General features: G+C 65.6%; 102 protein-coding genes and 1 pseudogene (2 of these 103 cut by a window edge). 53 read left to right on the top strand and 50 right to left on the bottom strand.

The window, feature by feature from the left end; genetic code table 11:
* Positions 1-207: the 3' portion of a nucleotidyl transferase AbiEii/AbiGii toxin family protein gene (locus GO606_RS15130; RefSeq protein ID WP_169120598.1), read on the top strand. The gene continues 738 nt to the left of window position 1, outside the view; the window shows 207 of its 945 coding nt (coding positions 739-945); its start codon lies off the left edge, out of view; its stop codon occupies positions 205-207.
* Between the two features lie 882 nt (positions 208-1,089).
* On the opposite strand, the gene tnpC is transcribed toward GO606_RS15130, so the two are convergent.
* Genes tnpC through tnpA form a run of 3 tightly spaced genes read right to left on the bottom strand, consistent with a single transcriptional unit; the run spans position 1,090 to position 3,400 of the window.
* Positions 1,090-2,706 carry an IS66 family transposase gene (gene tnpC, locus GO606_RS15125; RefSeq protein WP_246979221.1) on the bottom strand — a complete coding sequence of 539 codons (1,617 nt, stop codon included), beginning with the start codon at positions 2,704-2,706 and terminating at the stop codon, positions 1,090-1,092.
* Between the two features lie 44 nt (positions 2,707-2,750).
* On the bottom strand, positions 2,751-3,095 hold the full coding sequence (tnpB, locus tag GO606_RS15120) for an IS66 family insertion sequence element accessory protein TnpB (protein ID WP_169120859.1): 345 nt from the start codon (positions 3,093-3,095) through the stop codon (positions 2,751-2,753).
* Positions 3,095-3,400 (bottom strand): IS66 family insertion sequence element accessory protein TnpA, encoded by a 306-nt coding sequence (gene tnpA, locus GO606_RS15115; RefSeq protein WP_169120857.1) that lies wholly within the window; start codon positions 3,398-3,400, stop codon positions 3,095-3,097. The genes tnpB and tnpA overlap by 1 nt, the downstream gene beginning before the upstream one ends.
* Positions 3,401-3,592: 192 nt before the next feature.
* Between tnpA and GO606_RS15110 the strand changes: the two genes are divergently transcribed.
* Positions 3,593-3,796, top strand: coding sequence for an Arm DNA-binding domain-containing protein (locus GO606_RS15110; RefSeq protein WP_169118465.1), 204 nt, complete (start codon positions 3,593-3,595; stop codon positions 3,794-3,796).
* 114 nt (positions 3,797-3,910) lie between these two features.
* Here the strand turns inward: GO606_RS15110 and GO606_RS22175 are convergent.
* Positions 3,911-4,219, bottom strand: a pseudogene (locus tag GO606_RS22175) (transposase); the annotation flags it as partial.
* A gap of 128 nt (positions 4,220-4,347) precedes the next feature.
* Here GO606_RS22175 and GO606_RS15100 point away from each other — a divergent pair.
* From GO606_RS15100 to GO606_RS15075, 6 genes are all read left to right on the top strand, one after another.
* Entirely contained in the window at positions 4,348-6,099 is a 1,752-nt protein-coding gene (locus GO606_RS15100; protein ID WP_211166622.1) for an IS1634 family transposase, read from the top strand.
* Positions 6,100-6,118: 19 nt separating this feature from the next.
* On the top strand, positions 6,119-7,408 hold the full coding sequence (locus tag GO606_RS15095) for an AcaB family transcriptional regulator (RefSeq protein ID WP_169118466.1): 1,290 nt from the start codon (positions 6,119-6,121) through the stop codon (positions 7,406-7,408).
* A 532-nt stretch (positions 7,409-7,940) separates the two neighbouring features.
* Positions 7,941-9,524 carry a DUF1302 domain-containing protein gene (locus GO606_RS15090; RefSeq protein ID WP_246979621.1) on the top strand — a complete coding sequence of 528 codons (1,584 nt, stop codon included), beginning with the start codon at positions 7,941-7,943 and terminating at the stop codon, positions 9,522-9,524.
* A 28-nt stretch (positions 9,525-9,552) separates the two neighbouring features.
* A complete protein-coding gene (locus GO606_RS15085) occupies positions 9,553-10,929 on the top strand; it encodes a DUF1329 domain-containing protein (RefSeq protein ID WP_169118468.1) in 1,377 nt (458 codons plus the stop codon).
* Positions 10,930-11,045: 116 nt separating this feature from the next.
* The gene (locus GO606_RS15080) at positions 11,046-12,272 is read left to right on the top strand and encodes an NADH:flavin oxidoreductase (protein WP_169118469.1); all 1,227 of its coding nucleotides are present in this window, start codon (positions 11,046-11,048) and stop codon (positions 12,270-12,272) included.
* Between the two features lie 50 nt (positions 12,273-12,322).
* Positions 12,323-13,792, top strand: coding sequence for an FAD-dependent oxidoreductase (locus GO606_RS15075; RefSeq protein ID WP_169118470.1), 1,470 nt, complete (start codon positions 12,323-12,325; stop codon positions 13,790-13,792).
* Here the strand turns inward: GO606_RS15075 and GO606_RS15070 are convergent.
* The 6 genes from GO606_RS15070 to GO606_RS15045 form a co-directional block, all read right to left on the bottom strand.
* The gene (locus GO606_RS15070) at positions 13,746-15,188 is read right to left on the bottom strand and encodes an MFS transporter (RefSeq protein WP_169118471.1); all 1,443 of its coding nucleotides are present in this window, start codon (positions 15,186-15,188) and stop codon (positions 13,746-13,748) included. The two genes, GO606_RS15075 and GO606_RS15070, sit on opposite strands and share 47 nt — an antisense overlap.
* An 88-nt stretch (positions 15,189-15,276) precedes the next feature.
* Positions 15,277-16,341, bottom strand: coding sequence for an alkene reductase (locus GO606_RS15065; protein WP_169118472.1), 1,065 nt, complete (start codon positions 16,339-16,341; stop codon positions 15,277-15,279).
* Positions 16,342-16,354: 13 nt separating this feature from the next.
* Positions 16,355-17,005, bottom strand: a complete 651-nt coding sequence (locus tag GO606_RS15060) for a nuclear transport factor 2 family protein (RefSeq protein ID WP_169118473.1) — start codon at positions 17,003-17,005, stop codon at positions 16,355-16,357.
* A 10-nt stretch (positions 17,006-17,015) separates the two neighbouring features.
* Positions 17,016-17,786, bottom strand: coding sequence for an SDR family NAD(P)-dependent oxidoreductase (locus GO606_RS15055; protein ID WP_169118474.1), 771 nt, complete (start codon positions 17,784-17,786; stop codon positions 17,016-17,018).
* A 9-nt stretch (positions 17,787-17,795) separates the two neighbouring features.
* Positions 17,796-18,632, bottom strand: a complete 837-nt coding sequence (locus GO606_RS15050) for an SDR family NAD(P)-dependent oxidoreductase (RefSeq protein ID WP_169118475.1) — start codon at positions 18,630-18,632, stop codon at positions 17,796-17,798.
* Positions 18,633-18,710: 78 nt separating this feature from the next.
* On the bottom strand, positions 18,711-19,751 hold the full coding sequence (locus tag GO606_RS15045) for an AraC family transcriptional regulator (RefSeq protein ID WP_169118476.1): 1,041 nt from the start codon (positions 19,749-19,751) through the stop codon (positions 18,711-18,713).
* A gap of 258 nt (positions 19,752-20,009) precedes the next feature.
* Here GO606_RS15045 and GO606_RS15040 point away from each other — a divergent pair, with 258 nt between their 5' ends.
* A complete protein-coding gene (locus GO606_RS15040) occupies positions 20,010-21,203 on the top strand; it encodes an XdhC family protein (RefSeq protein ID WP_169118477.1) in 1,194 nt (397 codons plus the stop codon).
* A gap of 99 nt (positions 21,204-21,302) precedes the next feature.
* Here GO606_RS15040 and GO606_RS15035 read toward each other — a convergent pair whose 3' ends face one another.
* The 6 genes from GO606_RS15035 to npdG are packed head-to-tail and all read right to left on the bottom strand — an operon-like array spanning position 21,303 to position 27,035.
* Complete coding sequence (locus tag GO606_RS15035; protein ID WP_169118478.1) at positions 21,303-21,923, bottom strand: SRPBCC family protein; 621 nt, start codon at positions 21,921-21,923, stop codon at positions 21,303-21,305.
* A gap of 23 nt (positions 21,924-21,946) precedes the next feature.
* Positions 21,947-24,331, bottom strand: coding sequence for a 5-amino-6-(D-ribitylamino)uracil--L-tyrosine 4-hydroxyphenyl transferase CofH (cofH, locus tag GO606_RS15030; RefSeq protein ID WP_169118479.1), 2,385 nt, complete (start codon positions 24,329-24,331; stop codon positions 21,947-21,949).
* Positions 24,283-24,999: a 2-phospho-L-lactate guanylyltransferase gene (cofC, locus tag GO606_RS15025; protein WP_169118480.1), complete on the bottom strand. Its 717-nt coding sequence runs from the start codon at positions 24,997-24,999 to the stop codon at positions 24,283-24,285. Before cofC ends, cofH begins: the two co-directional genes overlap by 49 nt.
* Entirely contained in the window at positions 24,996-25,589 is a 594-nt protein-coding gene (locus GO606_RS15020) for a 2-phospho-L-lactate transferase CofD family protein (RefSeq protein WP_169118481.1), read from the bottom strand. Before GO606_RS15020 ends, cofC begins: the two co-directional genes overlap by 4 nt.
* Positions 25,586-26,353 (bottom strand): coenzyme F420-0:L-glutamate ligase, encoded by a 768-nt coding sequence (gene cofE / locus GO606_RS15015; RefSeq protein WP_169118482.1) that lies wholly within the window; start codon positions 26,351-26,353, stop codon positions 25,586-25,588. The genes GO606_RS15020 and cofE overlap by 4 nt, the downstream gene beginning before the upstream one ends.
* A gap of 4 nt (positions 26,354-26,357) precedes the next feature.
* The gene (gene npdG / locus GO606_RS15010; RefSeq protein WP_169118483.1) at positions 26,358-27,035 is read right to left on the bottom strand and encodes an NADPH-dependent F420 reductase; all 678 of its coding nucleotides are present in this window, start codon (positions 27,033-27,035) and stop codon (positions 26,358-26,360) included.
* Positions 27,036-27,258: 223 nt separating this feature from the next.
* On the opposite strand from npdG, the gene GO606_RS15005 reads away from it, so the two are divergent.
* The 4 genes from GO606_RS15005 (at position 27,259) to GO606_RS14990 (ending at position 31,520) form a co-directional block, all read left to right on the top strand.
* Complete coding sequence (locus tag GO606_RS15005) at positions 27,259-28,377, top strand: acyl-CoA dehydrogenase family protein (protein ID WP_169118484.1); 1,119 nt, start codon at positions 27,259-27,261, stop codon at positions 28,375-28,377.
* Between the two features lie 81 nt (positions 28,378-28,458).
* The gene (locus tag GO606_RS15000) at positions 28,459-29,613 is read left to right on the top strand and encodes an acyl-CoA dehydrogenase family protein (RefSeq protein ID WP_246979620.1); all 1,155 of its coding nucleotides are present in this window, start codon (positions 28,459-28,461) and stop codon (positions 29,611-29,613) included.
* A gap of 23 nt (positions 29,614-29,636) precedes the next feature.
* Positions 29,637-30,506 carry a TIGR03619 family F420-dependent LLM class oxidoreductase gene (locus GO606_RS14995; protein WP_169118485.1) on the top strand — a complete coding sequence of 290 codons (870 nt, stop codon included), beginning with the start codon at positions 29,637-29,639 and terminating at the stop codon, positions 30,504-30,506.
* Positions 30,507-30,509: 3 nt separating this feature from the next.
* Entirely contained in the window at positions 30,510-31,520 is a 1,011-nt protein-coding gene (locus GO606_RS14990) for an enoyl-CoA hydratase/isomerase family protein (RefSeq protein ID WP_169118486.1), read from the top strand.
* Here the strand turns inward: GO606_RS14990 and GO606_RS14985 are convergent.
* Genes GO606_RS14985 through GO606_RS14970 form a run of 4 tightly spaced genes read right to left on the bottom strand, consistent with a single transcriptional unit; the run spans position 31,517 to position 36,409 of the window.
* The gene (locus GO606_RS14985; protein ID WP_169118487.1) at positions 31,517-32,926 is read right to left on the bottom strand and encodes an amidohydrolase family protein; all 1,410 of its coding nucleotides are present in this window, start codon (positions 32,924-32,926) and stop codon (positions 31,517-31,519) included. The two genes, GO606_RS14990 and GO606_RS14985, sit on opposite strands and share 4 nt — an antisense overlap.
* On the bottom strand, positions 32,920-34,347 hold the full coding sequence (locus GO606_RS14980; protein ID WP_169118488.1) for a CoA transferase: 1,428 nt from the start codon (positions 34,345-34,347) through the stop codon (positions 32,920-32,922). The genes GO606_RS14985 and GO606_RS14980 overlap by 7 nt, the downstream gene beginning before the upstream one ends.
* 45 nt (positions 34,348-34,392) lie before the next feature.
* A complete protein-coding gene (locus GO606_RS14975) occupies positions 34,393-35,907 on the bottom strand; it encodes a class I adenylate-forming enzyme family protein (RefSeq protein ID WP_169118489.1) in 1,515 nt (504 codons plus the stop codon).
* A gap of 4 nt (positions 35,908-35,911) precedes the next feature.
* Positions 35,912-36,409, bottom strand: coding sequence for a hypothetical protein (locus GO606_RS14970; protein WP_246979619.1), 498 nt, complete (start codon positions 36,407-36,409; stop codon positions 35,912-35,914).
* 163 nt (positions 36,410-36,572) lie between these two features.
* Here GO606_RS14970 and GO606_RS14965 point away from each other — a divergent pair, with 163 nt between their 5' ends.
* From GO606_RS14965 to GO606_RS14950, 4 genes are all read left to right on the top strand, one after another.
* Entirely contained in the window at positions 36,573-37,805 is a 1,233-nt protein-coding gene (locus GO606_RS14965) for a CaiB/BaiF CoA transferase family protein (RefSeq protein WP_169118490.1), read from the top strand.
* 158 nt (positions 37,806-37,963) lie between these two features.
* Positions 37,964-39,061 (top strand): nitronate monooxygenase, encoded by a 1,098-nt coding sequence (locus GO606_RS14960; RefSeq protein WP_169118491.1) that lies wholly within the window; start codon positions 37,964-37,966, stop codon positions 39,059-39,061.
* On the top strand, positions 39,033-39,347 hold the full coding sequence (locus GO606_RS14955) for a hypothetical protein (protein ID WP_169118492.1): 315 nt from the start codon (positions 39,033-39,035) through the stop codon (positions 39,345-39,347). Before GO606_RS14960 ends, GO606_RS14955 begins: the two co-directional genes overlap by 29 nt.
* A 26-nt stretch (positions 39,348-39,373) precedes the next feature.
* Positions 39,374-40,162, top strand: coding sequence for an electron transfer flavoprotein subunit beta/FixA family protein (locus tag GO606_RS14950; RefSeq protein ID WP_169118493.1), 789 nt, complete (start codon positions 39,374-39,376; stop codon positions 40,160-40,162).
* 107 nt (positions 40,163-40,269) lie between these two features.
* On the opposite strand, the gene GO606_RS14945 is transcribed toward GO606_RS14950, so the two are convergent.
* The 3 genes from GO606_RS14945 to GO606_RS14935 form a co-directional block, all read right to left on the bottom strand.
* Positions 40,270-41,406: a helix-turn-helix transcriptional regulator gene (locus GO606_RS14945; protein ID WP_169118494.1), complete on the bottom strand. Its 1,137-nt coding sequence runs from the start codon at positions 41,404-41,406 to the stop codon at positions 40,270-40,272.
* Between the two features lie 70 nt (positions 41,407-41,476).
* Complete coding sequence (locus GO606_RS14940) at positions 41,477-42,910, bottom strand: coniferyl aldehyde dehydrogenase (protein ID WP_169118495.1); 1,434 nt, start codon at positions 42,908-42,910, stop codon at positions 41,477-41,479.
* Between the two features lie 121 nt (positions 42,911-43,031).
* Positions 43,032-44,684: a methyl-accepting chemotaxis protein gene (locus GO606_RS14935; RefSeq protein ID WP_211166623.1), complete on the bottom strand. Its 1,653-nt coding sequence runs from the start codon at positions 44,682-44,684 to the stop codon at positions 43,032-43,034.
* 219 nt (positions 44,685-44,903) lie between these two features.
* Here GO606_RS14935 and GO606_RS14930 point away from each other — a divergent pair, with 219 nt between their 5' ends.
* The 12 genes from GO606_RS14930 to GO606_RS14875 all read left to right on the top strand — a co-directional run bounded on the left by GO606_RS14930 (position 44,904) and on the right by GO606_RS14875 (position 58,794).
* Positions 44,904-45,881: a flavin reductase family protein gene (locus tag GO606_RS14930; RefSeq protein WP_169118496.1), complete on the top strand. Its 978-nt coding sequence runs from the start codon at positions 44,904-44,906 to the stop codon at positions 45,879-45,881.
* Positions 45,882-45,933: 52 nt separating this feature from the next.
* Positions 45,934-46,707: a glucose 1-dehydrogenase gene (locus GO606_RS14925; RefSeq protein WP_169118497.1), complete on the top strand. Its 774-nt coding sequence runs from the start codon at positions 45,934-45,936 to the stop codon at positions 46,705-46,707.
* A 48-nt stretch (positions 46,708-46,755) separates the two neighbouring features.
* Complete coding sequence (locus GO606_RS14920; protein WP_169118498.1) at positions 46,756-47,544, top strand: fumarylacetoacetate hydrolase family protein; 789 nt, start codon at positions 46,756-46,758, stop codon at positions 47,542-47,544.
* A gap of 103 nt (positions 47,545-47,647) precedes the next feature.
* On the top strand, positions 47,648-48,592 hold the full coding sequence (locus GO606_RS14915; protein WP_169118499.1) for an acetaldehyde dehydrogenase (acetylating): 945 nt from the start codon (positions 47,648-47,650) through the stop codon (positions 48,590-48,592).
* A gap of 10 nt (positions 48,593-48,602) precedes the next feature.
* Positions 48,603-49,631 (top strand): 4-hydroxy-2-oxovalerate aldolase, encoded by a 1,029-nt coding sequence (dmpG, locus tag GO606_RS14910; protein ID WP_169118500.1) that lies wholly within the window; start codon positions 48,603-48,605, stop codon positions 49,629-49,631.
* Between the two features lie 54 nt (positions 49,632-49,685).
* Positions 49,686-51,203: a spinster family MFS transporter gene (locus tag GO606_RS14905; RefSeq protein WP_246979618.1), complete on the top strand. Its 1,518-nt coding sequence runs from the start codon at positions 49,686-49,688 to the stop codon at positions 51,201-51,203.
* A 147-nt stretch (positions 51,204-51,350) separates the two neighbouring features.
* On the top strand, positions 51,351-51,869 hold the full coding sequence (locus tag GO606_RS14900) for a nitroreductase/quinone reductase family protein (RefSeq protein WP_169118501.1): 519 nt from the start codon (positions 51,351-51,353) through the stop codon (positions 51,867-51,869).
* A 126-nt stretch (positions 51,870-51,995) separates the two neighbouring features.
* Positions 51,996-53,993 carry an oxidoreductase gene (locus GO606_RS14895; protein WP_169118502.1) on the top strand — a complete coding sequence of 666 codons (1,998 nt, stop codon included), beginning with the start codon at positions 51,996-51,998 and terminating at the stop codon, positions 53,991-53,993.
* A gap of 236 nt (positions 53,994-54,229) precedes the next feature.
* Positions 54,230-55,411 carry a CaiB/BaiF CoA transferase family protein gene (locus GO606_RS14890; RefSeq protein WP_169118503.1) on the top strand — a complete coding sequence of 394 codons (1,182 nt, stop codon included), beginning with the start codon at positions 54,230-54,232 and terminating at the stop codon, positions 55,409-55,411.
* A 35-nt stretch (positions 55,412-55,446) separates the two neighbouring features.
* Positions 55,447-56,655 carry a CaiB/BaiF CoA transferase family protein gene (locus tag GO606_RS14885; protein ID WP_169118504.1) on the top strand — a complete coding sequence of 403 codons (1,209 nt, stop codon included), beginning with the start codon at positions 55,447-55,449 and terminating at the stop codon, positions 56,653-56,655.
* A gap of 35 nt (positions 56,656-56,690) precedes the next feature.
* Complete coding sequence (locus tag GO606_RS14880) at positions 56,691-57,620, top strand: enoyl-CoA hydratase-related protein (protein WP_169118505.1); 930 nt, start codon at positions 56,691-56,693, stop codon at positions 57,618-57,620.
* Between the two features lie 10 nt (positions 57,621-57,630).
* Positions 57,631-58,794, top strand: a complete 1,164-nt coding sequence (locus GO606_RS14875; RefSeq protein WP_169118506.1) for a thiolase C-terminal domain-containing protein — start codon at positions 57,631-57,633, stop codon at positions 58,792-58,794.
* 3 nt (positions 58,795-58,797) lie between these two features.
* Here GO606_RS14875 and GO606_RS14870 read toward each other — a convergent pair whose 3' ends face one another.
* A complete protein-coding gene (locus tag GO606_RS14870; RefSeq protein WP_246979617.1) occupies positions 58,798-59,865 on the bottom strand; it encodes an IS630 family transposase in 1,068 nt (355 codons plus the stop codon).
* 92 nt (positions 59,866-59,957) lie between these two features.
* Here GO606_RS14870 and GO606_RS14865 point away from each other — a divergent pair, with 92 nt between their 5' ends.
* The 9 genes from GO606_RS14865 (at position 59,958) to GO606_RS14825 (ending at position 69,484) form a co-directional block, all read left to right on the top strand.
* Positions 59,958-60,383: a Zn-ribbon domain-containing OB-fold protein gene (locus GO606_RS14865; RefSeq protein ID WP_169118556.1), complete on the top strand. Its 426-nt coding sequence runs from the start codon at positions 59,958-59,960 to the stop codon at positions 60,381-60,383.
* 71 nt (positions 60,384-60,454) lie between these two features.
* On the top strand, positions 60,455-61,246 hold the full coding sequence (locus GO606_RS14860; protein WP_169118555.1) for an enoyl-CoA hydratase-related protein: 792 nt from the start codon (positions 60,455-60,457) through the stop codon (positions 61,244-61,246).
* A 469-nt stretch (positions 61,247-61,715) separates the two neighbouring features.
* A complete protein-coding gene (locus GO606_RS22170) occupies positions 61,716-62,279 on the top strand; it encodes an amidohydrolase family protein (RefSeq protein WP_425532219.1) in 564 nt (187 codons plus the stop codon).
* An 18-nt stretch (positions 62,280-62,297) separates the two neighbouring features.
* Complete coding sequence (locus GO606_RS14850) at positions 62,298-64,085, top strand: FAD-dependent oxidoreductase (RefSeq protein ID WP_169118553.1); 1,788 nt, start codon at positions 62,298-62,300, stop codon at positions 64,083-64,085.
* On the top strand, positions 64,082-65,929 hold the full coding sequence (locus tag GO606_RS14845) for a 2-oxoacid:acceptor oxidoreductase subunit alpha (protein ID WP_169118552.1): 1,848 nt from the start codon (positions 64,082-64,084) through the stop codon (positions 65,927-65,929). The genes GO606_RS14850 and GO606_RS14845 overlap by 4 nt, the downstream gene beginning before the upstream one ends.
* The gene (locus tag GO606_RS14840; RefSeq protein WP_169118551.1) at positions 65,926-66,981 is read left to right on the top strand and encodes a 2-oxoacid:ferredoxin oxidoreductase subunit beta; all 1,056 of its coding nucleotides are present in this window, start codon (positions 65,926-65,928) and stop codon (positions 66,979-66,981) included. The genes GO606_RS14845 and GO606_RS14840 overlap by 4 nt, the downstream gene beginning before the upstream one ends.
* Positions 66,982-67,145: 164 nt before the next feature.
* Positions 67,146-67,868 carry an EthD domain-containing protein gene (locus tag GO606_RS14835; protein ID WP_169118550.1) on the top strand — a complete coding sequence of 241 codons (723 nt, stop codon included), beginning with the start codon at positions 67,146-67,148 and terminating at the stop codon, positions 67,866-67,868.
* A gap of 40 nt (positions 67,869-67,908) precedes the next feature.
* Positions 67,909-68,289, top strand: coding sequence for a nuclear transport factor 2 family protein (locus GO606_RS14830; RefSeq protein WP_169118549.1), 381 nt, complete (start codon positions 67,909-67,911; stop codon positions 68,287-68,289).
* Positions 68,276-69,484, top strand: coding sequence for an MFS transporter (locus GO606_RS14825; RefSeq protein WP_169118548.1), 1,209 nt, complete (start codon positions 68,276-68,278; stop codon positions 69,482-69,484). The genes GO606_RS14830 and GO606_RS14825 overlap by 14 nt, the downstream gene beginning before the upstream one ends.
* Positions 69,485-69,618: 134 nt before the next feature.
* Here GO606_RS14825 and GO606_RS14820 read toward each other — a convergent pair whose 3' ends face one another.
* The 9 genes from GO606_RS14820 to cysD form a co-directional block, all read right to left on the bottom strand.
* On the bottom strand, positions 69,619-70,407 hold the full coding sequence (locus GO606_RS14820; RefSeq protein WP_169118547.1) for an SDR family oxidoreductase: 789 nt from the start codon (positions 70,405-70,407) through the stop codon (positions 69,619-69,621).
* Between the two features lie 21 nt (positions 70,408-70,428).
* Positions 70,429-70,914, bottom strand: a complete 486-nt coding sequence (locus GO606_RS14815) for an SRPBCC domain-containing protein (RefSeq protein WP_169118546.1) — start codon at positions 70,912-70,914, stop codon at positions 70,429-70,431.
* Between the two features lie 29 nt (positions 70,915-70,943).
* Complete coding sequence (locus tag GO606_RS14810) at positions 70,944-71,399, bottom strand: nuclear transport factor 2 family protein (protein ID WP_169118545.1); 456 nt, start codon at positions 71,397-71,399, stop codon at positions 70,944-70,946.
* Between the two features lie 58 nt (positions 71,400-71,457).
* Complete coding sequence (locus GO606_RS14805) at positions 71,458-72,648, bottom strand: sulfotransferase family protein (RefSeq protein ID WP_211166625.1); 1,191 nt, start codon at positions 72,646-72,648, stop codon at positions 71,458-71,460.
* The gene (locus tag GO606_RS14800) at positions 72,645-73,238 is read right to left on the bottom strand and encodes a nuclear transport factor 2 family protein (RefSeq protein ID WP_169118544.1); all 594 of its coding nucleotides are present in this window, start codon (positions 73,236-73,238) and stop codon (positions 72,645-72,647) included. The genes GO606_RS14805 and GO606_RS14800 overlap by 4 nt, the downstream gene beginning before the upstream one ends.
* Entirely contained in the window at positions 73,235-74,344 is a 1,110-nt protein-coding gene (locus tag GO606_RS14795) for a DUF1214 domain-containing protein (RefSeq protein ID WP_169118543.1), read from the bottom strand. The genes GO606_RS14800 and GO606_RS14795 overlap by 4 nt, the downstream gene beginning before the upstream one ends.
* A gap of 73 nt (positions 74,345-74,417) precedes the next feature.
* On the bottom strand, positions 74,418-75,203 hold the full coding sequence (locus GO606_RS14790; protein WP_169118542.1) for a sulfite exporter TauE/SafE family protein: 786 nt from the start codon (positions 75,201-75,203) through the stop codon (positions 74,418-74,420).
* Between the two features lie 163 nt (positions 75,204-75,366).
* Positions 75,367-77,280: a sulfate adenylyltransferase subunit CysN gene (gene cysN / locus GO606_RS14785; RefSeq protein WP_169118541.1), complete on the bottom strand. Its 1,914-nt coding sequence runs from the start codon at positions 77,278-77,280 to the stop codon at positions 75,367-75,369.
* A complete protein-coding gene (cysD, locus tag GO606_RS22000) occupies positions 77,280-78,248 on the bottom strand; it encodes a sulfate adenylyltransferase subunit CysD (protein WP_169118560.1) in 969 nt (322 codons plus the stop codon). The genes cysN and cysD overlap by 1 nt, the downstream gene beginning before the upstream one ends.
* Positions 78,249-79,316: 1,068 nt before the next feature.
* On the opposite strand from cysD, the gene cysQ reads away from it, so the two are divergent.
* Positions 79,317-80,090, top strand: coding sequence for a 3'(2'),5'-bisphosphate nucleotidase CysQ (cysQ, locus tag GO606_RS14775; RefSeq protein WP_169118540.1), 774 nt, complete (start codon positions 79,317-79,319; stop codon positions 80,088-80,090).
* 181 nt (positions 80,091-80,271) lie between these two features.
* Here the strand turns inward: cysQ and GO606_RS14770 are convergent, their stop codons facing one another.
* From GO606_RS14770 to GO606_RS14700, 15 genes are all read right to left on the bottom strand, one after another.
* Positions 80,272-81,528: a CaiB/BaiF CoA transferase family protein gene (locus GO606_RS14770; RefSeq protein ID WP_169118539.1), complete on the bottom strand. Its 1,257-nt coding sequence runs from the start codon at positions 81,526-81,528 to the stop codon at positions 80,272-80,274.
* A gap of 40 nt (positions 81,529-81,568) precedes the next feature.
* Positions 81,569-83,983: a xanthine dehydrogenase family protein molybdopterin-binding subunit gene (locus GO606_RS14765; RefSeq protein ID WP_169118538.1), complete on the bottom strand. Its 2,415-nt coding sequence runs from the start codon at positions 83,981-83,983 to the stop codon at positions 81,569-81,571.
* A 32-nt stretch (positions 83,984-84,015) separates the two neighbouring features.
* Positions 84,016-84,510: a (2Fe-2S)-binding protein gene (locus GO606_RS14760; RefSeq protein ID WP_211166624.1), complete on the bottom strand. Its 495-nt coding sequence runs from the start codon at positions 84,508-84,510 to the stop codon at positions 84,016-84,018.
* A 34-nt stretch (positions 84,511-84,544) separates the two neighbouring features.
* Positions 84,545-85,420 carry an FAD binding domain-containing protein gene (locus GO606_RS14755; protein WP_169118537.1) on the bottom strand — a complete coding sequence of 292 codons (876 nt, stop codon included), beginning with the start codon at positions 85,418-85,420 and terminating at the stop codon, positions 84,545-84,547.
* A gap of 83 nt (positions 85,421-85,503) precedes the next feature.
* Entirely contained in the window at positions 85,504-86,178 is a 675-nt protein-coding gene (locus GO606_RS14750) for a nuclear transport factor 2 family protein (protein WP_169118536.1), read from the bottom strand.
* A 148-nt stretch (positions 86,179-86,326) separates the two neighbouring features.
* Positions 86,327-87,157: an enoyl-CoA hydratase/isomerase family protein gene (locus tag GO606_RS14745; RefSeq protein ID WP_169118535.1), complete on the bottom strand. Its 831-nt coding sequence runs from the start codon at positions 87,155-87,157 to the stop codon at positions 86,327-86,329.
* A 44-nt stretch (positions 87,158-87,201) separates the two neighbouring features.
* Entirely contained in the window at positions 87,202-88,125 is a 924-nt protein-coding gene (locus GO606_RS14740; RefSeq protein ID WP_169118534.1) for a TIGR03619 family F420-dependent LLM class oxidoreductase, read from the bottom strand.
* 81 nt (positions 88,126-88,206) lie between these two features.
* A complete protein-coding gene (locus tag GO606_RS14735) occupies positions 88,207-89,421 on the bottom strand; it encodes a CaiB/BaiF CoA transferase family protein (protein ID WP_169118533.1) in 1,215 nt (404 codons plus the stop codon).
* A 22-nt stretch (positions 89,422-89,443) separates the two neighbouring features.
* Positions 89,444-90,676 carry a CaiB/BaiF CoA transferase family protein gene (locus GO606_RS14730; protein WP_169118532.1) on the bottom strand — a complete coding sequence of 411 codons (1,233 nt, stop codon included), beginning with the start codon at positions 90,674-90,676 and terminating at the stop codon, positions 89,444-89,446.
* A 17-nt stretch (positions 90,677-90,693) separates the two neighbouring features.
* Positions 90,694-91,485, bottom strand: coding sequence for a DUF2889 domain-containing protein (locus tag GO606_RS14725; protein ID WP_169118531.1), 792 nt, complete (start codon positions 91,483-91,485; stop codon positions 90,694-90,696).
* Between the two features lie 26 nt (positions 91,486-91,511).
* A complete protein-coding gene (locus tag GO606_RS14720; RefSeq protein WP_169118530.1) occupies positions 91,512-92,684 on the bottom strand; it encodes an acyl-CoA dehydrogenase family protein in 1,173 nt (390 codons plus the stop codon).
* 45 nt (positions 92,685-92,729) lie between these two features.
* The gene (locus GO606_RS14715) at positions 92,730-93,218 is read right to left on the bottom strand and encodes a hotdog family protein (RefSeq protein WP_169118529.1); all 489 of its coding nucleotides are present in this window, start codon (positions 93,216-93,218) and stop codon (positions 92,730-92,732) included.
* Positions 93,215-93,736, bottom strand: a complete 522-nt coding sequence (locus GO606_RS14710; protein ID WP_246979615.1) for an FAS1-like dehydratase domain-containing protein — start codon at positions 93,734-93,736, stop codon at positions 93,215-93,217. The genes GO606_RS14715 and GO606_RS14710 overlap by 4 nt, the downstream gene beginning before the upstream one ends.
* 35 nt (positions 93,737-93,771) lie before the next feature.
* Positions 93,772-94,932 carry a CaiB/BaiF CoA transferase family protein gene (locus GO606_RS14705; RefSeq protein ID WP_169118527.1) on the bottom strand — a complete coding sequence of 387 codons (1,161 nt, stop codon included), beginning with the start codon at positions 94,930-94,932 and terminating at the stop codon, positions 93,772-93,774.
* Positions 94,933-94,946: 14 nt separating this feature from the next.
* Positions 94,947-96,128, bottom strand: coding sequence for an acyl-CoA dehydrogenase family protein (locus GO606_RS14700; protein ID WP_169118526.1), 1,182 nt, complete (start codon positions 96,126-96,128; stop codon positions 94,947-94,949).
* A gap of 239 nt (positions 96,129-96,367) precedes the next feature.
* Here GO606_RS14700 and GO606_RS14695 point away from each other — a divergent pair, with 239 nt between their 5' ends.
* The 6 genes from GO606_RS14695 to GO606_RS14670 all read left to right on the top strand — a co-directional run bounded on the left by GO606_RS14695 (position 96,368) and on the right by GO606_RS14670 (position 104,640).
* On the top strand, positions 96,368-97,561 hold the full coding sequence (locus tag GO606_RS14695) for an electron transfer flavoprotein subunit alpha/FixB family protein (RefSeq protein WP_169118525.1): 1,194 nt from the start codon (positions 96,368-96,370) through the stop codon (positions 97,559-97,561).
* 15 nt (positions 97,562-97,576) lie between these two features.
* Positions 97,577-97,990, top strand: coding sequence for a Zn-ribbon domain-containing OB-fold protein (locus tag GO606_RS14690; protein WP_169118524.1), 414 nt, complete (start codon positions 97,577-97,579; stop codon positions 97,988-97,990).
* Between the two features lie 16 nt (positions 97,991-98,006).
* Positions 98,007-99,200 (top strand): thiolase C-terminal domain-containing protein, encoded by a 1,194-nt coding sequence (locus GO606_RS14685; protein WP_169118523.1) that lies wholly within the window; start codon positions 98,007-98,009, stop codon positions 99,198-99,200.
* 27 nt (positions 99,201-99,227) lie between these two features.
* Positions 99,228-101,219, top strand: coding sequence for a (Fe-S)-binding protein (locus tag GO606_RS14680; protein WP_169118522.1), 1,992 nt, complete (start codon positions 99,228-99,230; stop codon positions 101,217-101,219).
* 120 nt (positions 101,220-101,339) lie between these two features.
* Complete coding sequence (locus tag GO606_RS14675) at positions 101,340-103,049, top strand: FAD-binding protein (RefSeq protein WP_169118521.1); 1,710 nt, start codon at positions 101,340-101,342, stop codon at positions 103,047-103,049.
* Positions 103,050-103,059: 10 nt separating this feature from the next.
* A complete protein-coding gene (locus GO606_RS14670; RefSeq protein WP_169118520.1) occupies positions 103,060-104,640 on the top strand; it encodes a FadD3 family acyl-CoA ligase in 1,581 nt (526 codons plus the stop codon).
* 13 nt (positions 104,641-104,653) lie between these two features.
* Here GO606_RS14670 and GO606_RS14665 read toward each other — a convergent pair whose 3' ends face one another.
* Positions 104,654-105,451, bottom strand: coding sequence for an enoyl-CoA hydratase (locus GO606_RS14665; protein WP_169118519.1), 798 nt, complete (start codon positions 105,449-105,451; stop codon positions 104,654-104,656).
* A gap of 147 nt (positions 105,452-105,598) precedes the next feature.
* Here GO606_RS14665 and GO606_RS14660 point away from each other — a divergent pair, with 147 nt between their 5' ends.
* From GO606_RS14660 to GO606_RS14625, 8 genes are read left to right on the top strand one after another with little or no spacing between them, the layout of a single operon-like run.
* Positions 105,599-106,381 (top strand): SDR family oxidoreductase, encoded by a 783-nt coding sequence (locus GO606_RS14660; RefSeq protein ID WP_169118518.1) that lies wholly within the window; start codon positions 105,599-105,601, stop codon positions 106,379-106,381.
* 36 nt (positions 106,382-106,417) lie between these two features.
* On the top strand, positions 106,418-107,392 hold the full coding sequence (locus tag GO606_RS14655; protein WP_246979614.1) for a bifunctional MaoC family dehydratase N-terminal/OB-fold nucleic acid binding domain-containing protein: 975 nt from the start codon (positions 106,418-106,420) through the stop codon (positions 107,390-107,392).
* A 12-nt stretch (positions 107,393-107,404) separates the two neighbouring features.
* Positions 107,405-108,538 (top strand): acyl-CoA dehydrogenase family protein, encoded by a 1,134-nt coding sequence (locus GO606_RS14650; protein WP_169118517.1) that lies wholly within the window; start codon positions 107,405-107,407, stop codon positions 108,536-108,538.
* Complete coding sequence (locus GO606_RS14645) at positions 108,510-108,929, top strand: MaoC family dehydratase (protein WP_169118516.1); 420 nt, start codon at positions 108,510-108,512, stop codon at positions 108,927-108,929. The genes GO606_RS14650 and GO606_RS14645 overlap by 29 nt, the downstream gene beginning before the upstream one ends.
* Before the next feature lie 19 nt (positions 108,930-108,948).
* The gene (locus GO606_RS14640; RefSeq protein ID WP_169118515.1) at positions 108,949-110,127 is read left to right on the top strand and encodes a lipid-transfer protein; all 1,179 of its coding nucleotides are present in this window, start codon (positions 108,949-108,951) and stop codon (positions 110,125-110,127) included.
* Positions 110,128-110,148: 21 nt separating this feature from the next.
* A complete protein-coding gene (locus tag GO606_RS14635; protein ID WP_169118514.1) occupies positions 110,149-111,318 on the top strand; it encodes an acyl-CoA dehydrogenase family protein in 1,170 nt (389 codons plus the stop codon).
* 20 nt (positions 111,319-111,338) lie between these two features.
* The gene (locus GO606_RS14630; protein WP_169118513.1) at positions 111,339-112,544 is read left to right on the top strand and encodes an acyl-CoA dehydrogenase family protein; all 1,206 of its coding nucleotides are present in this window, start codon (positions 111,339-111,341) and stop codon (positions 112,542-112,544) included.
* 13 nt (positions 112,545-112,557) lie between these two features.
* On the top strand, positions 112,558-113,709 hold the full coding sequence (locus GO606_RS14625; RefSeq protein ID WP_169118512.1) for an acyl-CoA dehydrogenase family protein: 1,152 nt from the start codon (positions 112,558-112,560) through the stop codon (positions 113,707-113,709).
* Between the two features lie 92 nt (positions 113,710-113,801).
* On the opposite strand, the gene GO606_RS14620 is transcribed toward GO606_RS14625, so the two are convergent.
* Positions 113,802-114,503: the 3' portion of a TIGR03617 family F420-dependent LLM class oxidoreductase gene (locus GO606_RS14620; RefSeq protein ID WP_246979613.1), read on the bottom strand. It continues 258 nt past the right edge of the window; 702 of the gene's 960 nt are visible here — the last part of the coding sequence; its start codon lies beyond the right edge, outside the window; it ends in the stop codon at positions 113,802-113,804.

Raw genomic sequence — 114,503 nt, 5'->3', positions numbered from 1 at the left:
CCGGCCTATCAGGACCGCAAAGTGCAGCGCTTTCGCAGCGGAGATGAACTGGTGATTGCTAAGAACCCTGCCTTCATCCTCGCCGACCCAGTGGAACGCGAACGCTTCGCGCATGAATACCGCAAGACAGAGGCGTTGTACTACCAGGGGCAGCCGGATTTCGGTGCGTTGATGGCCCGGATTCACCAATACATCGACGCCATGTGAGGGATCGGCATCACACGCCATCCATCGGATCTGAGAAGAGTGCGAGGCGGCCCGGTTGAAGAAATGGAGGACAGCGACTGATAGGCAATGGCCTAGTGAATGGTTCTGCGACGGCAGCTTTGCCCAAGATGTTTGGAATGCGTATTCCGTTTGATTTACCCGCCATATGGGTTTCGGCTGACTAACCAAGCCTTTGTGCTTGTCGACACAGGTCGAGGGCGGAGGTGTCGCCAATGTCGCCAAGTGGATCCGCTCTCCGTTGAACAAGTCATGGATTTGGTAGCTCGCCGAAACGCAATACTGGCGTAAAATTTGACCTTGTCAGGCATGCGTTCCGGTCTATGTCGGGTTGTTCCTATCGACAGCCCTGCAATCCGTCGCAGTGATGGCTTTCCAGGGTGTGTTCCGCGTCATCTCCTAGCGGCTGAGGTAAACGTCGTGACTCTCTGGGGTCAGCGGATCGCCTTGTCGGCACGGCCGAGCACCCCTGTCAGTGGGAGCGCCTGGGACGGAGTGGAGCCTCCTGGGACTTGTCTGTAGGCAGCGCGTTCAAGGCGAGGGAAATCGACGGTATCGGCAACGGTATCAAGCAGATTGGCCCCGCGGAAAGTGGCGTAAACACTAAGGATCGAGGCTGCTATTGACAATCGAGTGGGAGTGATTCTGCATCCTCCACCTGCTATCGAGGACTATCGCAAAAAGCCAAAATCCCATTGATTTAAGAGGGTTTTACCCTTAACTGCTATCGATGGCAATCAGTGACAGCCGACTCAATTTGACGGTATTTTTGACGGTATAGTTGGAAAGGGCCGCGAGCGAGGGCCGCGTTTACCGTCAGCGGTAATCGGCCCTCTGTAACCGGTAACTGCGCAGCGTTCTTGCCTACGGCCGAGGGCTATGCAAGGGCGATCGCAGCGGATTGCCGGCGAAGAGTTGCTTCCACAGTCGCGGCGTGAGTTCGTGGACGCGGCTGGCCGGATGCTGGCTGACGCGCTGCAGCACATCGACCAGATAGTCATAGGGGTCGATGTCGTGGAGTCGGCAGGTGACGATCAGGCTCTGCATGATGCCGACCTGCCGGGCGCCGAGTTCGGTCCAGCAGAACAACCAGTTGCGGCGCCCCATCGGAATGGCCCGCAGCGCACGTTCCAGAGGGTTCGTGTCGATCGGGACGTCCGGGTCGGTGAGGTAGACCTCGAGTCCGAATCGCCGCTCGCGCGCGTAGGCGAGCGCCTTTGTCATGGGATTGCTCGGCAACAGGCCCTGTGCCTCGAATTGCTGGCTCACCCAGGCGAAGAACCGTTCGACGATCGGCTTGGCATGCATCAATCGATAGTCGAGCTTTTTCGCGGCACTGAGCTTCTTTTCGCGGATGTGCGCTTCGACCGCGTAGAGGCCACCGATGAACTCCAGTGCCTGCGCCGCGACTTGCGGCGCGGCGTCCTTCGCCTCGAACAGGTGGCGCCGCGTGTGCGCCCAGCATTGCGCGTGGGTTAGTCCGGTCTTCTTCGTGTAGTGCTCATAGGCGGTGTACCCGTCGCTGAGCAGCACGCCGCGCTCGACCGGCGTCAGGCCGAGCGCCTGCTCGACATGTTCGATCCGGCGACTCTCGAAGAACGGGAAGCAGACTTCGTCCAGCTCGCCATAGACCGGCCAGAAGTAGGCGGCCTTGAGCTTGCCCGGCCCGGCGCGCCCGGCCTTGATCGGCGTCTCGTCCATCGCCTTGACGCGTGAGGCGCGAATCGAGCCGAACTGGGCCTCAAAGATCGGTTCGATCAGGGCAATCGCGTGTTGGCCGAGCTGCGTCAGCCACGGCCGGCTGACGGTGATGCCGGTGTCGCCCAGGCGCTGGTGCTGGCGGTAGAACGGCAGGTGGTAGGCAAACTTGTCGATCAGCATGCCGGCGATGAAGCTCACGTCAGCGCGACTGCCCTCGATGACACCGCGGGGCGCGGCCGGGCAGGAAATGACCTGGGTGTCGCGGCGCTTGATCACCGGGCGCACGTATTTGAGGATCACGTAGCTGCCCGGGCGCTGCGCGAGGCGGAAACTCGTCTTCTCGCCGATCACTTCGTACTGGTCGGCGGTGAGCCCCTCGGCGTCCGGGTTGGGCACCGCAATCGTCTCGACCGGCACCCGCGCCTCGTCGAAGAACGGCGCCGATTCGTCGCCCGCGGCATAATCGGTGGTGCGGGCCCGGCGGGTGTGGGCGGCAATGTCCTGGGCGGGAGGCGGCGGCGGCGAGGAGTCGGGCACCGGCAGCTCGCCCAGGTTCATCTGATGCGGGTGGGCGTCCACGAGGCGCTTCTCGCTCTTCTGGCCGAAGAGCTGCCGCCGGAACCAGTCGAGCTGGTGTTTCATCGCCTCGACTTCGAGCTTCATCGCATCGAACCGGCACCCCAACGCCAGGCGTTCGCGCGCCAGATCGACGACCTGCTCGGCCGTCCAGCGGGCGGCTTCTTCTCGGGTCGGCAGGTGCGTCAGGGGCGTCGCGGGCATGCCGTCATTCTAGCAAGAAAGCCAGTATCCATGCGGGTTTGCGCTCATTTCGCCGGCAGCGCGAAGCGCTTTCTGACGCGCGCCGGCTCGATGCCTTCGAGCAGCAGCTTCAGCCCCGTCCAGTCCATCTCGCGGGTGGCCACCCGCGACCAATCCGACACGAAACGACCCGACTCGAGCCGCTTGGCCCAGATGCAAAAGCCGCTGCGATCCCAGTACAGGACCTTCATCTGCGTCGCCCGCCGGTTGATGAACACGAACAGATGCCCCGACAGCGGATCCTGGCCCACGCCGTGGCGGGCGAGCGCATACAACCCGTCGAAGGACTTGCGCATATCGACCGGGCGACCGTACAGATGCACCCGCACCGCGCCTTCGGGAAAGAACATCAGCCGCGCACCAGGTGCAGCACCACGCCGCCCCCCAGATCGAGTTTGAGCTCGAGGCGCGAGGCGCTGCCCGAACCGAGCACCCCCAGATCGACGAACGCCGCTTGCCGCGCCGGCGTTCGAGCGTCTGCTGCACCGCTCACCGGCGCGACGAGTGCCCGCCAGCGCTGAAAGCTCGAGACGCTGATCGACTCGCGCGCGCAGAATGTCGTGACGCTCAGCCCACTCGAACCGTGCCGGGCGAACACCTCCCGCCACTCCTCTCGGCTGCGCCGGCGCCACTTGCGCTTGATTGCTCCTGCCATGAACACCGCCTCCGTTGTTAAACCTGGAGGCGATTGTCCACGCCGATCATGTGGCCGGGAACAACGCCGGGCAGTTACCGCTTACGGCCCTCTGACGGTAAACTGCGGTTGAATGCCTGTCGTGGAGCTGGTTTACCGTCTATCTTTGGATGGGTGCCCACTTGACGGTAAACCGATCAGAGGTGGCCGGCAATGCTCACAGACGTCAAGCTGAAGAGCCTGAAGCCAGCTGAGAAGGCGTACAAAGTGGCCGACCGCGACGCCATGTACGTCGTGGTAGCGCCGACCGGAGGTATCGCCTTTCGGCTCGACTACCGCATCAACGGTCGCCGCGAGACCTTGACCCTTGGGCGCTATGGGCCTGAAGGAATGTCCCTAGCAGCCTGTCGGACTTGAGTCCCGCTGACGCTGTATCCGCGGGGCTGATTTCACAATACGGGAAACGGTGAGCGTTTCGGGCCGAATTCGGCGCGTTTCTGCCCGAAACCGCAATGCTCCCGTCCTATTTCCTTACTGCGGACGCAGTACGGCCATGCGCTTCAAGTTCCACGCGAGGCACACCAAGGTCCATTCGTTGCGTACATTGTCGAGCCCGCGCAGCAGGAACTGGCGAAATCCCATCACCGATTTGATGATGCCGAACACCGGTTCCACGGTCTGTTTCCTGAGCGCGTAAGCCGCGCGACCCGCCTTGGTCTTGAGGGCGTGGCGCATCTGCTCGACGTGGCTCGCCGGCCCGTCAAGCGGCACGGGTTCTTCGAAGCGGCTGCGCCAATCCGGATGGTGTTCGTCGCGTCCGACTGCGATCAGCGCTTTAATCTGAAGTTCCTTATTCCACTTACATTTTCCCCGCTGCAAGCGCTTGTTTTTTCATAGCGACAGGGCTATTTATTGGCGCTATCGCGCCTCGAAATGTAGTCACTAAAAATTATTGACTTGGTGTGTTCATGGCCTATAAAGAGGACATGAGCACGCGCCAAGGCCCCGTCCATGTAGCCACCACCCGCCGCACCTACCGCGGCAAGACCTACTGCACCCATCTGCTGCGCCGCACCTACCGCGAGGACGGCAAGGTGAAGAACGAGACGGTGGGCAACCTGTCGCACCTGCCCGAGCCGGTGATCGAGCTGATCCGGCGGGCGCTGCGCGGTGAGGCGCTGGTCAATCCGGCCGACGGGTTCGAGATCGTCGCCTCGCGCGCGCATGGCGATGCGGCGGCGGTGCTGGCGGCGATCCGGCGGTTGGGGCTGCGCGAGTTGTTCGGCGCGCGGCGCAGCCGCGAGGCCGACCTGGTGATCGGCATGATCGCCGCGCGGGTGCTCGCGCCGCACACGAAGCTGGCGACGACGCGGTGGTGGCAAACGCGCACGCTGGCCGCGGACCTGGGGGTGGCGGACGCGACCGAGGACGAACTGTACGCGGCGATGGACTGGCTGCTCGCGCGCCAGGGGGCGATCGAGAAGAAGCTCGCCGCCCGTCACCTCGAGCACGGGGCGCTGGCCTTGTACGACCTGTCCTCGAGCTATTTCGAGGGCAGCCACTGTCCGCTGGCCAAGATCGGCTACAGCCGCGACGGCAAGCGCAACAAGCCGCAGGTCAATTACGGGCTGCTCACCGATCGGCGCGGCTGCCCGGTGGCGGTCTCGGTGTATCCGGGCAACGTGGGCGACGCGAAGACGCTCATGCCGCAGGTCATGAAGCTCAGGACGGAGTTTGGCCTCGACGAGGTGGTGCTGGTCGGCGATCGGGGCATGATCGGGCAGGCCCACATCGACACCTTGCGCGAGACGGCGGGCTTGAGCTGGATCACCGCGCTCAAGAGCGGGCAGATCCGCAGCCTGGTGAGCCCTGAGGCGCTGCAACTGGATCTCTTCGACGAGCGCAACCTGTTCGAACTCACTCACCCCGACTACCCGGGCGAACGCCTCATCGCCTGCCGCAATCCGGCGCTGGCCGAACTGCGCGCGCACAAGCGCGCAGCCCTCCTCGCGGCCACCGAAGCCGAGCTGGCCAAGGTGCAGGCGATGGTCGAGCACGGCCGCCTCGCCGGCGCGGCGAAGATCGGCGTGCGCATCGGGCGCGTGCTCAACAAGTACAAGGTGGCCAAGCACTTCGTGCTGGCGATCGAGGACGCGCACTTCACCTGGCAGCGCAACGCGGCCGCGATCGAGGCGGAAGCGGCGCTCGACGGCCTGTACGTGATCCGCACCGCGGTCCCCGCCGAGACGATGGCGGCGCCCCAGGTCGTGCGCCACTACAAGGGGCTGGCCGAAGTCGAACGGGCATTCCGTTCGCTGAAGACGGTGGACCTGAAGATCCGCCCGATCCACCACCGGCTCGAAACCCGGGTGCGCGCCCACATCCTGCTGTGCATGCTCGCCTACTATGTCGAGTGGCACCTGCGCGAGGCCTGGCGCGAACTGCTCTTTGCCGACGAGGATCAGGCCGCCAAACTCGCGCGCGATCCGGTCGCGCCGGCCCGCCGTTCGCCGGCCGCCGAGCACAAGGTGCGTCGCCGCACGCTCGAGGACGGCACACCGGTGCATAGCCTGCGCACGCTCCTCGACGAGCTGGCGACCCAGGTGCGCAACACCTGCCGCACCGTCGGCGCCGCCGAGCGGCCCGCCTTCGAGCTTACTACGCTCGCCTCCCCCACCCAGCGCCGCGCCATGGAGCTTGTCGAAGCGCTCTCGCCGTAGACAGAACCTCAACCCCGCCATGACGCTGAAGCCCGTGTCGTTACAGGGAAAGTGCGGGGTTGCGGGGGAGGAACTTCAGTTTAATCCCGGCCTGATGGCAGCATTCAAGGCGGAGTACCGAGTCACGGCGGGGGCTGACGCCACGGTCGAACCCGCGGTCGCGACCCAGCTGCGCGATCTCGGCTCGCTGGTCGACGACGGCGTCGACACCATGACGCTGCATACCAAAGAGGGCTTTCGGATGTTCATGGGCCGCCGACGCGACCCGGCCGGGCACTACAACGACGCGATTCCCGGCGGCAAGCGGGTGGCCTCGAGCCTGAAAGCGCTGTGGGCGCTCACACGTAACAACAACCCATACGCGGACTGGGCGCTCCTTCGCGCCGATCACCGCATCCCGGAGCTCAGGCGCGCGCTCGACCGCCAGGCACAGCTGTTCAGCGCTGAGCTCAAGAAGCGCGCTGACAAGGGACTCAGTTTCGGCATCCTCAAGTCGCGCGAGCCGAAGGTTCTGGAGCTCGGCTTCCGCAGCCCTTACGGCTATGTCATCGCCGAGCTGATCGTGGAATTCGACTACTACGTCCGGGTAGTCAAGACTCTCGGGCGCAAGGCCTTGCCGGATCTGTTGGCCCTCAGCCGCGCCGACTTCCTGCCCGGCGCGGACGCCAATGCGCAGAAGCGCGCCGCAGCCGTCACCGGTATTTTCGGTGCTGTGCCAGCCGGCATCTACGCAGGCCACCAGATCTCACGCCACTCTCAGCGCCGCATCTCGATTTCGGATACCGAGAAGGCCATGCTCGAGCGCGTAGCCGCAGACATCGCGGCCATTGAGTCGGAGCGTGGTGGTGCCGGCGTCACCCGCTGCCGTGTATCCCTGACGTCCAAGGAGAGCATCATGCCGAATGTATTTCGCGGGAAGGGAAATCTCGCCGATACGCCCATTCTCAAGCACGTCGCAGTCAACGGCGCGGACGAGGTGGTTGCCGAGATGCGCGTGTTTTTCGACGACTACGCCTACGACCAGGCCAATGACGAGTACCAGCAGGTCGGTGGCTTCTGGATGAGCGTGTCGCTCTGGGGTCAGCGCGGCGAGGACGCTGCACGCTTGCTGCGTCGGGGCGCGCGGGTACAGGTCGAAGGTGTCCTCAAGCAGTTCCTGTACTTGCCCGACGGCGCTTCCGACAAGGTGCCTGGCTTCCAGGTCACTGCCGACGACGTCACGCTGTGCCTCGGCCGGGTCGCGGGGGTCGAGTACAAGCCCAAGCGCGAGCTCGCGGAATCACACACTTCAGGACACTACCGTTTTTGACCTTTGGTGTCGTGTCGAACGCGTCTTGACCGCTAACCGCACAATCCACCATAGAGTCCCTTTGCTGCGCTGCAACGGCTCGTCATGTAGTTCATTTTAGTGATGCGACTCAAAAGCGAAAGTGCAAGCATGCACCCACTAGCCTTCTGAGGAGATCGCCAGCCATTGTTCGAACAATGGCAATCACGGCCGGAATCGCGTTCCTTAATCGTCCGCGGATTCCCGGAAAGATTATCAACGATCTAAAAAAACGAATGCCGGAAGTTTCCAGGGAGGGTAGGCGGCGGTATCCCAGGGTTGCGCCATGTGGCCCGGGTTTCTGTATCACCGCCTGACAGCCGGCGCCGACCACACTCGATGCCTTCTGACTGCTTGTCCAAGCGGCCTCGTGCCGGAGCGGAGGGCGGTCCTGTAAGGGTGTTGGCCGATTCAACGTGATGGGGAAAAAATGTCTGGAAAAATGAAGCTTGGAGTTCCCGGGAGTCGAAAGGACCTTCCAGGTGCCCTTGGCCTGTCGCCATTGGTGCTGGCAATGATCGCGGCGTCGGCTGCTGCGGCACCCACGGTCAATCTCGGCCCCGATACGACGCTCGATTATTCGCTGACGCTTTCGTATACCGCATCGTCGCGGACGGAAAAGGCTGCGCGGGAATTCCTGGATGATCTGAACAATGACGACGGCACCAGAAATTTCAAGCGCGGGGCGTTGATTACCAATCGTGCCAATGCATTGGGTGAAGTGCGTTTCAAACATGACAACGTCGGCGCCTTGCTGCGCGCCAGCACTTTTTACGACTGGGCCTACCGGTCGAGCAACGACAACAATTCCCCTGACACGGTGAACAAGATCGGTCGGCACGACGAATTCACCAGCCGGACCCGCAAGCTCAGTGGTAACAACTCGCGCATCCTCGATGCGTTCGCATACGGGAACTGGGCGCTGAGCGACGAAAAATACCTTTCGGTCAAAGCGGGGCGCCATGTGCTGGCTTGGGGTGAGAGCCTGTTCTGGCCGAATATCAGTCAGGGGCAGTCGCCGCTGGATGCGACGAAATTCAACGTTCCGGGCACCGAGGCGAAGGAGGGCTATCTGCCGGTCGGGCAGTTGTCCACGTCGCTGACGCTGAATCCCTGGCTGACGCTGGCCGGCTATTACCAATACAAGTGGGAGAAGACCGAGCTCAACCCGGTCGGCGACTATTTCGGCAGCGACTACTTCGGCCCGGGGGCTCAGTTTTTCAGGCTGGCACCGGGGGTGATCAGTTCGCTGCCCGATCACACGTTCCGCGTCGCCAACTTCGCCGGCGAGATCAAGCCGAAGGATGAGGGGCAATGGGGCTTGGGCGCGCGCTTTCAGCTGAGCGACACGACGGAATTCGGCCTTTACCATTACCGTTATCACGAACGAGTCGGCGCAATCTTTTTCGACTTTACGGGCACGACGCAGTATTCGTCGTTCAGGCGTTTCGGTCGCAAGGCGTCGCCCGGCAGCGCGCCGTATTACAAGCTCGCCTATTTCGACGACGTCGAACTGACCGGACTCACTTTGAGTACGAAGATCGGTGACGCGGTGCAGATCGGTGCCGATCTGAGTTATCGCGACGGCGCACCGGTTTATCTCGATAACGGCGCGCCGACGCGCGGCCAATTGACCCAAGGCAACCTGAATTTCCTGTACATCCTCGGACCGTCGAAGCTCGCGCATCAGACCACGCTGATGGGTGAAGTCGTGCATCAGCGGATCGAAGGTGTCGACAAGCTGACGATAACCGGCGGCCTGCCCGGACAGAACGGCACCTTCGACGACTTCACGTATGACACTCAGACGAAGGGCTCGACGCTGCTCGGTATCGGCGCGCTGTTCGACTATCCGAACGTCTTCGACGGCTGGGATCTGGCAACGAAGGCCATCTGGACCCAGAACGTCGATGGCAGTTCGATGTCGGGCATGGGCAAGGATGACCGGCGCCTTACGCTCGGCGCGGATTTCAAGCGTCTCGGTAATTTCACGGTCGGCCTGACCTACGTCGCTTTCCTGGGCTCGCCGGATATCAAGAACGGCCGGACGCTGACGGATCGGGATTACGTCTCGCTCAACGTCAAGCACACGTTCTGATTCTGTTCCCCCTCAAAGAGGAATTCTCATGAAGATGAAATTTTGCGGGCTGCTGCTCTCCGTGGCGGCCGGAATCCAGATGTTCCCCGTGGTCGCGCATGCCAAGGGCGCCGCCGATGAAGTCGCCCGTTTGGGCAAGGATCTGACCTGTGTCGGCGCCGAGAAGGCCGGTAACAAGGACGGAAGCATTCCCGAATACAGCGGCAAGTGGCTGGGCGCGCCGCCCCACGTGGCGTTCAAAGGGACCGGCAACCATCCGGTCGATGCGTATCCGGACGAGAAGCCGCTGTTCGTGATCACGGCGGCGAACATGGAGCAGTACGCCGCGCGCCTGACCGACGGCCAGAAAGCGCTGTTCAAGAAGTATCCGCAGACCTTCCGCATGCCGGTCTATCCGTCGCACCGCGACTTCCGTTTGCCGGACTCCGTGTGCCAAGCCGCGAAGGAGAACGCCGCGAGCGCCGAGCTCGTCGACAACGGCGAGGGCGTGACGGGCGTCACTGGCGGCCCGTTATTCCCGTTCCCGAAGAACGGGCTCGAGCTGCTGTGGAACGCGATCATGCCGTACCGCGCGTTCACCGAGGAGCTCGTGTCGGACAACGCGTATGTGCTTGCCGACGGCGCGATCAACTGGGGGCGCGTGAGGTCGCGCAACATGTGCGCGGCGTGCGAACCGGGCGTACGGCGCAAGACCGAAGGGCAGTCGACGTATTACCTGAACGAGACGCTGCTGCCCGAGCGTGACAAGGGCGAGATCAACACCGGCTTCGAGTTTTTCAACTACGCGCAGAATCCGCGCCAGAGCTGGCGTTTCGACCCGGGCACGCGGCGCGTACGGCAGTCGCCGGGCTACGGCTACGACATGTCCTTCCCCGGCACCGGCGGCTCGATCACCGTCGACGAGGTGCGCGTGTTTAACGGTTCGCCCGAGCGCTACAACTGGAGCATCGTCGGCAAGCAGGAGGTGTACATCCCGTACAACACCTACCGCGTTCATTCGCCCAATGTTAAGTACGCGGATCTCGTCAAGCCGGGCCACGCGAATCCCGACTTTATGCGCTACGAGCTGCACCGCGTGTGGGTGCTCGAGGGCAAGCTGAAGGAGGGCTTCCGCCACCTGTATGGCAAGCGCGTCTTCTTCATCGACGAGGACTCGCTGTTCGCGATCATGGCGGACAACTATGACGCGCGCGGCGGGCTGTGGCGCACGTCGATGGTGAATCACTTCTACGCGTACGAGATGGAGAGCTTGCAGGCGGGCGCGGGCTTCTACCATGACCTCAATGCCGGCAGCTATCTCGCGTTCAACCTGATCAACGAGCAACCGTCTGCCTACAAGCTCAACGAGGGCAAGGTGACGCCGCAGATGTTCGGGCCGGAAGCCGCGCGGCGTATGGGTCTTTGATGCCGCAAACCCTCCGCGGGCGGCATCGGGAATGAAGCACCCCGGTTCCACCCGCGGGCGGCGCTGCGTTATTTTTGCGGCAGGCTGCCTGCCGCAGCGACGATAAGGATCAGCCCATGATAGTTGCGGCATCTCCATTCGATCCACTGACGCTGGGGCCGCTTCGGCTCCGCAACCGTTTTATCCGTTCCGGTGCCAACGAAGGCATGGTCGTCGATGGGGCGCCGAGCAAGGCGCTCGTGAAACATCACCGCGACATGGCCGCTGGCGGCATCGGTATGACGATCGTGGCCTATGGCGCGGTCAGCGAAGTCGGCCGCACGCTGCCGAACCAGGTCTGGCTGCGGCCGCAGATCCTGCCGGACCTGAAGGCGCTGGCCGACGCCGTCCATGCGGAAGGTGCGGCGGTCTGCTACCAGATCACGCACGGCGGGTCTTTCGTTACTTCGGTCAAGGTCGACGGGCCGACGATGAGCGCTTCCTCCGGCTTCAACAAGGCCGGGATGCTGCGTGGGAATGTGTTCCAGCGCGCGATGACGGCGGCCGACATGGAGCTCGTCACGCAGCAATTCGTCGACGCCGCGCGACTGTGCCGGCAGGCCGGCTTCGATGCGGTCGAGCTCCACATGGGCCACGGCTATCTGCTCAACCAGTTCATTTCACCGCTGTCGAACCGGCGGCGCGACGCGTTCGGCGGCAGCGCCGAGAACCGCGTGCGTTTTCCTGCAGCGCTGCTTGCGCGAGTCAAGGCTGCGGTCGGCAAGGACATGGCAGTGCTTGCGAAGATCAATGTTGCCGATGGCGTCAAGGGCGGCGCGACCGTCGAGGACGCGATCGTCACGGCCCGCGCGCTGCAGGCGGCGGGCGCCGACCTGCTGGTGTTGTCGGGCGGGCGCAACGTCGAGTCCGGGTGGTTCATGTTCGGCAGCAACCACAACCTGGACGAGATGAAGAAGGTGCTCGCCGGGAGCTGGGTCACGAACCTGATGCTGAAGCTGTCGCAGCTCAATGCGCCGAAGGTCACGTTCCGCGAGATGTATTTCCTGGAGTATTCGCGCCGCATCCGCGCGGCGGTGACGGTGCCGCTCGGCTACCTCGGTGGTGCGAAGTCGCTCGCGAACGCCGAGGCGGCGGTGCGCGAAGGCTTCGAGGCGGTCGTCATGGCGCGCGCGCTGATCCACGATCCGGCGCTGGTCAACAAGTTCCGCGACGGCAGCGCGACGCAGTCCGGTTGTACCAGCTGCAACCGCTGCGTGCCCTATATTTATCACCCGGCGGGCACCTGGTGCGTGATGAATCCGCCGAATGACCCACAACCCAACAAAGTCCGGGCGGCCGGCTGAATTCCTGCCGTGCAACACCGGTCCGCAATCACCCCAACAGGAGTTCCACTATGCAGAAACAGTTTTCGCCGTCGCGGCCGTGCCGCGTCGAGGACGTGCCTCACTGGGATAGCGAGACCGATGTCGTGATCGTCGGCTTCGGCGCGGCAGGCAGCTGCGCCGCGATCGAGGCGCGACGGGCGGGCGCGGAGGTGACGATTTTCGAGGTCGCCGCGGCGGCCGGCGGCAGTGCCGCGCTGTCGGGCGGTGAAGTCTACGTGGGCGGCAGCGGCGGTACCTCGGCGCAGCGTGCCGCGGGCTTCGAGGATTCGACCGAGGATCTGTTCAAGTACCTGATGATGGCCGGCGGACCCGGTGCCGACGAGGCGCGGGTGCGCGTCTATGCCGAGAATGCGGAGGCGCATTTCCGCTGGCTGCAGGAGCAGGGGGTGCCGTACAAGGGCAGCTATCTGCCGGGCAAGTGGCTGGAACCGCTGACCGACGACACGCTGGTGTGGTCCGGCTCCGAGCAGGCATGGCCGTTTTCCGCCGCGGCGAAGCCCGCGCCGCGCGGCCACACCGCACAGCACGACGGCTGGAGTGCGGGGAAGGTGCTGATGGAGAAGCTGTGCGGGCGGGCCGAGGCGCTCGGGGCGGCGGTGCATTACAGCAGCCGGGCGCTGACGCTGATCGTCGGCAAGGGCAACGAGGTCGTTGGCCTGGTCGTGCGCATCGACGGCGAGCCACGCTACGTGCGCGCCCGGCGCGGCGTGGTGCTCGCGGCCGGTGGCTTCATCGCCAACCGCGACATGGTCGCGCGCTACGCGCCGGGCGCGCTCACCTGCGACACCCAGGTGTCGGCCGGCAACGACGACGGTTCGGGCATCCGCATGGGCATCAGCGTCGGCGGGGCGGCGATCCACATGGACCAGTTCTTTGCGACCGTGCCGTATTTCCCGCCCGAATCGCTGGTGAAGGGGATTTTCGTCAACCAATCCGGCAGCCGTTTCATCAACGAGGATGCCTACCACGGCCGCATCGCCCATTACGTGCTGCGCCAGCCCGGCGGGCATGCCTGGCTGCTGGTCGACGAGGGCATCTTCGGACGCCCGATGATCCACCGCGACATGACAATCGCAGCCGTCGGCGAGAGCTGGGACGAGGTGGAACAGGAATTGGGGATGCCCGAAGGGGCGCTGGTGCATACGGTCGAGGAGTTCAATCGCCTGGCCCTGGAAGGGCGCGATCCGTATTTCCACAAATCGGCCGACTGGCTGCGCCCGCTAACCAAGCCGCCGTTTGCCGCGTTAAGTTACTGCAAGGGCGATCTGCCGTCGCATGCCTTCACGCTGGGCGGACTCGCGACCCGGACCGAGGGCGAAGTGCTGAATGCCGATGGCGAGGTCATTCCGGGGCTGTATGCGGCGGGCCGTTGCGCCTGCGGCCTGCCGCGCTGGGGTGAGGGTTACAGTTCCGGCATGTCCCTCGGCGACTCTACGTTCTTTGGTCGGATGGCAGGGCGTCGCGCGGCGGGGCGCTGACGGATTCGGCGCTGCTGCGGGCCGGCCCCCTTTCGAGGCGCAGGCTCAGCAGCAGCGCGACGCTGATCAGGCCGCCGAGCAGGTAGCCGACATTCGACAGCGCGGCGGCCAGCGCGTCGGGGTTCCCCTGCCGGGTGTGGATGGCCAGCGAGGTGCTGAACACAGCAAGCGACAGGGATGATCCGGTCGGCGCGCCGAGGTCGCGCAGCATGCTGAACAGTCCGGTGCCGGCACCCATCTTGTCGCACGGCACGGCCCCGATCGCGAGCTTCATCACCGCCGGCGAGTTGCTGCCCATCATCAGTCCGAGCAGGCAGACGGTCGCGACGATGAACCAGAGCGGGGTGTCAACGCGGATGCCGAGCAGCAGCGCGAGCCCGAGCAGGGTGCCGGTGAGCGAGAAAATCGTTACCGTGCGCGGTGCGAGGCGGTCGATCAGGCGGCCGGCGAGCGGGGCGCTGAGCATGCTGCTGCCGTACAGGAACAGCGCGACGAAGCCGAACTGCGAGGCGCTGCCGCCGGGTCGGCCGTTGATGAAGAAGGCCAGCGCATAAACAATGCCGCTGAAGGACACCAGGTGCAGCCAGTAGATTGCACTGGGGAGCGCGAACGCGCGGTGGCGCAGGATGGCGATGTCCACGACCGGCGCGGCGGCACGCTGACCGGTGCGCCACAGCATCGCGAGGCCGAGGATGCCGGTCGCGGCGATGACGGCGGTGTAGGGCGAGCTGGCGCCGAAGTTGCCGACCCAGGTCGGTAGCGACAGCAGCGCGCCGATCGTCGCGAACAGGCACAGCGCGCCTTTCAGGTCGAAGCGGGCCGGGGACTGGGTGCTGCGCAGATCGGGCACCAGCATCATCACCGGCAGGATGCCGACGAAGGCGAGCGCGCCGCTGATCCAGTAGACGCTGGGCCAGCCGAAACGGTCGATCAGCAGACCCCCGAGCAGACCGCCGCTGGCCGCGCCGAGCGTCATCGTCATCGCGAAGATGCCGAGTGCCATGCCGCGCCGCTGTTCGGGAAACAGGTGGCCGATGTAGGCGAACACGCCCGGCAGGATGCAGGCGACGCTGAGCCCCTGCAGGAAACGCGCGGCGAGGAAGATGGGGAAGTTCGCGGCGCTTGCGGCAGCGATTTCCGACAGCGCGAAGCCGAGCAGGCCGACGAGGAGCACGCGCTTGCGCCCGATCTGGTCGCCGAGGCGGCCCATGATTGGCGCGAACACCGTGACCCCGAGCGAATACATCAGCAGGATCAGCGCCGCGAGATTGATCGGGATGCCAAAATGCTTCGTCAGGCTCGGCAACGCCGGGGCCTGGAAGGCTGCGGCTTCGATCGTGACGAAAGTGCCGAACAGCAGGGCGAGATAAATCTTCCACGCCGTACGTGAGTCCATGGAGTCTCCCGGCAATGTATGGAATGCGGAAAAGGGAATGCGGCAGGGAGTGCGGCGCCCCCGAGGGGCGGCCGTATCGGCGCGCCGTTCAGGCGGCGAACGCGGGGTAATCCGTGTAGCCGCGCGGACCGGGTGTGTACAGCGTGTTCTGGTCGAACTCCGCGAGCGGCGCGCCTTCGCGGAAGCGACTGACGAGATCGGGGTTGCCGATAAAGTAGCGTCCGAACGACACGGCGTCACCAAGGCCTTCAGCGACCACGCGTTGCGCGCTGGCGAGCTTGAAGCTGTCGTTGGCGATGATCGGACCGCGGAAATTGCGCTTCGCCAGCGCCAGCGCGTCGAGTTCGCGTAGCGGCGAACGCATCACGTGCAGATAGGCAATTCCCAGGGGGTCGATTGCCTGCAGCAGCCCGGTGTAGGTCGTCACCGGGTCATCGTCCTGGACGTCGTTGAACGGGTTCGCGGGGCAGATGCGCAGGCCAACTCGACCGGCCCCGCCCGCGGCGACCATCGCTTCGAGCGCTTCGACGACGAAGCGCAGCCGCTTTGTCGGGGAGCCGCCGTAGGCATCGTCGCGCCGGTTGGTGTTGGCGGCGAGGAACTGCATCGGCAGGTAGCCGCTGGTGCAGTGCAGTTCGACGCCGTCGAAGCCGGCGGCGAGCGCGTTCTCCGTGGCCCGCCAGTATTCCCTGAGGATGCCGGGAATCTCGTCGGTGCGGAGCGCGCGCGGCACGTCGTGCGGCACCATGCCGGCGGCGTCGGTGAAGATCCTGCCGGCCGCCTGGATCGCCGACGGTGCGACGGTTTCGGTACCGGGGGCCTTGTTGAGTTGGCTCGCGATGCGCCCGACGTGCATGATCTGCAGCGTGATGCAGCCGCCTTCGCGATGCACCGCATCGGTGACCTTGCGCCAGCCGGCGATCTGTTCCGCGCTGTGGATGCCCGGGGTGCGGCAGTAACCCTTGCCATTGGCGCTGGGCTGCGTGCCTTCGGCGACGATCAAGCCGGCGCTGGCGCGCTGGCGGTAGTACTCGACCATCAGCTCGGTCGGCACGTCGCCGTCACCGGCGCGGCTGCGCGTCATCGGTGCCATGACGATACGGTTGGCGAGCTTCAGGTCACCGAGCGTGACCGGGTCAAAAAGGTCTTTCATCGTCGCTCCTCGTTCAGCGGACACGGATCTTCGGCGCGGGAGTGCCGCGCCGCATGGTTTCGAGGAACTTCTCCAGCGGCGCCGGCGGCGCCACTTCGGGCAGCGAGTCCTTGTCGGGACGGTTGGCCCAGAACTCCTTCCACGACGGGAACAGGTCGTGGAAAGTGCCTTCGTAGGGCTGGCGCCCCGGCCAGCGCATCTTCATGTCGCCGATCGGCGGCTTGTTGAGGTCGGTCGCGTACCAGTAGCACGGCAGGCGGCGGCGAAAATGCCAGCGCCCGTCGATGCGCTCGTAGTCGTCCCAGTACAGCATCTGCATGATCACCCACTCGGCGCCGCATTCATGCTCGTTCTTCGAGTAGACAACGCCGGTAGCGTGGTCGCGATCGATGAACTCGATGAGGTGCTGGCCGAGGTGGTGCGAGGTGCCGGTGAACTGGTCGCGCAGCGTGTCGTCCTGCCACGCCTTGAAGTGCGCGCGACCGACGCGCTCGCGACCGACGCGCTCGCGACCGACGCGGATGTCGGGCGCGAACAGGTTGACGTGCGCATCCATGTCGCGCATGTCAAGCGACAGCGAGTATTTCGCCACCAGCTGGCGGATTTCCTCGATCGATTCGAGCCGGTCGAGGCGCTCTTCGAGCGTCGGTGTCGGTATGCTCATCGGGCAGGCCTTATTCAAGCGCGGTGACGAGTACCGCAGAGCGGCCGCCATCGACGGGCAGTGCGACGCCGGTGATGTAGGACGCATCGGGGCCGGCGAGGAACAGGATCGCCGCGGCGAGTTCGTCCGGCTGGCCGACGCGTCCCATCGGGATCAGCTTTTCGGTCGTGCGGCGCGATTTCTCGTCGGCAAGCATGCCGGCGGTTGCAGGGGTTTCGACGACGGCCGGGATCACGACGTTTACGCGGATGCCGTCAGCGGCGCCTTCGGCCGCGGCGGCACGCGAGAAGTTGATGATCGCTGCTTTCGCCGCCGAGTAGCCGGCCATCCACGGCGTGCCGAGCGTGCCGCAGATCGACGACAGATTGACGATCGCACCGCCGCGACCCTTCATCAGCTTCATCGCGGTGCGCGTACCCCAGAACGTGCCATCGACCGAGGTCGTGAAGTTCGCGCGCCAGTCTTCGGTCGAGGTGCCTTCGATCGCGCCCCAGGTGTAGGCCATCGCATTGTTAACGAGGATGTCGAGGCCGCCGTGGCGCTTCGCCGCGTCTTCGAGCGCGGCGATGAACTGCGCCTCGTTGCCGACGTCGACGACCACCGCTTCGGCCTTGCCGTCCTTCGCGACGATCGCGGCGACGACTTCATCGAGCGGTTCGCGGCGGCGCCCGCAGATCACCACCGTCGCGCCTTCCGCAGCGAACCGTTGGGCGGTCGCGGCGCCGATGCCCGAGCCGCCACCGGTGATGAAAGCCACTTTTCCGTGCAGTTTTCCTGACATGTCGCCCCCTTACTTGAAGTACGAGCCGCCGTTGGCGACGACATCCGAACCGGTGACCATTGCCGCGTCGTCCGAAGCGAGGAAGGCGACCACGCCGGCGATGTCGGAAGGCTCCGCCATGCGGCCGAGCGGAATGCCGGCAACCATCGAATTGATCCAGTCCTGCGATACGTTCTGCATGATCGGGGTATTGACCGGCCCGGGCATGACGTTGTTGACGCGGATGCCGCGCGGAGCGATCTCGCGGGCGAGGCTGCGCGTCATGCCGACCAGTGCGGCCTTCGACGCGGCGTAATGCAGCGCACCTTCACCCGAGATTGCGGCAGTGCTGGAAATGTTGATGATCGAGCCCTTGATGCCGTGCTTGATCATCATGCGGACCGCTTCGCGGGTGCAGAAGAAGGTGCCGTCGAGGTTCACCTTCATCACGCCGTGCCAGCCTTCGTCGGCCATGTCGCAAATCAGGTCGGGGAACACGGTCGGCGTCTCGCCGCGGGCCATCTGCGCGCCGCGTTCGCCCATGCGCGCGAGCAGCTTGTCGAAGCCGTCGTTCTTCGCGCTGCCGATGCCGGCGTTATTCACCAGCACGTCGACACGGCGATAGAGCCCGTCGACTTCCTCGAACAGGGCCTTCACCGCGCCGCTGTCGGCGATGTTGCAGGTGCGGGCGATGCCGGCCTTCGTGTCGTCGCTGCGACCTGCGAGTTCGAGCGTCTCGCGTGCAGCGGCTTCGTTAATGTCCGCCGCGACAACCGTGGCGCCTTCCTGCACGAAACGCTGCGCGATCGCGCGCCCCATGCCTTGACCGGCGCCGGTGACGACGACCACTTTTCCCGCAAATCTCATGCTGTCTCTCCTTTGAAGATTTGGTTTCTACCCGTCGAGCGTAGGGGCCCGGCCCGCGCATGCCATCGTCCGATGGGACTACAAGCGTGCGTGCAGCGATGTGGCCGGCGCACCGGGTTCATGCGCGCCCAGGCGGACGTCCGAAAGCGTGTGGTTGGTCCAGCCCTTGAAGGCGCGGCGGAAATTGCTGACGCTGCTGTAACCGAGCAGGTAACCGATTTCCTTCGGGGTCAGGGCGGTGTGTTGCAGGTACTGGATCGCGAGATCCTTGCGCGTGTCGTCGAGGATCTTCTGGTAGCTGAGGTCCTCGCTGACGAGCCGCCGCCGCAGCGTGCGCGAGCCGATGTTCAGATGGCCGGCCATTTCTTCCAGCGTCGGGAATTCGCCGGGGTTATTGACGAGGTAGTTGCGGATCAGGTCGGACAGTTGCGCGTCGCTGTTGCGTTTCGATGCGAGCATTTCGCAGTGGCGCGCGCACAGCTTGAACACTTCCTCGTTCGCGAGGCTGATCGGGTCCTGCAGGCGGTTGATGTCGAACACGACGATGTTGCGCGCCTGGTTGAAGTAGATCGGGCAGTTGAAGCGCCGGATGTAGGGCGACACATCGGGCGGTTGCGGGTAGGTGACGTGCAGTTCGAGGATCGGGAAGGGCTTGTTCGTCATCGTCGCGGCGAGTTCGATGGTCTGGCTGACGAATTCCTCCACTGCGAAGCGCATCACGTCGCCGAGCCGGTAGACGTCCTGGATCTCCGAGAACCAGCGTCCGTGTTTGATGTAATTGGTGGAGGCGAAGATGTGTTCGTTGAGTCCGCGGTAACGGTCGTAGAGTTCGCGGGATTCCTTCAGCGTCGACGCGCTCAGTGCCGCGTAGCCGAGGATGCCGAGATCGCTGATCTTGAATTCTGCGCCCAGCGTGATGCCGAGGAAGGGATCGCGCGTCAGCTCGATCATGTTGAGGATGATCTTGCGGTACTGCAGCGGATGGGGACGCGACTGGCTGTCGTCCAGGCTTTCGGCGCGCAGTCCCGTTCCGGCGAGCACCTGCTCGGCGCCGAAGCCCCGGCTGGCCATGCGGGCAAGATAGAAATTCAGTTTGCCTGTCGGCTTCAGATCTTTCATTGCCGTCCTCGTCCGTAGTCCGTAAGCATCGAACCCCGTGCTACTCGGTGAAAGCGCGCGACCGATCACGATCTGTTGCTACGGTGCAAGGATCGTCGCCGAACGGAGGGACAGGGCGCATCGTCCGATCGAATTAAAACCCGTGCTTCGCCATGGTTGTCGCCCGCCCCGAAACCGTAATTCAAAGGAATGATGCGGGTTTGCGTGTCGGGTGCGAGAGTCGGGCTCGATGATGCGATACACGGACGGAGGTCGGGCATGAATGAACTGCAGCGGATCATTCAGGCGTTCGCGCGGCTTCGCGCACGCGGCGAATCGGCGGCGCTCGCAACGGTGGTTGCCGTCGGGGGTTCGACGTACCGGCGGCCGGGTGCGCGAATGCTCGTCAGCGGCGACGGCGAGGCGGTCGGTTCGATCAGTGGCGGCTGCCTGGAACGCGACGTTTTCCGGCAGGCGGCGCGGGTGCTGCACAGTGGCGAGCCGGTGGTCGCGGTCTACGATTCGACCGATGACGATATCGCTGAGGGTTATTCGCTCGGTTGCAAGGGCATTGTTGTCGTGCTGGTCGAACCGCTATCACCGGAGGCTGCGGGGCCGATCGATTTTCTCGCCGATTGCTTGAACCGGCGTCGGACCGGCGTGCTCGCGACGGTGTTTGCGGTGAGCGGTGACCCCGGTGCGCGGGTCGGTGCACGGCTGATGCTGACAGAAGGCCAGCCTATCGACTCAAATGGAATCGGCGCAACTTCGCTGTGTGCGCAACTCGTCGACGAAGCCCGACGCGTGCTGTCGGCTGGACGCCCGCTGCAGTCGGTGATTGATACGCCGGGTGGGCGTGTCGAGGTGTTTTTCGAGCTGGTAAAGCCGTCGCTGTCGCTGGCGGTCTTCGGCGCGGGACACGATGCCGTGCCGCTGGTGCAGTTCGCGAAGGCACTGGGATGGCATGTCGGCGTGGTTTCACGCAACGCCGGGCACGCGATGCACAGGCGCTTCGCCGCCGCGGACCAGGTGCTGATGTCGGATGCCGGACCAGCGCTGGACAGTTTGCCGGACGAGGGGGGCATTATCGCGGTGACGATGAGCCACAACTATTTCGAGGATCTGCGCGCGCTGCGCGCGTTGCTGCCGCGACGGCCGCGCTATGTCGCGATCCTCGGGCCGAAGCGGCGCACCGCGCGACTGCTCGACGAACTCGAAGCCGAAGGCTTCGCGGTGCGCGGCGATGCGGCGTCATGGCTGTATGGCCCGGCCGGGCTGGACATCGGCGCCGACACGCCAGAGGAAATCGCGCTCGCGATCGTCGCCGAGATCCGGGCGGCCGTTGCCGGACGCAGCGGCGGATTTGCGAAGCACCGCCACGGGCCGTTGCACGAGCCCTGCGGCAGCGCGAAGCCGGTAATCGTCGCCGGCTTGCCGCACGGCGAGATCCTGTGCGGCTTGACGCCCGCCTGAGATTAAAAACACGGGCTTCGTCCTTCCCGCGCAGGGGGAAACCCCGTTGTCAAAACTGGGCTCCCGCTTGCGCGGGAAGGACGATATTCTTCAGCCGCGTCAGGCGCGGCCGAGCATGCGGCGGAAGAAGCCGGCGATGCGCTCGAAGATGACCTTGAATACCACCGCGACGATATTGATCGAGTCTTCCTTCTGCGGCACCGGGCGAGGTTCGGAACCTGATGCGGCGGCCGTTTCGCCGGCTGCGGCGGGCGGCGCATCGCGCGGGACTTCGAGCAGCGCCCGCACGTTATTCACGTATTTCTTGATGATCTGCGCCGACACGCCTTCAATCATGCCGCGGCCGACCTGGACGATACGCCCGGTGAGATCGACGCTCGACTCGCAGCTGACTTCGGTGCTGCGGCTGTCCGGTGAGGCGGCGAGGCGAGTGATGATCGTGCCGCTGACCGTGCCTCCACCGCGTTCGTTGCCGGAGGCGAGCATTTTCACCGTGTGACTGGCCTTGTCCTTGTCGAGATAGGTGATCGTCCCCTGGTATTGCGCGCTGACGGCGCCGATCTTGAGTTTCACCGAGCCGATGAAGCTCTTGTCGTCAACGATCTGGTTCAGCGACGCGCCGGGCATGCAGGCGACGACGTTTTCCGGATTGAGCAGGAATTCCCACACCGCATCGATGGGGGCCGCCACCTGGAAGTTTTCCTGGATTTGCAGTGCCATGTTTCTTCCTTGTTCCGGGTTATTCAGTTCATGCAGGTTTCTTGCGCGCAGCGGGGCGCGGGCGTTGCGACAACGTCTTCGTACAGCGTCGTGCGGCGCCACAGCGGGCGGCCGATGCTAGTGGCAATGCCGTTCATGCCTGCCGCGTCCATTTCCTGGCCGTTAGCGCCGCCGGCCGCGCGCGTGATCGATTCGTACATCAGCGTGCCGCCAAGATCGTTGGCGCCGGCCTGCAGGCACAGCGCGGCGCCGGCGGGCCCCATTTTGACCCACGAGGTCTGGATGTTCGGGATCAGCGGGTGCAGCGCGAGCCGGCCGATCGCGTGCATCAGCAGCGCTTCGCGCAACGTCGGACCCGAGCGGCTGCGGCCCTTGTGCCACAGCGGCGATTCCATATGCACGAAGGGCAGCGGCACGAATTCGGTGATGCCGCCGGTTTGCTGCTGCAGCGCGCGCAGCCGCAGCAGGTGGCGTGCCCAGTGATGCGGCGTGTCGACGTGGCCGAACATGATCGTCGAGGTCGTGCGCACGCCCGCCTCGTGTGCGGTGCGCACGATGTCGAGCCATTCTTCGGTGTTGAGCTTGTCCGGGCACAGCAGCGCGCGCACCTCGTCGTCGAGCACTTCGGCAGCGGTGCCGGGCAGGGTGCCGAGACCGGCCGCGCGCAGGCGGCGCAGGAAATCGCCGGCGGACAGGCCCAGCGTCGTTGCACCGTGGCGGATTTCCAGCGGCGAGAACGCGTGGATGTGCATGTCCGGCACCGCATGCTTTACCGCGGCGACGATGTCGAGGTACGACTCGCCGGTGTAGTCCGGGTGGATGCCGCCCTGCAGGCACACTTCGGTGGCGCCGCGTGCGTGGGCCTCAAGGGCGCGCTGCGCCACGGCGTCCGGGTCGAGCCGGTAGGCCGGTCCGCGCAGTGATTCGGCGCTGCGGCCCTTGGCGAATGCGCAGAAACCGCAACGATGCAGGCAGATGTTGGTGTAATTGATGTTGCAGTTCGTCACCCAGGACACCGCGTCGCCGACGGTCGCCGCGCGCAGGCGGTCGGCGGCGGCGACGACAGCGTCGAAATCCGCGCCGCGTGCGGTGAACAGCGTCGCGATGGCGTCTTCGCCGAGCGTGTGGCCGGCGCACGCCTGATCGATCAGGCGCGCGATGCCGGCATCGGGCCGGCCGTTCGGCGTTGCCCCGCGGACGAGCGCGAGCGGAGGCGGCGGCGTCCCGGCGCCGGCGTGCCAGTCGTCGTTACGGGCAAAGCCTTGTGCGTCGGTGTGGCGCAGCACCGCCTTGCACATCGCCAGATCCGTCCAGCGGCCAGCGTGTTGTGCGAAGTTCGGCACCAGCGCGAGGCGTTCGACGAGATGCCGGCCGGCGGCTTCGGTTTCGCTGCGCAGCGTGGCAATGTGCGGCCAGCAGGCTTCCGGGTTGACGTGGTCCGGGGTAACCGGCGACACCCCGCCCCAGTCGTTGATACCGGCGCGGATCAGCGGCGCGAGCTCGCTGGGGCGCAGGTTCGGTGGCGCCTGGATCGACATCGATGGTCCGAAGATCAGCCTGGCGATAGCGATCGTCCACTGGTGTTCGGCGAGGTCCGGTTCCGATGCGGCGGCCATCGCGGTGCCCGGCTTCGCGCGGAAATTCTGGATGATGATTTCCTGCAGGTGGCCGTGTATGTCGTTGAGTTCGCGCAGCGCGAGCAGGGCTTGGACACGTTCCAGCCGCGTTTCGCCGATGCCGATCAGAATGCCGCTGGTCAGTGCGACCGACTGCTCGCCGGCATGGCGGATCGTCGCGAGCCGGACTTCGGGGTGCTTGTCCGGGCATTTCCAGTGCGGGCCGCCGCGCTCGCACAGCCTCGCTGACGCGGATTCGAGCATGATGCCCATCGAGGCGGAGACCGGCCGCAGCAGGGCGAGATCCGCAGGCGACATGTTGCCCGGATTGATATGCGGCAGCAGGCCGGTTTCTTCAAAGATCCGGCGCGCGATCGCCGCCACATACTCGATCGTCGTGGTGAAGCCGAGCGTGGCGAGCGCGTCGCGGGCCATGGCGTGGCGCAGTTCGGGTTTCTCGCCGAGCGTCAGCAGTGCCTCGCGGCAACCGGCTTCGGCGCCGGCCCTCGCGATCGCCAGCACTTCGTCGGGCGTCAGGAAGGCGCTTTCCATTTGATTCGGCGATTCGGCAAATGTGCAGTAGCCGCAAGCATTGCGGCATAGGCGCGTGAGCGGGATGAAGACCTTGCGCGACCAACTGACCACGCGACCGTGGCCGGTGAGCGTCAACGCTTCGGCGGTTTCAAGCAGCGGGCCCGGATCGCGCTCAGCCGCCAGTATGCCGGCTTGCGTGGCGGTGAGCCTCAGTCCCGCGCGTGCATCAGCGAGTATTCGGGTTGCACTGGTTGCCATATCGGGACGCTCCGGGAATTGATCGGGAAGTCTTGCGTGCGCATTTGCGTGCTGACTTGTGGGCTCATTTTTGCACCCTCGCGCAGGTCGACGAGCAGGTCGCCCAGCAGGTCAAGGTCGGGCGCTTCGTCGACATCGAACGCGAGACCGGGCAGGTCGACCACCGTCGGTCGGAGGCCGCAGCGCGCGGCCTCCGCCTGATGGCTGGCGAAACTGTGCGTGCCGAAGCGGAATTCGAAACCGCTGTCGGGCTGCAGGTAGATCGCGTTGGTGCCCTGGCGGCGCCGGTCCGGCGCGAGCGCGAGGCCGGTGCTGCGGCCGAGTGTGATGATCCGGTCGATTTCGACCCGGTTCACCAGCGGCAGATCGCCGTGCAGCACCAGCAGTTCGGTTGCACCAAATGCGGCGAGGCTCTGTGCCGCATCCGCGATCGAGCCGTTGAGGCCTGCGCCGCGGTCGGGCAGCAGCGTGGCCTTGCCCGCCAGAGCGCGGCATTCGGGCGTGACGATCGCGATACCCTCGACGAGGCGTGATGCGGTAAGCGCGGCCAGCACACGGTCGAGCATCTTGCGGATCAGCCGCTGGCGTTCGGCCGGCGACAGCGCGCCGGCCAGGCGTCCCTTGCCGAGCGACAGGGTCTTGATCGGGATCAGCGCCCAGCAACTCATACCGTCGCTCCTTCGCGCAGCGTCGCGGCGAAGGCGAGCGCGGCGAGCGCTTGCGGGGCCGGTCGTGCATGCTCGGCACTGTCGAAGTGCAATGCGCTAACTGCCGGCCGGCACTGCAGGCGCACAAAGTAGTCCTGGAAGTCGAGCAGGCCGTCAGCGGTCGCGACGCGGGTATGCACCGGGTCGTCGCTCATCGGCAAGATCTGCGCCGGAATGCCGAGACGGCGTGCGGTATCGGCGGTGATGCGGCTGAGCGTGTCGCCGTCCGCGAGGCGTCGCGTGCGTTCGACGTGCATCGCGAGATCGCCGTCGCCGAGGCGGAACCAGGTTTCGCCGCCCAGCGCTTCGAGCGCGCGCATGAAATTCCAGGTCTCGTCGCGCCGGCCCCAGCCGGTTTCCGGATTGGCGAGGCCGGCGAGCGTGTACAGCGCGGTGTCGACGTCGGGCGAAACGTGCAGGCCGAGATGGCGGAAGTCGTCGCCGGTGTTGACGATGACGGTGAGTGTGTCGGGCGGCAGCACGCGCATCAGGCCGTCGGCGAGCTTGGCACCGCCGACGCCGCCGGAAAGTGCCGCGATCGGGGGGCTCATTGGAACAGGTCCTCGGCGAACGGGCGGATCAGCGCCTGGGCGTTTGCCAGCGGTGCGTCATGTTGGGCGCCGCGCACCAGCACCGCCGGCGTGCCTTCGGCGCCTTCGCCCATCACCAGCGCGGCGCCGGCCGTTAGTGCATCGGCGAACGCGACCTGGGTGATTTCGAGTTTGCGCCCGTAGAGATCGGTCTCGCCACGGCGGTCGATCAGCGAGGGCACCCCAGCCGTACCGAGCGCGACATTGACGACGCCCGTGCGCCACGGCCGGCCGAAACTGTCGCTGACGATTACGCCGGGGGCGATGCCGGTCAATGTATGCAGCCCGGTGCGCAGCCGCTCCGCCGAGACATCCGGGTCCAGCGGCAACAGCAGCACGCGCTCCTCGCCATCGGCGCTCGCGACATTCGAGCGATCGATGCCGGCGTTGGCCATCACGTAGCCGAGGCGGTGGCGCACGATCAGCACGTTCGGCACCGCGCGCAGCACCACGGTCGATTCGGACAACACCAGTTCGACGACGCGCGCGTCCTTGCCGGTGATCTGTGAGAGTTCCCGCGCGCGGGCGGAAGGCACGACTTCACGCAGGTCGGCGAAGCGGTCTTCGGCCTTGGAGACGATTTTCTGCGCGACGACGAGTACGTCGCCCTCATTCACGGCCAGGCCAGCGGCCTCGATGGCGTTCGCGATGATCGGCGCGAGATCGTCGCCCGCGGCTATCGCCGGGATTCCCGTAATGGCTGTGAAGGAGAGCGGCGCGGCCATGTCGCTAGTCCGCGATTGCGTTGAGTTCGCCGGTGATGCGGATGCCGGCACCGTCGACCGCGTAGTTGCGGTTCATGAAGATCAGGATCGAGGTCAGCGCCTCGGCCGCGGCTGAGTTCGCCAGCGCACCGGCATGCAGGCCGCGCAGACCGGCGGCGTCGGCCAATGCGACGACTTCGGCGCGTGCAGCCTTGTCGTCGCCGAACACCAGCACGTCGCATTCGACGAGCTCGTCGGTCGCGAGCTTGTGCGCGGCGACGTTGTGGAAGGCCGACACGACGCGCACGTCGGCTCCGAGCAGCGCCTGCGCACGCGCCGCAGCGCAGCCTTCGGCCGGCAGCTGCACGCGCATCACCTTCGGCGGCACCAGCGGTACCGTGGTGTCGACAACGATCTTGCCGGCGACGACGGGGCGGATCTCGTCGAGCACCGCTGCCTGCGACGCGAAGGGAACGGTCACGACGACGATGTCAGCCCGTTCCGCGGCAGCCTTGTTTGTGCCGGACGCGATGCTCCGCCCCTGTTCGGCGCCGAGCGCGTCGGCCGCGACGCGGGCCTTGTCCGCATCGCGCGACCCGATGACGATCCCGTAGCCGGCCTTCGCCCAGCGCCGCGCCAGCGCCGCGCCGAGATGGCCGGTGCCACCGACGACACCAATCACTTTCCCTGCCTCTATCGTCATGCTCTTTGCCCCTGTTCGATGTGGGGCAAAAGCTATCAGCGCCGATCCGGCCGCACATCGTTCTTTTGTACTATCGGTGCCGCGGGGAGGGGTGCATTTCTGGCCACGGGCTGCCTGGCAGGTTGGGCAGGGGCGGTCTTAGTCCCATTGGATGATGTGAGGCAGTTGCCCGGTTGTCAGAATGGGCCTGACCAAAATCCCACGGGGAATCACGGGACTGCCAATGGAAAACGTGCTGCTGCTTTCCGATGAGCAACTCGCGCTGCAGGACACTGCCGCCGCGTTTCTCGCCGAGTTCGCCAATGCCCGCAAGCCGCGGGAGGACGACGCCGCGCTGTGGCGCCGCATCGCCGAGCTGGGCTGGGCTGCGGTCCAGGTGCCCGAGGCGTTCGACGGGCTCGGCATGGGCGCGGTGGAACTCGCGTTGCTGATGGAAGAAATGGGGCGCCGGCTGATCCGCTCGCCGTTCTTCGCCAGCGTCGTGCTTGCGCAGACCGCGCTGATCGAAGCCGCCGACGCGTCGGCGCAGGCGCGCTGGTTGCCGTCGCTCGCAAGCGGCGAGGCGACCGCGACGCTGATCCTTGCGCCCGGCCTCGTGTGGGCGCCGGACACGCTGACCGTCGACTGCCGGCGCGATGGCGACGGCTGGCGGATGACGGGCGAGGCCGCGCAGGTGCTCGACGATGGTTCCGCCGCGATGGCTTTCGTCGCCGCGAGGCTGGAGGGCGGGGGTGTTGGCCTGTTCCACGTACCGGCTGATGTCGTAGGACTCGAACGTACGCCGCTCGACGTCTGGGATCTGACCCGACCGCAAGCCGCATGGACGTTCCGCGATGTCCGCCTGCCCGACGACGCACGCATCGACGTGCCCGGGGCGATCGATGCAGGAATGACTCGCACGGTTGCGCTCGCGGCGCTGCAACTCGCGGCCGAGCAGGTCGGCGGCGCGGCCGCGTGCCTCGAAATGACCGTCGCGTATACAAAGGAGCGCGTGCAGTTCGGCAAACCGGTCGCGAGTTTCCAGGCGATCAAGCACCGCTGCGCCGAAATGATGGTGCGCATCGAAACGGCGCGTTCGGCGGTGCGCGGCGTCGCCGCAACCGTCGCCAGCCTGCAGGACGCCGATGCGCTGGCGCGCGAAGTCGCCGTCGCTCGTGTACTCGCCGCCGAGGCCTACCGCTTCTGCGCGCAGGAGGCAGTGCAACTGCACGGCGGCGTCGGCTTCACCTGGGAATACGACCCCCAATTACATTTCAAACGCGCGCAATGGGGCAGCCAGTGGTTTGGTGCCGCGAGCCACTGGCGTGAGCGCGTCGCCACCCATCTTCTGGATTTCGCCTGAAATGAAACAACCCCCACGCTCACTGTGTTCGCTGCCCCCGAGGGGGCGCAGGCCCCCCTTGGGACGGCCCGGCGGGAGACCATGGATTCGATGACCGAAACGCATTTTCGCGCGGAAGTGGCCGGCTGGCTCGCGCGCGAGCTGAAGGGCGAGTTCGCCTGCCTGCGCCACCGTGGCGGCCCCGGTGATGAGGAAGCCTTTCCCGCGCTGCGCAAGGCCTGGGAACGCAAACTTGCCGACGGTGGCTGGGTCGGCCTCTCCTGGCCGCAGGAACACGGCGGGCGCGGACTGCCGCTGGATCTGCAACTCGCCTTCCACGAAGAATACGTGCGCGCCGGCGGTCCCGGTCGCATGGGCCACATCGGCGAAACTCTGCTCGCGCCGACGCTGATATCACTGGGCACGCCGGAGCAGCAACGCCGCTTCCTGCCCGGTATTCGCGAGGGGCGCGAGTTCTGGTGCCAAGGCTATTCGGAACCGGGGGCAGGCTCCGACCTCGCGGCGATCACGACGCGCTGCTGGCAGGACGGCGACGTGTGGCGCGCGCAGGGGCAAAAAGTGTGGACCTCGCTCGCGCACGAATCCGACTGGATTTTCGTCATCGCGCGCAGCACGCCGGGCTCGGTCGGGCGCGACGGCCTGACTTTCCTGCTGATGCCGCTGGACCAGCCGGGTGTCGAGATCCAGCCCATCCGCCAGATGACGGGCGAATCGGAATTCAACGCAGTGTTCTTCGACGGCGCTGAGACCGACGCCGGCTGCGTCGTTGGCAAGCCGGGTGAGGGCTGGCGCGTGGCAATGGCGCTGCTCGGTTTCGAGCGGGGTGCCTCGACGCTGGGCCAGCAGATGCATTTCGTGCATGAGATGCAACTTGTCGTCGATGCGGCGCTGGCGACTGGCGCCTTCCGCGACGCGGCGATCCGCGAACGTATCGCCGACGCATGGATCGGCCTGCGCGCGCTGCGCCACAACGCGCTGCGCATGCTCGCCGGCGACATCGGCAGCGTGCGGCCCGAATCGCTGATCTACAAGTACGCCTGGTCGAACTGGCACCGTGACCTCGGCCAGCTCGCGATGGACGTGCTCGGCACCGGCGCCGACGTGTGCTCCGACGACGACGCGGTGCGGCGTCTGCAGCAAGTGTTCTTTTTCTCGCGCGCCGACACGATCTACGCGGGCACCAACGAAATCCAGCTCAACATCATCGCCGAGCGCGCGCTGGCGATGCCGCGCTGACGCATCGCAAACAGGGGACTTTCATGCGCTTCGTTCTGCAACTCGGCTTCAGCAACTTCCGCAACTATCCGGCGATCGCACAGGCGGCGGAGGCGGCCGGCTGGACTTGGCTGTCGATGCCCGACAGCCTGTTTTTTCCGCAGCTCACCGAATCGGATTACCCGTATGCCGAGACCAGCGCGATCCGGCAATACCTTGAACATTCGGCCTTCATCGAGCCCTTCGTCGCGATGTCGACGATGGCCGCGCTGACCAGCCGCATCAAGTTCTACCCCGGCGTGCTCAAGGTGCCGGTGCGCCAGCCATTGATCCTCGCCAAGCTGCTGACCTCGCTCGCGGTGATGTCGAACGGCCGTGTCGCGCTCGGCGCCGGCCTGAGCCCGTGGAAGGAGGACTTCCTCTACAACGGCGTCGATTTCGACAAGCGCGGCGAGCTGATGGACGAATGCATCGCGATCCTCCGCGGCGTGATGGGCGAGGAGTTCTTCGAGCACCATGGCAAGCATTATGATTTCGGTCCGCTGCGCATGCGCCCGGTGCCGGAGCAGCCGGTGCCGATTTTCATCGGCGGCCACAGCAAGCCGGCGCTGCGGCGTGCTGCGCGGGTCGGCGACGGTTGGGTATCCGCGAATACCGACGTGCCGACGCTGAAGGGCCTGATCGCCGAACTCAATGGCTATCGCGCCGAATTCGGCACGAGGGATCGCGACTTCGAGATCCACGGCATCGACTTTAGCGCGCACAAGATCGACGACTTCCATCGTCTCGCCGAAGTCGGTGTCACACACGCGGGCGTCGTGCCGTGGGACATCAAGGGCGACCCGGCCAACCTGACAGCGCAACTCGACGCGATCCGCCGCTTCGGCGACGAGGTCATCGCAAAGATGAGTTGAGCGATGGGCTCCGGCGACGTCCCGGTGCTGAACCTCGACCGGTTGCGCGAGCTGATGTTCGCCTCGGCCGGTGGGACAGCCGCGTCGCCGTTCGACACGCATCCGTATCTCGTCGTGCAAGCCGTCAGCGGCGATCAGGCGGACGCGGACAAACTCGCCGCCTGGCTGCGCACCCAGCCCTGTCCGGTGATCGGCATCGCCGGTGAAGGGAGCGATCCGGCGGTGCTCACAGCCTGTGATCTCGTGCTCGACAGTTTTGCCGAGCTCGACGCCATCGCCGCGAACATCAGGCGCGCACCGCTCGCCGCGATGACGCTGGTACAAGTGCTGCGGGTCACCGCCGGCATGCCGCTCGCGCAGGCGCTGGTCGTCGAATCCCTCGCGTACTCAACGCTGCAGGGCGGGCCCGAGTTTGCCGCATGGTCGCGCGCTAACCCGCCGGCCCCGCACGGAGTCGCCGCCGAGGACGGCCCGCCGGTGCTGATCGCGCGCGCTGGCGAGCACTTGGACATCAGACTTAACCGCCCGCGCAACCGCAATCCGATGTCAGTCGAGATGCGTGACGCGCTCGTCGAAGCCCTGCAACTCGTCGTCGCCGACGAAACGATCCGCGGCGCGAGAGTTTCCGGCGTCGGCGCCTGTTTCAGCTCCGGCGGCGAACTACGCGAATTCGGCACCGCGCCCGACCCGGCAAGTGCGCACGCGGTACGCAGCCTGCGTTTGCCGGCCGCGGTGCTGATTCGTTGCGCAGACCGCGTGGCGTTCCATCTGCATAGCGCCTGTATCGGCGCCGGCATCGAACTGCCGGCCTTTGCCGTGCGGATCACGGCGGCGCGCAACGCGTTCCTCCAGTTGCCTGAAATCCGCTTTGGCCTGATCCCCGGCGCCGGTGGCTGCGTCAGTCTGCCGCAGCGCATCGGCCGACAACGCACGGCGTATCTCGCGCTGTCGGCGCGCCGAATCAATGCGGCGACTGCGCTTGAATGGGGGCTTGTCGATGAGATCGTCGATTAACGCTGCCAGATCAGCCTGCCATCCTTGATCGTCACATCGACGCGCACCGTGGCAAGTTCCTCGTAAGCCTGTTTCCAGTTCCGGTCCAGCAGGCACAGGTCGGCTGCGGCACCGGCCGTGATGCGGCGCGACACCCCGCCGGGAGCCAGCGGATCGGTCGAAAACAGCGCCAGGGCCTCGTCCGGCGACAGTGCCTCGTCGGGCCCCAGCGCGCGACCGCCGCACGTGCGGCGATTCACGGCGGCAGCCATCGCGGCCCACGGATTCGCGTCGCCATACGGCGCGTCGGTGCCGGCGCCCAGCGCGATGCCCGCATCGATGAAAGCGCGCCCGCGGTAGAGCCAGGGCCGGTCTTCTCCGGCGACTTCGGCGAGATACGCGTCGCCGCGCTCAAAAACGAAGTTCGGTTGCGTGACGACGGTCAAGCCCTGCGCGGCGAGCAGCTCGAGCGCGTCCGGCGGGGCGACCGACGCATGCTCGATGCGGTCGCCGGCATGGATACCGCAATGCTGCAGCGCCGCCGTTGCGAACACCAGCTCCGCGAGCGTGACGCAATGGATCGCCACCGCCCGGCCCGCTTGCCGGCTGCGCTGGATTTCATTGCAGAAGGCGTCGAAGGCAGGCAGGGTGGATTCGCGCAGATAAAGCTTTGTCGGGCCGCGCCGGATGCCAGCGACGTCCGGCGCCGTATCGAGTTCCGGCCCGCCCATCATCAGCACGTCCTGCGACAGCTTTCCGCGTTCGCGTTCACCGACGAAGTGGTGGAATTCGCGCAGGCCGTTGCGCAGGCCGGCGTCGGTGAGGCCGGTCACGCCGAAGCGCGCGAGTTTGGCGCTGGCGCGGGCGAGCGACGGCATGTCGCCGGTCAGCCGCACCCGTAGCCATTCGTCGCTGTCATACAATCTTCCCGTCATTCGGCCGGCGATGCGTTCCAGCGGATCGTGGTCGCTCGCTTCCGTCACGCCGAGCTTGCGCAAACCGCAGGAATTGAAGATCCACATCCGCCCGCTGCGGTGCTGGATTCTGAGCGGCAGGTCCGGCGCTATGCGGTCGAGCCAGTCGCGGTCGATGTCGCCGGCGGCCGATTCGTGATAGCCGATGCCGCGCAGCCAGCCGCCATCGCCCGGAGACATGCGGCGACGCTCCGCGTCCCGCAGCGCTTGTGCGAGCGCCGCCGCGGAATCGACCTGTGGCGGCCCGCAGGGGACCGATTCGAGTGCCGCGGTGTACGCCATCAGATGAAAATGGTGGTCGTGCAGGCCGACAGATAGCGCACGGCCTCCGGCGTCGAGCACTGCTGCGCCGGGCAGCGGGGCGAGGCGTGCGCCGACTTCCGCGATCCTTGAGCCGGCGATCCGCACATCGGCTCGCGCACCCGACGGAAGTTCGGCGTCGCGGATCAGCATCGGTGGCCGAGTCTGGCGAATACCGTTTCGGTGTCGGCGCCGGAAGGCCGGGCCTTGGCGCGCGCGCGCACCTTTGGCGGGGCGAGCTTGGCGGCGCCGCTTTCCAGTGCGAGCCGGTGCCAGCGGTCGTGACGATCGCACAGCGCGTCGGCCGAATCCGGCAGTGCGAAGCGGACGCAATGTTTCAGGACCTCGTCGAGCGACAGCGCAAGGAGCCGGCCGCCGCCGCTGCGGTAACTGCTCCACGCGGCCAGCGCCGCATGCAGGCCGGTCAGCGGATCGCCGATCGCATCGCCGCAGATCAGCCGCTCGCCGGTCACGTCGCGCATCAGGGCGGACAGGCCCGCGCCGACGCCGGCATCGTCGCCGAATGCGATCCAGCCCGCCTGGGGTTCCTCGCGGCCGTGGCCGGTGATGCTGATCCACGTGAGTCCGGGCCGTGTGCGCATGATGTTCTCGGCGTCGATGCCCATCTGGCGCAGCGCGCGCGGCCGCGACGCCTCGATGACGATATCGGCGCGTTCGATCAGGCAGCGCAGGCGCTCGCGCCCGCGAATGCTCGTGAAGTCGAGGCGGACGCTTGCTTTGCCGGCATTCAGCAGATCGTAGAACGCCGCCGGTCCCGAGCGTGCGCCATCGAGCCGGCGTTCCGATTCGACCTTGACAACGCGCGCGCCGAGCCGGTGCAGCAACTGTCCGCACAGCGGTCCGGCCCACAGTGACGAGAGATCGACGACGAGCGGCACGTCCCCGCGAAGGTGACGGGGGCGGGGAGGGCGCGGCGTGCCGGTCGCGGTGATGTGATACCAGGGGGCCGCGCTGTGCTCCGGCGGGTTCGCCGCGGCGACCGCGAGGCCGAGCAGGCGCGCGCGTTCCAGCAGCGCCGCACTCGGTGCGCCGGCGACCCGTTCTTCGACGAGCGCCCAGTCCGCTTGCCGCTCCGTTTCCAGCCAGGCCGGCACTGAGCGCCAGTCGTCGTCGCGCGCGAGATTGACTGCGAGCAGGCGGTCGGCAGTGGGCAGCAGGCGGCAGCTGCCACCGGGAGAAATCGCGCCGTTGCGCCGCAGACCGGCGATATTCGCGCGCACGCCGAGCAGCCGCGAGCCGCTTCCCGCACCGGCAGCGATGCCGTCACCGATCCCCGCGAGCGCGGTGACGACGCCGTCGGCGCAGGACGCCAGCGGCAGCGGACACATCTGCGGTGCACCGTCACGCTGGCCGGTCAGCGCCATCAGGCCGCTGCGGCACCACGCGAGTGCCGGATGCTCGTCGGGCATGCCGTGGCGCCGCGGTGAAGCGTCTGCGCCGAGTGAGGCGAGCAACACCCGCGCGTAATCGCTGGCGACGCCGCGGCCGTCGAGTCCAACGCGGAAACCGGCGAGCGGGGCTGCGGAGGCGGCGGCCATCACCGGATCAGCCATGCCGCGCGGCCGGCACCGCTGCGCAACAGCGGTCCGGGGCGGCGTTCATGATGCACGCACCGCGCTGCGGAAATCGTCCTTCAGCACGCGCCGCAGCACCTTGCCCATCTCGTTGTAGGGCAGTTCCGCGCGAAAATGGATCGACGTCGGCACGCGCGACGAGCGCAGCCGCTGCTTCACCCAGTCCTGCAGTTCGGACACCGAGGCGCGCGCCTGATCGCGCAGCACGACGACTGCCGCGACCGATTCGCCCCATTGCTCGTCGGCGACTGCGACCACCGCGACGTCGGACACCGCCGGATGCTCGCGCAACACGTCCTCGATCTCGCCCGGCGAGATGTTCTCTCCGCCGCGCACGATCACGTCATCGGCGCGGCCGTCGAGGTACAGGAAGCCGAAGCGGTCCAGATAGCCGCGGTCGCGCGTCGGGAACCAGCCCTCGGCATCGAGCAGGCTGCCGACGCCGAGATATTCGCCGGATACCTGCCCGCCGCGCACATACACGTCGCCGACCTCGTTTGCCGCCACTGGCTTGCCATCGGTGCCGCGGATTTCGATCTCGACGGTGCCGAGCGGCTTGCCAACGGAGTTGAGTCGCTTGCGGATGTCCGGATCGGTGCTGTCGAAGGCCGTGCGATGGTCATCCGGGTCGAGCAGGCAGATTGTCGAGCTGGTCTCAGTGAGCCCGTAGGCATTGGTAAAATCGACGCCGGGCCAGATCTTCATCGTCTTCTCGATCACCTGCGGCGGCATCTTGCCGCCTCCATAGGCGATTGCCTTCAGCACTGGCAATGCACCGGATTCGCCCGATTCGGCGAGGTGTTCGATGACGCGCGACAACATGGTCGGCACGACAAAGGCGTTGCTCACGGACTCGTCGCGGCACAGCTTCAGCCACGCCGCGCCGTCGAAGTTCGGCAGCTGCACCATGCGCCGGCAGGCGTAGGTTGAGCTGAGCACGGCCGAAATGCCGGCGATATGGTACGGCGGTACCGACACCAGCGTGGCGTCCGACTCCTCCGCGCCGGCGAAGTCGACGGTGCCGAGGATGTAGCTCATCAGGTTCTCGTGCCGCAGCACCGCAGCCTTCGGCGCGCCAGTCGTGCCGCTGGTAAATAGCTGCACCGCGACAGCCGACGGCGTGCCCGGCGCCTCCGTCATCTGGGCGTCGCCGCTGCGCACCTGCGCAAGGAAATCCTCGCGCGCCGCCACGCGGATGCCGACTGGAAGCGACAGCGGCTCGACGTAGCACGGGTCGGTGATCAGGAAGGCCGGCGCGATGCGCGCGAGCAGTTCTTCGAGTTCCGGTTTCGTCAGCCGGTAATTCATCGGCACGTAGGGCACACCGGCATACGCGGCAGCGAAGATCGCGACCGGGGCAGCACAGCTGTTGATGTCCAGCAGACCGACGTAGCGACACCCGCTGTCGCGAATCAGGTTGCCGGCCGTGCGCGCTGCGTGCAGCAATTCCGCATAGCTCAGGCGCTGCGTGCCGGAAGTTACCGCGATGCGGTCCGGATGGCATTCAGCCGCCATCTCCAGGGCCATGACGATATTCATGGTGTCAGTCCGAAGAGGGCAGGGCCTTGGCCTGCTTCACCGCCAGCACCTGGCCGTCGAGCGACAGGCTGCCTTTGCCGCCCTTGGTGCACAGCAGCTCGGTCGTGTCCTGCTCATCGACGTAGCGTTTGCCGACCAGCGTTCCCTGCGCGAACGCAGGGTCAGGCTGGCCGGCCGATTTCCCGCCATCCATCGCAATCATTTCAATGCCGCCGCAGCACAACAGCATTTCGGCAGGGCGAGTTCGGATCACCATGACTTCGGTATCGCAGATGGCGCTTTTGAGGCGCGTTCCGGCTTTCAGGGTTTTCATCGATGCTCCTTTGGGTTTTACCCGTGCGCCAATTCCCCTGGTTAATCTCGCAGGAATTGCCGTAATCGGATTCTCGCCGCGGCGCGATTCCGGCTTGCCAATGAAAACCGCCGCAGCGCGTTGAATGTTGTCCGATTCTGGTCGATCGAAATTGGCTAAACAATCGGCTGGCCTGAATTGCGCCCGCAATGGCCCGATCAGAAACGCAAGTGCGAAACCCGGCCCGGAGCATCTCGCCTATCGTGCTCACGAAGGCCGATTCAGCTCTGCGGATCAACGTATCCGAGCGCAATTCGGCGTCCGTCGAAACCGTGCCGGATATCCGATCCGGACCCATTGGTGACCGCCCATCATGAATAAAACCGTTCCGCCGCTTGCCAGCCTGCGCGTCGTCGAGAGCTCGATTCTCGGACCGGCCGCCATCACCACCGCGCTCGCCGATCTCGGCGCGGAAGTCATCAAGGTCGAAACGCCGGCGGGGGATTACATCCGCGAGATGACCTGGCCGATCATCGAGGGCGTCTCGCTGATGCATTACCACCTGAACCGCGGCAAGAAGAGCATCGCACTCGACCTCAAAACCGAGGCTGCGCGGCGTATCTACCGCGACCTCGTGCGCGACGCCGACGTTGTCATCGAGGCATCGAAACCCGGCGCGCTGGCGAAGTACGGCCTTGGCTACGAAGACTTGCGCAAGATCAATCCGAAGATTGTGTTCTGCACCGTGTCCGGCTACGGCATGACCGGGCCGTACAAGGACATGCCTTCGCACGGCATCGCCTACGACACCTGGTCCGGCGCGGTGAAGCCAGCCTGCGACGAGGAGGGTTTCAGCTATATCCCCGAGCACGTCGGCATCGGCATCAACGCCGCGCCGCTGTTCGGCGGCCTCGCGGTGCTCGCCGGCGTGATCCGCGCGCGCGAAACCGGCGAGGGCTGCTTCATGGACCTTGCGCAGAGCGACGCCGCGGCGGCCTTCGACTGGTACCGCAGCGAAAGCTACATGGCCTACGCACGGCCGGAAGACGTCGTGACCGGGAACAAGTCCGACAACCACGTCCGTCGCCCGGTCGCCACCGCCGGAATGAAGGAAGGCGTGCGCTACCAGCTGTACGAATCCGCCGACGGACATGTGCTTTTCATGGCGTCCGAACAGGCTTTCTGGAAGAACTTCTGCTTCGGGGTCGGGCGCATGGACCTGTTCGACAAGTGGCCTGGCTCGAAATACGCCGACCACGCCCGCGGCAATCGCGAATTGCACGCGATCTTGCGCGACATTTTCAGGACGCGCACGACGAAGGAATGGCTCGCGTTCGGCGTCGAGGCCAATACACCGATCGCGCCGGTCAATACCGCGCAGAACATCGTCGATGATCCGCAGTTCCAGGCGCGCTTCAACGTGCTGCCGCATGAAAAACACGGTGCTGACATGCTCGGCTTTCCGGTGCGTTTCGTCGGCGAGGAAGCGATTGCGCCGTCGAAGGCCCCGACCGTCGGCGAGCATCATGCGGAGGTGCTGCGCGACATCCTGCATTACGACCCGGCACTTGTCGAAGCGCTGCGGCAGGAAGGGGCCTTCGGCTGATGCGGCCCTCACTCCCTCCACGACTTGTCAGTTACTGATACCGGGCCGGCCGTTTTCGATACCAATCCAGCCTGGCGGAATAAACGCCGGTCAATAAAATCAGAATCGAAACCTGCGCTTTCATTGGTCGCGCAGTGCCGATTCCTCAAGGAGCCACGATGAGCAGTCCATTGCACACCCAATTATGTGAAAAGCTCGGCATCGAATATCCGGTCGTCGCCTTCACCCATTGCAAAGACGTCGCCGTCGCCGTCATCAACGCCGGCGGCTTTGCGGTCATGGGCGAGGCGCTGCACACGCCCGACCAGATCGCCGCCGATATCAAATGGATTCGCGAGCGTGTTGACGGCAAGCCCTTCGGCATCGATCTGGTACTGCCCTCGTCGGTGCCAGCGGAAAAGACCGTCGACGAACTGCTCGCGATGATTCCGCCGGAGCAGCGCGAGTTCGAGCAGATGATCAAGCGCAAGTACGACGTGCCCGATCCCAAGATTGCGCCGGACATCCACCACTGGGGCGGGCTCGACCAGAAGCGCGCAATGGCCCAACTCGAAGTCATCTTCGATGAACGCGTGCCGGTGTTCGCATCCGGCCTCGGCTCGCCTGCCTTCCTGCTCAAGCGCGCGCACGAACTCGGCATGCAGGTATGGGGTCTTGTCGGCAAACCGCGCCAGGCCAAGAAACAACTCGACGCCGGCACCGACGTGATCATTGCCCAAGGCTACGATGCAGCCGGTCACACCGGCAACATCGGCACCTTCTCGATCGTGCCGCAGGTCGTCGACGCGGCGCGCGGCACGGGTGTGCCGGTGATCGCCGCTGGCGGCGTGACCACAGGACGTCATCTCGCCGCCGCGCTGGCGCTTGGGGCCGACGGTGTGTGGACCGGCTCGCTGTGGCTTGCGTCGCGCGAGTCCGACGTCAACCTGCCCCTCAAGGAGCGCCTGATCGAAGCCGAGACCGACGACACGGTCTATTCGAACTGCATCTCCGGTTACACCATGCGAACCACCCGTTGCCCGTGGCACAACGAATGGCTCGGTGAGCAGGCGCCCGAGGTGCTGAAGCCGCCGCTGCAGATGATCCTGTCTTCTAACTACATCCAGGGCTCGCTGGATTACCAGCGCAAGGACTTGATGACCGAAGCTGCCGGGCAGGGCATCCACTACGTTACCGAAATGAAGCCCGCCCGCCAGATCCTGTCCGACATCGTCGAGGAGGCCCTTGATGTCTTCGACCGCTTTGCAGCCGAGTGAACCGGCACCGGTCGACCCCGGCTTCCGTGCCGGTTTCGATCCTGCCATGCGCCGCCGGCTCGCCGAGTGCGACGGCGGCAGCCACGTCGCCGGCACCAAGTTCGCCGGCCGGCAGGAATTCACCGGCACGCTCACCGGCGCCTATCGCGACTTCGGCCCCTGGCCGTGGCGCTGGTACCTGATGGCCGATCTTATCCGCAAGCCGGAAGGCTTTCTGCATGAAGCGGTGTGGTGCGACGCCGACAGCCTGACACTGATCGGCCCGGGTAAACCTGCCGATTCCTGAAATTTCCTCTCCTGGAGTGATTCGCCATGCGTATTGTGGTGTGTGTGAAGGAAGTACTCGATCCGGCTGCGGTCAATAATTACGCGCTCGCCGGCAACCTCAAGATCGCTGCCGACGGCCGCACGCCGGACGTCGCGGCGATCCCGCGCCTGATCAACGGCTACGACGAACAGGCGATGGAAGCTGCGATGCGCATCCGTGACCAGGGTGTCAACTGCACGATCACCGCCGTCTCGATCGGCTCCGATCAGAAAACCCTGCTCAAGCACTGCGCCGCCCTCGGCGCCGACGAAATCGTCGCCATCGACCCCGGCAGCGCCGCGATCGACGGGCAGGTTGTCGCCAACATCCTCGGCGCGTACGTGAAGAGCATCGGCGGTGCTGACCTCATCCTGTGTGGCCGTCAAGCCTCTGACGACGATCAGGGCGTCGTGCCGCTGCTGCTCGCGGAAAAACTCGGCCTCGCTGCTGTCACGCTCGCCCGCGCGGTTGAAGTCGAAGGCCACAGCGTGAAGGTGGTACGCGCCACCGCGGATGGCGACGAAGTGGTGCAGGGCAGCCTGCCTGCAGTCGTCACCGTCAGCAACGAACTCGGCACTCCGCGCTTCCCGACCGCGAAAGCCAAGATGGCGGCGCGCAAGATGGCGCCGGTCGAACTCACCGCCGCATCGCTCGGCCTCACCGCACAGGGCCTCCAACCCGTCGTCGTGCTGCTGAAGCAGTTCGTACCCCAAGTGCAGGGCAACTGCGAATTTTTCAGCGGTGCCCCGGCCGACGTTGCGCGTCAGTTGATCGAGAGGATACGGGCAGCCTGACGTGCCCAAGCTGGCTGCTGCCCGATGGCGTTAGCAGGAAATGCCCTCGGGCAGCCGTAAGGATTTCATTACTGATCCGCACGGAGCCGGGAAGCCAGCATCCCGTTTCACCCCAGCGGAATCACCCCGCTCAGCAGCATCCGCAACAATTCGGTCTGGCGCGTCACGCCGGTTTTGGCGAAGATCGCGCGCAATTGACAGCGTGCGGTGTTGCGGCTGATCGACAGCTCTTCGGCGGCTTCGTCGACGGTCAGGCCGTCGAGCAGTTTCAGCGTCAGCGTCGATTCGGCCGGGGTCAGGCCGTAGAGGCGCTTCATCAGCGACTGCGAGGCTTGCACCCTCGATTCGGAATCGCGGATGACGACGACTGCAGCGGGCCGCGTTGCGGATTCCGACCACTCAGCGAGCGGGGCGGTACGGACGAGGATGCCGAGGTTGCCGTGTCCGGACGAGCGGGTGATCGACATCGCGGATACGACGCCGGGTCCGCTGTTGCGGTGTCCGGCGATCGCCTGGTTGATGAGCCGGTGCAGTTCGCGGTTTTCGCTGCCGTACGAGGCCTGCAGCGTGCCGTGGACGAGGCTGACGCCATTCTTGTCGGCCAGAATCTCATCGGCGGCGTGGTTGGTTTTCAGCACCCGGCCTTTCTTGTCGAGGATCACCGCGCCGATCGACAGCCGTTCCAGCGTGCCGGCATAGACGCTGCGCTCGGCTTCGACGACGTCCTGGCGCGAGCGCAGACCTACTGCGCATTTGAGGTGCGCGAGCAGCAGCGAACAGATCGTGCGCTCGCGCTCGCCGAACGGTGTCGAGCCAAGCGGGCGGCTGACGCGCAGGCGGCAGATCGGGTCCTCGCTGCCGCCAAGGTCGGCGCCCATGTAGTAGCGGATGTTCAGCGGTTTGAGAAATTCCTGGTAGATCGCGCTTTTCAGCCAGTCCGCCTCGTTGATCATCTCGTCGACCATCGTCATGCGGTCGGCGGGCAAGTTGACGAAGGGGTCCATCGCGTAGAAGAAGGTTTCGTAGCTCGCGGCGATCGCCGGTTGGGCTTCGCCGGCAAAGACCACGCGCCATGGCAGGTCCGGGTCGGGTGGGCGCAGGATCAGCGATACGTAGTTCGCACCCAGGCGTCGCAGCAGCGATTCGAGCAGGCGCGTCCACGGGACCGGCTCCTCGATGCCTTCGTAGATCAGCCTGATCAGGGAGTCGAACTCGGGGACGCTGAGCCCGGATGATTCGAACATGCCGCTAAGGTCAATCTCCGGTGTCACTGTGCTTCTCCTCGCGAATTTCCGTTCGATTCGATGCGTGCGCTCAGGGCGTGACCTGCGACTGCATCGCGGCAAGGAAGTGTTCCGGGTACGGCGGCAGCAGGCCCCATTCGCGGCGCGGGTCGTGGGCCGGCGCCTTGAATACGGTGCGCACGTGGCTGAATTCGATGAAACCTTCGCGGCCGTGATAGTGGCCCATGCCGGATGCGCCGACCCCGCCGAAGGGCGCGTCCTGCATCGCGGCGTGATACATGGCCTCGTTGATCGTGACGCCGCCCGACAGCGTGTGTTCCAGCACCTGTTGCTGCTCGGTGGCGTCCTCGCCAAAGTAGTAGAGTGCGAGCGGCCGCGGGCGACTGTTGATGTCGGCGATGACGCCGTCGATGCTGTCGTAGGGCAGCACTACGACCGCCGGGCCGAAGATTTCCTCGTGCATGATGTGCGTGTCGCGCGGCGGATCGATGACGATGCGCAGCGGGCGGCGACGGTTATCCGGGTCGGCCGTTGAAGCGGCAGGGGAGGCTTCGACGCGCGTGCCGGCCGCCGCCGCTTCGTCTACGTAGGCTTCGACGCGTGCGAGATGGCGGGCATTCACAACCGCGACGACGTCAGGGTTGTCGGCGACCGTCGGAAAGAGTCCGGCGAAGGCGATTTTCAGGCTGCCGATGAATTCCTCGCTGCGCTCGCGCGGCACGTAGATCACGTCCGGGTTCACACATAGCTGCCCGCCGTTCGCGGCCTTGGCGGCGGCGATGCGGAACGCGGCGCTGGCGAAATCGGCGCTGCGGGCGATGATCGTCGGTGACTTGCCGCCCAGTTCGAGCGTCACCGGCACCAGGTTCTCGGCGGCATTGCGCATCACCATTTTGCCGACCGCGGTGCTGCCGGTGAATACGAGGTGATCGAAGGGCTGCGCGCTGAAGGCCTCCCCGATGTCCGGGCCGCCGGTGACGACGCCGACTTCGGTGGGATCGAACATCCCGGCAAAGGCTTCGGCGACGACGGCGGCGGTGCGTGGCGTGATCTCGGACGGTTTCAGGATCGCCCGGTTGCCGGCTGCGAGCACGTAGGCCAGCGGACTCAGCAGCGTGAATAGGGGTGCGTTCCAGGTGCCGATGATGCCGACCGAACCCTTCGGCTGATACATGACCCACGCTTGCGCGCCGAGCTGGTCGTAGGGCGCGAAGGGGTGGCGAGTTTCCGCCTGCATCCACTTTTCGAGGTGGTCGCGTGCGTGCTTCAGCGAGGCCAGCGAGCCGAGCACGTCGTTCATCAGCGAGAAGCCTTTCGGTCGTCCGCCAAAGTCCTCGTCCATCGCTGCGGCGAGCGGATCGTGGAACTTCACCAGCAGGTCGATCACGGTCTGGATGCGACGCCGGCGCTCGTCGGCACTGACTGCTCCCGCAGCGGTGAAGGCGGCTTTCTGCCGGTCCAGCAGTTCCGACAGGCGCGTAAAGTTGCTGGCTGAATCATTCATGATTTTCGGAATCCCAAAGGCTAGTGTTGAAGATGTTCGGCGGGCCGACGGCGCGAGGCAACAGCGACATTGGCGGCGATCGGAGCATTTTTGTCAGGCTGGATCATTCCCGCAGCGATCCTCATGCGAGCCGGAACCGCGCCGACAGCATGTCGAGCGTTTTGGCCAGCGCGTCCAGCCCGGCGGCCGATGCGGCGCAGTGGGCGGCGCTCGCTGACAGTTCCGAGGTTCCCTCGGAGACGCCGTCGACGCGGCGCGCGATTTCACGTGTCGCCGCAGCCTGCTCGTTCAGCACGCCGCCGATGTCGCCCACGGCGCGGATCACCCGCTCGGTGCCAGCACGGATACCAGCGACCGATTCGCCCGCCTTGCCGGCCAGCACAGCGCCGTCCTGAACGCGCGCGACTGCGGCTTCCATGCCCGAGAACGCCGCCCGGCTGCCGGCCTGGATGTTGCCAATCGTTGTCGTGATCTCGGTGGTCGCGTTCGACGTGCGCTCTGCGAGCTTTCTCACTTCATCCGCGACGACCGCGAAACCGCGCCCCTGGTCGCCAGCGCGGGCGGCCTCGATCGCCGCATTGAGCGCGAGCAGGTTGGTCTGTTCGGCAACCTCGCGTATGACGTGCACGATGCTGCCGATCTGTTTCGAGAAAGCCTCCGTCTCGCGCACTCGTTCCGCAGTGTGCATCACGATCTCCGCAACGCTTCTAAATTCTTCGGCGAGACTGTGGATATATGCCGCGCTCTCGCCGGAGTGCCCGGCGGCTTCGGCGGTGATGCGCAGCGACGCGCTGACGTGGGATTCCACCTGGTCGATTGAACGCGTGAGGCCGGCTGCGGCCGTCGACATGCCGCGCACTGCTTCGGCCTGTTCGCTCGCGACCGACGACGCGTTTGCTGCCACCGCATTAAGATCGTTGGCTTTGGCACCCAATTGTTCGACCTGCCTGCGCAGGTCGTCGACGAGTCGGTGGAGGTTGTCCCGCATCACGGACACCTCGGCAAGCAGTTGTCCCAATTCGTCACAGCCGAGAATCGGCACCGTTTGCGACAGATCGCCAGCCGCGATCGATTTTGTCGTGTTGGAAGCGACACGGAACGCGTTGCGCAGGCGCCGCAGCGTCGAGAATGCGGTCAGCGAACCGAGCAGTACGCCGATGACAGCGAGGGCGAGATAGACCGAGATCGTCATCCGGTAGCGGGTTTCTGCCGCACGGTAGTCCGCGGCGGTCGCTCGCGCCTGATGCGCATACAGCTCCTCGATCGCCCGGCTTGCGGCCTCGCCTGCAGACTCGCCGGCGGCGACGAACGAGGTCATGTAGCTCAGATGGAACCGCCCGATGCGCAGCGTCGCGGTTACCGCATCAAGTTCCTCGAGCCACACCCGGTAGCTTTCATCGAAAGCGGTAGCGAGCGTTCTTTCCTCAGCGTCGGCAATCCTGTTCGAATACTCGGCCCAAAGCCTGCCCGTTTCCGCCGTGTTGCGGTCGATCGCGTCGAGATAGTATTGCAGCGACTGACTGTGGGCCGACGCAAGACTGCCCTCCGGATCGAGCTGGAATGCGAGCAGGACCAGTCTGCGGTTCGCATGCAGCGTCTTCTGGATCACATCCAGGCGCTGCAGCGTCGCGAACCGCACCTCGTGCGTCGTGCGCAGGCTTTCGCGCGCCTCATACAGGCCGTGCCAGCCGAGACCTACCGCTGCAAAGAACAGGCTGGTGGCGAGAAGGGCCCATAGCCACAAGCGCTGTGCAATGGTAATCCGGTTAATCATGGTCGCGCGATTCCGATGGAGGGAACCAGGCGCACCCTAATCGCTTGCGCGAACCGCTACATCGTCCGATTAGACGACGGTCGCGGCACGGTGTCGCTGCCTCGCCTGCGAGACTGGAAGTTCTGCGGAGCAGGAAAAGCGTTAGTCCGTTGGGACGATGCCCGCGCTGCCCTGCGCTTCGATACTCGCTCCATGATCCATGGCCCAGCGAGGCATCAAATGACGGCGCAAGCGAGCTTCGACCCCCAGGCATTTCGCGCGGCACTCGGAACTTTCACCACGGGGGTGACGATCATCACCACCCGTGCGGAGGACGGCTCTCCGATCGGCATTACCGCGAACAGTTTCAATTCAGTCTCGCTCAATCCGCCGCTGGTGTTGTGGAGCCTGGCGAAAAATGCACGCAGCCTGTCGGCCTTCTCGGGCAATCCGCACTGGAACGTGCATGTTCTGTCGGCGGAGCAGGAATCGATGTCAGGGCGCTTCGCGTCGCAGGGCGGGGACAAGTTCGCCGGCGTCGCGCTGGACGAAGGCATCAGCGATGCTCCGCTGCTGCAGGATTGCACCGCGCGCTTCCAGTGCCGCACCGCGTTCAGCTACGAAGGCGGGGATCACGTGATCTTCGTCGGCGAAGTGCGCGCGTACGATCGCACCGATCTTCCTCCGTTGGTGTACCAGGGGGGACAGTACGCGCTGGCGGCGCGCAAGCCGCGCAGCGAAGTGCGGCTTGCTGCGCCGCCGCCGCCCGAGTGCAGCTATACCGAGGATCTGCTCGGCTACCTGCTCGGGCGGGCGCATTACCAGACGCTCTACGCATTACGCGGCATGCTCGGTGGCGATGCGCTCGACGAGACAAGCTTCTTCCTGCTGTCGGTGCTGTGCATTCGCGACAACCTGACGCTCGACGAGATCAATGCATTCGTCGGCTATACCGGCATCGAAGCGACGCAGTTGGCGATGAAGGCGCTGGAGGACCGGTGTTTCGTCGCCTGCGAGATGGCATCGGAAGGGGCGCGTTACGTGCTGACAGCCCATGGGCGCGAAGCCTCGCTGCGCCAGATCGCGCTGGCGAAGGCGCTGGAGGAGGATATTGCCGACAAGCTCGGTGCGGGGGACGCGATGGCGCTGAAACTGCTGCTCAAGCGTCTCGTCGCGAGCACCGACCCCGGTCTGCCGGACTTGTGGGCGCCGCGCTGAGTGCGCGTTTCCGATCAACGCTTTGAACAACAACCACCGTAACAGGAGCACGATGAACATTCTCGACCGATTCAATCTCGACGGCTGCGTCGCCGTCATCTCCGGTGCCGGGCGTGGCATCGGCCGCGCGATTGCGCTGGCCTTCGCTGAAACCGGCGCCGATGTCGTCTGCGCTGCGCGCACGCTGGCCGACGTGGAGGCGGTTGCGGAAGAGGTTCGTGCCATGGGGCGCCGTGCGCTGGCGATCTCGTGCGACGTCAACAACCCTGCGCAGCGCGAGGCGGTGATTGCCGCGGCACGCGAGAGCTTCGGCCGTGTGACCCATCTGGTCAATAACGCCGGCGGTGCGGGGCCGAATAATCCGTTGATGATGACGCCGGAGCAGTTCGAGGACGTGTTCCGCTTCAATGTCACCTCGGCCTATGCGCTGAGCCAGCTGTGCGTGCCGCTGATGCGCGAGGCGGGCGGCGGCAACATCATCAATATCACGTCCGGCGCCGCGCGCTACGCGCAGACGCAATTCAGCGCCTACGGCACCGCGAAGGCGGCGTTGACCCAACTCACCCGCCTGCTGGCGCAGGACTTCGCGCCGATCGTGCGTGTCAATGCGATCGCGCCGGGACCGATCCTCACCGACGCACTGAACCGTGTGCTGCCTCCGCACATGCGCGACGGCATGATCGCCAGCACGCCGCTGAAGAGCCTCGGCGAGACCGACGACATCGCCGCCGCGGCTCTGTATCTCGCCTCCGACGCGTCCCGTTGGGTGACCGGCAAGATCATCGAGGTCGATGGCGGCGCCGAATCCAGCGTCTGGCCGGGTTGACCCCTGCTTCCATACTCCAATCCCGACGATGCCGCAGCACACACAATAATGAATGAATCGATTATCCAGGCCCTTGGCGACGAACTCCACGCCGCGCTGCGCGAGCGGCGCACCGTGCCGCCGCTGACCGGACGTCACCCCGACATCACCATCGCCGACGCGTACCGTATCTCGCTGCACATGCTGCGCCGGCGCGAAACTGCGGGCGAGAAGGTGATCGGCAAGAAGATCGGCGTCACCAGTAAACCGGTGCAGGACATGCTCGACGTGCATCAGCCGGATTTCGGTTTCCTCACCGATGCGATGCAGCTTGAGGACGGCGCGACGGTCAGCCTGAAGGGCGCCAGGCTGATCCAGCCGCGCGCCGAAGGCGAGATCGCTTTCATGCTCAATGCCGACCTGCAAGGCCCCGGCGTGACGCGCGGGGACGTGCTGGCGGCGACCGAATGGGTCGTGCCGTGCTTCGAGATCGTCGATTCGCGCATCGACGACTGGAAGATCCGCATCCAGGACACCGTCGCCGACAACGCCTCGTGCGGCGTGTTCGTCGTTGGTCGCGAGCACACGGACCCGCGCGGGCTGGACCTCGCGGCGCTGCGCATGGAGATGTTCCGTAACGGTGAACCGGCCGGCAGCGGGCTCGGTTCGGCAGTGCAGGGGCACCCGGCGGAAGCGGTTGCCTGGCTTGCGAACACGCTGGGTGAATTCGGCATCCCGTTCCGCAAGGGCGAGCTGATCCTGTCCGGTTCGCTCGCGCCATTAGTGCCGGCGGTCGCCGGTGACCGTTTCACAATGCGCATCGACGGCCTGGGCGGTTGCTCGATCGGTTTCGACTAAGAAATGGTTTTTCCGGTTGCAGGCACGCGGCGCGCTGCACGTGCGCTCCTCCTCTCCGCCGCGTCGCCTGCATCCACCCCACAGAGACCCCAAGGAACACGACATGAAAAAAATCAGATGTGCGCTGATCGGACCGGGCAACATCGGCACTGACTTGCTCTACAAGCTGCAGCGCAGCCCGGTGCTGGAGCCGGTGTGGATGGTCGGCATCGATCCTGTGTCCGACGGCCTCGTGCGTGCGCGCGAAATGGGCCTGAAGACGACCGCCGACGGCGTCGACGGCCTGCTGCCGCACGTACAGGCGGACAACATCCAGATTGCTTTCGATGCGACCAGCGCTTATGTGCACGCGGAAAACAGCCGCAAGTTGAATGAACTCGGCGTGCTGATGATCGACCTGACGCCAGCGGCGATCGGGCCATTCTGCGTGCCGCCGGTGAATCTCGTCGATCATCTGGGTCGGGCCGAGATGAACGTCAACATGGTCACCTGCGGCGGCCAGGCGACGATCCCGATGGTCGCGGCGGTCTCGCGCGTGCAGCCGGTCGCCTATGGCGAGATCGTCGCCACCGTCTCCTCGCGCTCGGTCGGTCCCGGCACGAGGAAGAACATCGACGAATTCACCCGCACGACGTCCGGCGCGGTCGAGAAGGTCGGCGGCGCGAAGCAGGGCAAGGCGATCATCGTCATCAACCCGGCCGAGCCGCCGCTGATCATGCGCGACACCGTGCATTGCCTGACCGAATCCGAACCCGACCAAGCCGCGATTACTGCCTCGATCCACGCGATGATCACCGAAGTACAGAAATATGTGCCGGGATACCGGCTGGTGAATGGCCCTGTATTCGAGGGCAATCGGGTGTCGGTGTTCATGGAAGTGGAAGGCTTGGGCGACTACCTGCCGAAGTACGCCGGCAACCTCGACATCATGACCGCCGCCGCAGCGCGCACCGCCGAAATGTTCGCCGCGGAGATCCTCAAGGGCGAGTTCGTGCTGCAACCGGTTGCCCGCGAGTCTCAGCCCCTTTCCCTCCCCGTCACCGCCTGAGGAATACGCCATGGATCTGCACGGCAAGAAAATCACCGTCCACGACATGACCCTGCGGGACGGGATGCACCCGAAGCGTCACCTGATGACGCTCGAACAGATGAAAACCATCGCCTGCGGGCTCGACGCAGCGGGCATCCCGCTGATCGAGGTCACGCACGGCGACGGGCTCGGCGGCTCGTCGGTGAACTACGGCTTCCCGGCGCACACCGACGCGGAATACCTCGGCGCAGTGATCCCCTTGATGAAGCAGGCGAAAGTATCGGCGCTGCTGCTGCCGGGCATCGGCACCGTCGATCACCTGAAGATGGCGTTTGATCTGGGCGTCAACACGATCCGTGTCGCGACCCACTGCACCGAGGCGGATGTCTCCGAGCAGCACATCGGCATGGCCAGGAAGCTCGGCCTGGACACCGTCGGCTTCCTGATGATGGCGCACATGAACAGCGCCGAGGGGCTCGTAACGCAGGCCAGGCTGATGGAAGGGTTTGGTGCAAACTGCATCTACATCACCGATTCGGCCGGCTACATGCTGCCCGGCGACGTGAAGGATAAACTCGGCGCCGTGCGCGCAGCGCTGAAGCCGGAAACTGAACTCGGCTTCCATGGCCATCACAACCTCGCAATGGGCGTCGCGAACTCGATCGCCGCGATCGAGGCCGGCGCGAACCGCATCGACGCAGCCGCCGCGGGCCTGGGCGCCGGGGCCGGCAACACGCCGATGGAAGTGCTGGTCGCGGTGTGCGCGCGCATGGGCATCGACACCGGCGTCGACGTGTTCAAGATCCAGGACGTCGCCGAAGACCTCGTCGTGCCGATCATGGACTTTCCGATCCGCATCGACCGCGACGCGCTGACCTTGGGCTATGCGGGCGTGTACGGCTCGTTCCTGCTCTTCGCCAAGCGCGCCGAGAAGAAGTACGGCGTGCCGGCGCGCGAGATCCTCGTCGAGATGGGCCGGCGCGGCATGGTCGGCGGGCAGGAGGACATGATCGAGGACACCGCGATGACGCTCGCGAAAGCCAGAGCCGCGGCCTGACGGGTGGCACACAGGGACGGGGCCGGCCGGCCTCCTCCCGACCAAGGAGCCCCGATGTCCGCAGCGAACAGAATGCCCCCCGGCTGGCGCAGCCACGCTCTGCTGATGCTGCTCGCACTGATGTACGCCGACAACTTCGTCGGGCGGCAGATCATGGCGGTCATGATCGAGCCGATCAAGGCCGAGTTCGGCGCGAGCGACACCGCGATGGGGCTGATCTCCGGTCTCGCCTTCGCGGCCGTTTATGCGCTGCTCGGCCTGCCGATGGGGCGTATCGCGGATCGTGTGTCGCGCGTGCGCTTGCTTGCGGTCTCGTGCCTGTTCTGGAGTGTGGCGACCGTGCTGTGCGGACTGTCCGGCAGCTTCGTGCTGCTGGTGCTCGCACGCATGGCGGTGGCAGTGACGGAGGCGCCGGCCACGCCGGCTGCGCTGTCGATCATTGCCGATCTCTATCCGCCGCAGCGCCGTTCGTTCGCGATCAGCTGCTTCACTGCCGCACCGACATTCGCCGCGATCCTCGCGCTGAGTGTTGGCGCATGGCTTGTCGGCACTTATGGCTGGCGCACCGCCTTTGTCGTCATCGCACTGCCGGTGCTGCCGGTCGCAGCGCTGCTCGCGTTCGCGGTGCGAGAGCCGGCGCGCGGCGTGTGGGACGGCGGCCACACCCTGGCCGTTTCCGGTGCGACGGCATCGCTCGGGCTGCTGTCGACAGTCAGCGGGCTGTGGGCCTGTCTGCCGTTCCGCTACCTCGTCATCGCCAGCGCAGTGACGACGCTCGGCGCCAACGCCTACGGCATGTGGAACGCGACCTTCCTGGTGCGCTCGCACGGCCTGCCGCTGCAGCATGCCGGCCTGCTCGCCGGCCTGATCGGCGGCAGCTCGGCCGGTTTCGGCGTGCTGTTCAGCGGCTGGCTCACCGATCACCTGACCCGCCACGGACAGCACTGGCACCTGCGGATTCCGTTGATTGGCCATGCGATCGCCGTCGTTGCGCTCGCCGCCTACCTGTTGTGGCCGGTGGACACCCTGATCCGGGTCGGAACGGTGCCGGTGCCGACCGCGATGTTGTGGTGCGCGCTGAACGGCTTCTTTTCGGTATGGTGGGTAGCGCCTTCGTATAGTTACATCACCCATCTCGTTGCCCCCAACCGGCGTGCGGTCGCGCTCGCTTTCCTGACGATCATGACGACGCTGCTCGGGGTCGGCGTTGGTCCGCTGCTGATCGGGCTGATCAGCGACACACTGCGTCCGCTGTATGGCGCGGAATCCCTGCGCTACGCGCTTTTATGTGCTTGCCTGACAATTCTTGGCGCATCGCTGGCGCTGCTCAAGGTCCGGGCCTTACAGGCGCGCCATCAAATGACGCGGCGGGGATGGCGGCGAATTCCGCTTCCTGATCCGCTATCAAGGCCGTGGTCAGCGTGCCCATGGCAGTGGTTTCCTTGTCGTCATTTACGCCCGCCGGGATCGCGCGTCGCGCTGCTGCCCGAGGTTTCGCCGCCCGCCGGTGTCCTGTCCGCAAATGAAATGGCAAAGGCCGTATTGGAGCCGTCGGGGCGGAATGCGGTTTAGTCGAGTTCAATACACTCTCGAATCAAGTCGTAGGTTCCCGAGGCGCGGATCGGCCTCGCTCAAACCAACGGCCTCGGTGGCAACGCAAGCGCGGCCATCCCGAAGCGGTAAATCTGCAAGCAGTTTAAATGACGTGGGAGACTGAATATGTCGACGCATAATCGCGAAAATATGGTCAAGCCGGACTATATGTCCGAAGACGAGTGGCAGGCGATAAAGGAAGCGACCGAATCGCTGGCGCGCATTCGGGGGGATGCCAAGGCGGATGTCGAGCGCTATCTGGCCAACCCGGACGGCTGGTCAACGGGCAAGGGATCGCCGTCCGGTTTTCCCACGCTGTTGTTGACTGCGGTTGGCCGTAAATCGGGCGAGAAGCGCACCACGCCCCTCGTCTTCCTGCAAAACGGCGACGACATGGTTGTGGTCGGGTCGCTGGCCGGTTATGACAGTCATCCCACCTGGTATCTCAATGTCAGCGCCGATCCCAAGTGCTGGGTGCAGCTGGATCGGAACAAAATGGCCGCGATGGCCCGGGACGCGACCGATGAGGAGCGCAAGGAACTGTGGCCCAGGCTGACGGCCTTGTTCCCGCCCTGGGGTTTCTTCCAGGAGCAAACCGATCGTCCGTTCGCGATCGTCATCATTTCTCCGACCGGCCCGGCCTGATCCAAAAAAGAGTTCGATCGGCCTCCCACATATGAAGACGCCATCGATCCCGCTTACGGATGATTTCTAGACTGTGTTGCGCGTGCCTCGTTAATGCCATCGCGGAAACACTGTGGGGATAAAGTCATGATTAACGTGCAGTTCGAACGCCTTTTCGCTCCATTGCAGGTGGGTCCCATGCGGGTGCCGAACCGTATCTGCGAGACCACCAACACCATTAATTCGTCGATGGCGCCGGGTTTGATCGACGAACACTTCATTGCGCACCACGGCGCCAAGGCCAAGGGCGGCACGGGCTGGATCGGCAGCGAAACCTGGCTCCTCAATGTTCCCTTTCCTCCCGGCGCGCCGGATGAGATTTCTTTCCGTGGCGGTTTTGGCTGTCATCAGGCCGCGTATCAGAATCCCGCCTTTGTCGAAAGCTGGAAAAAATTCGTCGATGAAGTGCACGAAAGCGCTGCGGTGGTGGTCGTTCAGTTGACTCACCTCAATGCGCTCTGGGCACCTTCGCCCATACCGGTTATTGGCGCGCAGGACTACACGCCCCATGTACTGGGTGAAGAGGAAATCGAATTCCTGCTGAATGGTTATGCCGATGCCGCAGAGGTCGCCAGGGACAGCGGCGCGGATGGCCTCGAGATTCACTGCGCCCACGAAACCATCGGCTACAGCTTCCTGTCGCCCGTCACCAATCGGCGCACCGACAAGTGGGGCGGTGGCCCGACGGAGCGTATCCGTTTCGTGGTGGAAGCGCTGAAGCGCATCCGCGAACGCGTCGGCGACTCGATGGCGCTGGGCATACGGGTCAACGGGCAGGAGTCCCGCGCGGGGGGCTACGACAACATGGAATTGCGCGAGATGCTCTTCCATATCGGCGAAACGGGCCTGCTTGATTTCGTTGATCTCGACGTGGGTCATTGCTGGGGGGCTCCATCCTATGTGCCGTCCTCCTACCATCCGCACGCGGAGTATCGTGAATTCGGCAAGGCGGCCCGCGCCGACCTGGCCGACCTGAATCCGGATATCGCTGTCCTCTTCACCGGACGCATCAACGATCCCGTATTGGCCGAGGAACTGCTCAAAGGCGGCTATTGCGACTTGGTGGGGATGGTGCGAGCGGGTATTGCCGACCCCGAATTCGCAAACAAGGCGCGCGAGGGGCGTTTGGGCGAGATCCGTCGTTGCATCGGCTGCACACGCTGCATCGACGAGGCTGCGGAACCCGTAAACATGCCGTATGCGCCCACCTGTTCGATCAATCCCGTCATTGGCAATGAACTGCGCTGGAACGCCGATTACCGGTCGGCAGACACACCGAAGCGCGTGGTGGTGGTGGGAGGCGGCGTCGCCGGATGCGAGGCCGCGCGGGTCGCAGCCATGCGTGGTCACAAGGTGATCCTGATTGAGCAGGGCAAACGCCTGGGCGGCCAATTGCTGATCGCCGCCAGGGCGCCCGGGCGTGATTCCTTTGAGGACCAGGTCTATTTCGAGGAAAACGCCTTGGCTCGCCTAGGCGTGGAGGTGCGGCTGGAGAGCGGCGCGGATATCGAGACGATCAAGGCGTTGTCGCCTGACTCTGTAGTCATTGCAACGGGTTCGATTCCGCGTGTGCCGGATGACGTTGCGGGAATCGACCTGCCGCATGTGATGCAGGGTTGGGACGTATTGCGGGGCAGGGTCACGACCGGCGATCGAGTGGCCATCATTTCGCAGGAAGACTATTACCAGACGCCTTGTGTTGCCGAATACCTCGCCGAGCGCGGCAAGAAAGTCGAAATCTTCCACAAGTCCGTCCATCTGGCGACTGAAGTTGCCAGGTATTCGATCGGGATGGTGCTGAAGCGCATGGAGACGTGCGGCGTGAAAGTCCATCCGAACCTGATTCTGAAGGAAATCAAGTCCGACGGGCTCGAGTTTGTTTCCTCGTGGGGCGGCAAGACCTATTGCGAAGAGGGATTTGATAGCGTGGTTCTGGTCTACGGCTCGGTCCAGCAACCTGAGCTGTATCACCAGCTCATGGCCGACGGCTGCATTCCGCAGGTCTTTCTGGCCGGCTCGGCGTGGGTGCCGCGCCGTTTGGCAGAGGCTACGCGGCATGGCGCCAATATCGGCCTGTTGATTTAACGAATCTCTGGAAAATCTGTTGAGGATGTGGGTGGTTGCCGGGAATGGGCGGTTCAAGGGCCGACCATGAAGCAACGGCGAAAGACCTATGCAGCCTGCCTTTCGCCGGCGTCCGCATTTGCTCCGCGATCGTCCGGAAATGACTCGCCTGCATTAATGACTGCGAAATTCAGGCCATTAAACTGGATACAGCAGGAGACAGATTTCGATTCTTCAATTCCGAATGAGGACACCCGATGAGCCGCGCTCTCGAAGATGTCGTCGTACTTGATTTGACGCAGCAGTTCTGTGCGTCCCTGTCGGCAGCGTTTCTCGCTGACTTCGGTGCGCGGGTCATCCGCCTGGATGTGCCGCCCGCACGTCTGGCTAGTGATGGCAAGTGGAATCATGAAGCCGACCTGATCCATCGCAACAAGGAGAGCCTGGCGCTCGATCCGTCCGGCGAACGCGGCCGCGCGCTGCTGCACGAACTCGTGGCGAAGGCCGACGTAATCCTCACGGACTGGCAGCGCGACGAACTGGCGGCGCTCGGCATCGACTACGCCGGGGCCTCCGCGCTGCGCCCGGACATCGTGTTCGGCCGCATCTCCGGCTTCGGCCCGGTGGGTGCGGACGCCGACCTGCCGGCCATCGACGAACTCGCGGCGGCGCGCACCGGCATGATGCCGATCCTGCAACAGCCCGGCCAGCCGCCGATCTATACCGGCGCCGGCGCGATGCACGCGACGGTGATGCTGGCCTTCGGCGTCGTCACTGCGCTGATGCATAGACAGGTGTCGGGGGAAGGGCAGGCGGTCGACGTGTCGCTGTTCGGCGCCAACATGTACGGCGCGGCGCTCGACATCCAGGCCTTCCTCGCGATCGGCGAGGGCGAACGCTTCCTCAACCCGATCTCGCGCCTCGACGTGTCGAACCCGATGTCCGGTTCGCTGTATCCGAGCGCCGATGGCCGCTGGGTCACGCTGACGATGCCCGACACCGACCGCTGGTGGCCGGTGTTCTCGGCGGCGGTCGGCATCGCCGTCGACGACCCGCGCTTCGACACTCACGACAAGCGTACTGAAACTCACCGGCTGGAACTGATCCGCGAACTGGAACAGGCTTTCCAGAAACAGCCCGGCAGCCACTGGCGCACGGTGTTCCAGGAAAAGCAGATGTCCGCCGACGTCATCGAACAGTTCGACTACCCGGCGAACGATCCGCAGGTACTCGCCAATCGCTACATCCTCGAACTTGACCATCCGAGCTTCGGCAAGATCAAGAGCCTCGGCTTCCCGATCTTCATGAGCGACAGCCCGGCCCGTCTGGAGCGCCTTGCCCCTTGCGTCGGCCAGCACGGCCCGCAGGTGCTGCATGAATTGCTGGGCTATCCGGAACAAACCATCCACCAGCTCCGCGCTGGCGGTGTGGTGGCCTGAACACGAACATAAGCAGCGCGCAAGGGAGTCCGATTGTGGCGAAAGCACTCGAAGGCATACGGGTCATCGACCTGACCGTGTGGTTCCAAGGGCCGGTGTCGGCGCAATATCTCGCCGATTTCGGCGCCGAGGTCATCAAGGTCGAACGGCCGCAGGGCGGCGACCAGGGGCGCGGTGTGCGCTCGATCAAGTCGCTGCCGGTCGGCGACTGGAACCAGTATTTCCTGGTCATCAACCGCAACAAGAAAAGCATCGCGATCGACCTCAAGACCGAGGCCGGCCGCGAGATTCTTTATCGCATGGTCGCGAAATCCGATGTCTTTCTATCGAACCTTGCGCCCGAGATGCTCGAAAGCTGGGGGTTGTCCTACGAGAAGCTATCATCGATCAACCCGCAGATCGTGTATGCGACGAACACCGGCTACGGCCGCTTCGGCGGCGCGTCGAAGCCGGCCTTCGACATGACCGTGCAGGCGCTGACCGGCGCGATGGCGCGGCTTGGCGAACCTTCCGAGCCGCCGGTGTACCTCGGCATGGGCTCGGGCGATGCGTATGGCGGCGTCATGTCCGCGCTGGGCATCGTGCTCGCGCTATACCAGCGCCGCCGCACCGGGCGCGGCCAGTACCTCGACGCCTCGCTGTACGGCGCGCAGCTCTTCCTCGCCGCGCCCTGGCTGCAATCCTTCCTCGGCGGCCATCGCGACGCCGCGCTGCAGCACTCTCGCAAGCGGGCCGAAAACCCCTTGTGGAACCTCTATCCGAGCGCCGGCAAGTGGATCTTCCTGTGCGAGCCGAACGAGGACGAGCGTTTCACCGCGCTGTGCCGCGCGCTCGATGCGCCATCCCTGCATGCGGATCCCCGCTTCGCCAGCGCCGCGCTGCGTGCGCAGCACAACGAGGCGCTGATCGAAGTCATTGAAGCGCACACACTGAAGCGTGACCACGCCGCGTTGATGGGAGCGTTCGTGAGTGAGAGTGTCGTTGCCAGCCCGGTGAACAACCTCGCCGACGTCGTCCGCGACGAACAGGCGTGGCAGAACAAGTACTTCATGAAGGCGTACTGCGAGGAAGTGCAGCGTGAAGTCGAGGTGCGCGGCCTTCCGGTGACGCTGTCGAAGACGCCCGGCGAAATCAACAGCCTCGGCCCGCAACTGGGTCAAGACACCGAATTGCTGCTGATGGATTTGCTCGGCTATGAGTGGGACGAGATTGAGGCGCTGAAGTCCGCGCGCGCGATTCCTTGAACGGCCGGTACGGCTTCCGGAGACGAAATCGAAAAATGAACGCGATGATGAACGAGCAAGTGCCAGGCACCGCCTGGAGCGACTGGGGCAACGTTGCAGGCGATGGCCTCGACGACTTTGTCGAGATCCTCTACGAGAAGAAAGCCCACCGGGAACTCGGAGGCGGTGTCGCACGGATCTCGCTGAACAAGCCGGACAAGATGAACACGCTGACGCTCGTGACTGTGGATGAGATGTTCCGGGCCTTCTACGACGCGAACCACGACCCCGCCATCGGCGTCATTGTCGTCGCTGCGAAGGGCAAGCATTTCGGCGCCGGCGGCGACGTCGAATGGGAGCGCTGGGGGCTGCGCGAAGCCTTCTATAACCGCTATCCGCACAACCGCCTGATGCGGCTGTCACGCAAGCCGATCATCGCGCAGGTGCAGGGCTACTGCATTGCCGGCCACAACCACATGGCCTACTGCTGCGACTTCACGATCGCTGCCGACAACGCGATCTTCGGCCAGGCCGGTCCGCGCGTGTCCTCGCCGGCAGACGGCTTCTTCGTGCCCTACCTGACGAAAGTCGTCGGCGCGAAGAAGGCGCGCGAGATGTGGATGCTGTGCCGCAAGTACAAGGCGCCCGAGGCGCTGCAGATGGGTCTGATCAACACCGTCGTGCCGCTTGCCGAACTCGAAGCCGAAGTCGACAAATGGTGCGAGGAACTGCTGTCGGTCAGTCCCGGCTGTCTCGAAGTACTGAAGGCCGCGTTCGACCAGGAGATGGACGGCTACAAGGAGTCCTGCGTCACCTCGGCGGCGATGTACCCCGACTGGTTCGACATGCCGGAAGGCAAGGAGGGCGGGGCGGCGTTTCTGGCGAAGCGCAAGGCGCAATTCTGGGACATCCGCCGCGACGAAGCCGACAGCCGCCGGCAACTGCTCGCAGACTACGAGGCGCAGCAGGCGCCGGTGCGCGACTGAGGGCAGGGTCATGTTCAAAGACAAGGCCTGCATCGTCGGCATCGGCGAAACCCAGTTCTGCCGCAAGCCGGGCTCCGGGCTCTCCGAGATGGGCATCCAGCTCAAGGCGGCGCTCGCCGCGCTGGAGGATGCCGGCCTCGACGCCTCGCGCATCGACGGCATCATGCCGTTTCCGAACGTCGGCAAGGCCGAAGCCTTTGCCGCGAGCCTCGGCTGCGAAAACCTGCGCTTCGCCGCCACACTGCACATAGGCGGCGCCGCGCCAGTCGCATCGCTACGCATGGCGGCGCTGGCCGTGAGTTCCGGCGCGGCTGACTACGTGCTGGTCCCCGCCGGGTGGAACGGCTACTCCGGCGCGCGCGTGCGCGAAACCGCGGCGAACGACGTCGGCTCGATTCCCGGCGGCGAGATCGCGCGCGACTTCTATATCCCCTTCGGGCTGACCGCGCCGCCGCAGTGGTACGCGCTGATGGCGCGCCGCCACATGCACGAATACGGCACCACGGCGGAGCAACTCGGCGCGGTCGCGCTGGCGATGCGCAAGCATGCGCAACTGAACCCGGCGGCGGTGATGCACGGCAAGCCGCTGACGATGGCCGACTATCTCGCCTCGCCGATGATCGCTTCGCCCTACCGGCTGCTCGACTGCTGCATCGAGAGCGACGGCGCGGCGGCCTTCATCGTCACCAGCGTCGAGCGCGCGCGCGACCTCAGGCAGAAGCCCGTCTACATCATGGGCGCCGCGGCCGGCCAGCCGTATCCGGCCGACGAGATCACCAACCGCGCCGACTTTCATCGCACCGGCCTGACGAATGCCGCGCCGGAAGCGTTCCGCATCGCTGGCGTGAGCCCGGCCGACGCCGATTTCGCGCAGATCTACGACTGCTTCACCTTCGAAGTCATCCAGCAGCTCGAAGAAGCCGGCTTCTGCCGGCGCGGCGAGGGGGGCGCCTTCGTCGAGCACGGCGGCATCGAACTGGGCGGCCGCCTGCCGGTGAATACGCACGGCGGGCTGTTGTCGCAGGCGCACGTGCTGGGCATTTCGCACGTCGTCGAGGCGGTGCGCCAGCTGCGCGGCGACGCGGGGGCGCGCCAGGTGCAGGACGCCGAGATCGGCGTCGTCACCGGCTGGGGCGATTTCGGCGACGGCAGCATCGCGATCCTGCGGCGCTAGTGTTTAATTGCGTAAGTTAACAATGGTATTACGAAGCTGTGACCCGCGAACCTCTCGTTTGCGCCAGATGAATGGCGCTGCGTTTTCGTTGTAGGCGGCAGTGAAGGCATGGATGGCCTCAATGAGTTGCTCGACGCTTCGGAAGCTCGCGTTGTTCAGCGTCTTTCGCTGGAAGATGCCGAACCAGATTTCGACTTGGTTGAGCCAGCTCGCGCTGGTAGGCGTGAAGTGAAAGGTGACGTTCGGATGTGCGGCGAGCCAGTCCTCGTTCTTCTTGTGGGTGTTCAAGTTGTCCAGGATGACGTGGATCTGCCGGTCGGCGGGCTGGTCGGCAACGACCTCGTCCATGAAGGCCCGGAAGTCGGCGCGCTTTTTAGTCTGCGTCGTCTTGCCTCGGATGACGCCGGTGGCGACCTCCAATGCGGCGAACAAGTTGACGGTGCCGTGCCGCTTGTAGGTGCTCTTCATTTCCTGGACGACCTTGCCACTGCTGGTCTGCACGTAGCCGCGCGCCCGCTCGAGTGCTTGAATCGAGGGCTTCTCGTCGACGCTGATCACCAGGGCGTTCTCAGGTGGGTTCAAGTACAGCCCGATTATGTCGGCCGCTTTGGCGGCAAACTCCGGGTCCGTGCTGACGCACCACGAACGGTGGCGCTGCAACTGGATGCCTTCCTTGCGCAGGATGCGCCACACCGCGTGATCGGACACGCTCAGCGCCTTGGCCAGCGAGCCCCCGTCCCAGCTCGCCATGCCGGCCGGTGGCAGCAATTCGAGCTGCGCCAAGATTCGGTCGCGCAACTCGACACCGTACTTGGCGGGCTTGCCGGGCCGGGGCGCGTCGCGAAGCCCTGCGATACCTTGCTCGGCAAAGCGTCGGCGCCACAACCCAACCGTATTCGGTCGAACACCGAGCTCGCTGGCAACCTCGTCATTGCGCTTGCCATGCAGGCACGCCAGAACGATGCGCGCACGCTCGACCAGGCGAACCTCGCCGCTCCGACTTCGAGACAGACGCTCAAGCTCCGACATCACTTCTGCCGGACACGACAACTCAACCGCCACTCGCGCCATGAGACCCCCTTGTGCCAAGCGAAGTGGGCATCATAATACTATCTTGTATTAACGCAATTAAACACTAGCGAACCAACGATTGGAGACGTGCAATGAGCGAACAGAGGAAGCCCTACGACAAGCCGCTTCCATCACACGAAGGCCTCCACGGCGCGTTCTACGCGTGGTGCCGCGACCGCGAGCTGCGCTTCCAGCGCTGCAGCGGCTGCGGTCGCTTCCGCCACGTGCCGCGCGAGATCTGCGCGCACTGCAGTTCGATCGAATGGGAATGGGTGCGCTCCAGCGGGCGCGGCACGATCTACACCTGGACCGAAGTGGCGCGCGCGCTCCACCCCGCCTTCGCCGACGCGACGCCGTACGCGCCAGTCGTCGTCGAAATGGAGGAGGGCGTGCGCATGCTGAGCCGCGTCATCGACTGCGCGCCGGACGAACTCGCGATCGGCATGCCGGTGGAAGTCGAATTCGTTCCAGTCAGCGACGACGTGACGCTGCCCTTCTTCCGCTGTGCGCAGGGTTAGTGGAAATGCGGTCAGTACGAACGGTTGGCACGAACAATTGAATGCAAACGACATGAAAGGGGATCGTACAAATGAATAGCGCAAGGGGCCTGAACCTGCCCGAGAGCCTGAGCTACGAAAAACGCGGCCGCGTCGCGGTTATCACGATGAACCGCCCGGACGCGATGAACTCGCTGACGAAGGAAATGCTGATCGGCCTCGAGGCCGCGTTCGACGATTTCAACAACGACCCGGAGCTACGCTGCGCGATCTTCACCGGCGCGGGCGAGCGCGCGTTTTGCACCGGCCTCGACCTCAAGGTCGCGCTGCCGGCGCTCAACGACGGCGACGCGCTGGGCTATGAAGATCCGGCGAAGCGCCCGTTCCAGAACGTGTACAAGCCGATCATCACCGCCGTGAACGGCATGTGCGTCGCCGGCGGGCTCGAATTCCTGCTCGGCACTGACATCCGCATCGCAGCCGCGCACGCGAAATTCGGCCTCGCCGAAGTGCGCTGGGCAGTGGTGCCGGCCGGTGGCTCGCACATCCGCCTGCCGCAGCAGATCCCGTGGGCGATCGCGATGGAACTGCTGCTGACCGGAAACACCATCGACGCACAGCGTGCCTACGAGGTCGGTCTGATCAACAAGGTCGTGCCCGCGGAACGCCTGATGGACGAGGCGCTGGCGTACGCCCAGCGGATTTGCGAGAACGGCCCACTGGCGGTGCGCACGGCGAAGGAAATCGCGCTGCGCGCATTGAACAACGAGCCGAAGTTCGTGCTGGAAAAGACGATGTCGGCGCGGGTGTTCGCGTCCGACGACGCCCGCGAAGGCCCGCGCGCGTTCGCTGCGAAAACGAAACCCGAGTACACGGGGCGCTGAGACACCGACCGGCTTGCGAGACGCGCGCCGCAACGAATTCCACGAAGGAGGAAAGAGCATGGCCAAGGATTACTTCGTCGCACTGACCGAATTTCACTTCATGAACCTGCAGACCATGAGCGAAATCGGCTACTACCCCGGAATGCAGCAGTTCCACGACAGCGTCAACGGCGTGCTCCGCGCTTGGGCGGGCCGCGATCTCGACAGCGAATGGCCGCAGCCGATCGCCAGCGAGCTGATCAAATACATGGACCAGACCAGCGTGGACGTCGCCTTCTGCCTGCGCGAGCCGATGATGGACATCACCGGCGGCACGGTGTCGATGTCGACGAACGGCTTCATGCTGCAGCAGATCGAACCCTATCCGGAGCGCATGTACCTCGAAGCCAACGTCGGACCGGTCATCAAGCGCGGCATAAAGCATGCGAACTGGGAACTCGAATACCTTGTCAAGGAACGCGGCGCGCGCCTGTGCAAGCTGTACACGCCGGAAGACGACGGCCCGCTCAACGACAAGCGGTTGTGGCCGTTCTACGAGAAGGCCGTCGAACTGGGCGTGCCGCTGACCGTGCATACCGGAATGAGCTATGTCTGCCCGCAGCCCAGCCGCAACTGCCAAGTCGGCCAGCTCGACGATGTGCTGCTCGACTTCCCGGACCTCAAGATCATTGCCTACCACGCCGGCTGGCCGCATTCCGAGGAACTTATTGGCCTCTGCGGCAAGCACAAGAACCTGTACCTGAGCCTCTCCGGCATCATCGGCTGGTTCCAGCGCGCGCCGTATCGCGGCTACCACACCATCGGCACGGCGCTGCAGTGGATGACGTCGGAAAAGATCGTGCTCGGCTTCGACCTGCCGTTCGACGATCTGGGCCGTGTCGTCAATTACATCAAGAATCTGCACATGCCCGAGGAACTGCAGGAGAAATGGGGCTACGCGCAGGTCACCGAGCAGGACAAGGCCAACATCCTCGGCCTGAACCTCGCCCGCCTGACCGGTATTGAACCGACTAAGCGCGCGCCGAAAACCTGAAGGTAGTGAAGGCCGCCCTTGAAACCGACCGACATCAGCGCGCCCGACTACCTGCACAAGGTCGTCGACTGCCAGTGGGCCTGTCCGGCCCATACCCCCGTCCCCGAATACATTCGCCAGATCGCAGCAGGCGATTTCGCCGCCGCGTACCTGCTCAACTGGCGCTCGAACGTGTTCCCCGGCATTCTCGGCCGCGTCTGCGACCGCCCCTGTGAGCCGGCGTGCCGGCGCGGGCGCGTCGACAAGGAACCGGTGGCGATCTGCCGCCTGAAGCGCGTCGCGGCCGATTTCAAGGAAGACATCCACGAACTGCTGCCGAAAGCGCCGACGGTGAAGAACGGCAAGCGCATCGCCTGCGTCGGCGCCGGTCCCGCTTCGCTGACGGTCGCGCGCGATCTGGCGGTGCAGGGCTACAGCGTCACCGTGTTCGACAGCGGCCAGTCGGCCGGCGGCATGATGCGCAGCCAGATCCCGAAATTCCGCCTGCCCGACAGCGTCATCGACGAGGAGTGCGGCTATGTCGCCGGGCTCGACGTCGAGCTGCGCCAGAATGAATGGATCGGCAGCCTGCGTGAACTCCTCGCCGGCAACTGGGACGCGGTGTTCGTCGGCACCGGCGCGCCGCGCGGGCGCGACGCCGACCTGCCGGGCCGCAAGGAGGCCGCAGCACACATCCATGTCGGCATCGACTGGCTCGCCAACGTCGCGTTCGGCCACGTGACGAAGATCGCCCGGCGCGTCATCGTGCTCGGCGGCGGCAACACTGCGATGGACTGCTGCCGTTCGGCGCGGCGCCTCGGCGGCGAGGACGTGCATGTCGTCGTCCGCAGCGGTTTCGACGAGATGAAAGCCTCGCCGTGGGAGAAGGAGGACGCGATCCACGAAGGCATCCCGATCCACAACTACCTCGTGCAGAAGGCCTTCACGCACGACAACGGGCGCCTCACGGGGGTGCTGTTCGAGAAGGTGCAGGCCGAATACGACGCCGCCGGGCGCCGTTCGCTGGTGCCGACCGGCGAGCCCGACGTGCATAGGGAATGCGACGAGGTGCTGCTCGCGATCGGCCAGGAAAACGCCTTCACGTGGATCGAGCGCGACATCGGCGTCGAGTTCGACCGCCATGGCATGCCGGTGCTCGATGCGAAGACGCTGCAATCGACGCTGCCGCGCGTGTTCTTCGGCGGCGACGCGGCGCTGGGACCGAAGAACATCATCACCGCGGTTGCGCAGGGCCACGAAGCGGCGATCTCGATCGACCTCTTCTGCCGCAACGAACCGCTGACCCAGCGCCCCGGGCCGCTGGTGAACCTCGTCAGCCAGAAAATGGGCATCCACGAGTGGAGCTACGACAACCACGTGTCCGAGGAAGCGCGGCGCAAGGTGCCGGTGAAGACGCTCGAGGAGGCGTTGAAGGACATCAAGCTCGAATTCGAACTCGGCTACGACTTGAAGCTCGCATGCGGCGAGACCGAGCGCTGCCTCAACTGCGACGTCGCGACGGTGTTCACGCCGAAGCTGTGCATCGAGTGCGACGCCTGTGTCGACATCTGCCCGACCGAATGCATCACGTTCACTGCCAACGGCGAAGAGGACGAGCTGCGCGGACGGCTCAAGGCGCCGGCGAAGAACCGGGAGCAGGCGCTGTATCTCGCCGAAGGGCTCAAGACCGGGCGGGTGATGGTCAAGGACGAGAACGTCTGCCTGCACTGCGGCATGTGCGCCGAGCGCTGCCCGACCGGGGCGTGGGACATGCAGAAATTCACTATCGACGTAGCACAAGCCGGAGCGGAGGCGCCCAGGTCATGACAAGCGCACAATCGATCGCCAGCATCAACGACTTCGTCATCAAGTTCGCGAACGTCAACGGTTCGGGTTCGGCCTCGGCCAACGAACTGTTCGCGCGGGCGGTGATGCGCATGGGCGTGCCGGTCGCGCCGCGCAACATCTTCCCGTCGAACATCCAGGGGTTGCCGACCTGGTACGAGGTGCGCGTGTCCGAAGCCGGCTGGCTCGGCGCACGCGGCGGCTGCGACATGATGATCGCGATGAACCCGCAGACCTGGGACCGCGACGTCGCGAGCCTCGATGCCGGCGGTTACCTCTTCTACGACTCGACGAAGCCGCTTCCCGCGTCGAAGTTCCGCGACGACATCACCGTGCTCGGCGTGCCGCTGACGGCGATCTGCAACCGCGAATACACCGATCCGCGCCAGCGCCAGCTGTTCAAGAACGTCATGTACGTCGGCGCCCTGATCGCGCTGCTCGACATGGAGTTCGCCGTCGCCGAAGCGCTCATCGTCGATCGCTACCGCGGCAAGGATCCGCTGATCCAGGCCAACATCCATGCGCTGCGCCTCGGCTACGACTATGTGCGCGAGCACCTGCCGCACCCGATCGGCCTGACGATCCGGCGCGCCGACGCCGTAGGCGAGCGCATCTTCATCGACGGCAACAGCGCGTGCGGCCTGGGCGCGGTGTATGGCGGCGCGACCGTGGCGGGCTGGTACCCGATCACGCCCTCGACGTCGGTCATCGAATCCTTCACGAGCTACTGCCGCAAGTACCGCACCGACCCCGACAGCGGCCACGCGCGCTACGCCGCGGTGCAGGCCGAAGACGAGCTCGCGTCGATCGGCATGGTCATCGGTGCGGCGTGGAACGGCGCGCGCGCTTTCACCGCGACCTCCGGCCCCGGCATCTCGCTGATGCAGGAATTCTTCGGCCTGGCGTATTTCGCCGAGATTCCGGCGGTGATCTTCGACGTGCAGCGCGGCAGCCCGTCGACCGGCATGCCGACGAAGACGCAGCAGTCCGATCTCCTGGCCTGCGCGTACGCGTCGCACGGCGACACGCGCCACGTGCTGCTGTTCCCGGAAAACCCGTACGAATGCTTCACGTTCGGCGCGCTCGCCTTCGATCTCGCCGACCGCCTGCAGACGCCGGTGTTCGTGCTGTCCGACCTCGACATGGGCATGAACGAATCGCTGTGCAAGCCGTTCGACTGGGACGACAGCCGCCGCTACGACCGCGGCAAGCTGATGACCTACGAAGAGCTCGAAGCGGGCAAGGACTTCGGCCGCTATCTAGACGTCGATGGCGACGGCATCCCGTACCGGACGATTCCCGGCACCCATCCGACCAAAGGCGCGTACTTCACGCGCGGCACGACGCGCAACGCGTACGCGAAGTACAGCGAGTCGGGCGCCGACTACGTCTACAACATGGAGCGGCTGCGGAGGAAATTCGACACCGCAAAAAACCTCGTGCCGGCCCCGGTGCTGCACGCGGCCTCGCAGCCGACGCGCTTCGGTGCGATCCACTTCGGCTCGACGAGTCCCGCGATGGCCGAGGCGAGCGCGCTGCTCGAAGCCGACGGCATCCACGTCGACACCTTGCGCGTATGCGGCTTCCCGTTCTGCGACGAGATCATGCAGTTCATCGCCGAGCACGAGCAGGTGTTCGTCGTCGAGCAGAACGAGAGCGGGCAGCTGCGTTCGCTCTTGATCAACGAAGGCGAGATCGACCCGAAGAAGCTCGTGCGCGTGCTGCATTACGACGGCTCGCCGATCACCGCGCGCTTCATCAGCGGCCGGATCGCCGATGCCCTGTCCGAGCGCAAAATCAGTCCGATCCGCAAGGTGGCCTCATGACCTATCTCGCCAAACCGAAACTCCTCAGCGCCGACGCGCCGCGTAACGCGCTCGGCTACACGCGCCGCGACTACGAAGGGGCGATCTCGACGCTGTGTGCCGGCTGCGGCCACGACTCGATCAGCGCCGCGATCGTGCAGGCGTGCTTCGACCTCGACATCGAGCCGCACAAGGTCGCCAAGCTCTCCGGCATCGGCTGCTCGTCGAAGACGCCCGACTACTTCCTCGGCAACTCGCACGGCTTCAACTCGGTGCACGGGCGCATGCCGTCGGTGCTCACCGGGGCTGCGCTCGCCAACCGCAACCTGATCTACCTGGGCGTGTCGGGCGACGGCGACTCGGCGTCGATCGGCATCGGCCAGTTCGCCCACGCGATGCGCCGCGGCGTGAACATGACCTACATCGTCGAGAACAACGGCGTGTATGGCCTGACCAAAGGCCAGTTCTCGGCGACCGCCGACAAGGGCTCGAAGAGCAAGAAAGGCGTCCTCAACAGCGACAGCCCGATCGACCTCGCGGCGCTCGCGCTGCAGCTCGGCGCCACCTACGTCGCGCGCAGCTTCTCCGGCGACAAGGAGCAGCTCGTGCCGCTGATCAAGGGCGCGCTGTGCCACAACGGCCCGGCGCTGATCGACGTGCTGAGCCCGTGCGTGACCTTCAACAACCACAGCGGCTCGACGCGCAGCTACGACTACGTGCGCCAGCACAACGAAGCGGTCAACCGCGTCGAAGTGATCCTGCCACGTGATCCGATCGAGGCATCATATCCGCCGGGTTCGCTGCGCCGCATCGTGCAGCACGACGGTTCGATCCTGCATCTGCGCAAGCTCGACATCGACTACGACCCGTCGGACCGCATCGGCGCGATCAACCACCTGCAGGAACGCCAGGCGCTCGGCGAGATCGTCACCGGCCTGCTGTATGTCGACAGCAGCGCGCAGGACATGCACAGCCACCTCAACACGGTCGAAAAGCCGCTGAACCAGCTCGGCGACGCCTATCTTTGCCCGGGCAGCAAGGCGCTCCACGCGCTGAACGATGCTTTGATGTAAGCAGTGCGCCCCCCCTCCGGCGGCAAGCAATCCCCGTCGCGTGTGAGCGGCGGGTCAATCAACTCCGCGGGCAGTCCCATGCTGCAGCATCCGCGGATAAACCGGCTTCTTTCGGCAAACATGCCCGAAACGCCCCCCGATCAGGGTTTTCTTGGAGAGTCGTGATGGAAAAGGTCATCTACGTGCTGTGGCGCGATCCCCGTGTGGAGCTCGCCGAATTCGGCGAACGTTTGCGCCGCGAGCTTGCGCCAAAATTTGTCGAACGGGGGGCGCTTGGTCTGCAGCTCAATATCGCTGACGAGTCGGTTCGCGATGCCGCGCCCAACTTCCAGTCGACACGCCCCCCAATGGAAGCGTTGATTTCGGTGTGGCTGCACTCGGCCAACGAGGATCGGCGCCGGCCCTTCGACGATGCGGTCGTACCATTTGTCAGTCGTTTCGCAGCCTACCTCGTCACCGAGTCGCATCCTATCGTCAACCGTCGCTACCCGCCGAAGCCCGGCGAGCGCACCGAAGGTTTTGCACAGATCGCAATGTTCCGGCGCCCGCCGCGCGTCAATCGTGAAGCCTGGCTGGACATCTGGCTCGGCTCGCATACGCAGGTCGCGATCGACACGCAGGACACCTTCCTCTACGTGCAGAACGTCGTCACCCGCGCGCTCACCTTCGATGCGCCGCGCTATGACGCCATCGTCGAGGAAGGCTTTCCGCCTGCCGCCTTCGGCAACCTGCAGGCGTTCTATGACGCAGCCGGCGACGAGGACAAATACCGCCGCAACGAGGCGATCATGCGCGAAAGTTGTGCACGTTTCATCGACTTCGACAAGCTCGACGTGGTACAGACCAGCCAGTATGTCGTCATGGCGCAGGGCGGGGTCGGCGCATGAAAACAGCGTGGAGAGAATTCCGGTGACGAGATTCCGGCAGATGCGCAGCGTGCTCGAACGCATGATCGAAGGTCTCAACGCCGGCGATGTGCAGAAGGTCGTCGCGCTTTACGCCGATGACGCCACCATCGAAGACCCTGTCGGCGGCGGCATGGTCGTGCGCGGCCGCGACGCGATTACAGCGTTCTACGACAAGGCGGTAGCGATGCGGGCGCACATCGAACTCGTGGCGCCGATCCGTGCCTCGCACGGCAATGCCGCCGCGATGGCGTTCGACGTTCTCGCCGACACCCCCGACGGCGGCATCCGAATCGCGGTGATCGAGGTGATCGAGTTGGATGACGCCTTGAAGATCCGTGCGATGAGGGCCTACTGGGCGCCCGACGACGTTTCGCCCGCCGCGGGGAATGCCCCTCACTGAACCGGGCGGCTTGCGGGGTGACCCGCGCCGCCTGATCGCCGTGCTGCGGGTCGTACATATGACGCATCTGATCGACTTCATGATCATGATGCCGCTCGGCTCGCACTTCATCCGCGCCTTCGGCATGCCCGCAAGCGGGCTCGGCGCGCTCGTGTTCGCTTATACCGTCAGTGCCGGCATCGCCGGTGTCGTCGTCGGCAGCGTCATCGACCGCTTCGACCGCCGCAGGCTACTGCGTATCGTCTACTGCGGCTTCCTGCTGTCGCTGCTGCTGACGGCGTCGGCAGGCAGCGCCGACGCGCTCTTCGCCGCGCGGCTGCTCGCCGGCATCAGCGGCGGCGTGCTGTCGGCGATGATCCAGACGATCGTCGCCGATGCGGTCCCGCCGGAACGCCGCGCATCCGCGATCGGTCGCGTGATGACCGGCCACGCGCTCGCGGCGGTGCTCGGCGTGCCGCTCGGCCTCGCGCTCGCGTCGGCGCTCGGCTGGCGCAGCGTTTTCGCCGCGCTCGCGCTGCTGTCGGTCGTCGCAGCGTACGGCGTTGCGCGACACGTGCCGGCGCTGCCGCACGCCCGCGAGCTCGCGACGTCGCGTGCCGATAGCGTGGCGGCCGCGTTCACGGCACGCCGCTCCGCGACCGCGTTCGCGCTGACCTTTGCGGTGACGTTCTCGGCGTATGCGGTCGTCGCCTACGTCGCGCCGTACTGGGTCGGCAACGTCGGCATCGCCGAAAGCGAGTTGCCGCTCGTCTATCTCGGCGCCGGCGCGCTGAGCTTCTTCACGTCGCCGCTCGCGGGCCGGCTCGCCGACCGCCACGGCCGCTGCACGGTGTTCGCGCTCGCGATGCTGCTGTCGGCCGCCGCGATCCTGCTCGTCACCGACGCGCCGCGCCTGCCGCTCGGTGCGGCGCTCGCGCTCGGCTGGGTGTTCTTCGTCGTCGTCTATGCGCGCTGGGTGCCGGCGCTCGCGCTGCTGTCCGAAGTGCCCGCACCGGCGTCGCGCGGCGCATTCATGATGTGGAACGGCGTCGTCACGCAGCTCGGCATGGGGGCGGGCGCGCTCTTCACCGGCTCCGTCATCGAGCGCGCGGCCGACGGCAGCCTGCAAGGCTTCGACACTGTCGGCTACGTGGCCGCGGCGGTGTCGCTGATCGCGATCGCGCTCGGACGGTTGATCGCCGACACCCGTCGTTGAGCGTATTGCGGCGCCTCGCGCCGCTACACCGATTCATCGCGATACTGCGCCTCGGCCGGCGCGTCATGCGGAGGTCTGGCTCGGCCCGGGGAGACTCCTCCCGAGCCGGCCATCGCGAGCTCTCTTTCGCCGCCTCAGTACGGCAGGAAGTGGCCGCCGTTGACGTCGAGCTGGGCGCCGGTGATCACCTTCGCGTAATCGGAGGCGAGGAAGATGACCGCCTTGGCGCATTCCCCGTCTTCCGGGATTTCCCGCAGCGGAATGTCCTTGGCCAACTCGGCTTTCAGCGACTCGACGCTGACTCCCGACTGGCTGGCCTGGCGCTCGAAGTAGTCCTTGAGCGAGGCGCCCCACATCCATCCCATATAGGTGGAATTGACGCGAATGCCGTATTGGCCGAGATCCCCCGCGAGGTACTGCGCGGCCGTGCTCAGCGCGCCCTTCGAAACCGCATAGCCGGCTTCCGGTGAATAGGGCTTGCGCGTGGCCATCGTGTTGACCATGACGATGCTGCCGCTGCGCTGCCGCTTCATCTGCGGCAGCACGGCATAGGTCATGTTCATGCTGCCGTAGAGATTGACCTCCATCAGCCGGCGCCAGTCGTCCATATCGGAGCTTTCGACCGGTCCGAAATCGTGCAGATAGGCCGAGTTGATCAGCGCGTCGATCTGTCCGAAGCGCTCTACCGTTTGCGCCGCGAGGCGTTCGCAATCGCCCTTGCGGCTGATGTCGGTCGGCAGCTTGAGCACGGGGGTCGCCAGGTCGGCCTCGCGGATCGCGCGTTCGGCGTCGTCCAGCTTGGCGGCGGTGCGCGCGGCCAGGACCACGCCCTTGGCCCCCTCCTGGGCGGCCAGAACGGCCATCTTCACGCCGAGTCCGGGACCGATACCGGAAACGATCACGACTTTGTCTTTGAGCAGCATCTGTTGTTGTCCTTCCTGTGGTTATTGGGCGGGCTCGATTCGGGCCCGCCGGGTGTAGAGCGCCTCGGCATAGCGTTTAAGGTCGCGGGCGACGTTGTCGAAACCTTCCTTCACCCACGCGCCGTGCTCGGCCATGATCTTGTCGGCGTTGACGCCGAGGAAGATGTCGGTGGTGAAGTAGCTGCAACGGTTCGGCCCCAGGGCCTGGATGTACTGGTCACGGCGCGCGGCATCCTTGTTCTCCGGCACCGGGTACTGTTCCCAGGAAAGCAACTGTTCGGGCTCGAAGGCCACGAGGTACTCGTGGACCGGCTCCGTCCTGTCGGTTCCCGGCACCCGGACCTGCATCCGCACCGGATCGCCGATCCGCAGCGTCGACTCGATGCCGGGGCAGAAGCTGTTCCAGGTCGCGTAGTTGGGCAGGTCGGTGAGCACTTCCCAGACGAGCGCCGCCGGCACATCGATCTCGACGGTGATCGAGGTCACGATATTTTCTGCTTTCGCCATAGCTGGCTCCCTGAAATCGCGGTGGTGGCTCAGTTGATCGGCTTCGAGATGATCTGCAGGCTCTCGCGCAGCGGTTCGATGGTTTCGAGCAGCGTGGTGTAGCCGGTGCGGGCAATGCGCCACTCGCCGTCGACCTTGACGTAGCGGTCCTCGTAGATCGCGGCGCCGTTGAGGTGGGTCTTGTCCTCGAGGTTGATGAACACGTAGTTCAGGTACCACAGGCCGCTGGCTTCGTCGCCGTGGACCTCGATTTCCGGCGTGTGGCCGTTGTGCATCGCGAGCCGGGTAGGGGTGAAGGACGCGCGGTAGAAGTCGAGCGCCGCGTCCAGACCGCTGACACGGTGCTCGTACGCCGGGCTCTTGAACGACAGCACGACGTCCTCGGTGAGGATGCCCCGCAGCATTTCGATGTTGCAGGTGTCGATCGCCCGTAGATAGCGGGCCTTGAGCTGCTTGATGCGCTCGATGGCTTCGAGGTCCAGCATGGTTGTTGTCTCCTGTTATGGCTTCTGGCTATGGGACTTCGGGTGCCGAGGCATGCCGTCAGGCCGCGGCTTCGGCGATATGACGCCGGCGGTAGTCGGCGTAATCGCGCTCCATCTGCTGCTCGCTGAGGCCGAAGCGCTCGAGGCTGTAATCGTGCGCGGCGCGCGTCTCCCGCGTGTTGTTCGCGAGCCACTGCTGCATCGCGCCGCGGACCTCCTCGGTGAACGGTATGCCGGCAAACGCATACACCGCCTCCAGCACGCCGAGCGGGTTGCGCACGGTGTCCTCGAAACGGATGTCGAGAAAGCGCTCCGGCGCTGTCTGATCGCGCACCTGCATCGCATGCCGGATCGCCCGCGCCATGCGGCTGTTCCACTGCTCGCCGACGACCCTCGGATCGGGCTCGTCGCTGTACATCTGCCACAGCGTGTGGGCCATGCTGGCCATCGACGGAATCGTCTTGGCCGGGTCGCGGTGGGTCAGGATGATCTGCGCCTTCGGGAACACCTCGAGCAGCAGCTCCAGGGTGTGCAGATGCTGCGGGGCCTTGAGCAGCCAGCGCTGCGCGGCGGGAACGCCTCGCCGGGTCTTTTGCCACTGCAGGAACTGCAGCATCTTCTTGAGCTGCATGTACACCGGACGCTGGTCCTGCCCGTCGAGCCAGCGGGTGTAGCTTGGCACATTGACGTACGCATCCATCGCGCACATGAACGAGTGCTCCATGAGCATGAATTCCTCGTCGGCGAGCATCGCGTCCAGCGGGTGGATCGCGAGGATCTGCGGAATGACCTGCCGCATCATCTCGACCTCGGCGCACGCGAGCTCGAGGCGTCGGCGCGGCTCGGCCAAGCTCTCGCCCTCGAGCGGCGCCGGATAGCGGGTTTCCCACCAAGCAGCCGAATACAGCCGGGGGTCGACCGCCAGCGTGCGCTGCAGCATCGTCGTGCCGGTGCGCGGCAGGCCGACGATCACGAGCGGATCCTCGATCGGCTGCTGCAGGATTTCGGGATGGCGGGCGAGGTAGTCCTCCATCACGAGGCGGTTGACCAACTGGGACACCAGCTTGTCGTGCAGCATTTGCTGCCCCTGGGGCGACAGGCAGGCCTCCTCGGCCAGGGCCGCGAGCAGCACCCCGAGCGCTTCGCGGTAGTTGTCCGAGCCGAAGTTGCGCAAGCCGCCGGCGGCGGCGCTGGCGCACTCGAGCAGGTTCTCCACGCTGAGTGCGGGGGTCGGGGCGGGCATGTTCATCGGGTCTCCTGAGGATCGGTGGTTTTCACCTTGCGGCCGTGCTGGGCGAGGTAATGGGCGGTGATGTTCGGCATCCTGTCGATTTTCTCGACGAACTCGTAATGACGCCTGTATCCGGTGCTGCGCAGCAGCCACTTGCCGTCCACCCTGACGTAGCGGTCGTGATAGAACGCGGTGCCGGTCGTGAAGAGCTTTTCGCGCAGGTTGTAGAAGTTGTCGTGCAGGTACCACGTGCCTTCGGCCTCGGTCGGGCTGACGAGACGGATCTCGGGGTGGTGGCCGTTGTGCTGCGCGATGACCTCGCTGTTGAAGCCGTTGCCGATGGCTTCGAGGTACTGGTCGCGCCCGGCGAGCTTCCATTCGTAGCCGCCGCCGACGAGATGCGCGGTGATGTCGGGATGCATCACCTCGCGCAGCAGCTCGAGATCCGCACTGTCGATGCCACGGAAGTACGCGTACTTGAGGCGGCGGATTTCCTCGATGTCCTTCAGCGCCTGCACCTCGGCCTGCAACGCCCTGATCTGCTGCGCCAGATCGTCGGCTTGCGGGCTGTCGACACCGAGTACGGGGGTATGGGCGGGCGTGTTCATCGGGCCTCCTGGAGATCGGTGACTTTCACTACGCGGGTGGTGGGATGGCAGTACTGTCGGGCGCCGACCCAGCGCAGGCACATCGTCCCTTGCCTGAGTCCGGCGGTTTGCAGCCAGTTGGGATGGCCGGGGTCCTGACGGCTGAGGATCAGCGTCACGCCCCCGCGCTCGTCGTAACGCGCGGCGTGCTTGTTGATGCAGATGCGGTGATGGCGGTAGTCCAGCGATTCCATCCAGTAGTTGTTGATCTGCAGGTTCCAGAAGTCGCACTCCGGCACCTTCTCGACCTCGATCACCAGCGCCTCGTCGTCGTTCAGCGCCCAGCTGGAGTGGTAATAGAAAATGTTCGGATCTCCGCCCACCGCCTGGCACAGCGCCTGATCGGCCGGCGGCAGCTGGTTCGTATTCGGCTGGTAACTGGCCGCCCAGTCGGCGAACAGGCGCGCCGTGTTCTCGACGAAGCTGCCGACCCGTCCGAGGGCCCGGTGCAGAACATGAGGGTCCAGCGCGGCCGGCGGCTCGACGGTGCCGACGCGCTCGATATGCAGCTTGGCCGGCTGTTCGTTTTTGCGGTCGAGGAAGGTCTGGCGCACGATCACCGAGTTCGTCGCCTCTTCCATCGGCAACCAGTTGCTGGGCCGGGGCGTCCGACTCAGCCAGATCTCGAAGCTGCCGTCGGCTTCGACCTGCAGTCGGCTCGCGTCGATGAAGCCGGTCTGGATCAGCGTGCCGTCGGTTTCATAACCACCTTTCTGCGTGCCGAAGCTCAGATACGCCACCGAGCCCCGGTGCCCGCTGATGCGGTATTCGTGCCGTCCATCGAGACGCGAATACTCGTAGAGATTGTCCGGGTTGTCGGCGCCGATCTTCGCGGTTTCGTGGGACGTCTTGAAGAACCCCGGGTGCGCCGGGTCGGCGAACTCGATGTGCATCTCGAGGCCGATGCGCAGCAAGCGCGTCAGGTAGCGGTAACCTTCGGCGCGCGTCTGCAGGTCCGCCGGCGCCTCCGGACGCAGGATCTGCTCGCCGCAGCGCTTCAAGTGATCGCAGAAATCGGCCCAGGTCCGGCCGCTCAGCAGGTGTTCGTCGATCGGGTCTGATGTCATTGTTTTATTTTCCTGATGGGAGAAAGGAATTACGCGCAAACGGAATATGCGTCGGTCGATGGCGCGCGCTTTTTCATGTGCTGACCAGCCTCATGCCAACGCCGCCGAGTACGAGCGCAATGCAGAGCCGCAGGACGTTGTCGGGCAACTTGCCGCCCAGGTGAGAGCCGATCCAGACGCCCGGGAGGGATCCGAGCAGGAGTTGGCCGAGCAGCACGAAGTCGACGTTGCCGATGAGGAGATGGCCCGCGCCCGCGACCAGCGCGAGGGGTATCGCGTGAGCCAGATCGGTCGCGACCAGCTTTGCGGGGGTGAGTCTCAGCGGGTAAAGGAACAGGAGCATGACCGCCCCGAGCGCCCCGGCGCCGATCGATGTCAGCGTGACGAGAAAGCCGAGGGCAATGCCTGCGAATACCGTGAGCGGCCGCTGATATTTCTTGAAGCGGGTCGGGTCCGCGAGCCGCCGCTGTTTGCCGAGCTTTGCCAAGAACGGCTTTGACGCCATCGCAACGGCAGTGAACAAGAGAACGGCGCCGAGGGCGGCCACGATGAGCCCGTGCCGGTCTCCGGCCGATTCCATCGACTGCAGCCAGATCAGGGTCGCAATCGCGGCAGGGAGACTCCCCGCGGCGAGGCGGCGTACGACCTGCCAATCGACCCGCCCTTTCGCGTGATGGGCGCCGACGCCGAACGCCTTCGTCACCGATGCAAAGATCAGATCCGTTCCGACGGCAGTGTTCGGGGCGACGCCCATCAGCAGGACCAGCAACGGCGTCATCACCGCGCCGCCTCCGACGCCGGTGGCACCCACCATGATGCCAACCACGAGCCCTGCCAACGCGTTCAATCCGATATCCAACTTGCCTCCTCGTATGTATCGGACGCGCCCTTCGTGGGCGCGAGATACAGCGGGTAATCCAATTTGCGCGCAGCGAAAGATTCCGCTGGAGCAGCGAACCTCCGTGCAGTTCGGCGGTTTGCTGCCCGCGATTGCCCGTCACCTCATGGGCGCGGCTGTTACGTCACAAGTCCTTGCCGATGACGCCCCGTTCGATCAGCACGTCGAGGATGCGATCGACCGCTCCCTCGGCCGTCAGCTTCGTCGTCTCGATGTGGATGTCAGGATTCGTCGGCACCTCGTAAGGCGAGTCGATTCCGGTGAAATTTTTCAGCTCGCCGCGACGAACCTTCTTGTACAGGCCCTTGGGATCACGTTCCTCGGCCACCGCGAGCGGCGTGTCGATGAACACCTCGATGAACTCGCCTTCGGCCACGAGGCTGCGCGCCATCTGGCGCTCGGCGCGGAACGGCGAGATGAAGGCGGTGATGATGATCAGGCCGGCGTCCACCATCAGCTTCGCGACTTCGGCCACGCGGCGGATGTTCTCGACGCGATCGGCGTCGGTGAAGCCGAGATCGCGATTGAGGCCGTGCCGCACGTTGTCACCGTCGAGCAGATAGGTGTGCCGGCCGCGCGCATACAGACGTGTCTCCAGCAGGTTCGCGATTGCCGACTTGCCCGCGCCGGACAGCCCGGTAAACCACAGCAGCACCGGCTTTTGCCCCATCTGTTCGGCCCGCGCCTTCTTGTTCACGTCCACGTGCTGCATGTGGATGTTCTGCGAGCGGCGCAGCGCGAACTCGATCATCCCGGCGCCGACCGTGGCGTTGCTGAGACGGTCGATGAGGATGAAGCTGCCGGTGTCGCGATTGTCCTGGTAGGCGTCAAACGCAATCGACTGGTCGGTCGCGAGGTTGACGACGCCGATTTCGTTGAGCGCGAGCTCCTTGGCCGCCAGATGCTCCATCGTGTTGACGTTGATCTTGTGTTTGGGAGCCGACGGCGTCGCGGTGACGGTCTTGCCGCCGATCTTCATCAGGTAAGGGCGGCCGCCGAGCATCGGCTGTTCGTGCATCCACACGATCGTGGTCTGGAACTGATCGGCGACGCCGGCCGGGTTCTCCGAGGTCGCGAGGACGTCGCCGCGACTGATGTCGACCTCGTCGGTGAGCGTCAGCGTGACCGACTGCCCGGCCACCGCCTGCTGCAGATCTCCGTCGAGCGTGACGATGCGTGCGACATGGCTCTCGCGTCCTGCAGGGAGCACACGGATGCGGTCGCCGGGGCGAATCACGCCGCTGGCAATGGTGCCGGTAAAGCCGCGGAAATCGAGGTTCGGTCGATTGACCCACTGCACCGGCAGGCGGAACGGCAGCTTTTGCTGGCGCGTCTCGTCAACTTCGACGGTTTCGAGATAGCCCATCAGCGTCGTGCCGCGGTACCAGGGCATCCGTTCGCTCTGGGTCGTGATGTTGTCGCCGCGCAGCGCCGACATCGGAATCGGAGTGATGTCCTCGAGGCCGATCTGCCGCGCGAAGGCGCGGTAGTCGTCGACAATCGTCCTGAACACCTTCTCCGAATAATCCATCAGGTCCATCTTGTTGACCGCCAGCACCACCTTGCGGATGCCGATCAGCGACGCGAGGAAGCTGTGCCGCTTCGACTGCGTGAGCACGCCGCGACGCGCGTCGATCATCACGACGGCGACATCCGCGGTCGAGGCGCCGGTAATCATGTTGCGCGTGTACTGCTCATGGCCGGGGGTGTCGGCAACGATGAACTTGCGCCTTTCGGTCGAAAAGAAGCGGTAGGCCACATCGATCGTGATGCCTTGCTCGCGCTCGGCGGCCAAGCCGTCGAGGAGCAGCGCGAAGTCCAGTTCGCCGCCCTGGGTACCGACCTTCTTCGAGTCGATCTCCAGCGCTTCCATCTGGTCCTCGAAGAGCAACTTCGACTCGTACAGCAGGCGACCGATCAGCGTGCTCTTGCCATCATCGACGCTGCCGCAGGTGATGAAGCGCAGCAGATTCTTGTGCTCGTGCACCTTCAGGTATTGCTCGATGTCCTCGGCAATCAGCTCGGATACGTGTCCCATCAGAAATACCCCTCTTGTTTTTTCTTCTCCATCGATGCCGCCGAGTCATGATCGATGACCCGCCCCTGGCGCTCGGAGGTCTTGGCCAGCAGCATTTCCTGGATGATTTGCGGAAGCGTGGTGGCCTCGGATTCGATTGCTCCGGTGAGCGGGTAGCAACCGAGGGTGCGGAAGCGCACGCTGCGCATCATCGGCACCTCGCCCGGGTTGAGCGGCATCCGTTCGTCATCGACCATGATCAGCATGCCGTCGCGCTCGACAACCGGGCGCCGGGCGGCGAAGTACAGCGGCACGATCGGGATGTTCTCGAGGTGGATGTATTGCCAGATATCCAGTTCGGTCCAGTTCGACAGGGGGAACACGCGGATCGACTCGCCCTTGAGCTTGCGGGTGTTGTACAGCTTCCACAGTTCCGGGCGCTGGTTCTTCGGGTCCCAGCGGTGCTGCGCGGAGCGGAACGAGAAGATGCGCTCCTTCGCGCGGGATTTCTCTTCGTCGCGCCGCGCCCCGCCGAACGCGGCGTCGAAGCCGTATTTGTTAAGGGCCTGCTTGAGGCCCTCGGTCTTCATGATGTCGGTGTGGATCTGCGAGCCGTGCTTGAACGGGCTGATCCCCATCGCGACCCCTTCGGGGTTCGTGTAGGTCAGCAGATCGACGCCGAGCTTGGCCACCATCTCGTCGCGGAAGTTGTACATGTCGTGAAACTTCCACGTGGTGTCGACATGCAGCAGCGGAAAAGGCGGCTTGGCCGGGTAGAAGGCTTTCATCGCCAGGTGCAGCATCACGGCGCTGTCCTTGCCGATCGAATAAAGCATTACAGGGTTGTCGGCCTCGGCCACAACCTCGCGCATGGCGTGGATGCTTTCCGCCTCGAGCCGCTGAAGGTGAGAGAGAGTCATCGGGCTGTCCTTTGAATTGTGTTGCCGTGATTTAGCGTAATGCGGTCTCTCTTCCGCCTTTTGCGCCATTTGATGTTTTAACAGCCCCTTCAACATCGTCAGCATCGGACTGTCGGGCGAGGCGCTGGCGGACACCGTCTGCGCCTCGCCCGACAGTCCGGTTGCGGCGGCGGATTCGTCGAGGCGATTGCGGATCTGCGTTGCCATCATCTGCGCCCCGCTGAGCATCTCCGTCGCCTGCGGCAGATGAAACAGGCGAATCCGCTCGGCCCGCTCGCTGACCCACGCGCTGAAGGTCGCGGCGCGCTGCCACTGCATGCCGGCGAGCATCGCGAAGATCTTTTTTTCCGACCCGCGCGACAGGCGATCGAAAAACTCCACGAGATGCGGCGCACGCAGGCCGCCCTCGTAGGGCAGCCAATGGACCTTGCCGCGGTTGGTCACCGAGCGCAGCAGACCGGCCCGCAGGCCGCCGTCGATACCGGGTACGCTGGTGTCGTCGATCCAGTGGATCTCGCCATTCTCAGCTTGGCTCTGCGCGTGGATGCTGCGATAGGTGGTGCGATACCAGCGCTGCACGGAAATCGGCGAAGCGGCGACCCGCGCGGCCGGCCTCGCTGCCGTCAGGCTCCAGCGCTGCAGGTAATGCGCCGCGGTGCGCGCGGGCAATCCAAGGGAGTAGCGCTGCTGCACCAGGGCCTGCAGCGCTTCGAGCTGCCAAAGCATAAACGGCAGGCGCTGGCTGTCGGGTTTGCTCGTGATCAGCAGGCGGTAGACTTCCCGCTCCTGCGCGGCCGTCAACACGCGTCCCTCGCCGCTCTTGCGCCCGCGCTCCTTGACCGGAACCGCGGCCCATCCTCCGGACTGCCAGGCCTTGTACGCGGCGATGATGGTCGGCGCGGTCAGCCCGGTCGCGGCCGCGATCGCCTTGAGGGTGTGTCCCGCGACACGCAGCTCGACGGCTCGGCGACGACGAGCGTTGAGATCGCTGACTGACGACTTCTTTCCTGCCGACACGCTGCCCCCTGTCAAACATTCAATTGCGCATTCACTGCAGGTGCCGCATCGGTACTGTTGCACGGAGGTCATCTGCTCCGCATAGTCCCTTTGAACGATAAAGATCAGGAGTTTTCAGTCATGGCGCTGCAACTTTCCACGCTGCTCGAAGAGGTCATCGCGATCACCCGCCGGGCCGGCGAGGTCGTTCTGGAGGTGTACGGATCGGACTTCACGGTACGCGGCAAGGACGACAGTTCCCCGGTAACCGAAGCCGACGAGCGCGCCGAGACGCTCATCATCGAGAGGCTCACCCGGCTCGCGCCGCAGATCCCGGTGATCTCGGAAGAAGCGGCCGCCGCCGGCCGCGTTCCGCAGGTGACCAAACGCTTCTGGCTGGTCGACCCGCTCGACGGCACGAAGGAATTCATCAGCCGCAACGGCGAATTCACCGTCAATATCGCGCTGATTGACAACGGCATGCCGGTGCTCGGCGTAGTCCTGGCTCCGGCGCTGAACCGGCTCTTCGCCGGTGCCGCCGGCTGCGGCGCCTTCGTCGAGGAAAACGGTGTGCGCCGCCCGATTGTCTGCCGCGCCGCGCCCGGCGACGGCCTCGACGTCGTCGCCAGCCGCTCGCATGGCGATGCCCACGCGCTCGACGCTTTCCTCGGTACACGCAAGATCCGCTCCCTCAAGAGCGCCGGCTCGTCGCTGAAGATCTGTCTGGTAGCCAGCGGCGAGGCTGACCTCTACCCGCGCCTGGGGCGCACGATGGAATGGGACATTGCGGCGGGTCACGCGGTACTGGCCGCCGCGGGAGGTTCGCTGCAGGCTATCGGGGGAGGGGAGATGCGCTACGGCAAGCCGGGCCTGGACAACCCGCACTTCGTCGCCAGCGGGCTGGCCGGCGCGTAGCAGTCTGTTGGCGCGAAACTGTGAGGTGCGAAGGGAAGGCGCCTACGCGTCGCCGCCTGTTCCATCTTCGCCGAGTATGACGATCGCAGCAATTCGGACTGATCGGATGCTCTCCGACGCGCCGAAGAATGCGCCCATCGGGCGTCGGTGTAAGAAACGTCGACAGCAAGACGCGTCGGCGTCATGCCGTCTTTTTCGCCTTCCGCTCCGCGCGCCTGCGCGTCATTTCCGGGACGTCCGCGACGAGCCCGTCGTCGATCAGCGCATCGATGTCGCCGTTCGCATAACCCAGCTCCCCCAGCACCTCGCGCGTGTGCTCGCCCTGCATCGGTGGGTGTTTCCTCACGCTGCACGGCGTGCCGTGGAAGCGGATCGGGATGCCGGTGACGTCGAGGCGGCCGAGTTCGGGGTGGTCGACGGGGACGATCATCTTGTTGTGGCGGATCTGCGGGTCCTCGATGACGTCTTCGACTTCGTTGATCGGTGCGGTCAGGACGTCGGCGGCGATAAGCTTTTCGACGAGCTCGTCGCGCTCGTACTGCCGGGTGCGTTCGGCCATGACGCGGTCGAGCTCGTCCTCGTTCGCGAGGCGCGCCTGGATGTCGTGGAAGCGCGGGTCGGTGTCCCAGTCGGCGTCGAGTGCGCGGCAGACCTTCGCGAAGAACTTTTCGCCCGGCGTAGTGATGACGACGTGTTTGCCGTCTTTCGTCGGATAGACACCGGACGGCGCGAAGTACAGGCTGCGGTTGCCGGTGCGCTTCGGGCGGTCGCCGGTCACGAGGAAGGTGCCGATCGAGCTCGCCTGCGCGTGCATCAGCGCGTCGAGCAGCGAGACTTCGATGCGCTGGCCTTCTCCCGTGAGATCGCGGGCGCGTAATGCGGCGAGGGCGGCGTTGCTGACGAGCAGCGACGTCATGACGTCGACGGCGGGGAAACCGGTGCGCACCGGGGCGCCGGCGGGGTCGCCGTTGAGCGTGAGCACGCCGGTGTAGCCCTGCGCGAGGAAGTCGATACCGGGGCGCCCGGCGTAGGGTCCGTCGGCGCCGAAAGCGGTGACGTGGATCCAGATGATGTCCGGTTTGTGCGCCCTGACTTGCTCGTAATCGAGGCCGAGTTTCGATAGCGCAGGTTCGCGGATGTTGGTGACGAGGATGTCGGCGGTGGCGGCGATGCGGGCGAAGATCGCCTGGGCTTCGTCACGCTGCAGGTCGAGCACCAGATCACGCTTGCTGCGGTTCAGGCTGAGGTAGGGGCCGCGTTCGTCGCCGCGTTTCGGGCCGAGGTGGCGGCTTTCGTCGCCGTAGTGTGATTCGATCTTGATGACGTCGGCGCCGAGGTCCCCGAGCAGCGTGGCGGCATAGGGGCCGGCGAGCATTGTCGAGAGATCGAGGACGCGCAGCCCGGCGAGCGGGCCGGCGGAGAGGTCGGTTTTGAGCATGGAGTGGTTCCGGTCAGAGCACGTCAATAGATGTTTGCGTTCATGCGGCACCGTGCCCGTGCAGCAGCTTCCATAGCCGGTGCGGTGAGGCGGGGGTTTCGAGGATTTCGAGGCCGAGCGGCGACAGCGCGTCGTTGATCGCACACATCAGTGTTGCGGGCGTGGTGTGGATCGCGCCTTCGCCACAGCCTTTCGCGCCGAGAGGGGCGAAGGGCGAGGGCGTAACGAGGTGATCCTTCGTCGTCATCGGCACTTCGTGGATCGTGGGGATCAGGTAGTCGACGAAGGTCGTCACCAGCGGCTGGGCCTGTGGGTCGTAGACGTATTCCTCGAACAGCGCTGCGCCGACGCCTTGGGCGACGCCGCCCTGCAGCTGGCCTTCGACCGAGGCGGGGTTGAGGCGCGTGCCGCAGTCGTCGACGATGAAGTAGCCGAGGATCTTGACCTGCCCGGTGTGTCGGTCGATTTCGATCTGCGCGATATGGGTGGCGTTGGCGGCGGTGAGGTAGCTGCGGCAGCGCCCTTGGTCATCGGGCAGGTTGCGGTTCGGTGCGGTCCACACGAAAGTGGCTTCCGGGCAGGGTTCCATGCCCGGCGGCAGCAGGTCGCTGCGGGCGAGCATGACGCCGGCGACTTCGGCAATCGACATGCCATGTTCGGGCGCGCCCTTGAGCTGCAGGCGGCCGTTCATCAGTTCGACCTGTTCCGGCCCGGTGTGCATCAGGTGCGCGACGAGGAGGCAGAAAGTCTGCTTGAGTTTTTCGCAGGCGCCGAGGATCGCACCGGTGACGGCAACGCCGAGCCGGCTGCCGCCCTGGCCGAAATGCGGCATCGCGACGTCGGTGGAGGCGGTCGCCACCTTGACGGCGTTCATGTCGACGCCGAGGTAGTCAGCGACGACCTGCGCGGCGACGGTGAATTGGCCCTGGCCCTGCAGGTTGAAGCCGACCGCGACGGTGACGTTGCCGAGGACGTCGACCGCGACCTTGACGCCTTCGGGCACGCCGACGCCGGGGACGCCGACGGTCGCATACGCGTTCCAGTCGAACACGCCGGGTTCGACGGTGCTGACGACGCCAATGCCGACCAGCCGCCCTTCGGCGCGGGCCTTTGCCTGCGCCTCGCGCAGCGCCCTGTAGTCGGCCATTTCGAGCACGCGGTCGAGCACTGCCGCGTAGTTGCCGCTGTCGTATTCGTTGCCGCTCGGCACTGTGTAGGGGAACTGTTCCGGCCGGATGTAGTTGCGGCGACGCAGTTCGGCGGGATCGACGGCGAGTTCGCGCGCAGCGATGTCCATCAGCGATTCGAGCACGAGGTTGTGCGGCGGGGGGCCGTAGCCGCGGTAAGGGTAGGTCGGCGCGCGGTTGGTGGCGACCAGCGTCAGGTCGTAGGACGCGGCTTCGATGCGGTAATTGCCGGTGAAGGCGGCGAGCGGCTTGGCCGCCGAGATCGTGCCGTAGCCTTCGGCGCCGGCGCCCTGGTCGTCGACGAGGCGGACCTTGAAGCCGGTGACGGTGCCGTCGGCCTGCAGCGCGAGCGCGGCGTCGTAGTAACGGTCCCACGACTGCCCGCCGCCGGCGAGCAGGTATTCCATGCGGTCTTCGATGTATTTGACCGGCCGGCCGTCGGCCTTGCGCGACAGCAGCGCAGCGATGTCGGTGCCGCGAGGGCCGCCCTTGCCACCGAAGCCGCCGCCCTGCGCGTGAGTGATGATCCTGACCTTGTTGGCGGGCAGCTTCAGCGAGGCGGCGCGGCCGAGCCCCATGAAGCGCGGCGTCTGGTACGCGCCGCGGCAGGTGAGGCTGTTGTCGGCGAGATCCCACTGGCAGATGCAGCCGAAAGTTTCGGTGGGATTCGCGCCGACGCGGTTCCAGCGGAATTTGCGGCTGACGACGCGGTCGGCGTCGGCGAACACGCGGTCGATCTCGCCCCAGGTGTATTCGCGGCTCTGGATCACGTTGGTGCCGCGCTCCTCGAACAGCAGCGGTGCGCCGGGCGCCATCGCCTCGTCGGGGTTCGCGACCGGCGTGAGCAGTTCGTATTCGACCTGGATCAGTTCGAGGGCGTCCTCGGCGAGGTAGCGGCTCGTCGCAGCGACGGCTGCGACCGGTTCGCCGACGAAGCGGACCTTGTCGACGGCCATGCAGTAGCTGCCCCAGCCTTCGGGGGCGGTGAAGGCCGGCGCGCACCAGCGGCCGACGTCCTCGCCGGTGAGCACCGCCTCGACGCCTTCGAGCGCTGCGGCAGCCCGCGTGTCGACCTTGATGACGCGCGCGTGGGGATGCGGGCTGCGCAGGATCGCGCAGTGCAGCATGCCGGGCAACGACAGGTTGTCGATGAACTCGACGGTACCGGAGACCAGCGCCGGGTCTTCGATGCGATTGACCTCTTTGCCGACGAAACGCGGCGCGCTGGTCGGCAACTGTTCGGGAAGGGTGGGGATCTCGATCGCCATGGGTGAATTCGCCTGTGCGGTTCGGGGGGCGCTCAGGCGCTTTGCGTGGTCTGCAGCCGGCTCGCGGCCAGGCGTACCGACTCGAGGATGCTCTGGTAGCCGGTGCAGCGGCACAGATTGCCGCCGAGCGCGTCCTTGATCTCGTCGTCGCTAGGGTCGGGGTTCTCGCCGAGCAATTCGAGCGTCGTCATGACGAAACCGGGGGTGCAGAAGCCGCACTGCAGGCCGTGAGCGTCGACAAAGGCCTGCTGGATCGGGTGCAACTGGCCGGTTTCGCGGTTGCGCAGGCCTTCGACGGTGGTGACGTTCGCGCCGTCTGCCTGCACCGCGAGGGTCAGGCAGGAGCGGGCGGATTGGCCATTGATCAGCACCGTGCACACGCCGCAGACGCCGTGCTCGCAGCCGACGTGGGTACCGCCGAGGTGCAGTTCGTGACGCAGGAAGTCGGCCAGCGTCAGGCGCGCTTCGACTTCGCGCGCATGGGATTTACCGTTGACCGTCACATGGATTTTTTGCATTGTCGTCATCGCGGACCTCGCAATCTGTTCGTAAAGACCGGTTTTAGCGGGCGCGGCCGGCGGCTTCGGCGAGCGTGCGTTCGACGAGCACACCGATGAGATGCCGGCGGTAGTCGGCCGACGCGTGGATGCAGCTCATCGGTTCGGCGAGCGATGCGGCGGCGATCGCGGCGACGCGGGCAAAGGTGGCAGCGTCGGGTTTTTGGCCGGCCAGCGCATCCTCAGCGGCGGTCAGACGCACGGCGGTCGCATCGACGCCAAAGGCCGCGATGCGCGCGTCGGCGCACAGGCCGCCGGAAAAGCGCAGCGTCAGCGCGACGCCGGCCAGCGCGAGGTCGCCGTTGCGCCGTGATATTTCCTGGATCGCCCAGCCGGTGCCCGCGGGCAACATCGGCATACGCACTTCGGTGAGGATTTCGCCTGGTTCTAGCGCGGTGGTCATGTAGGTGACGAAGAACTCGGACGCCGGAATGAGACGCTCGCCCCCTTCGCCGACCGCCTGCATCTCCATGTCGAGCACCAGCGCGACTGCCGGATATTCGGACGCGGGATCGGCATGCGCGAAGGAGCCGCCGACCGAGCCGCGGTTGCGGATCTGGCGGTGGCCGACGAGTTGGGTGGCAGCGTGGAATAGCGGCTGGCGTTCGCGGATCAGCGTGGATTCCTCGGCGGCTCGCTTCGTTGCCATCGCACCGATCGCGATGATGCCGTCGTGCTCGGCGATGTGGTTCAGCGCCGTCAGCCGGCGCAGGTCGATGAGGGCGTCGGGCCGGGCGACGCGCATCGCCAGCATCGGCATCAGGCTCTGGCCGCCGGCGAGGATTTTCGCGTCGCAGCCCTCATTTTCGAGCCGCGCCATCAGCGCAATGGCCTCCGGTAGGGTTTCCGGTGCGTAGTAATCGAACGGTGCCGGTTTCATTGCGTTTTCCTGCTCCCTGGCAATGCGTGCTGTATGTGACGGAATCTATTCCGGCCGCGCGATACCCGCATCACCAATACGGGTTATTGCACCGGAGTTACGGCGGCTGCCGTGTCCTTGTCGTCGCGGCACAGGCCGTCGCCGTGGCAGTGGCGCGCGACCTTGCGGCCGTGGCGTGCGAGGTAATCGACGGTGATGTTCGGCAGCTTGTCGAGCTTTTCGACGATCTCGTAATGGCGCTTGTATTCGGTGCTGCGCAGCAGCCATTTGCCGTCCACCTTGAGGTAGCGGTCGTGGTAAAAGGCGGTGCCGGTGGTGTAGAGCTTCTCGCGCAGGTTGTAGAAGTTGTCGTGCAGGTACCACGTGCCTTCGGCCTGAGTGGGGCTGAGAATTTTTATCTCCGGGTGATGGCCGTTGTGTTGGGCGATGACTTCGCTGTTGAAGTTGTTGCCGATCGCTTCGAGGTATTGATCGCGTCCGGCGAGTTTCCATTCGTAGTCGCCGCCGATGAAATGCACGGTGACCGCGGGATGCATCAGCCCGCGCAGCAGGTCAAGGTCGGCGCTGTCGATGCCACGGAAATAGGCGTGCTTGAGCTCGCGGATTTCCTCGATGTCCCTCAGTTCCTGCACCTGGGCCTGCAAGGCTCTCACTTGCTGCATCACCGCGTCCGGGGCGTTCATTTTCGGCTTGTCCGCGGCGATGGCGCCGGAAGAAAGGATCAGGGCCGCCAGCGTTGCGGCGATCAGTTTGCTCATGTCAACTCCATGTCATGTCGCGGGCCGTCGTGGTCCGTAACGGTCCAAATGGCCGAGCGGGTGCCCGGAATGGCTGGGGTTGGCCATGTCGTGTGAATTGCGCCGGCGTCAGTCTGCGCTGCGCTCGGCCGGGTTGCAGGGGTGGGGGCTAAATACCCCGATACACCGGCTTGCGTTTTTCAAGGAAAGCTTGCGTGCCTTCCCTGGCGTCGAGCGAGGACGCGACGATGACGCCCGCGATGCCTTCGTAGTCGAGCATCTGTTCGAGCGTGCTGATCTGGCCCAGGTGGATCATGCGGCGCGCCATGTCGACGGCGACGCTGGCGCGCTGCGCGATTGTTTTCGCGTAGTCGAACGCAGCCGCGAAGGCTGTGCCTTCGGGGACCAGTTCGTCGATCAGGCCCATTTCCTTGCATTCCTCGGCGCGGAAGGTCTTGCCGCTTTCGACCATCATCAGCGCGGTCGGCAGGCCGACGATGCGTGGCAGGAACCACGACAGGCCGCAATCGGGGGCGACGCCGACGTTAGTGAATATTGCCGACATCTTGGTCGTGGTGTCGGCGAAGCGCCGGTCACAAACCATTGCATAGGCGAGGCCGGCGCCGACCGCGTGGCCATGGAGGGCGGCGATGACCGGTTTGTCGACGGCAATCAACTGGCGCGTCGCGTCCATGAACGGGCCGCCCGGCGTTTTGCGCTGCGAGCGCGGAATCGGGCGCAAGGGGTCGGAGGTGCCGGGCATCGGGCGATCGCTGTCGCCGGAGATCCAGTCGACATCGCCGCCCGCGCAGAAGGAGCGGCCGGCACCGGTGAGCAGGATTGCGCGCACTTCATCGCGATAACGCAGTTTGTAGAGCAGGCTCGCGAGTTCTTCGGCAAGTTCCCAACTCAGTGCGTTGAGCTTTTCGGGACGGTTCAGCGTAATGATTCCGACATTTTCCTCGGTGCGGAAGGTGAGGAATCTGTAATTATCCATCATGGATAGTCTCCGTTTTTATGGTGTGCTCGATGGGCGTTGGGCGCTCAGCGGAATTGAGGGATGATTTCCTGGTCGTACCATTCGATCCACTCGAGGCATTGGCCGAAGGTCGAGAGCTTCGGCGGCATCACCTGCACCGAGGTCGCCCCGGCCTTCTGCAGCGCTTCGATCTCGCGCAGCACGCTGTCGCGGTCGGCTGCAACGTGGGTTTCGCCCTTTTCTGCGTGTGAGTAGTCCTCGACCTTGTAGGCAGTCGTCGTGACGAGGATTTCGAAGCGGTCGGCCTTTTCCTCGTAGGCCGGCAGGCTTTTCATGTAGTCGATGCAGCCGGGCAGGTCTTCGCTGGTGACGAGCCACGGAATCCAGCCATCCCCATGCTCGGCCGCGCGGCGCATCGCCGGCTTCGAGTTGCCGCCGATGAAGATCGGCGGATGCGGATTCTGCACCGGCTTCGGGTCGACGAGGACGTTGTCGAACTTGATGTATTCGCCGTCGAACTTCGGCCGGTCCGAAGTCCAGATTTCCTTCAGTGCCTGCAGGTATTCGTCCGTGATCGGGCCGCGCTTTTCGAACGGGATGCCGAGCGCTTCGAATTCGCGCTCCAGGTGGCCGACCGCGGTGCCGAGCGTGAAGCGGCCGCCGGCGAGGAATTCCATTGTGCCGATTTGCTTGGCCAGCACCAGCGGGTGACGATAGGGCAGCGCAAGGATGTAGGTCAGCATGTGGATGCGGCGGGTCGCGCCCATCAGCACCGCCGACGCCGCGATGCCTTCGGCGAAGCGCGAGCCCATGACCTCCAGCATCTCGGTCGGCATGATGATGTGCTCGGGGATGGTGAGCCAGTCCCACGACAGTTCGTCGGCCTTGCGCGCGTAGCGCAGGATCTCGGGTCCGCCGGCGTGCGGCTCCCATGGCGCCATCGCGGCGGGGTAGTTGTTCAGGGCAGGCGTGGCGAGTGCGAACTTCATGGCGTGTCTCCGGTTGTCCAGATCGTCCGTGGATCGCCCATGGATCAAATGAGGCGGCATCTGCGGGCGGGCTGTGTATCGTCAATAGATGATCTTTTCTCGCGTCAGGCGCTCGTACTCGGCCGCGGACACGCCGAGGATCTGCTTGAATACCCGTTCGTTGTCCTGGCCGATGATCGGGCCGGGGTGAATTTCAGGGTGGCTGCGGCTGGTCTTCACGTAGGCGCCGTAGATCGTTTCGCGGAAGCCGAGCGGATGCGTGACTTCGACGAAGGTGCCGCGCGCCCTGAAGTGCGGGTCGTCGAGCAGATCGCCGACGTTGAGCACCGGGCTGGCGGCGACGCCATGCTCCTGCAGCCGCGCGGCGAGTTCGCGGTCGTCGAAGGCGCATGTCCAGGCAGCAATGCGTTCGTGCAGGGGATCGATGTTCGTGAGCCGCGCCGACTGCGTCGCGAACTCGGCTGCCCACGCAGGGCTGCCCATCGCGGCGATCAGGCCCTGCCACTCGTCTTCGGTATACACCGCGATGCTGATCCAGCGGTCGTCGCCGGCGCATGGGAAGACCGCATACGGGGCCGTGACGGCGGTCGGATGCGCGTTGCTCTTCGGTCCACCGATGCGGCCGTTGAGCACATAGTCCATGTAGGCGGGGCCGACCATCTGCATCACCGCTTCCTGCTGCGAGAAATCGACGTGCTGGCCCTGGCCGGTGTTGCGGCGGTGGTTCAGCGCGGTGAGCACGGCAAAGGCGCCGAAAATGCCGGCATAGGGGTCGGAGAACGCGTTCTCCACCGGGACCGGGTCGCCGCCCTTGTAGCCGACCAGGCTGTCGAGGCCGGTGATCGAGGTCAGGCTCAGGCCGTAGGTGCGCACGTGTTCGAGCGGGCCGTAGAGGCCGGCGGCCGGCATCGAAAACAGGATGATGTCGGGTTTCACTTCGCGCAGCCGTTCGTAGCCAAGGCCCAGGCGTTCCATGACGCCGGGGCCGAAGTTCTCGACGACGACGTCGGAAGCCGCGATCAGCCGGCACGCCAGCTGCAGAGCCTCCGGTTCCTTCAGGTTCAGCGACACCGAACCGTTGCCGGCCCAGCACGCATGGTTCGACAGGCTGCGGTTGGGGCCGGGTATGCCGTCGGCGAAAGGCGGCAGGTTGCGCGTCATGTCGACGCGCGCCGCGGATTCGACCTTGAGCACTTCGGCGCCGAGGAAGCCGAGCGTCTGACCGACCACGGGACCGGCCCACACCCAGCCGAAATTCACCACGCGGATGCCCTTCAGGGGCAGAGAATTCGCCATGCGGAAGGCTCCTGTCATCAACTCAGAGAATGCCGCGGCGCGCGAGCTGGCGGACGTCTGCGGCACTGAGGCCGAGGAGTTCGCCATACACGTCGGCGTTGTGTTGGCCGAGCAGCGGGGCGGGGCGTGTCGGGCCGCCGGGGCTCGCCGGCAGCTTGAACGGCGCGCCGAGGTTCTTGAGCCGCCCGAGCTGCGGGTGTTCCATGTCGACGAAGTAGTCGCGGGCCTTGAGGTGCGGCTGCTCGGCGGCCTCGGCGATCGTGAACACCGCGGTGACCGGGCAGCCGGCGGCCTGGCACTTTTCCATGATTTCCATTTTGCCGTGCTCCATCGTCCACTCGCGGATGAAGGAGTAGATGACGTCGGCGTTCTGCGCGCGCGAATACATGTCCTGGAACATCTCCAGGCTGGCCCATTCGGGGTCGCCCATGACCTTGCGCAGTCCGTTCCACTGTCCGGGTTCGAGCGCCAGCATCCATACGTGACCGTCGCGGCACGGCAGGATCGTTGCCGGCGCGCCGAGCGGCATGCCGACGCCGGTGCGCTTGTCGAAACGGCCTTCCTGCGCGTAGCAGCCAATGTTCTGGCCGCCCACGAAGGTGGCGGCGATCGCTTCGGCGCAGGACACGTCGATCTGCTGGCCGCCGCCGGCCTGTTCGCGTCCATACACTGCGGCGAGGCCCCACGCGGCGGCGGTGACGGCGCCGAAGTAATCGGCGGCGAAGGTGCCGTGTTCGAGCGGGGTCTCGTTCGGACGGCCGCAGTAGCGCGAACTGGCGCCCGAGAGGTGAAAGGCGTTCAGGTCGTAGCCGTTCCAGCCGCTGTACGGGCCGCTCTGGCCGAAAGGGGTGATCGAGATGACGACGAGGTCGGGATTGGTCGCCGCGAGCGTCGCGTAGTCGAGCGCCCACGCGCGCATGCGCTGCGGCAGGTTGTTCTCGATCAGCACGTCGGTCTGCTGCAGCAGGCGCAGCAGCAGGTCGCGGCCTTCGGCGCTGCCGACATCGCAGGTGACGCCGCGCTTGTTGGTGTTGTTGATGAAGTACAGGCCGCTCTTTTCCGGGTGCGGCAGGTCGCCGGGGAAGGGGCCGGCGCTTCGGGCGGCGTCGCCTTCACGCGGTTCGACCTTGATGACGTCGGCGCCATAGTCGCTGAAGAGTTTCGCGCAGTAGGGTGCGGACACCATCTGGCCGAAATCGATGACACGGATTCCGGCCAGCGCGCCGCGGCCGGCGGCTGGCGTGTTTGCAGTCATGAAGCCTCCGGTGTGGGTCATGGCAGAAACTTCAGCAATAGTTCGGGCGAATCGGTGAAATCGCGCACGGTGCCGTTGCTGCGGAAGGCGCGCTCGACGACGCCGGTGTTGTACGAGTAGCACGCGCCCTGCGGCATGCCGTCGGATGCGCCGGGATGCTCTGCGGCCGGCTCGAAGCTGTGGCGGCGGGCCTGCGCGACGAAATACGCGCGCTGCAGTGCGAATGCCGCTTCCCGCGGCATGCCGGAAAAGGATTTCGACGCCCACGCATGGAAGCCGCGCATCACCGGGCGCCCCGCGTGCTCCGCCGGTTCGTGCAGCGTGTGCTGGGCGATCGCCCAGTCATGCACCGGCTGTCCGTTGCACGCAATCCGCGCACGCGTCACACCGTCGCGTTCGTCATCGACTTCCATGTCGTAGAGGCAGGTCGTGCAGCCGTCGTCGGTGATGCCATCACCGCGACGCTTGCTCAGGTGCGCCGCGGCGTGGGCAACCGCAAGGACCGCCATGTCGTAGAGGTGCGTGCAGTTGTCGCCGGGTACGAGCCGGCTGCGCAGCGTCGCGTCGTCCTCGTCGAGCCGGTGGCCGATCACCCGTTGCAGCGGCCGCTGCGCTTCGGCGCAGGTGTTGAACGGGATGCGTAGCGGGTCGACTTCGACGGTGGTGACGCGCTCGCCGTCGTGCCACAGGCGCAGGCGGAAGCCGTGGTTGCCGTCTTCGAGGTCGACGCTGACCTGCCCCTGCGCCGCCTGCAAGCGAATGCGGCGGCGGAAGATTCCGGTGCCGTAAAGCGGATTCGGTCTTGCCATGGCGGCTCCTGTGCGGGCGGGTGTGCTTACGCGGTGAACGGGTCGGGGATCGTGCGTGGCGCGTCACGATCGAGGATGTCGGCGGCGATCAGCCCTTCCAGATAGCGCGAATCCCACCAGTTCATCTGCAGCTGCTTGGCGCGGCGGTAGAACAGCTGGATGTCGTAGTCGAGGGTGAAGCCGATGCCGCCGTGCACCTGCTGCGCCATGTGCGTGACGTCACGGAACGCCTTGCAGGCGAAAAGCTTGGCCATTGGCGCGAGGCGCGTCACGTCTTTGCCGTTGGCATGGGCCCAGGCGGCTTCCTGGACCAGCATCCTGGCGCCGTCGACGACCGCGCTGGCGTCGGACATGTAGTGCGCGAGTGCCTGGAACGCGCCGATCGGCTTGCCGAACTGCTCGCGGTCCTTTGAATATTGCACGGTGATCTCCAGCGCGCGTTCGGCACCGCCGGCGGCGAAGGCCGCGAGCAGGATGAGTCCGTCGTACATCGCCGCTTCCCACGCCTTCCAGCCGCTGCCCGCGGCGCCGACGCGGTTTGCGGCGGGGACGCGGACGCCGTCGAAACTCACTTTGTACTGGGTGTCGGACGCCATCGACCGCTGCTGTTCGAGGCGGACGCCGGGGGCATCGGTGTCGACGAGAAACAGGTCGACCGCGCCGCCCCCCTCGTTCGGGCCGCCGCTGCGCGCGAGCACCAGCAACTGCTGCGCGGCCGCCGCATGGAATACGTGGCGCTTGATGCCGTCGAGGACGTAGGCGTCGCCGTCGCGCGCGGCGCGCAGCTGCACACCTGCGGGACCAAAGCCGCAGTCCGGCTCCAGCCAAGCCGGGGCGACGATCGCGTCGCCGCTGCCGATCGCGGCCAGCAACCCGGCGCGCGCGCTGGCGTCGCCGGCATGGCGGATCGCGCTGGCGCTCATCACCGTGCTCGCGAAATACGGTCCTGGGGCGAGGCTGCGGCCCAGCTCCTCGTAGATCACCGCGCAGTCGAGCATGTTCAGCCCCATGCCCCCGTGCTCTTCGGGGATCCCCATGCCGAGCAGCCCGGTCTGGCGCATCTGCTGCCAGAGCTCGGCGGGCACGCCCAGCGGGTCGTTTTCCATTTTCCGCACCACGTCAGCGCCGCTGTAGTCGGCGCACAGGTTTCGGGTCATGTCGCGGAGCATGTTCTGCTCATCGGTGAACTGCAGATCCATTGGCAGCCTCTCAAGAAATGGGGGTTCGGATGGCGGGGCCGGCGCTCAGGGCTTCCAGCGCTCGCCCTTGCGGGTCCATGGGTTGTCTTCGATGTCGCCCGGTACGGCGACGCGTGCGCGGCCAGTCGTCCGCAGCTCGCCATCGACCGAGATCGCGAGATCCAGGTCGACCCAGTGGCAGCCGGTGGCGTCGGTGCCGAGTTTCCGGACGACGCCGGAAAAGCACATTTCGTCGCCGGGGAAGACCGGTTTCTTCATTGCGAAAGTCAGGCGCCCGAGGCGGCCCTTCGGGCCGGTCCAGTCGGTGATGAAGCGTTCGAACCACGCCGCGTTGTTGGGCGTGTTGAGGAAGATGTTCTGCACGCCGTTGCGTTCGACGGCGAAATCCTTGTCGTGGTGCATCGGGCGCCAGTCGCGGCTGGCGAGCGCGCCGAGTACGATGGTCGTGGCGCTCACGCGGTGGAGCAGTGACGGCAGTGGCTGCCCCTCGGCGATCTGCGCGGCGGTGATGCTGGCGACGTCGGCTGCACTCATTGTTCCGGCCTCCTGTAGCCCAGCATGTTGTATGTCTCGGTGCCGACCCACTCGCCGTGCTGGTTGGTAGTCTCGACGTCGATTGTCCAGAAACGGCCGTTGCCCAGCTTCGTCTGTTTGAGTGGACCGATGGAGCGCACGATCTGGCGCGTCGTGAGCCGGTCACCGAGGCGCACTGGCTCGCCGAATACCGCCTCGTTGCCGGCGGCGACGGCTTCGGGCAGGTCGAGCAGGTCCTTGAGGTCGAAGTGAGTCTGCAAGGCCTTGCGTTCAGCGCGGGCGCCCGGCGCCCAGTGATGCGGACGGAACCACACCGACAGCATCGTCGGCGGCGCAATCCGGCCGCCGGTGATCGCATCGGCCACGGCCGGGTTCCAGAACACCGGATTGCCGTTCTGCACGGCGGCGCAGGTGTTGTGGACGTAGCCGATCTCGATCGGAAACTCCGTCTGTTCCTCGTACATCGGCGTGCCGATCATCCGCTGCACGGCGGCGGGCAAATCCTGCGTTGCGCTCATGGGTTGGTCTCCGGGGGTAGGCATCGTTGCGGGCCTCATTCGATGCAGCCTGCGGCACGTAGCTCCGCGATCTGCTGTGCGGGAAAGCCGGCTTCGCCGAGGATCGCGTCGGTGTCGGTCGTGCTGGACGGCGTCACCCGATGTGGCGGCTGGCGGCGCTCGCTGCCGGCGAGGATCGGGCCGAGCTGCTCGAAGGTGCCGTGCTGCGGGTGGTCGGCCTGCATGAAGGCATTGCGTGCCCGCAGCTGCGGATGCGCCGTCACCTCCGGAATCGACAGCACCGGCGCGACGCAGGTGTCCGCACCGGCGAGCAGCGCGACCCATTCGTCGCGGCGGCGGGTGAGGAAACGTTGCGCGAACGCGGTGCGCATGTCGTCCTGCTTGTCGGCGTCGTACTGATGCGCGGCAAAGGCCTCGAGATCGAGCAGTCGGCACAGGTTGCGGAAAAAGTGTGCTTCGATCGCACCGACCGACAGATGCTTGCCGTCGCTGGTCGTATACACGCCGTACCAGGCGTATTTGCCAGTCAAAATGCCGGAGCCGGGCTGTGTGTCCTCGCCGGTCGCCAGGTACTGGTCGAGATACAGCGACATCAGATTGAGCATGCCGTCGGTGATCGCGACGTCGAGGTAGGCCCCTTCGCCATTCCGGTCGCGGCGCAGCAGCGCGGCGAGGATGGACATCGCCGCCTGCATGCCGCCGCCTGCGCCATCGGCGACGGTCGCGCCGGGCATCGCGGGGCGGCCCGCGGCGTCGCGTCCGCTGCAGGCGAGAAACCCCGACATCGCGAGGTAGTTGATGTCGTGGCCGACCCACTGCGCCGCGGGGCCATCCTGGCCGTAGCCGCTGGTCGAGCAATAGACGAGCTTCGGATTGCGCGCAGCGAGCTCCGCGTAACCAACGCCCAGACGCGCCGCGACGCCCGGACGGTAGCTCTCGATGACGACGTCGACCTTCGCCGCGAGGCGCTGGATCACGTCACGCCCGGCGTCGGACTTCAGGTCGACGCGCAGCCGGCGCGTGCCGCGGCCGGCGCCGTACGCATGGAACACCGGATCGACCTGTTTGCTGCCCTTCGCCGCCACCGGCGCGACCTTGATGATCTGCATGCCGAAGTCGGCGAGGATGCGCGAGGCGCGCGCGGCCGGGCCGACGCTGGCGAGATCGAGGACGGAGAAACCTTCGAGGAACGTCATCGCGATGGCCGCCGTCAGAAATTCTTCGGCAGATCGAGCTTGCGCTTCGCGATGATGTTCTTCTGAACCTCGGACGAGCCCCCGCCGATGGTATCGATTACCGTGTACGTGTAGCAGCTTTCCGCGCGCCCTTTCAGCGGCGCGTCCGCGGTGCCGAGCGCGAGCTGGGCGCCGGGGCCGACGATGTCCATCGTCGCGTCGGCGATCCGGCGCGACAGTTCGGTCGCATACAGCTTGTATTCGGAAGCTTCGATCGTCGGCGTCTTGTTGCTGTTCAGCGCCGCATCGACGAACTTCACGCCGAGCACGCGCGCGACTTCGCATTCGGTCGCGAGCTGGGCCACTTTCTGGCGGATCACCGGATCGTCCTTCAGCGGCTTGCCGTCGCGCGTCGCCGTCCTGACGTAATCGCACAGCAGTTCGACGCGGCCGCGGATCGGCGCAAAGGTGAACATGCTGAAACGCTCGATGTCCAGCGCCTCGGCGATGTACTGGAAACCCTTGTTCAGCTCGCCGACGCGGTAGTCGTCATGCACGAAGACGTTGTCGAAGAACACCGCGTTGGTGCGCTCGTTGCCCATCGTGTACATCGGGTGGATCGTCAGGCCGGGGTCGTCCATGCGCACCAGGAACAGCGTGATGCCGTGATGCTTCGGCGCATTCGGATCGGTGCGCGCGCCGACCCAGTACCAGTCGGCGAAGTGCGCCGAAGTGGTGAACACCTTCTGGCCGTTCAGCATCCAGCCGTCGCCGTGGCGCTCGGCTTTCAGGCGCATCGCCGCGGCATCGGAGCCGGCGGAGGGTTCCGAATAGCCGACCGCGAATTCGATCTTCGCGTCGAGGATTTGCGGCAGGAATTCCCGCTTGAGCTTTTCCGAGCCGACGTTGATCAGCGTCTTGCCGATAATGCCGACGCCCTTGCCGATCTGCGGCGCGCCGACCGAGGAGAGTTTCTCGTTCAGCAGATACTCGTAAAAACCTTCGCCCTCCTGGCCGCCATATTCCTTCGGCCAGGTAATGCCTAGCCAACCCTTTTCGGCGACCTTTTTCATGAAGGCGCGACGCTCAGGGGTGTCGCACACCTGCGCCATGTTTTCGCGCGTCACGTCCATGACGTTCGGATCGTGATTTTCCGTGAGGAATTGGCCGACTTCGCGCAGGAATTCGCGTTCTTTTTCGGAAAACTCAAAGTCCATTACTGCCCCCGATTCAGGTATTGAGGAAATCGGCATGCAAATCCGCCATTGCCGGCGGCGGCCGATTCGTTGGATTGATTCTATCGGCGGGTATTCGGCTGTGCGGGCCGGCGGCAGTTCGGAAGTGGACGGAGGAATGTCAGAAAAGGCCAGTACGCGCATTCGCAGTGTCTGACGGCACATCATTCACGGGTCGTAACGGCGCGTCAGCCCTGACTTCGCGGCTGGCCGGAAATGAATTGGCAAAGGCCCGATCAGAGCCGCCGCTGGCGGGGCCGGAATGCAAACGCTCAATTAGACTCCTCTCAAGGATCAGCGTCCGGCCGAACCGGATTCGCATTCGGGTTATCCCGATAAAGAACACTGCGAGGCCATCGCGGCGCGCAAATCATCGAATTCCAATTCGGCGCGCAATTCCGGACAGGGTTTTGTCAATTCGTTGCATTGATCAAGGAGTCCTCACTATGACGATCGTGCTGTGTTCATGGGGTGATGCCATCGACGGCGGAACCGAAGAGGCGCTGACGCTGGCGCGCAAGCTCGCGACGGCGAGCGCTGCGGCCTTGCGCTGGCTGGTCGTCGGCAAGGCGGCAGAGGCCGCCGGCACCATCGCCGCGAAGTACGGGGTAAGCACCCTCGATATGCTCGGTGATGCCAATACCGGCGAAAATATCGGCGCAAAGGGGCCCGATGCGCTGGTCGCCGCGCTCGCGGAGTACTGCGAACAGACGCAGCCGCGCACGATCCTGTTCAACCAGAGCGCCGAGTCGCGCGTGATCGCTGCCCGCTTGGCCGGTCGGATCGGCGTGCCGGTGGTCGCTAACGTGTTCGATCTCGAACCAGCCGGCGCCGGACTGCAGGTCAGCGCAACCGCGTTTGGCGGCGACACCCATGTCGTGTATCAGGTGGCGGCGCCGGTCAGCGTGATGTCGCTCGCCACGACCTCGATCCTCGCGGTGCCCGCCGATGTGCCGAGCACGCCGGAACGGCGCCGCATCGCGCTGAAAGGGGCGGCGGTCGCGGAGCGCTTCGCGGTGCTGTCGTCGCCGCAGCTCAGCGAGTCGCGCCTGGAAGATGCAGAAATCATCGTGTCCGGTGGGCGTGGGCTTGGCAGCAAGCAGAATTTCGAACTGGTCAAGGAGGTGGCGTCAGCGCTAGGCGGCATGTGGGGCGGTTCGCGCGCCATCGTTGATGACGGCTGGATCGAGTCCTCGCATCAGGTAGGCCTCACCGGCAAGATCACGCGCCCGGCGCTGTATGTCGCGGTCGGCATTTCCGGTGCCAGCCAGCACATGGCGGGCTGCTCGGCGGCGAAAACGATCATCGCGATCAACAAGGATCCGGATGCGTCAATCTTTCGCTACGCCCGCTACGGCGTCGTTGGCGATTGCCTGGAAATCCTGCCCGAACTGATCAAGGCCGCAAGGGCCTGAAGGAGCACGCAAACGATGAGCCAACAACGCGAACCCGCAGTCGCCGGGCTGTTCTCGGAAGAGGACGGCGTGCGCCTGCACGGGGCGAAATGCACCACCTGCAACACGCCCTATTTCCCGAAGGCGGCGCATTGCCGCAATCCGGACTGCGACGAATCGAAGATCGAGCCGTGCAGCTTCGGCGGCGGCGGCGTGCTGTGGAGCTACTCGGTCGCCGACTTCCCGCCGCCCGCGCCACACAAGTATGACAAGCCCTTCGTGCCCTATGTGATCGGCGTCGTCGATATGGACAACGGCCTGCGTCTGGTCGGGCAGATGGCCGACGGCCTCGAAGCGATGCGCATTGGCGCGCGGGTCGAACTGGCCATCGAATCCATCTATCACGAAGCCGGGAAAGCCTTCACGTCCTGGAAATTCAAACTGCTTTGAAGACGGCGAGGAAAACATGCAAGAAGTAGTCGTTTTGGGAGTGGGCCTGCACCGCTTCGGCAAGACCGGGGATGGCGTCGTCGGCGAGAAATCGGTGACCGAGCTGTGCCGCCACGCGGTAGACAGGGCGCTGAAGGATGCCGGGGTGTCGTGGAAACAGATACAGGCTGTGGCCGCGGCGAGTTCGCGCTTTTCCGGCGGTAAAGGCTGGGGTTTGAACGGCAACGACGTTGTCGAGGATCTCGGCTGTACCGGGATTCCGGTCTACAACCTGTCGGCCGGCTGCGCCGCCGGCGGCAATGCGTTCAACATCGGCTATTCGCTGGTCGCCGGCGGCATCCACGATCTGGTGCTGGTGGTCGGCGGCGAAGTGATGCCCAAGGGCATGATCCAGACTTCCGGTGTCGAGGACGCGAACGACCCCGAATTCCTGCGCCAGCGCTGTGTCGGCATGCCCGGGCCGTCGTTCTGGGCGACGCTCGCGCGGCGGCGGATGTTCGATTACGGCACGACCGAGGAACAGATGGCCAAGGTCACCGTCAAGGCGCGCAAGTGTTCCGAGAGCAACCCGTACGCGCGCTTCCAGAAAGCGGTTTCGCTCGACGAGGTGCTCGCGTCGCCCTATGTCAGCAATCCGCTGCGCCTGTTCGAGATCTGCCCGGTGTCGAACGGCGCGGCAGCGGCGGTGATCTGCTCGAAGGCGATGGCGCGGCGCTTCACCTCGCAGCCGATCACCGTCGCGTCGAGTGCGGTCGCGACGATCCGCTTCGACGATGCGCTGCCGCGCAGCCTCGCGAACCCGGTGCCGTCCGGGGCGAGCTTCCACACCGAGGCGAAGGCCGCGGTGATGAAGGCCTTCGAGATGTCCAGCATCGGCCCGCGAGACATCAGCTTTACCGAATTGCAGGACAACACCTGCTACTACGAACTCGCCTTCCCCGAAGAATGGGGCCTGTGCGAACCGGGCGAAGCCGAGCGCCTGCTCGAAGCCGGCGAGACCGCACCGACCGGCCGCATGCCGATCAACCCGTCAGGCGGCTTCGTGTCCTTCGGCGAGGCGACGACCGCGATGGGGGTGTTCCAGATTGCCGAACTGACCTGGCAACTGCGCGGCCAGAGCGGCGGCCGTCAGGTGCCGGGGGCGAAAGTGGGGCTCGCGCAGACCAACGGTCTGGGAGGCAACGCGACCGCGGCGATCCTGAAGCGCTAGTTTTTAACCCTTGCCGGGCGATGACCCATGTCCACGATATCCGCGACCGACTACGCAATCCTGACAGTGCTGTTGTGCGCCGCGCTGTTCAGCCTGTTCCTCGGCTTGAAAGGGCGTGCGGCGCTCATCGCCGTCGGCAAGCCGATGGCTGGCAGTACTGCCGCGACCGCCGATGAGACCAGGGGATGGCGACAGCGGCTCAACCTGCCGGCATTGTTCTGGCGCGGCCTGCTCACGTCGCGCCTGAAAAAGCGGCTTGCCGCCGGGCTGGCGCACGGCCTGATGTTCGGCGGTGCGCTGGTCGCGATTTTCGGCCATGCCGTGTTCGCGTTGAGCTTCGCCGGCGTGCCGGTGTATCAGGGACGTTTCGGCTTCCTGGTGATGGAACTGGGGCGCGAGCTTGCCGGCATCCTGATGTTCGCCGGCGTGCTGTTCTTCCTCGTGCGGCGATTGATGCGGCTCGAGCGGCTCGCGGTCGGACGCATGCGTCCGGGTTTCGTGGCGGTCGAGCTGCTGTTCCTGCTGGTCATCGTCGCCGGTTTCGTCGCCGAAGCGTTCCGCTTGGTGGACCCGGCCGTGACGAGCCGCGGCGAGTTTCTCGGGCTCGCACTCGCCGATGGGCTGCGCCATGTCGATGCTGCCGTGCACGATGGTGGCGCGCAGGCTGTTTGGTGGCTGCACGGCCTGCTGGGCGTCGCCTTCATCGGCCTGATCGCGCACACGCCGCTGTCGCACATGCTGATCGGGCCGGCGAATTCGGCACTCGCCCACCGCCGCTCCGGTATCAATCTCCCGGCGATCGACTTCGACGCCGAACCCGAGGACGGCAAGGAATTCACCTTCGGCGCCGCGAAGCTCGCCGACCTCAGCCGCAAAAACCTGCTCGATTTCTCGGCCTGCCTGTGGTGTGGCCGCTGTCACGAAGTCTGCCCGGCGGCGCAGACCGGCAAGGCCCTGTCGCCGAAGCAGGTGATGGTGACCTGCGCTGGTTATCTGGGCGAAAAGCGCTTCGACGATGTCTCGCTGATCGATGCGGTCGGTATGGAGGCCGTGTTCGACTGCACTACTTGCGGCGCCTGCGTCGAGGAATGCCCGGTCAGCAACAGCCCGGCTGAAACGATTCTGGAATTCCGTCGTCATTTCGTCATGGACCGTTCCGAAATGCCGGACACACTGGCGATGGCCAACCGCAACCTGGAGTCGCGCGGCCACCCCTTCGTCGGCACCGCGGCAAACCCCGACGACTGGCGCGAAGGGCTGGACGTGCCATTCTTCGAGCCCGGCAAGACCGAATACCTGCTGTGGATCGGCTGTTCGGTGGCCTACGAGGAACGCGCGCAGGAAGTCGCCCGCGCGATGCTCAGGATTCTCGATACCGCTGGCGTTTCCTACGGCATCCTCGAAGAATCGCGCTGCACCGGCGACCCGGCGAAGATGGCCGGCAACGAGATGCAGTTCGTCGAAATTGCGCAGGCCAACATCGAGGATTTCAAGGAACGGCAGATCCAGAAAGTCATCACGATGTGCGCGCACTGCTTCAACAGCTTCGACCGTTACTACCCGGAACTGGGCGCCGACTGGCAGACGATCCCGCATTCGGTCTTGATCGACCAGTTGATCGCCGACGGTCGGCTCGTCGTCGTGCGCGATGAGGCCGAGAAGATCACCTTCCACGATCCGTGTTATCTCGCGCGCCACAACGACATTGTCGACGAACCGCGCAAGGCGCTGTCCGCAGTCGGCCAGCTGATCGAAATGCCTCGCAACCGCAAGGAAAGCTTCTGCTGCGGTGCGGGCGGCGGCAACTACTGGGGAGGGAAGGGCGGCACCGCGCGGATCAATGACGTGCGCCTGCAGGAAGCTATCGATACTGGCGCCGGCAAGATCGCGACCTCATGCTCGTTCTGCCTGCTGATGCTGACTTCCAGTGAATCGAAGCATGGCCCGGAGCGCCGGGTGTTCGACATCGCCGAACTTGTGGTGGCCGCGTTGCCGGGTGAGGGCGCGCGCCTTTCATAGTCCGCATTGACGATGATTTGCACCTGCATGGTCGGCGATGATCCGGATCAGTCCGGGCACGCGCGCCATGCGGAGCGGGTTGTTGGCGCCAGCCCCCATCGACCATTCCAGAGGTGAAGAGTGACGGCAAATGTTCAGAATCAGACCGAATTCGACGTCATCGTCGTGGGTTCCGGAGCAGGAGCGCTCGCGTCGGCGGTGGTCGCGGCGGACCATGGTCTGTCGGTCCTGGTCGTCGAGAAGAGCGACAAGTATGGCGGGACCTCGGCGATTTCCGGCGGCGGCATCTGGATTCCGAACAATCACCATTTCGCTGCGAAGGGTGGCAAGGACAGCTACGACAAGGCCCTGCAATACCTGAAAGTGGCGACCGGCGGCTGTGTTTCGGAAGTGCGCCTGCGGGCGTATCTCGACAACGCGCCAAAGATGATCAAGCACCTCGAAACGAAAAGCCGCGTGCGCTACGCGGTCGCCGAAAAATACCCCGACTATTACCCGCATCTGCCCGGCTCGCTCTCCGGCGGGCGCACGCTCGATCCCGAACTGTTCGACACCAGCGTGCTCGGCGATGAATTGCCGACGCTGCGCCAGGGTGCGCCGTCGAACCTGCTGATGGGCAGGATTGCGTGGACCGCGCGCCAGGCGCACAAGGCGATGTCGCGGGAGTTCGGCTGGCGGTTCATGGTAATGGGCCTGATGCTGCGCTACAAACTGGATTTTTCATGGCGTCGCAAGTCGCGGTACGACCGTCGGGCAGCGCTGGGCACGGCGCTGATCGCGTCGCTGCGCCGCTCCCTGCAGGACCGCAAGGTGCCCCTGTGGCTCAACACCGACTTTCGCGAACTGGTCGTCGAAGGCGGGCGAGTGTGCGGTGCGCGAGTGCGTTGCGACGGTCGGGAGAGGGTGCTGACTGCGCGCCGCGGGGTGATCTTCGGTTCCGGTGGCTTCGAGCAGAACCAAACGCTGCGCGACAAATACCTGCCGAAACCGACACGGGCTGACTGGAGTGCGACGCCTCCGGGCAACAACACCGGCGCTGCGCTGGAAGCCGGCGTCGCGATCGGCGCCGCGACCGATCTGCTCGAACGCGCTTGGTGGGCGCCGACGATCCGCGTCCCAAAAGAGGAAAAACCGCGCGGCGTATTTGCCGAGCGCGCGTTCCCCGGGGCGATCGTCGTCAATGCCCTCGGCAAGCGCTTCGTCAACGAAGCCGCGCCCTACCTCGAATTCGTCGATGCGATGTATCGGGATCAGCAGGCCAGCGGAGGCAAATCGATTCCGGCCTGGGTGATCTTCGACGCCCATTTCCGCTTCCACTACGCAATGGGACCGCTGATGCCGGCGCAAATCATGCCCGACAGCCGGCTGAAGAAGGAATGGCTCAATACCGTGTACTGGAAAGGATCAACCCTTGCCGAACTCGCGGGGCAGATCGGCGTCGATGCCAAAGGTCTTGAAGCCACGGCGCACAAGGTCAATGAGTACGCCAGGACTGGCGTCGATAGCGATTTCGCCCGCGGTGGCAACGTGTTCGACCGCTATTACGGCGACACCAACGTCAAACCCAATCCCTGCCTCGCACCGATCGCGAAGGGGCCGTTCTACGCCCTGCGGCTCGATGCCGGCGACATCGGCACGAAGGGCGGCCTGCTGACCAACGAGCACGCGCAGGTGGTGCGCGAGGACGGCAAGCCGATTTCCGGGTTGTATGCAATCGGCAATTGTTCGGCCGCAGTGATGGGGACTGGCTATCCCGGTGCCGGCTCGACAATCGGCCCGGCAATGACTTTCGGCTACATCGCGGCGAACCACATCGCCGCCGGCCAATAAGGACGCAAGCATGCAAGTGCAGCAAAACGCGGTGACGATCCCCGCACTCGTGTTCGACGCCGCGCAACGCCACAGCGGGCGCATCGCAATCGAGGAAGACGGCCAGCGCATCGGCTACGCGGAACTGCCCGGGCTTGCGCTGGCGGTGTCGCGCGCGCTGCTCGCCCACGGCATCGAAGCCGGGGACCGCGTTGCGATCTGGGCGCCGAACGGCGTCGAATGGATTCTCGCAGCGCTCGGAGTGCATTGCGCCGGCGCGGTGATGGTGCCGATCAATACCCGTATGAAGGGCACCGAGGCGGCCGACATCCTCGCCCGCAGCCGTACGCGGCTACTGTTCGTTGTCGGCGAATTCCTGGGCGTCGATTACTTGGCGATGCTCGCCCCGCATCGCCCGGCTACCCTGGAGCGGGTCGTCGTGCTGTCCGGCCCTAAGCCGCCGCGCGCGGGCGACCTCGATTGGGACACCTTCCTCGCGACCGGTGCGGCGGTGGCCGAAGCCGCAGCCCGCGCCCGCGCCAACGCCGTGCGCCCCGACGACCTCTCCGACCTGATGTTCACCTCGGGCACCACCGGCAAGCCCAAGGGCGTGATGAGCGCGCACGGGCAATGCGTGCGCGCGTTCAGCGAATACGTCCGCGTCATCGGCCTCGTCGCTGGCGACCGCTACCTGATCGTCAATCCCTTTTTCCACGCCTTCGGTTACAAGGCCGGCTGGCTCACCTGCCTGATCGCCGGCGCGACGATCCTGCCGCATCCGGTATTCGACGCCGAAGCGGTGTTCCGCCGCATCGAGGCCGACCGCATCACCGTGCTGCCCGGCCCGCCGACGCTGTACCTGTCGATGCTCGCGCATCCGCGGCTTGCCGAAAGCGATCTTAGCAGCCTGCGCATCGCCGTCACCGGCGCGGCGACGATCCCGCCGGTGCTGATCGAGCGCATGCGTCGCGAACTCGGCTTCGAGGTCGTCACCACCGCCTACGGTCTCACCGAATGCGGCGGCCTCGCGACGATCTGCGACCCGTCCGACGACGCCGAAACCGTCGCCAGCACCAGCGGCCGCGCGATTCCCGGCACCAAAGTGCGCATCATCGATGCCGACAACCGGCCTCTGCCGGCGGGGGAGGCGGGCGAGATCTGCCTGCGCGGCTTCCACGTCATGAAAGGCTACTTCGAGGACCCGAAAGCCACCGCCGAAACCATCGACGCCGACGGCTGGCTGCACACCGGCGACGTCGGCACGCTCGACGCGCATGGCTACCTGCGCATCACCGACCGTCTCAAGGACATGTTCATCGTCGGCGGCTTCAACTGCTATCCCGCCGAAATCGAGGCCGCACTGACCGAGCACCCGGCGATCGCCCAGGTTGCCGTCATCGGCGTACCCGACGAACGCATGGGCGAAGTCGGTTGCGCGTGCGTCGTGCTGCGCCCTGGCCAGCGACTCGACGAACCGGGCCTGATTGCGTGGTCGCGCGAGCGCATGGCGAACTACAAAGTGCCGCGCTTCGTCCGCTTCTTCGGCGCGCTGCCCGTCAACGCGTCGAACAAGGTAATGAAGAACGAACTGCGGGCGATGAGCGTGGGCTGAGCGCCACGCCGGATCAGCGTCCCTCGAACCTCGGAGGACGCTTCTCGATGAACGCCTGCATGCCTTCCTGCTGGTCGCGCGAGGCGAACAGCAGGGCGTTGGCCTTGCGTTCGAGCGCGAGCGCTGTTTCGAGCGAGGCGTCGATGCCGGCAATGATGACTTCCTTGATCTGTTCGGCGGCGAGCGGCGGCATCGCGGCGATCGTGCGGGCGAGTTCGAGTGCGGTGGCGAGCACGCGGTCGTCAGCGACGAGGTCGCTCACCAAGCCGGCGACCCAGGCGTCGTGCGCAGTGATCGGCTGGCCGGTCAGCGCCATGCGCATCGCCTTGACCTTGCCGACGGCGCGCACGAGACGCTGTGTACCGCCGATGCCGGGCATGATGCCGATGCGGATCTCGGGCTGGCAGAAGCGCGCGCTTTCGCCGGCGACGATGAGGTCGGCGAGCATCGCCAGTTCGCAGCCGCCGCCATATGCATAGCCGCACACCGCGGCGATCACCGGTTTCGGGCAGTGCTGGATCGGCGCCCACACCCGCTCGGTGTGGCGCCGGTAGATGTCGATCGGGCCGACGCTGGCCATGCTGTTGATGTCGCCGCCCGCGGCGAACACCTTGTCGCCGCCGGTGAGCACGATGCAGCGCACTGTCGGGTCGACCGCCAGATCGGTGAAGTGCTGCGACAGCAACGCCTGCAGTTCGAGACTCAGCGCATTCGTCGCCTGCGGCCGGTTCAGGCGCAACACGACGATGCCGTCTTCTGGCCGCTCGAGCAGCACTGGCGGGGCGTTATTTTCAGACACGGCTTCAGGCATGTGTTTCCTCGTGGCTGCGCGCGGCGGGATACCGGATTGGAGACGAATGTTCCGCTGCGGTAATGCGCGCCTCATCGTCCGTTCAGACGACGAAGGGCCTCCGCCCCCCGATTAAAGTGCAAGCAAGGCGGTAATCAGGAGAGCGCGGTGGAAATTCAGTCAGGCCTCGATTACGAGGGAAAGGTGGTGCTCGTCACCGGCGGGGCGAAGGGAGTCGGTCTGGGGATTACCCGCAGCTTTCTCGCGGCCGGTGCGCGCGTCATCGTGTGCGGGCGCAATGCGCCGGAAACCGTGCCCGAGGCGGGCAGTAGACGGGCGGAATTCGTTGCCGCCGACGTGCGCGATACCGAATCGCTGCAGGCGCTGTTCGCGACGATCAGCGAGCGCCACGGCCGGCTCGACGTGGTGGTGAACAATGCCGGGGGTGCGCCGTTCGCACTGGCCGCAACCGCATCGCCGCGCTTTCATGAAGGCATCCTGCGGCTCAACCTGATCGCACCGCTGAATGTCGCGCAGCAGGCCAACGCGATGATGCAGGAGCAGGACGGGGGCGGCGTCATCGTCTTCATCGGCAGCATCAGCGCATTGCGCGCCTCGCCTGGAACGGCCGCGTACGGCGCCGCGAAGGCCGGGGTGCTGGCGCTGGCGCAGTCGCTCGCGGTCGAGTGGGCGCCGAAGGTGCGCGTGGTCGCGGTGAGTCCCGGCCTCGTGAATACCGAGCAGTCGCACCTCCACTACGGCGACGAGGCCGGCGTTGCCGCGGTCGGCGCGACGATTCCGGCGGGGCGCCTCGCCCAGCCCGAGGAGATCGGCACTGCCTGCGTCTTTATCGCCTCGCCGCTCGCCGCCTATGCGAGCGGCTGCAACCTGTTGCTGCACGGCGGCGGGGAACGCCCCGCGTTCCTGGCTGCGGGCGCAGCCCAGGTCTGAGCCGACCGAACAACCGAAACCAAGCAGGAGACGAAATTGGCCGAACAGGATTGGATGTCCGAAGTGCGTGCGATGGTGGGGCGCGAGTACGGTCGCGTCTGCGCGTGGGACGAAGTGAATGCGCCGATGATCCGCCAGTGGTGCGAGATGATGGGCGTCGATAACCCGCTCTACACCGATGCCGCGTATGCCGCGAGCACCGAGTACGGCGCGATCGTGTCGCCGCCGGCGATGCTGCAGGCGTGGTGCCTGGAAGGCCTGCACCCGAACAACTACCCGCCGGGCTCGACGACGGAGAACCCGTACGAGGTGCTGCGGCTGCTCGAGTCGCACGGATTCAAGTCGGTCGTCGCGGTGAATTCGGACCTGAGCTTCGAGCGCTACGTGAAGGTCGGCGAGCGCCTGTACTACACGACGCGGCTCGACGCGGTCGGCGAGGAAAAGACCACGGCGCTCGGCACGGGCTTCTTCGTCACGCTGATCATGAGCTTCTTCTCGGAGAAGCCGACCGGCGACGAGAAAGTCGGGGAACTGCTGTTCCGCGTCTTCAAGTTCCGCCCCGCGAATGTCCAGGCGGCGGAAGCGCCCAAGGTCGAGATGGTGCAGAAGATCAAGCGCCCGAAGCCCGGCGTCAGCGACGACACGCGCTTCTTCTGGGACGGCGTCGCCGCCGGCAAGCTCCTGATCCAGCGCTGCAAAAGCTGCGGCACCCTGCGCCATCCGCCCGGCCCGGTGTGCGTCAAGTGCCATTCCTTCGAGTGGGACACCGTCGAAGCGAGCGGGGCAGGGAGCATCCATTCCTTCGTCGTGATGCATTACCCCGAAGTGCCGCCCTTCGACCACCCCAACCCCGTCGGCCTGATCGAGCTCGACGAGGGCGTGCGCCTCGTCGCCGGCCTCGTCGGCGCCAAGCGCAACGAAATCGCGATCGGTCAGCGCGTGCAGGTCGAGTTCCAGTCCTTCGACGACGGCGAACTCACGCTGCCGCTGTTCCGGCCGGTGGCACCGTAAGGGAGCGGTCTCATGGACTTTGAATTCAGCGACGATCAGCGCGCCATCGCCGAAATGGCGGGCAGCCTGTTCGCGGACCACTGCACCGACGAGCGCCTGCGCGCGTTCGATGGCGCGGGCAAGCCGTTCATGCAGGACCTGTGGGGCAAGTGCGTTGAAACCGGACTGCACGCGCTGGCGATTCCCGAGGAATGCGGCGGCAGCGGGCTGGGGATGACCGAACTGATGGGGGTGCTCGAAGCGCAGGGGCGCGCGCTCGGCCAGGTGCCGCTGTGGCGCCATCAGCTCGCGGCGGCGACGCTGGCGCGATTCGGCGGGGATGCGTGCGCCGACGTCGTCGGCGCAGCGGCCGACAGCCGCATGCTGCTGACGCTGTCGCTCGATGCCGTGGCAGCACCGGCAGGCGTGATGCTCGACGCCCAACGCACCGATGGCGGCTGGCGTCTCGCCGGCAAGGTCGCGGCCGTCCCGCTGGGGGCGGACGTATGCCAGGCGCTGTTGCTGGCGAACACGCCCGACGGCACGCGCCTGGTCCTGGTCGACCTGCGCGCGAACGGCATCGAAAAGACCGCCGGCGTTCTTACGCATGGCGAGGCGGTCGCAGACCTGTTCCTCGATGGCGTGAGCGTCGCAGCAGGCGCGGTGCTGCCCGAACAGGCCGGCGAATGGCTTGAGACGCGTTCCATTGCGGCCCTCGCGGCGCTGCAGCTCGGCGTCAGCCGCGAGCAGATCCGGCGCACCGTGGCCTACGTCTCCGAGCGCGTCCAGTTCGACCGCTCGATCGGCAGCTTCCAGGCGGTGCAGATGAGCATGGCCGACGCGCACATCGCCGTCGAGGCCCTGCGTTCGGCGCTGTGGCAGCTGTGCTATCGCCTCGACGCGGGCCTGCCCGCGCGTCCCGAGGCGCTGGCGACGAAATACCTCGCGTGCGAGACGGGACACATCGTCGGCCACAAGGCGCAACACGTGCATGGCGGCATCGGCGTCGATCTCACCTATCCGATCCACCGCTACCTCTACTGGAGCCGCGCGCTGGGCATCACGCTCGGCGGGGCCGCTGCGACGCTCGAGCGCCTCGGCGACTGGCTCGCGAACAACGACAAGCTGGGATGGAAATATGACCTCGAAGAAAACCAGACGCTTTGAAGACGTGCGCCCCGGCGAAGCGCTGCCGGAACTGGCGATCCCGATCACCGTCCCGCTGATTGCCGGCGGCGCGATCGCGACGCGCGACTACTTCCCCGGCCATCACGATGCCGAGGCCGCACGCGCGCTCGGCTCGCCGCACATCTTCATGAACATCCTCACGACCAGCGGCCTCGTGCAGCGCTACGCCGAAAGCTGGGCCGGACCCGGGGCGCGCTTCGGCGCGCTGAAGATCAAGCTCGGCGCGCCGAACTATCCCGGCGACACGATGACCTTCAGCGGCGAGGTGAGCGTCTGCGATGCCGACAGGCGCAGCGTCGAAATCACGTTGAAGGGCAAGAACTCGATGGGAAACCACGTGACCGGAACGGTCGCGCTGGTGCTGCCCTGATACGCGGAGCACGCCACTTATGACCCACCAGACCCTTTCCGGCCGCGCCGCCATCGTCGGCCTCGGCGCGACCGAATTCTCGAAGAACTCCGGCCGCACCGAGCTGCGCCTGGCGATGGAGGCGACGCTCGCCGCACTCAAGGATGCGGGCATCGACCCGTCCGAAGTCGAAGGCTTCAGCAGCTACACGATGGACAAGGTGCCCGAATACGAGATCGCGCGCCTGCTCGGCTGCAACAACGTCAAGTTCTTCTCGCAGATCCCGCACGGCGGCGGCGCGGCCTGCGCGCCGGTGATGCACGCGGCGATGGCGGTGGCGACCGGCGTCGCGAAAGTCGTCGTCGTGTTTCGCGCGATGAACGAGCGCTCGTGGTATCGCTTCGGCACCGGCACCTATGGTTTCGGCTCGACGCCGATCTTCGAGAACGTCAATTACGGCTGGTACATGCCGCACGGGCTGCACACGCCGGCGGCGTGGGTCGGCATGTTCGCGCAGCGCTACATGCACACCTACGGCGCGACCTCCGAGGACTTCGGCCGCGTCGCAGTCGCGGTGCGCGACTTCGCCGCGACCAACCCCGCCGCGTTCTTCTACGGCAAGCCGATCACGCTCGCGGACCACCAGGCTTCGCGCTGGATCGCCGAACCGTTGCATCTGCTCGACTGCTGCCAGGAGTCCGACGGCGCGGTCGCGATGGTCATCACGTCCGCCGAGCGCGCGCGCGACCTGCGGCAGAAGCCGGTGATCATCAAGGCCGGCGCGCAGGGCATCAGCGGCGGCCAGCAGAGCATGACGTCGTTCTACCGCGAGGACATCACCGGCCTGCCCGAGATGGGCGTCGTCGCGAAGGAGCTGTACGCCCAGTCCGGCCTCGGCCCCGACGCGTTCCAGACCGCGGTGATCTACGACCACTTCACGCCTTTCGTGTTGCCTCAACTGGAAGAGTTCGGTTTCGCGAAGCGCGGCGAAGCGAAGGATTTCATCCGCGCCGGCCATCACGCTCGCGGCGGCAAGCTGCCGATCAACACGCACGGTGGCCAGCTCGGCGAAGCCTACATCCACGGCATGAACGGCGTGGCCGAAGCGGTGCGCCAGGTGCGCGGCACCGCGGCGAACCAGGTCGCCGACGTCGAGAACGTGCTCGTCACGGCCGGCACCGGCGTGCCGACCAGCGGCCTCATCCTCGGCACCGCCTGAGCGGCCGGCAGGAGACAAACCATGTTCGTCGATCTCACGCCCGACCAGCACGCCCTGCGCCGCAGGGTGCGCGACTATTTCCAGGACCTGATGACGCCCGAGCTGCGCGCGAGCCTGCGCGGCAAGGAAGGCGGCGAGGACTACCGCAACATCGTCCGCAAGATGGGCCGCGACGGCTGGCTGGCGGTGGGCTGGCCGAAGGAGCACGGCGGGCAGGGCTACGCCGCAACTGAGCAGCTGATCTTTTTCGAGGAAGCCAACATCGCGGGCGCGCCGCTGCCTTTCGTCACGATCAGCACCGTCGGACCGGCGCTGATGGCGCACGGCAACGCGGCGCAGAAGGCGAAGTTCCTGCCCGGCATCGCCGCGGGCGAGATCCTGTTCGCGATCGGCTATTCCGAACCCGGAGCCGGCAGCGACCTCGCCGCGCTGAAGACGACGGCCCGCCCCGAAGGCGATCATTTCGTCGTCAATGGCAACAAGCTGTGGACCTCGGGGGCCGAGGCCGCCGACTTCATCTGGCTCGCCGCCCGCACCGATCCGGAAAGGCCGCGCCACAAGGGCGTGTCGATCCTGATCCTCGACACGACGCTCGCCGGCTTTTCGCACACCGTGATCCCGACCTGCAGCAATCCGACCGCCGCGACCTATTACGATAATGTGCAGGTGCCCGCGGACATGCTGGTCGGCGAGCTGCACGGCGGCTGGAAGCTGATCACCGCCCAGCTAAACCACGAACGCCTGGGACTCGGCTCGTGGTCGGACAAGGTCGCCGGGCTGTTCCGCCGCGTGTATCTGTGGGCGAGGCGCACCGACGAGAACGGACGCCGCGCCGCCGACCTGCCGTGGGTGCGCGCGCTGCTGGCCGAATGCTACGCGCGGCTGGAGGCGATGCGGCTGATCAACTTCCGCATCGCGGCCGACCTGGAGCACGGGCGCATGGATGTCGCGCTGGCGTCGACGACCAAGGTGTATGGATCGGAGTCGGCGATCGAGATCCTGCGCAAGCTCTCCGAGATCGTCGGCGCAAGCGGCCTGGTGCGTGCGGGCTCCGCCGCGGCGCAGTTGCTCGGCGAACTGGAATACGAAGTGCGCGCGTCCGTCACGCTGACCTTCGGCGGCGGCACGAACGAAATCCAGCGCGAGCTGATCGCGCAGTTCGGACTCGGCATGCCGAAGACGGTCCGCTGAGCACAGATGAGGATGCGGCAATGAGCGGAATCGACGATTTCCGGAAGGAAACGCGGGCCTGGCTGGGAGCGAACTGTCCTGCCTCGATGCGCGGGCCAATGCCCGACGGCGAGCTGGTGTGGGGCGGAAGCGAAGTCGAATTCAAGTCGGAAGACCAGCGCCTGTGGTTCGAGCGCATGCGCGACAAGGGCTGGTTCTGCCCCGACTGGCCGAAGGAATACGGCGGCGGCGGGCTGTCGCCGGAACAGAACGCGGTGCTCGAGGCCGAGATGCGGCGCCTGAAATGCCGCCCGCCGCAGATCAACCTCGGCATCTGGATGCTCGGTCCGGTGATCCTCGAATTCGGCAGCGAAGCGCAGAAGCGCGCGCTGCTGCCGCCGATGGCGCGCGGCGAGATCCGCTGGTGCCAGGGTTTTTCGGAACCCAACGCGGGCTCCGACCTGGCGAGCCTGAAGACCTCGGCCGTCGATGCGGGCGACCACTTCGTCGTCAATGGCACCAAGATATGGACGTCCTACGGCGACAAGTCGGACTGGATGTACATGCTGGTGCGCACCGACCCGGACGCGTCGAAGCAGCAGGGCATCAGCCTGCTGGTCGTCGACATGAAATCGCCGGGCATCGAGGCGCGGCCGATCGATCTCATCAGCGGCAAATCCTCCTTCTGCCAGGTCTTCTTCGACAACGTGAAGGTGCCCAAGCGCCAGCTCGTCGGCCCCCTCAACGGCGGCTGGACGCTGGCCAAGGCGCTGCTGCAGCACGAACGCCGCGCGATGTCCAAGTTCGGCGAGTTCAGCCTGCCGAACCATGTCGACCTGCTGTCGGTCGCCGCGCGCTACCTGCCGCCCGCCGATGCGGGAACGAGCGCCGAGGTCGCGCTGCGTGCCCGCGCGCTAGCGATGGCGATGGACGAGCATGCCTACACGCTCACGGCCCAGCGCATGGGCGAAGAGATGCGCGCCCGGCAGGACGTGTCGGGGCTGATGGCGATCATGAAGCTCGTCCATTCGGAACAGGAGAAGGACAAGCTCGAAGTGCTGCTCGACGTGATGGGTCACCGCGCGCTCGGCTGGGAGGGCGACGCGTTCGACAGCAGCGAACTGGCGCTGACCCGCGCGTGGCTCGGGAGCTTCGCGCAGACCATCGCCGGCGGCTCATCCGAGGTGCAACTGAACGTCATCGCCAAGCGGGTGCTGGGTCTGCCCGAAGGCAAACAGGGAAAGTGAGGAGTCGGCTGCCATGAGTCTGGTGTATTCCGAGGAGCAGCGCCTGCTGGCCGATACCGCGGCCGAGTTCCTGCTCGCCCGCAGCCCGGTCGCCGCGCAGCGCCGCTTGCGCGACGAGGGCAAGGCGGAGGGCTTCGGCGACGCCCTGTGGAAAGAGATGGTCGACATGGGCTGGAGCGCGATTCCCTTCCCCGAGGCGCTGGGCGGACTCGCCTTCGGCTGCATGGGACTGGGCGCGGTGTTCGAGTCCATGGGCCGCAACCTCTCGGCCTCGCCGCTGCTGTCGAGCATCGTGCTCGGCGGCACGCTGATCGAGCTGGCGGGTTCCGAAGCGCAGCAGGCCGAATGGATGCCGCAGCTCATTGCGGGCGACAAGCGCATGGCGCTGGCCCTCGACGAGAAGCCGCGTCACGATCCGGCGGCCACCGCGCTGCGTGCGGAACGCCACGGTAACGGCTGGCTGCTGCAAGGCGACAAGCGCTTCGTGGCGGATGGCGTGGGCGCGGATGCCTTCATCGTCGTCGCCCGTAGCGCGGGTGCGCCGGGCGAGCGCGACGGACTGAGCCTCTTTCTCGTGCCGGCGGACGCCCCCGGTCTGCAGGTGTCGCCGATGCAGATGATCGATTCGCGCAACCATGCGCAGCTGCGCCTGGACGGTGTGCGTGTCGATGCTTGCGCCTTGATCGGCGAGGAAGGCGGTGCGTGGGGCCCGCTCGACGCCGCACTCGACCGCAGCCGCGCGTGCCTCGCGGCGGAGCTGCTTGGCATGACGCAGAACCTCTTCGACACGACGGTCGAATACCTCAAGACGCGCGTGCAGTTCGACGTGCCGATCGGCTCCTTCCAGGCGCTGCAGCATCGCGCGGCGTGGTGCTACGCGCATCTGCATCTCGCGCGCAGCGCGGTGATGGCCGGGCTGGCCGCGATGGACGATCCGAAGCTCGATGCCGCCGGCCGTGCCCGCCTCGCGAGCCTCGCGAAGTGGAAGGCCGGCGACGCCGCCCACCGCATCAGCCGCGAGGCGGTGCAGATGCACGGTGGGATGGGCGTCACGGACGAGCTCGACGTCGGCCTGTTCCTGAAGCGCATCCGCGTCGCTCAGGCTGAACTGGGGGATGCGGACTTCCACTGCGATCGCTACGGGGAGTTCGTCGAGGCGCAGTGACGGCGCTTCGCCAAGTAAAACACGGGGGCGTCGGTTCAGACCGACGCCCCCGTGTTTTTTAGCGATGCAGCGTACGTGGTACCGGAGCGGGATCAGGAGCGTGCCGAGGCGCCCCGGATGGCCTTGACGGCCTCGGCGGCGGCCGCGTCGTGGGCGGGATTTTCCGGCACGGTCAGCGTGATCCGGTCGGCGAGGCCCCCGAAGCGCGAAACCAACCGCTCGGGGAGTTCGTCGTAGCGCCCGTACACGAGGAAGGTGTCGAGCACCTCGTCGGTGAAGATCGAAGGCATGTCCTTCCACCGTTTCTGGCGCGTGAGTTCGAGCAGGCGTTCGCCGACGTGCTGCCAGCCGAACAGCTCCAGGCTCGGCCAGTAAGCGGGGGTCGAGAAGAGGAAGGCGAGCATGTCGCGGAAGCGCTCGCGTTCGGACGCGACAGTCGCGTCGTCCGGGCCAGTGGCGACGAACTGGCTGGCGCTGACCACCGGCTTGGCACGCCCCGCGTCGCGGTTTGCCGTGCCGACCGCGATCTGCGGCAGGATCACTTCCTTCAGGTAGCGTACCGAGGTATTAGTCGGGTGCGTGTGGATGCCGTCCGCGGTCTGGCCGACCAGCTCCAGCATCTTGGGGCCGACCGCACCGAGCATGAGCGGCACGTCGGGGGCGTCGATCGGGCCGGGATTGAAGAAGGGTTGCAGGCGGGTGAAGTGATAGTGCTCACCGACATAATCGAGCGGCTCGCCGGTGCGGAACGCGTGAAAGATCGCGCGCAGGGCGCCGACGTATTCGCGCATGCC

It is taken from the genome of Aromatoleum anaerobium (assembly GCF_012910705.2).
Taxonomy (GTDB): Bacteria; Pseudomonadota; Gammaproteobacteria; order Burkholderiales; family Rhodocyclaceae; genus Aromatoleum; species Aromatoleum anaerobium.
This window is presented reverse-complemented; position numbering and strand designations above follow the sequence as displayed.

Excerpts from the sequence above, each read along its gene's own strand:
- npdG (WP_169118483.1), bottom strand. The coding sequence starts at position 27,035 with ATGACGATAGAGGCAGGGAAAGTGATTGGTGTCGTCGGTGGCACCGGC.
- GO606_RS14795 (WP_169118543.1), bottom strand. The coding sequence starts at position 74,344 with ATGACATCAGACCCGATCGACGAACACCTGCTGAGCGGCCGGACCTGG.
- GO606_RS14755 (WP_169118537.1), bottom strand. The coding sequence starts at position 85,420 with ATGAAACCGGCACCGTTCGATTACTACGCACCGGAAACCCTACCGGAG.
- GO606_RS14740 (WP_169118534.1), bottom strand. The coding sequence starts at position 88,125 with ATGAAGTTCGCACTCGCCACGCCTGCCCTGAACAACTACCCCGCCGCG.
- GO606_RS14665 (WP_169118519.1), bottom strand. The coding sequence starts at position 105,451 with ATGCCTGAAGCCGTGTCTGAAAATAACGCCCCGCCAGTGCTGCTCGAG.
- GO606_RS14940 (WP_169118495.1), bottom strand. The coding sequence starts at position 42,910 with ATGAATGATTCAGCCAGCAACTTTACGCGCCTGTCGGAACTGCTGGAC.
- GO606_RS15040 (WP_169118477.1), top strand. The coding sequence starts at position 20,010 with ATGAATGAACTGCAGCGGATCATTCAGGCGTTCGCGCGGCTTCGCGCA.
- GO606_RS15000 (WP_246979620.1), top strand. The coding sequence starts at position 28,459 with ATGGATTCGATGACCGAAACGCATTTTCGCGCGGAAGTGGCCGGCTGG.
- GO606_RS14860 (WP_169118555.1), top strand. The coding sequence starts at position 60,455 with ATGAATAGCGCAAGGGGCCTGAACCTGCCCGAGAGCCTGAGCTACGAA.
- GO606_RS15050 (WP_169118475.1), bottom strand. The coding sequence starts at position 18,632 with ATGAGATTTGCGGGAAAAGTGGTCGTCGTCACCGGCGCCGGTCAAGGC.
- tnpA (WP_169120857.1), bottom strand. The coding sequence starts at position 3,400 with ATGGCAGGAGCAATCAAGCGCAAGTGGCGCCGGCGCAGCCGAGAGGAG.
- GO606_RS14810 (WP_169118545.1), bottom strand. The coding sequence starts at position 71,399 with ATGCTGGACCTCGAAGCCATCGAGCGCATCAAGCAGCTCAAGGCCCGC.
- GO606_RS15075 (WP_169118470.1), top strand. The coding sequence starts at position 12,323 with ATGCAGAAACAGTTTTCGCCGTCGCGGCCGTGCCGCGTCGAGGACGTG.
- GO606_RS15085 (WP_169118468.1), top strand. The coding sequence starts at position 9,553 with ATGAAGATGAAATTTTGCGGGCTGCTGCTCTCCGTGGCGGCCGGAATC.
- GO606_RS14670 (WP_169118520.1), top strand. The coding sequence starts at position 103,060 with ATGCAAGTGCAGCAAAACGCGGTGACGATCCCCGCACTCGTGTTCGAC.
- GO606_RS14770 (WP_169118539.1), bottom strand. The coding sequence starts at position 81,528 with ATGCTCAAAACCGACCTCTCCGCCGGCCCGCTCGCCGGGCTGCGCGTC.
- GO606_RS14990 (WP_169118486.1), top strand. The coding sequence starts at position 30,510 with ATGGGCTCCGGCGACGTCCCGGTGCTGAACCTCGACCGGTTGCGCGAG.
- GO606_RS15095 (WP_169118466.1), top strand. The coding sequence starts at position 6,119 with ATGACGCTGAAGCCCGTGTCGTTACAGGGAAAGTGCGGGGTTGCGGGG.
- GO606_RS14925 (WP_169118497.1), top strand. The coding sequence starts at position 45,934 with ATGAACATTCTCGACCGATTCAATCTCGACGGCTGCGTCGCCGTCATC.
- GO606_RS14720 (WP_169118530.1), bottom strand. The coding sequence starts at position 92,684 with ATGGATCTGCAGTTCACCGATGAGCAGAACATGCTCCGCGACATGACC.
- cysN (WP_169118541.1), bottom strand. The coding sequence starts at position 77,280 with ATGGGACACGTATCCGAGCTGATTGCCGAGGACATCGAGCAATACCTG.
- GO606_RS14715 (WP_169118529.1), bottom strand. The coding sequence starts at position 93,218 with ATGAGTGCAGCCGACGTCGCCAGCATCACCGCCGCGCAGATCGCCGAG.
- GO606_RS14985 (WP_169118487.1), bottom strand. The coding sequence starts at position 32,926 with ATGCTGATCCGCGACGCCGAACTTCCGTCGGGTGCGCGAGCCGATGTG.
- cofE (WP_169118482.1), bottom strand. The coding sequence starts at position 26,353 with ATGGCCGCGCCGCTCTCCTTCACAGCCATTACGGGAATCCCGGCGATA.
- GO606_RS14735 (WP_169118533.1), bottom strand. The coding sequence starts at position 89,421 with ATGGCGAATTCTCTGCCCCTGAAGGGCATCCGCGTGGTGAATTTCGGC.
- GO606_RS14725 (WP_169118531.1), bottom strand. The coding sequence starts at position 91,485 with ATGGCAAGACCGAATCCGCTTTACGGCACCGGAATCTTCCGCCGCCGC.
- cofH (WP_169118479.1), bottom strand. The coding sequence starts at position 24,331 with ATGGCAACCAGTGCAACCCGAATACTCGCTGATGCACGCGCGGGACTG.
- GO606_RS15005 (WP_169118484.1), top strand. The coding sequence starts at position 27,259 with ATGGAAAACGTGCTGCTGCTTTCCGATGAGCAACTCGCGCTGCAGGAC.
- GO606_RS15090 (WP_246979621.1), top strand. The coding sequence starts at position 7,941 with ATGATCGCGGCGTCGGCTGCTGCGGCACCCACGGTCAATCTCGGCCCC.
- GO606_RS14900 (WP_169118501.1), top strand. The coding sequence starts at position 51,351 with ATGTCGACGCATAATCGCGAAAATATGGTCAAGCCGGACTATATGTCC.
- cysD (WP_169118560.1), bottom strand. The coding sequence starts at position 78,248 with ATGGCGCAAAAGGCGGAAGAGAGACCGCATTACGCTAAATCACGGCAA.
- GO606_RS14650 (WP_169118517.1), top strand. The coding sequence starts at position 107,405 with ATGGACTTTGAATTCAGCGACGATCAGCGCGCCATCGCCGAAATGGCG.
- GO606_RS14825 (WP_169118548.1), top strand. The coding sequence starts at position 68,276 with ATGCCCCTCACTGAACCGGGCGGCTTGCGGGGTGACCCGCGCCGCCTG.
- GO606_RS14880 (WP_169118505.1), top strand. The coding sequence starts at position 56,691 with ATGAACGCGATGATGAACGAGCAAGTGCCAGGCACCGCCTGGAGCGAC.
- GO606_RS14875 (WP_169118506.1), top strand. The coding sequence starts at position 57,631 with ATGTTCAAAGACAAGGCCTGCATCGTCGGCATCGGCGAAACCCAGTTC.
- GO606_RS14955 (WP_169118492.1), top strand. The coding sequence starts at position 39,033 with ATGTCTTCGACCGCTTTGCAGCCGAGTGAACCGGCACCGGTCGACCCC.
- GO606_RS15065 (WP_169118472.1), bottom strand. The coding sequence starts at position 16,341 with ATGAAAGACCTTTTTGACCCGGTCACGCTCGGTGACCTGAAGCTCGCC.
- GO606_RS15045 (WP_169118476.1), bottom strand. The coding sequence starts at position 19,751 with ATGAAAGATCTGAAGCCGACAGGCAAACTGAATTTCTATCTTGCCCGC.
- GO606_RS14640 (WP_169118515.1), top strand. The coding sequence starts at position 108,949 with ATGACCCACCAGACCCTTTCCGGCCGCGCCGCCATCGTCGGCCTCGGC.
- GO606_RS15080 (WP_169118469.1), top strand. The coding sequence starts at position 11,046 with ATGATAGTTGCGGCATCTCCATTCGATCCACTGACGCTGGGGCCGCTT.
- GO606_RS15110 (WP_169118465.1), top strand. The coding sequence starts at position 3,593 with ATGCTCACAGACGTCAAGCTGAAGAGCCTGAAGCCAGCTGAGAAGGCG.
- GO606_RS15020 (WP_169118481.1), bottom strand. The coding sequence starts at position 25,589 with ATGAGCCCCCCGATCGCGGCACTTTCCGGCGGCGTCGGCGGTGCCAAG.
- GO606_RS14815 (WP_169118546.1), bottom strand. The coding sequence starts at position 70,914 with ATGGCGAAAGCAGAAAATATCGTGACCTCGATCACCGTCGAGATCGAT.
- GO606_RS14760 (WP_211166624.1), bottom strand. The coding sequence starts at position 84,510 with ATGACGACAATGCAAAAAATCCATGTGACGGTCAACGGTAAATCCCAT.
- GO606_RS14800 (WP_169118544.1), bottom strand. The coding sequence starts at position 73,238 with ATGAACACGCCCGCCCATACCCCCGTACTCGGTGTCGACAGCCCGCAA.
- GO606_RS14645 (WP_169118516.1), top strand. The coding sequence starts at position 108,510 with ATGACCTCGAAGAAAACCAGACGCTTTGAAGACGTGCGCCCCGGCGAA.
- cofC (WP_169118480.1), bottom strand. The coding sequence starts at position 24,999 with ATGAGTTGCTGGGCGCTGATCCCGATCAAGACCCTGTCGCTCGGCAAG.
- GO606_RS14995 (WP_169118485.1), top strand. The coding sequence starts at position 29,637 with ATGCGCTTCGTTCTGCAACTCGGCTTCAGCAACTTCCGCAACTATCCG.
- GO606_RS14805 (WP_211166625.1), bottom strand. The coding sequence starts at position 72,648 with ATGAACATGCCCGCCCCGACCCCCGCACTCAGCGTGGAGAACCTGCTC.
- GO606_RS14680 (WP_169118522.1), top strand. The coding sequence starts at position 99,228 with ATGTCCACGATATCCGCGACCGACTACGCAATCCTGACAGTGCTGTTG.
- tnpB (WP_169120859.1), bottom strand. The coding sequence starts at position 3,095 with ATGTTCTTTCCCGAAGGCGCGGTGCGGGTGCATCTGTACGGTCGCCCG.
- GO606_RS14840 (WP_169118551.1), top strand. The coding sequence starts at position 65,926 with ATGACCTATCTCGCCAAACCGAAACTCCTCAGCGCCGACGCGCCGCGT.
- GO606_RS14750 (WP_169118536.1), bottom strand. The coding sequence starts at position 86,178 with ATGAGCAAACTGATCGCCGCAACGCTGGCGGCCCTGATCCTTTCTTCC.
- GO606_RS14765 (WP_169118538.1), bottom strand. The coding sequence starts at position 83,983 with ATGGCGATCGAGATCCCCACCCTTCCCGAACAGTTGCCGACCAGCGCG.
- GO606_RS14905 (WP_246979618.1), top strand. The coding sequence starts at position 49,686 with ATGTCCGCAGCGAACAGAATGCCCCCCGGCTGGCGCAGCCACGCTCTG.
- dmpG (WP_169118500.1), top strand. The coding sequence starts at position 48,603 with ATGGATCTGCACGGCAAGAAAATCACCGTCCACGACATGACCCTGCGG.
- GO606_RS14895 (WP_169118502.1), top strand. The coding sequence starts at position 51,996 with ATGATTAACGTGCAGTTCGAACGCCTTTTCGCTCCATTGCAGGTGGGT.
- GO606_RS14890 (WP_169118503.1), top strand. The coding sequence starts at position 54,230 with ATGAGCCGCGCTCTCGAAGATGTCGTCGTACTTGATTTGACGCAGCAG.
- GO606_RS14865 (WP_169118556.1), top strand. The coding sequence starts at position 59,958 with ATGAGCGAACAGAGGAAGCCCTACGACAAGCCGCTTCCATCACACGAA.
- GO606_RS14835 (WP_169118550.1), top strand. The coding sequence starts at position 67,146 with ATGGAAAAGGTCATCTACGTGCTGTGGCGCGATCCCCGTGTGGAGCTC.
- GO606_RS15035 (WP_169118478.1), bottom strand. The coding sequence starts at position 21,923 with ATGGCACTGCAAATCCAGGAAAACTTCCAGGTGGCGGCCCCCATCGAT.
- GO606_RS14625 (WP_169118512.1), top strand. The coding sequence starts at position 112,558 with ATGAGTCTGGTGTATTCCGAGGAGCAGCGCCTGCTGGCCGATACCGCG.
- GO606_RS14690 (WP_169118524.1), top strand. The coding sequence starts at position 97,577 with ATGAGCCAACAACGCGAACCCGCAGTCGCCGGGCTGTTCTCGGAAGAG.
- GO606_RS14975 (WP_169118489.1), bottom strand. The coding sequence starts at position 35,907 with ATGAATATCGTCATGGCCCTGGAGATGGCGGCTGAATGCCATCCGGAC.
- GO606_RS14950 (WP_169118493.1), top strand. The coding sequence starts at position 39,374 with ATGCGTATTGTGGTGTGTGTGAAGGAAGTACTCGATCCGGCTGCGGTC.
- cysQ (WP_169118540.1), top strand. The coding sequence starts at position 79,317 with ATGGCGCTGCAACTTTCCACGCTGCTCGAAGAGGTCATCGCGATCACC.
- GO606_RS14630 (WP_169118513.1), top strand. The coding sequence starts at position 111,339 with ATGAGCGGAATCGACGATTTCCGGAAGGAAACGCGGGCCTGGCTGGGA.
- GO606_RS14935 (WP_211166623.1), bottom strand. The coding sequence starts at position 44,684 with ATGATTAACCGGATTACCATTGCACAGCGCTTGTGGCTATGGGCCCTT.
- GO606_RS15060 (WP_169118473.1), bottom strand. The coding sequence starts at position 17,005 with ATGAGCATACCGACACCGACGCTCGAAGAGCGCCTCGACCGGCTCGAA.
- GO606_RS14870 (WP_246979617.1), bottom strand. The coding sequence starts at position 59,865 with ATGGCGCGAGTGGCGGTTGAGTTGTCGTGTCCGGCAGAAGTGATGTCG.
- GO606_RS15055 (WP_169118474.1), bottom strand. The coding sequence starts at position 17,786 with ATGTCAGGAAAACTGCACGGAAAAGTGGCTTTCATCACCGGTGGCGGC.
- GO606_RS14945 (WP_169118494.1), bottom strand. The coding sequence starts at position 41,406 with ATGTTCGAATCATCCGGGCTCAGCGTCCCCGAGTTCGACTCCCTGATC.
- GO606_RS14960 (WP_169118491.1), top strand. The coding sequence starts at position 37,964 with ATGAGCAGTCCATTGCACACCCAATTATGTGAAAAGCTCGGCATCGAA.
- GO606_RS14705 (WP_169118527.1), bottom strand. The coding sequence starts at position 94,932 with ATGACGTTCCTCGAAGGTTTCTCCGTCCTCGATCTCGCCAGCGTCGGC.
- GO606_RS14920 (WP_169118498.1), top strand. The coding sequence starts at position 46,756 with ATGAATGAATCGATTATCCAGGCCCTTGGCGACGAACTCCACGCCGCG.
- GO606_RS14845 (WP_169118552.1), top strand. The coding sequence starts at position 64,082 with ATGACAAGCGCACAATCGATCGCCAGCATCAACGACTTCGTCATCAAG.
- GO606_RS14700 (WP_169118526.1), bottom strand. The coding sequence starts at position 96,128 with ATGGACTTTGAGTTTTCCGAAAAAGAACGCGAATTCCTGCGCGAAGTC.
- GO606_RS15070 (WP_169118471.1), bottom strand. The coding sequence starts at position 15,188 with ATGGACTCACGTACGGCGTGGAAGATTTATCTCGCCCTGCTGTTCGGC.
- GO606_RS14730 (WP_169118532.1), bottom strand. The coding sequence starts at position 90,676 with ATGACTGCAAACACGCCAGCCGCCGGCCGCGGCGCGCTGGCCGGAATC.
- GO606_RS15100 (WP_211166622.1), top strand. The coding sequence starts at position 4,348 with ATGGCCTATAAAGAGGACATGAGCACGCGCCAAGGCCCCGTCCATGTA.
- GO606_RS14930 (WP_169118496.1), top strand. The coding sequence starts at position 44,904 with ATGACGGCGCAAGCGAGCTTCGACCCCCAGGCATTTCGCGCGGCACTC.
- GO606_RS14820 (WP_169118547.1), bottom strand. The coding sequence starts at position 70,407 with ATGCTGCTCAAAGACAAAGTCGTGATCGTTTCCGGTATCGGTCCCGGA.
- GO606_RS14915 (WP_169118499.1), top strand. The coding sequence starts at position 47,648 with ATGAAAAAAATCAGATGTGCGCTGATCGGACCGGGCAACATCGGCACT.
- GO606_RS14745 (WP_169118535.1), bottom strand. The coding sequence starts at position 87,157 with ATGATGGATAATTACAGATTCCTCACCTTCCGCACCGAGGAAAATGTC.
- GO606_RS14710 (WP_246979615.1), bottom strand. The coding sequence starts at position 93,736 with ATGAGCGCAACGCAGGATTTGCCCGCCGCCGTGCAGCGGATGATCGGC.
- GO606_RS14635 (WP_169118514.1), top strand. The coding sequence starts at position 110,149 with ATGTTCGTCGATCTCACGCCCGACCAGCACGCCCTGCGCCGCAGGGTG.
- GO606_RS14965 (WP_169118490.1), top strand. The coding sequence starts at position 36,573 with ATGAATAAAACCGTTCCGCCGCTTGCCAGCCTGCGCGTCGTCGAGAGC.
- GO606_RS14685 (WP_169118523.1), top strand. The coding sequence starts at position 98,007 with ATGCAAGAAGTAGTCGTTTTGGGAGTGGGCCTGCACCGCTTCGGCAAG.
- tnpC (WP_246979221.1), bottom strand. The coding sequence starts at position 2,706 with ATGCCCGCGACGCCCCTGACGCACCTGCCGACCCGAGAAGAAGCCGCC.
- GO606_RS14830 (WP_169118549.1), top strand. The coding sequence starts at position 67,909 with ATGCGCAGCGTGCTCGAACGCATGATCGAAGGTCTCAACGCCGGCGAT.
- GO606_RS14980 (WP_169118488.1), bottom strand. The coding sequence starts at position 34,347 with ATGGCTGATCCGGTGATGGCCGCCGCCTCCGCAGCCCCGCTCGCCGGT.